98 protein-coding genes and 8 pseudogenes (2 of these 106 running past the window's edge) are annotated in these 115,343 nt (G+C 42.8%); 34 read left to right on the top strand and 72 right to left on the bottom strand.

Going from position 1 to position 115,343, the window contains the following annotated elements; translation table 11 throughout:
• Together MHI60_RS17440 and MHI60_RS17435 are read right to left on the bottom strand one after the other, a co-directional pair.
• Positions 1 to 121, bottom strand: the beginning of a protein-coding gene (locus tag MHI60_RS17440) for a MarR family transcriptional regulator (RefSeq protein WP_095408642.1). Its footprint begins 305 nt before the window's first position; the window shows 121 of its 426 coding nt (coding positions 1-121); it begins with the start codon at positions 119 to 121; the stop codon falls past the left edge of the window.
• A 70-nt stretch (positions 122 to 191) separates the two neighbouring features.
• Positions 192 to 766 (bottom strand): annotated as a pseudogene (locus MHI60_RS17435) (TetR/AcrR family transcriptional regulator).
• Positions 767 to 945: 179 nt separating this feature from the next.
• Between MHI60_RS17435 and MHI60_RS17430 the strand changes: the two are divergent.
• A complete protein-coding gene (locus tag MHI60_RS17430) occupies positions 946 to 1,872 on the top strand; it encodes a DsbA family protein (RefSeq protein ID WP_144485361.1) in 927 nt (308 codons plus the stop codon).
• Positions 1,873 to 1,883: 11 nt separating this feature from the next.
• The gene (locus tag MHI60_RS17425; protein WP_095408645.1) at positions 1,884 to 2,195 is read left to right on the top strand and encodes a monooxygenase; all 312 of its coding nucleotides are present in this window, start codon (positions 1,884 to 1,886) and stop codon (positions 2,193 to 2,195) included.
• Positions 2,196 to 2,248: 53 nt separating this feature from the next.
• Here the strand turns inward: MHI60_RS17425 and MHI60_RS17420 are convergent, their stop codons facing one another.
• The gene (locus tag MHI60_RS17420; RefSeq protein ID WP_144485363.1) at positions 2,249 to 3,196 is read right to left on the bottom strand and encodes a carbon-nitrogen hydrolase family protein; all 948 of its coding nucleotides are present in this window, start codon (positions 3,194 to 3,196) and stop codon (positions 2,249 to 2,251) included.
• Between the two features lie 100 nt (positions 3,197 to 3,296).
• Here MHI60_RS17420 and MHI60_RS17415 point away from each other — a divergent pair, with 100 nt between their 5' ends.
• A complete protein-coding gene (locus tag MHI60_RS17415) occupies positions 3,297 to 4,187 on the top strand; it encodes a LysR family transcriptional regulator (RefSeq protein ID WP_144485365.1) in 891 nt (296 codons plus the stop codon).
• 147 nt (positions 4,188 to 4,334) lie between these two features.
• Here MHI60_RS17415 and MHI60_RS17410 read toward each other — a convergent pair.
• Positions 4,335 to 4,598, bottom strand: a pseudogene (locus tag MHI60_RS17410) (choline esterase); the annotation flags it as partial.
• A gap of 11 nt (positions 4,599 to 4,609) precedes the next feature.
• Between MHI60_RS17410 and MHI60_RS17405 the strand changes: the two are divergent.
• Positions 4,610 to 4,963: a hypothetical protein gene (locus MHI60_RS17405; protein ID WP_263640213.1), complete on the top strand. Its 354-nt coding sequence runs from the start codon at positions 4,610 to 4,612 to the stop codon at positions 4,961 to 4,963.
• Positions 4,964 to 4,986: 23 nt separating this feature from the next.
• On the opposite strand, the gene MHI60_RS17400 is transcribed toward MHI60_RS17405, so the two are convergent.
• The 4 genes from MHI60_RS17400 to MHI60_RS17385 form a co-directional block, all read right to left on the bottom strand.
• Positions 4,987 to 5,409: a cytidine deaminase gene (locus tag MHI60_RS17400; RefSeq protein ID WP_144470677.1), complete on the bottom strand. Its 423-nt coding sequence runs from the start codon at positions 5,407 to 5,409 to the stop codon at positions 4,987 to 4,989.
• A 132-nt stretch (positions 5,410 to 5,541) separates the two neighbouring features.
• Positions 5,542 to 5,817, bottom strand: coding sequence for a DUF2651 family protein (locus MHI60_RS17395; RefSeq protein ID WP_056766664.1), 276 nt, complete (start codon positions 5,815 to 5,817; stop codon positions 5,542 to 5,544).
• Positions 5,818 to 6,046: 229 nt separating this feature from the next.
• Complete coding sequence (locus tag MHI60_RS17390; RefSeq protein WP_144470679.1) at positions 6,047 to 6,967, bottom strand: alpha/beta hydrolase; 921 nt, start codon at positions 6,965 to 6,967, stop codon at positions 6,047 to 6,049.
• Positions 6,968 to 6,996: 29 nt separating this feature from the next.
• The gene (locus MHI60_RS17385) at positions 6,997 to 7,389 is read right to left on the bottom strand and encodes a MerR family transcriptional regulator (protein ID WP_144470680.1); all 393 of its coding nucleotides are present in this window, start codon (positions 7,387 to 7,389) and stop codon (positions 6,997 to 6,999) included.
• Positions 7,390 to 7,700: 311 nt separating this feature from the next.
• On the opposite strand from MHI60_RS17385, the gene MHI60_RS17380 reads away from it, so the two are divergent.
• On the top strand, positions 7,701 to 8,009 hold the full coding sequence (locus MHI60_RS17380; RefSeq protein WP_025093214.1) for a DUF4870 domain-containing protein: 309 nt from the start codon (positions 7,701 to 7,703) through the stop codon (positions 8,007 to 8,009).
• A gap of 56 nt (positions 8,010 to 8,065) precedes the next feature.
• On the opposite strand, the gene MHI60_RS17375 is transcribed toward MHI60_RS17380, so the two are convergent.
• The 16 genes from MHI60_RS17375 to MHI60_RS17300 all read right to left on the bottom strand — a co-directional run bounded on the left by MHI60_RS17375 (position 8,066) and on the right by MHI60_RS17300 (position 26,715).
• Entirely contained in the window at positions 8,066 to 9,469 is a 1,404-nt protein-coding gene (locus MHI60_RS17375; RefSeq protein ID WP_144485367.1) for a HAMP domain-containing sensor histidine kinase, read from the bottom strand.
• A gap of 2 nt (positions 9,470 to 9,471) precedes the next feature.
• Positions 9,472 to 10,179 carry a response regulator transcription factor gene (locus MHI60_RS17370; protein ID WP_056766670.1) on the bottom strand — a complete coding sequence of 236 codons (708 nt, stop codon included), beginning with the start codon at positions 10,177 to 10,179 and terminating at the stop codon, positions 9,472 to 9,474.
• 140 nt (positions 10,180 to 10,319) lie between these two features.
• Positions 10,320 to 11,585: a glucuronoxylanase gene (locus MHI60_RS17365; RefSeq protein ID WP_144470685.1), complete on the bottom strand. Its 1,266-nt coding sequence runs from the start codon at positions 11,583 to 11,585 to the stop codon at positions 10,320 to 10,322.
• Positions 11,586 to 11,620: 35 nt separating this feature from the next.
• Positions 11,621 to 13,159, bottom strand: a complete 1,539-nt coding sequence (locus MHI60_RS17360; RefSeq protein ID WP_144470687.1) for a glycoside hydrolase family 43 protein — start codon at positions 13,157 to 13,159, stop codon at positions 11,621 to 11,623.
• 223 nt (positions 13,160 to 13,382) lie between these two features.
• Positions 13,383 to 14,843 carry a CoA-acylating methylmalonate-semialdehyde dehydrogenase gene (locus tag MHI60_RS17355; RefSeq protein ID WP_144470689.1) on the bottom strand — a complete coding sequence of 487 codons (1,461 nt, stop codon included), beginning with the start codon at positions 14,841 to 14,843 and terminating at the stop codon, positions 13,383 to 13,385.
• Between the two features lie 313 nt (positions 14,844 to 15,156).
• Positions 15,157 to 16,488, bottom strand: a complete 1,332-nt coding sequence (locus tag MHI60_RS17350) for an alpha-glucosidase/alpha-galactosidase (RefSeq protein ID WP_144470691.1) — start codon at positions 16,486 to 16,488, stop codon at positions 15,157 to 15,159.
• A 31-nt stretch (positions 16,489 to 16,519) separates the two neighbouring features.
• A complete protein-coding gene (locus MHI60_RS17345; protein WP_111291144.1) occupies positions 16,520 to 17,350 on the bottom strand; it encodes a carbohydrate ABC transporter permease in 831 nt (276 codons plus the stop codon).
• Complete coding sequence (locus MHI60_RS17340; RefSeq protein WP_144485369.1) at positions 17,350 to 18,282, bottom strand: sugar ABC transporter permease; 933 nt, start codon at positions 18,280 to 18,282, stop codon at positions 17,350 to 17,352. The genes MHI60_RS17345 and MHI60_RS17340 overlap by 1 nt, the downstream gene beginning before the upstream one ends.
• Positions 18,283 to 18,312: 30 nt before the next feature.
• Complete coding sequence (locus MHI60_RS17335) at positions 18,313 to 19,569, bottom strand: ABC transporter substrate-binding protein (protein WP_144485371.1); 1,257 nt, start codon at positions 19,567 to 19,569, stop codon at positions 18,313 to 18,315.
• A 218-nt stretch (positions 19,570 to 19,787) separates the two neighbouring features.
• Positions 19,788 to 20,828, bottom strand: coding sequence for a LacI family DNA-binding transcriptional regulator (locus tag MHI60_RS17330; protein WP_048240283.1), 1,041 nt, complete (start codon positions 20,826 to 20,828; stop codon positions 19,788 to 19,790).
• Positions 20,829 to 21,013: 185 nt separating this feature from the next.
• Positions 21,014 to 21,706: a D-allulose 6-phosphate 3-epimerase gene (gene alsE / locus MHI60_RS17325; RefSeq protein WP_095408658.1), complete on the bottom strand. Its 693-nt coding sequence runs from the start codon at positions 21,704 to 21,706 to the stop codon at positions 21,014 to 21,016.
• Positions 21,707 to 21,721: 15 nt separating this feature from the next.
• Complete coding sequence (locus MHI60_RS17320) at positions 21,722 to 22,984, bottom strand: PTS ascorbate transporter subunit IIC (protein WP_041085194.1); 1,263 nt, start codon at positions 22,982 to 22,984, stop codon at positions 21,722 to 21,724.
• 25 nt (positions 22,985 to 23,009) lie between these two features.
• Positions 23,010 to 23,276 (bottom strand): PTS sugar transporter subunit IIB, encoded by a 267-nt coding sequence (locus MHI60_RS17315; RefSeq protein WP_144470699.1) that lies wholly within the window; start codon positions 23,274 to 23,276, stop codon positions 23,010 to 23,012.
• 15 nt (positions 23,277 to 23,291) lie between these two features.
• On the bottom strand, positions 23,292 to 25,328 hold the full coding sequence (locus MHI60_RS17310; RefSeq protein WP_242058327.1) for a BglG family transcription antiterminator: 2,037 nt from the start codon (positions 25,326 to 25,328) through the stop codon (positions 23,292 to 23,294).
• Between the two features lie 319 nt (positions 25,329 to 25,647).
• A complete protein-coding gene (locus MHI60_RS17305) occupies positions 25,648 to 26,088 on the bottom strand; it encodes a rhs-associated protein (protein WP_095408661.1) in 441 nt (146 codons plus the stop codon).
• A 183-nt stretch (positions 26,089 to 26,271) separates the two neighbouring features.
• Positions 26,272 to 26,715 (bottom strand): GNAT family N-acetyltransferase, encoded by a 444-nt coding sequence (locus MHI60_RS17300; RefSeq protein ID WP_144470704.1) that lies wholly within the window; start codon positions 26,713 to 26,715, stop codon positions 26,272 to 26,274.
• Between the two features lie 108 nt (positions 26,716 to 26,823).
• Here MHI60_RS17300 and MHI60_RS17295 point away from each other — a divergent pair, with 108 nt between their 5' ends.
• Entirely contained in the window at positions 26,824 to 28,200 is a 1,377-nt protein-coding gene (locus MHI60_RS17295) for a PLP-dependent aminotransferase family protein (RefSeq protein WP_144485375.1), read from the top strand.
• A gap of 141 nt (positions 28,201 to 28,341) precedes the next feature.
• On the opposite strand, the gene MHI60_RS17290 is transcribed toward MHI60_RS17295, so the two are convergent.
• Positions 28,342 to 29,304, bottom strand: coding sequence for an HTH domain-containing protein (locus MHI60_RS17290; RefSeq protein WP_144485377.1), 963 nt, complete (start codon positions 29,302 to 29,304; stop codon positions 28,342 to 28,344).
• Positions 29,305 to 29,413: 109 nt separating this feature from the next.
• Here MHI60_RS17290 and MHI60_RS17285 point away from each other — a divergent pair, with 109 nt between their 5' ends.
• On the top strand, positions 29,414 to 29,893 hold the full coding sequence (locus MHI60_RS17285; RefSeq protein WP_144485379.1) for a GyrI-like domain-containing protein: 480 nt from the start codon (positions 29,414 to 29,416) through the stop codon (positions 29,891 to 29,893).
• 21 nt (positions 29,894 to 29,914) lie between these two features.
• A complete protein-coding gene (locus MHI60_RS17280; protein WP_048240290.1) occupies positions 29,915 to 30,379 on the top strand; it encodes a hypothetical protein in 465 nt (154 codons plus the stop codon).
• Positions 30,380 to 30,819: 440 nt separating this feature from the next.
• Here the strand turns inward: MHI60_RS17280 and MHI60_RS17275 are convergent, their stop codons facing one another.
• From MHI60_RS17275 to MHI60_RS17250, 6 genes and pseudogenes are all read right to left on the bottom strand, one after another.
• Complete coding sequence (locus MHI60_RS17275) at positions 30,820 to 31,239, bottom strand: hypothetical protein (protein ID WP_095408666.1); 420 nt, start codon at positions 31,237 to 31,239, stop codon at positions 30,820 to 30,822.
• A 130-nt stretch (positions 31,240 to 31,369) separates the two neighbouring features.
• Positions 31,370 to 31,732: a hypothetical protein gene (locus MHI60_RS17270; protein ID WP_095408698.1), complete on the bottom strand. Its 363-nt coding sequence runs from the start codon at positions 31,730 to 31,732 to the stop codon at positions 31,370 to 31,372.
• A 30-nt stretch (positions 31,733 to 31,762) separates the two neighbouring features.
• A complete protein-coding gene (locus tag MHI60_RS17265; protein ID WP_342502630.1) occupies positions 31,763 to 33,382 on the bottom strand; it encodes a T7SS effector LXG polymorphic toxin in 1,620 nt (539 codons plus the stop codon).
• 495 nt (positions 33,383 to 33,877) lie between these two features.
• A complete protein-coding gene (locus MHI60_RS17260) occupies positions 33,878 to 34,351 on the bottom strand; it encodes a GNAT family N-acetyltransferase (RefSeq protein ID WP_095408699.1) in 474 nt (157 codons plus the stop codon).
• A gap of 118 nt (positions 34,352 to 34,469) precedes the next feature.
• Positions 34,470 to 34,615 (bottom strand): annotated as a pseudogene (locus MHI60_RS17255) (DUF6262 family protein); the annotation flags it as partial.
• Between the two features lie 23 nt (positions 34,616 to 34,638).
• On the bottom strand, positions 34,639 to 35,058 hold the full coding sequence (locus tag MHI60_RS17250) for a MarR family transcriptional regulator (protein ID WP_047203428.1): 420 nt from the start codon (positions 35,056 to 35,058) through the stop codon (positions 34,639 to 34,641).
• 170 nt (positions 35,059 to 35,228) lie between these two features.
• On the opposite strand from MHI60_RS17250, the gene MHI60_RS17245 reads away from it, so the two are divergent.
• Positions 35,229 to 36,749 carry an MDR family MFS transporter gene (locus MHI60_RS17245; RefSeq protein WP_144470722.1) on the top strand — a complete coding sequence of 507 codons (1,521 nt, stop codon included), beginning with the start codon at positions 35,229 to 35,231 and terminating at the stop codon, positions 36,747 to 36,749.
• Positions 36,750 to 36,790: 41 nt separating this feature from the next.
• On the opposite strand, the gene MHI60_RS17240 is transcribed toward MHI60_RS17245, so the two are convergent.
• The 5 genes from MHI60_RS17240 to MHI60_RS17220 all read right to left on the bottom strand — a co-directional run bounded on the left by MHI60_RS17240 (position 36,791) and on the right by MHI60_RS17220 (position 41,387).
• Positions 36,791 to 37,660: a class II fructose-bisphosphate aldolase gene (locus MHI60_RS17240; RefSeq protein ID WP_095408702.1), complete on the bottom strand. Its 870-nt coding sequence runs from the start codon at positions 37,658 to 37,660 to the stop codon at positions 36,791 to 36,793.
• 2 nt (positions 37,661 to 37,662) lie between these two features.
• The gene (locus MHI60_RS17235; protein ID WP_095408703.1) at positions 37,663 to 38,121 is read right to left on the bottom strand and encodes a fructose PTS transporter subunit IIA; all 459 of its coding nucleotides are present in this window, start codon (positions 38,119 to 38,121) and stop codon (positions 37,663 to 37,665) included.
• 15 nt (positions 38,122 to 38,136) lie between these two features.
• Positions 38,137 to 39,552, bottom strand: coding sequence for a PTS fructose transporter subunit IIBC (locus tag MHI60_RS17230; RefSeq protein ID WP_095408704.1), 1,416 nt, complete (start codon positions 39,550 to 39,552; stop codon positions 38,137 to 38,139).
• A 13-nt stretch (positions 39,553 to 39,565) separates the two neighbouring features.
• Positions 39,566 to 40,480 carry a 1-phosphofructokinase gene (gene pfkB / locus MHI60_RS17225; protein WP_095408705.1) on the bottom strand — a complete coding sequence of 305 codons (915 nt, stop codon included), beginning with the start codon at positions 40,478 to 40,480 and terminating at the stop codon, positions 39,566 to 39,568.
• Between the two features lie 130 nt (positions 40,481 to 40,610).
• Positions 40,611 to 41,387 carry a MurR/RpiR family transcriptional regulator gene (locus tag MHI60_RS17220; RefSeq protein ID WP_111291178.1) on the bottom strand — a complete coding sequence of 259 codons (777 nt, stop codon included), beginning with the start codon at positions 41,385 to 41,387 and terminating at the stop codon, positions 40,611 to 40,613.
• Positions 41,388 to 41,546: 159 nt separating this feature from the next.
• Between MHI60_RS17220 and MHI60_RS17215 the strand changes: the two genes are divergently transcribed.
• Positions 41,547 to 42,953 carry a phospholipase D family protein gene (locus MHI60_RS17215; RefSeq protein ID WP_144485385.1) on the top strand — a complete coding sequence of 469 codons (1,407 nt, stop codon included), beginning with the start codon at positions 41,547 to 41,549 and terminating at the stop codon, positions 42,951 to 42,953.
• A gap of 7 nt (positions 42,954 to 42,960) precedes the next feature.
• Here MHI60_RS17215 and MHI60_RS17210 read toward each other — a convergent pair whose 3' ends face one another.
• The 3 genes from MHI60_RS17210 to MHI60_RS17200 are packed head-to-tail and all read right to left on the bottom strand — an operon-like array spanning position 42,961 to position 44,587.
• Positions 42,961 to 43,446, bottom strand: a complete 486-nt coding sequence (locus MHI60_RS17210; protein ID WP_144470730.1) for a DMT family transporter — start codon at positions 43,444 to 43,446, stop codon at positions 42,961 to 42,963.
• Positions 43,447 to 43,467: 21 nt separating this feature from the next.
• Positions 43,468 to 44,148 carry a cyclic nucleotide-binding domain-containing protein gene (locus tag MHI60_RS17205; RefSeq protein WP_144485387.1) on the bottom strand — a complete coding sequence of 227 codons (681 nt, stop codon included), beginning with the start codon at positions 44,146 to 44,148 and terminating at the stop codon, positions 43,468 to 43,470.
• Positions 44,149 to 44,161: 13 nt separating this feature from the next.
• Positions 44,162 to 44,587 carry a DMT family transporter gene (locus MHI60_RS17200; RefSeq protein ID WP_070325934.1) on the bottom strand — a complete coding sequence of 142 codons (426 nt, stop codon included), beginning with the start codon at positions 44,585 to 44,587 and terminating at the stop codon, positions 44,162 to 44,164.
• A 211-nt stretch (positions 44,588 to 44,798) separates the two neighbouring features.
• Between MHI60_RS17200 and MHI60_RS17195 the strand changes: the two genes are divergently transcribed.
• A complete protein-coding gene (locus MHI60_RS17195; RefSeq protein ID WP_095408710.1) occupies positions 44,799 to 46,226 on the top strand; it encodes an aldehyde dehydrogenase family protein in 1,428 nt (475 codons plus the stop codon).
• Positions 46,227 to 46,459: 233 nt separating this feature from the next.
• On the opposite strand, the gene MHI60_RS17190 is transcribed toward MHI60_RS17195, so the two are convergent.
• Positions 46,460 to 47,140 (bottom strand): hypothetical protein, encoded by a 681-nt coding sequence (locus tag MHI60_RS17190; RefSeq protein ID WP_144485389.1) that lies wholly within the window; start codon positions 47,138 to 47,140, stop codon positions 46,460 to 46,462.
• 179 nt (positions 47,141 to 47,319) lie between these two features.
• Between MHI60_RS17190 and MHI60_RS17185 the strand changes: the two genes are divergently transcribed.
• The gene (locus MHI60_RS17185) at positions 47,320 to 49,140 is read left to right on the top strand and encodes an assimilatory sulfite reductase (NADPH) flavoprotein subunit (protein ID WP_144485391.1); all 1,821 of its coding nucleotides are present in this window, start codon (positions 47,320 to 47,322) and stop codon (positions 49,138 to 49,140) included.
• Between the two features lie 37 nt (positions 49,141 to 49,177).
• Positions 49,178 to 50,896 carry an assimilatory sulfite reductase (NADPH) hemoprotein subunit gene (gene cysI, locus MHI60_RS17180; RefSeq protein WP_111291195.1) on the top strand — a complete coding sequence of 573 codons (1,719 nt, stop codon included), beginning with the start codon at positions 49,178 to 49,180 and terminating at the stop codon, positions 50,894 to 50,896.
• A 28-nt stretch (positions 50,897 to 50,924) separates the two neighbouring features.
• Here the strand turns inward: cysI and MHI60_RS17175 are convergent, their stop codons facing one another.
• The 10 genes from MHI60_RS17175 to MHI60_RS17130 all read right to left on the bottom strand — a co-directional run bounded on the left by MHI60_RS17175 (position 50,925) and on the right by MHI60_RS17130 (position 63,038).
• Complete coding sequence (locus MHI60_RS17175) at positions 50,925 to 52,859, bottom strand: AMP-binding protein (RefSeq protein ID WP_144485393.1); 1,935 nt, start codon at positions 52,857 to 52,859, stop codon at positions 50,925 to 50,927.
• A gap of 13 nt (positions 52,860 to 52,872) precedes the next feature.
• The gene (locus tag MHI60_RS17170) at positions 52,873 to 54,396 is read right to left on the bottom strand and encodes an acyl-CoA carboxylase subunit beta (protein WP_144485395.1); all 1,524 of its coding nucleotides are present in this window, start codon (positions 54,394 to 54,396) and stop codon (positions 52,873 to 52,875) included.
• 18 nt (positions 54,397 to 54,414) lie between these two features.
• Positions 54,415 to 55,197 (bottom strand): enoyl-CoA hydratase-related protein, encoded by a 783-nt coding sequence (locus MHI60_RS17165; RefSeq protein ID WP_144485397.1) that lies wholly within the window; start codon positions 55,195 to 55,197, stop codon positions 54,415 to 54,417.
• Between the two features lie 12 nt (positions 55,198 to 55,209).
• On the bottom strand, positions 55,210 to 56,118 hold the full coding sequence (locus tag MHI60_RS17160) for a hydroxymethylglutaryl-CoA lyase (protein ID WP_144485399.1): 909 nt from the start codon (positions 56,116 to 56,118) through the stop codon (positions 55,210 to 55,212).
• Positions 56,119 to 56,129: 11 nt separating this feature from the next.
• On the bottom strand, positions 56,130 to 56,345 hold the full coding sequence (locus tag MHI60_RS17155; protein ID WP_095408718.1) for an acetyl-CoA carboxylase biotin carboxyl carrier protein subunit: 216 nt from the start codon (positions 56,343 to 56,345) through the stop codon (positions 56,130 to 56,132).
• Positions 56,342 to 57,691 (bottom strand): acetyl-CoA carboxylase biotin carboxylase subunit, encoded by a 1,350-nt coding sequence (locus tag MHI60_RS17150; RefSeq protein WP_144485401.1) that lies wholly within the window; start codon positions 57,689 to 57,691, stop codon positions 56,342 to 56,344. Before MHI60_RS17150 ends, MHI60_RS17155 begins: the two co-directional genes overlap by 4 nt.
• Positions 57,692 to 57,699: 8 nt before the next feature.
• On the bottom strand, positions 57,700 to 59,337 hold the full coding sequence (locus tag MHI60_RS17145; RefSeq protein ID WP_144485403.1) for an AMP-binding protein: 1,638 nt from the start codon (positions 59,335 to 59,337) through the stop codon (positions 57,700 to 57,702).
• Between the two features lie 42 nt (positions 59,338 to 59,379).
• Positions 59,380 to 60,522, bottom strand: a complete 1,143-nt coding sequence (locus MHI60_RS17140; RefSeq protein ID WP_144485405.1) for an acyl-CoA dehydrogenase family protein — start codon at positions 60,520 to 60,522, stop codon at positions 59,380 to 59,382.
• A 143-nt stretch (positions 60,523 to 60,665) separates the two neighbouring features.
• On the bottom strand, positions 60,666 to 62,207 hold the full coding sequence (locus MHI60_RS17135; protein ID WP_144485407.1) for a family 10 glycosylhydrolase: 1,542 nt from the start codon (positions 62,205 to 62,207) through the stop codon (positions 60,666 to 60,668).
• Between the two features lie 24 nt (positions 62,208 to 62,231).
• Positions 62,232 to 63,038, bottom strand: coding sequence for a tyrosine-protein phosphatase (locus MHI60_RS17130; RefSeq protein ID WP_263639691.1), 807 nt, complete (start codon positions 63,036 to 63,038; stop codon positions 62,232 to 62,234).
• A gap of 148 nt (positions 63,039 to 63,186) precedes the next feature.
• Between MHI60_RS17130 and MHI60_RS17125 the strand changes: the two genes are divergently transcribed.
• A complete protein-coding gene (locus MHI60_RS17125) occupies positions 63,187 to 63,951 on the top strand; it encodes a DeoR/GlpR family DNA-binding transcription regulator (RefSeq protein WP_144485411.1) in 765 nt (254 codons plus the stop codon).
• Positions 63,952 to 63,968: 17 nt separating this feature from the next.
• Here the strand turns inward: MHI60_RS17125 and MHI60_RS17120 are convergent, their stop codons facing one another.
• Positions 63,969 to 64,547 (bottom strand): branched-chain amino acid aminotransferase, encoded by a 579-nt coding sequence (locus MHI60_RS17120; RefSeq protein WP_144485413.1) that lies wholly within the window; start codon positions 64,545 to 64,547, stop codon positions 63,969 to 63,971.
• A 122-nt stretch (positions 64,548 to 64,669) separates the two neighbouring features.
• Between MHI60_RS17120 and MHI60_RS17115 the strand changes: the two genes are divergently transcribed.
• From MHI60_RS17115 to MHI60_RS17090, 6 genes are all read left to right on the top strand, one after another.
• Positions 64,670 to 65,803: a sugar diacid recognition domain-containing protein gene (locus MHI60_RS17115; RefSeq protein ID WP_095408726.1), complete on the top strand. Its 1,134-nt coding sequence runs from the start codon at positions 64,670 to 64,672 to the stop codon at positions 65,801 to 65,803.
• Between the two features lie 78 nt (positions 65,804 to 65,881).
• Entirely contained in the window at positions 65,882 to 67,291 is a 1,410-nt protein-coding gene (glcD, locus tag MHI60_RS17110; RefSeq protein ID WP_144485415.1) for a glycolate oxidase subunit GlcD, read from the top strand.
• Positions 67,288 to 68,631: a (Fe-S)-binding protein gene (locus MHI60_RS17105; protein ID WP_144485417.1), complete on the top strand. Its 1,344-nt coding sequence runs from the start codon at positions 67,288 to 67,290 to the stop codon at positions 68,629 to 68,631. Before glcD ends, MHI60_RS17105 begins: the two co-directional genes overlap by 4 nt.
• Positions 68,632 to 68,703: 72 nt before the next feature.
• Positions 68,704 to 70,188: a spore germination protein gene (locus MHI60_RS17100; RefSeq protein ID WP_144485419.1), complete on the top strand. Its 1,485-nt coding sequence runs from the start codon at positions 68,704 to 68,706 to the stop codon at positions 70,186 to 70,188.
• A gap of 12 nt (positions 70,189 to 70,200) precedes the next feature.
• Positions 70,201 to 71,301: a GerAB/ArcD/ProY family transporter gene (locus tag MHI60_RS17095; RefSeq protein WP_144485421.1), complete on the top strand. Its 1,101-nt coding sequence runs from the start codon at positions 70,201 to 70,203 to the stop codon at positions 71,299 to 71,301.
• Complete coding sequence (locus tag MHI60_RS17090) at positions 71,298 to 72,398, top strand: Ger(x)C family spore germination protein (protein ID WP_144485423.1); 1,101 nt, start codon at positions 71,298 to 71,300, stop codon at positions 72,396 to 72,398. The genes MHI60_RS17095 and MHI60_RS17090 overlap by 4 nt, the downstream gene beginning before the upstream one ends.
• Positions 72,399 to 72,404: 6 nt before the next feature.
• On the opposite strand, the gene MHI60_RS17085 is transcribed toward MHI60_RS17090, so the two are convergent.
• From MHI60_RS17085 to MHI60_RS17070, 4 genes are all read right to left on the bottom strand, one after another.
• The gene (locus MHI60_RS17085; protein ID WP_342502629.1) at positions 72,405 to 72,641 is read right to left on the bottom strand and encodes a hypothetical protein; all 237 of its coding nucleotides are present in this window, start codon (positions 72,639 to 72,641) and stop codon (positions 72,405 to 72,407) included.
• On the bottom strand, positions 72,638 to 72,895 hold the full coding sequence (locus tag MHI60_RS17080; RefSeq protein WP_342502628.1) for a hypothetical protein: 258 nt from the start codon (positions 72,893 to 72,895) through the stop codon (positions 72,638 to 72,640). Before MHI60_RS17080 ends, MHI60_RS17085 begins: the two co-directional genes overlap by 4 nt.
• Positions 72,896 to 72,935: 40 nt before the next feature.
• Positions 72,936 to 73,403 carry a hypothetical protein gene (locus MHI60_RS17075; RefSeq protein WP_342502627.1) on the bottom strand — a complete coding sequence of 156 codons (468 nt, stop codon included), beginning with the start codon at positions 73,401 to 73,403 and terminating at the stop codon, positions 72,936 to 72,938.
• Between the two features lie 105 nt (positions 73,404 to 73,508).
• The gene (locus tag MHI60_RS17070) at positions 73,509 to 73,739 is read right to left on the bottom strand and encodes an excisionase family DNA-binding protein (protein ID WP_039179160.1); all 231 of its coding nucleotides are present in this window, start codon (positions 73,737 to 73,739) and stop codon (positions 73,509 to 73,511) included.
• A gap of 167 nt (positions 73,740 to 73,906) precedes the next feature.
• On the opposite strand from MHI60_RS17070, the gene MHI60_RS17065 reads away from it, so the two are divergent.
• The 3 genes from MHI60_RS17065 to MHI60_RS17055 are packed head-to-tail and all read left to right on the top strand — an operon-like array spanning position 73,907 to position 75,856.
• On the top strand, positions 73,907 to 74,314 hold the full coding sequence (locus tag MHI60_RS17065) for a GtrA family protein (RefSeq protein WP_223250988.1): 408 nt from the start codon (positions 73,907 to 73,909) through the stop codon (positions 74,312 to 74,314).
• Between the two features lie 4 nt (positions 74,315 to 74,318).
• Positions 74,319 to 75,200, top strand: a complete 882-nt coding sequence (galU, locus tag MHI60_RS17060) for a UTP--glucose-1-phosphate uridylyltransferase GalU (protein ID WP_144485425.1) — start codon at positions 74,319 to 74,321, stop codon at positions 75,198 to 75,200.
• A gap of 53 nt (positions 75,201 to 75,253) precedes the next feature.
• On the top strand, positions 75,254 to 75,856 hold the full coding sequence (locus MHI60_RS17055) for a DedA family protein (RefSeq protein ID WP_111291232.1): 603 nt from the start codon (positions 75,254 to 75,256) through the stop codon (positions 75,854 to 75,856).
• Between the two features lie 38 nt (positions 75,857 to 75,894).
• Here MHI60_RS17055 and MHI60_RS17050 read toward each other — a convergent pair whose 3' ends face one another.
• Positions 75,895 to 76,716 carry a uroporphyrinogen-III synthase gene (locus MHI60_RS17050; protein WP_144485427.1) on the bottom strand — a complete coding sequence of 274 codons (822 nt, stop codon included), beginning with the start codon at positions 76,714 to 76,716 and terminating at the stop codon, positions 75,895 to 75,897.
• A gap of 142 nt (positions 76,717 to 76,858) precedes the next feature.
• Here MHI60_RS17050 and MHI60_RS17045 point away from each other — a divergent pair, with 142 nt between their 5' ends.
• The gene (locus tag MHI60_RS17045; RefSeq protein WP_047203394.1) at positions 76,859 to 77,479 is read left to right on the top strand and encodes a GPR1/FUN34/YaaH family transporter; all 621 of its coding nucleotides are present in this window, start codon (positions 76,859 to 76,861) and stop codon (positions 77,477 to 77,479) included.
• A 38-nt stretch (positions 77,480 to 77,517) separates the two neighbouring features.
• Here MHI60_RS17045 and MHI60_RS17040 read toward each other — a convergent pair whose 3' ends face one another.
• A complete protein-coding gene (locus MHI60_RS17040) occupies positions 77,518 to 78,537 on the bottom strand; it encodes an LLM class flavin-dependent oxidoreductase (RefSeq protein WP_095408734.1) in 1,020 nt (339 codons plus the stop codon).
• 683 nt (positions 78,538 to 79,220) lie between these two features.
• Here MHI60_RS17040 and MHI60_RS17035 point away from each other — a divergent pair.
• The 3 pseudogenes from MHI60_RS17035 to MHI60_RS17025 form a co-directional block, all read left to right on the top strand.
• Positions 79,221 to 79,888: pseudogene (locus MHI60_RS17035) on the top strand (collagen-like protein); the annotation flags it as partial.
• A gap of 179 nt (positions 79,889 to 80,067) precedes the next feature.
• Positions 80,068 to 80,626, top strand: a pseudogene (locus MHI60_RS17030) (hypothetical protein); the annotation flags it as partial.
• Positions 80,627 to 80,716: 90 nt separating this feature from the next.
• A pseudogene (locus tag MHI60_RS17025) lies at positions 80,717 to 80,957 on the top strand (collagen-like protein); the annotation flags it as partial.
• Here MHI60_RS17025 and MHI60_RS17020 read toward each other — a convergent pair.
• Entirely contained in the window at positions 80,940 to 81,233 is a 294-nt protein-coding gene (locus MHI60_RS17020) for a hypothetical protein (protein ID WP_342502626.1), read from the bottom strand. The pseudogene MHI60_RS17025 and the gene MHI60_RS17020 overlap by 18 nt on opposite strands.
• 230 nt (positions 81,234 to 81,463) lie before the next feature.
• Between MHI60_RS17020 and MHI60_RS17015 the strand changes: the two are divergent.
• Together MHI60_RS17015 and MHI60_RS17010 are read left to right on the top strand one after the other, a co-directional pair.
• Positions 81,464 to 81,980, top strand: a pseudogene (locus tag MHI60_RS17015) (hypothetical protein); the annotation flags it as partial.
• Positions 81,981 to 82,198: 218 nt separating this feature from the next.
• Positions 82,199 to 87,447, top strand: a pseudogene (locus tag MHI60_RS17010) (hypothetical protein); the annotation flags it as partial.
• 20 nt (positions 87,448 to 87,467) lie between these two features.
• Here MHI60_RS17010 and MHI60_RS17005 read toward each other — a convergent pair.
• From MHI60_RS17005 to MHI60_RS16965, 9 genes are all read right to left on the bottom strand, one after another.
• On the bottom strand, positions 87,468 to 88,028 hold the full coding sequence (locus MHI60_RS17005; RefSeq protein WP_095408736.1) for a CatB-related O-acetyltransferase: 561 nt from the start codon (positions 88,026 to 88,028) through the stop codon (positions 87,468 to 87,470).
• A 64-nt stretch (positions 88,029 to 88,092) separates the two neighbouring features.
• Positions 88,093 to 89,460, bottom strand: coding sequence for an MATE family efflux transporter (locus MHI60_RS17000; protein ID WP_111292530.1), 1,368 nt, complete (start codon positions 89,458 to 89,460; stop codon positions 88,093 to 88,095).
• Between the two features lie 25 nt (positions 89,461 to 89,485).
• Complete coding sequence (gene dacB, locus MHI60_RS16995) at positions 89,486 to 90,970, bottom strand: D-alanyl-D-alanine carboxypeptidase/D-alanyl-D-alanine-endopeptidase (protein ID WP_144484326.1); 1,485 nt, start codon at positions 90,968 to 90,970, stop codon at positions 89,486 to 89,488.
• A 126-nt stretch (positions 90,971 to 91,096) separates the two neighbouring features.
• Positions 91,097 to 92,083: a pectinesterase family protein gene (locus tag MHI60_RS16990; RefSeq protein ID WP_144484328.1), complete on the bottom strand. Its 987-nt coding sequence runs from the start codon at positions 92,081 to 92,083 to the stop codon at positions 91,097 to 91,099.
• An 88-nt stretch (positions 92,084 to 92,171) separates the two neighbouring features.
• Positions 92,172 to 92,873: a DUF421 domain-containing protein gene (locus MHI60_RS16985; RefSeq protein WP_111292533.1), complete on the bottom strand. Its 702-nt coding sequence runs from the start codon at positions 92,871 to 92,873 to the stop codon at positions 92,172 to 92,174.
• Positions 92,874 to 92,939: 66 nt separating this feature from the next.
• A complete protein-coding gene (gene nirD / locus MHI60_RS16980) occupies positions 92,940 to 93,263 on the bottom strand; it encodes a nitrite reductase small subunit NirD (RefSeq protein ID WP_024422642.1) in 324 nt (107 codons plus the stop codon).
• A gap of 23 nt (positions 93,264 to 93,286) precedes the next feature.
• Entirely contained in the window at positions 93,287 to 95,698 is a 2,412-nt protein-coding gene (gene nirB, locus MHI60_RS16975; RefSeq protein ID WP_144484330.1) for a nitrite reductase large subunit NirB, read from the bottom strand.
• A 69-nt stretch (positions 95,699 to 95,767) separates the two neighbouring features.
• Positions 95,768 to 97,927, bottom strand: coding sequence for a molybdopterin oxidoreductase family protein (locus tag MHI60_RS16970; RefSeq protein ID WP_144484332.1), 2,160 nt, complete (start codon positions 97,925 to 97,927; stop codon positions 95,768 to 95,770).
• Positions 97,924 to 100,173, bottom strand: coding sequence for an FAD-dependent oxidoreductase (locus tag MHI60_RS16965; protein ID WP_144484334.1), 2,250 nt, complete (start codon positions 100,171 to 100,173; stop codon positions 97,924 to 97,926). Before MHI60_RS16965 ends, MHI60_RS16970 begins: the two co-directional genes overlap by 4 nt.
• Positions 100,174 to 100,343: 170 nt before the next feature.
• Here MHI60_RS16965 and MHI60_RS16960 point away from each other — a divergent pair, with 170 nt between their 5' ends.
• Entirely contained in the window at positions 100,344 to 101,546 is a 1,203-nt protein-coding gene (locus MHI60_RS16960) for a nitrate/nitrite transporter (RefSeq protein WP_144484336.1), read from the top strand.
• 60 nt (positions 101,547 to 101,606) lie between these two features.
• Here the strand turns inward: MHI60_RS16960 and gltD are convergent, their stop codons facing one another.
• Positions 101,607 to 103,091 carry a glutamate synthase small subunit gene (gene gltD, locus MHI60_RS16955; protein WP_024428371.1) on the bottom strand — a complete coding sequence of 495 codons (1,485 nt, stop codon included), beginning with the start codon at positions 103,089 to 103,091 and terminating at the stop codon, positions 101,607 to 101,609.
• Between the two features lie 16 nt (positions 103,092 to 103,107).
• Complete coding sequence (gene gltB / locus MHI60_RS16950; RefSeq protein ID WP_144484338.1) at positions 103,108 to 107,679, bottom strand: glutamate synthase large subunit; 4,572 nt, start codon at positions 107,677 to 107,679, stop codon at positions 103,108 to 103,110.
• Between the two features lie 153 nt (positions 107,680 to 107,832).
• On the opposite strand from gltB, the gene MHI60_RS16945 reads away from it, so the two are divergent.
• From MHI60_RS16945 to MHI60_RS16935, 3 genes are all read left to right on the top strand, one after another.
• On the top strand, positions 107,833 to 108,735 hold the full coding sequence (locus MHI60_RS16945; protein ID WP_034280677.1) for a LysR family transcriptional regulator: 903 nt from the start codon (positions 107,833 to 107,835) through the stop codon (positions 108,733 to 108,735).
• A gap of 94 nt (positions 108,736 to 108,829) precedes the next feature.
• Positions 108,830 to 110,563 carry an ABC transporter ATP-binding protein gene (locus tag MHI60_RS16940; RefSeq protein WP_111292539.1) on the top strand — a complete coding sequence of 578 codons (1,734 nt, stop codon included), beginning with the start codon at positions 108,830 to 108,832 and terminating at the stop codon, positions 110,561 to 110,563.
• Positions 110,560 to 112,389, top strand: a complete 1,830-nt coding sequence (locus MHI60_RS16935) for an ABC transporter ATP-binding protein (RefSeq protein WP_144484340.1) — start codon at positions 110,560 to 110,562, stop codon at positions 112,387 to 112,389. The genes MHI60_RS16940 and MHI60_RS16935 overlap by 4 nt, the downstream gene beginning before the upstream one ends.
• A 49-nt stretch (positions 112,390 to 112,438) precedes the next feature.
• Here the strand turns inward: MHI60_RS16935 and MHI60_RS16930 are convergent, their stop codons facing one another.
• Entirely contained in the window at positions 112,439 to 113,266 is an 828-nt protein-coding gene (locus MHI60_RS16930; protein ID WP_144470803.1) for a MerR family transcriptional regulator, read from the bottom strand.
• An 87-nt stretch (positions 113,267 to 113,353) separates the two neighbouring features.
• Here MHI60_RS16930 and MHI60_RS16925 point away from each other — a divergent pair, with 87 nt between their 5' ends.
• Positions 113,354 to 113,929: a GNAT family N-acetyltransferase gene (locus MHI60_RS16925; protein ID WP_144484342.1), complete on the top strand. Its 576-nt coding sequence runs from the start codon at positions 113,354 to 113,356 to the stop codon at positions 113,927 to 113,929.
• A gap of 67 nt (positions 113,930 to 113,996) precedes the next feature.
• Here MHI60_RS16925 and MHI60_RS16920 read toward each other — a convergent pair whose 3' ends face one another.
• Positions 113,997 to 115,265, bottom strand: a complete 1,269-nt coding sequence (locus MHI60_RS16920; RefSeq protein ID WP_144470807.1) for a glutamate-5-semialdehyde dehydrogenase — start codon at positions 115,263 to 115,265, stop codon at positions 113,997 to 113,999.
• Positions 115,266 to 115,284: 19 nt separating this feature from the next.
• Positions 115,285 to 115,343: the 3' portion of a glutamate 5-kinase gene (gene proB, locus MHI60_RS16915; RefSeq protein ID WP_144470809.1), read on the bottom strand. It continues 1,060 nt past the right edge of the window; only the last 59 of its 1,119 coding nucleotides appear in the window; its start codon lies beyond the right edge, outside the window; the stop codon is at positions 115,285 to 115,287.

Raw genomic sequence — 115,343 nt, 5'->3', positions numbered from 1 at the left:
TACTGATAATACTCCATTGTTCAGGAGTGACCCCGTAAGGCTTTAACCTGTTCGTAAAATAATTTGTCATTTTGAGATCAGTACGATGAACGAGATAACCTATTAAATCTTGTAAATCCATGTAAACACCCTCTATGAAATTTTATATGCTATAGCATTTATATTAGTGAAGCCTTTGAAAAATTGTCAAATCAACTATCTGCTTGTTTAAAATCAATTCCTGACAAAATATATGGCACTGCTGATTTGATAAACTCCTTTGATGATATGTGCGAACTATTTTTTCTCCACTCAACAGAAGCTCCGTGAATTCCCCAGCTTAAAAAAACAGCTGTGACCTTCAGAATTTGCTTTTTTCGACATTTGTATATTGATTGATTAACAATTGATAAAAAATAATTTCAAGCTGTTCCCTAACAATAGGAGCAAGTTCCGTTTCATATTCTACTTGGCAGCGGTTATGCAGAGATTGTTGAAAATTCGTTAGTGCTTTAAAAATATTGATAATCGTATCTTCATCTAGTTTACGATGATTGAAATGAATACTTTCTAAATTAATCAATAATACTTCTGATAGCGTTTTATCCAGTAAATCGTATTTATCCTCAAAATGATAATAAAACGTCGCTCGGTTGATCATGGCTTCTGCCGTGATATCTTTGATCGTAATATCCTTAAATTCCTTTTTCGATGAAAGTTTCATAAAAGACTCCATGATTAACTTACGCGTTCTTAGAACCCGAGGATCTGTCTTTGACTGCATCATCTTATCCCTCCTCCTTTTTCAACACATCTATCAATCTGTTGGATAAACAACAAATTGAAGAAATTATTGGTGTTGGTCTTACTCGTTGTGTTTTAAGATCTAATTGTAATGCAAATGATTGATTCAAACAACTTCTAGGAAATAGCGTTTCCTTGCAAAAATTGAGGAGGTAAATGAAATTGAAAAACAATGAAATGTTTTGTGATATAGAAACAGGTGTATGTGGTGTAGGTGAAGATGAGGATATCCAGGTCATTGATTTTCAGCAGCCTAAAAAAACAATAACGCTCTATTATGTAACAGATCCGATTTGTTCGCATTGCTGGGCAATTGAACCTGTCCTGCGTCGTTTTAAAGAGCAATATGGACATTATTTTCATTTCCAAACTGTGTTGGGTGGACTGCTAGAGAAATGGCATGACGGTCCAATTGATCCGGCAAACGGAATTTATAAACCTGCCGATGTTGCTGGTCACTGGAGAGAGGTTGGAGAACATTCCCGCATGCCAATTGATGGGTCTTTAATGATTGACAATCCTGTTCAATCTTCCTACCCGCCCTCTCGCGTGTTCAAAGTAATTCAAAAACATCATGATGATGCACTAGCTTATACTTTTTTACGCTGTGCAAGAGAAGCGCTATTTGCCTTCAATCAAAATATATCTGATATCACCGTGTTGATTGACATCGTCAACAACCTTGGACTTAACGGAGATGTGATTGTACATGAAGCCGAACTCCCAAACGGCCAAGAATTATTAAATCAAGATTTTGCTCTTGTTCGAGATCTTGGTGCTAGAGGTTTCCCAACGATCATCTTCGTCAACGAAGAAAATAAAGGCGTCAAAATGACGGGTAGCCACACATTTGAAGTCTATCTTGAAGGATTAAAGCAAGCTTTAAATACAGAAAAACTTCAACCGAAAAAGCGCCCAGCTGTTTCTTCCTTGCTCGAAAAAGAAAAGCTTTTATTTTCTAAAGAAATTGAAGTGATGTACGATGTTGACCAATCAGATGTAAGGCTTTTTATGGAGAAGGAACTTCAGCAACAGCAGTATCAAATGAAAGAAGTGCTTGGGGAAGTCTATTTTACAACTTCAAAATAAGGAGAATGACGATGGCACACTTATTACAGGTGGATTTTAAAATGAAGGGCCCTTTCGGTGATGAAATGGCAAAAGAGTTTTCTGATTTAGCGAAAAGTATGAAGGAGGAAGACGGATTCATATGGAAAATATGGACAGAGAATCCGGAGAAAAATGAGGCTGGCGGAATCTACTTATTCGAAACAAAAGAAGCAGCTGAAAACTACCTTGATATGCATTCTAAAAGAATTACTAGCTTTGGAATAACAGACATCAATGCTAAAATCTTTGAGATTAATGCTCAGCTTTCTCATATCACAAAAGGTCCATTAAAAACTCATTAAGGTTGACACAACAAAAAAGAGCGGCTGATGGCTGCTCTTTTTTTGTTGTGATTTCATCGATTCATCCACTTTACATTTTCTTTTTTCTCTTCATTGACTATGAGCTGGAATACATCAGGTCTTGAATAATGTCCTACGACATCGAAGTCAAATTGACTAGAAGAAATATCACGCAAATCAAGATCTGCCAGCAGTATCTCTTCCTGACCATAGACAGGTTCTTTTATATATTCGCCTAACGGACCGACGATGGCACTTCCCCCTCGGCACATTTCATCAGGAGAAGATGCTAATTCATCATAGCAGGCTAAATCTTTAGGATACATCTCTTTATTCACATATTGATTACAAGATAGAACGAAGCATCGGCCTTCTGCGGCAATATGGCGAATCGTAGATTGCCATAGCTCCCTGGAATCTGCCGTAGGGGCTATATAGATTTGGACGCCTTTTGCATACATTGCTGCTCTAGCTAATGGCATATAGTTTTCCCAGCAAATTAAAGCGCCTATTTTACCATACGGTGTATCGAAAACCGGCAGTGTGCTGCCATCCCCCTCTCCCCATATGAGTCGTTCGGAACCAGTCGGCTTTAGTTTGCGGTGCTTTCCAAGTAAGGCTCCATCTGGTCCGAAAAACAATACGGAACAATATAAAGTCCCGCGACTTGATTCGTCATCTCTTTCAATGACACCGATGACGAGGTAGACACCAGCTTTCCGGGCTGCTTCTCCTAATCTGTCAGTCGTTTGACTAGGAACTGGAACTGAATTTTCTAAGTAACGAAGCCAGTCCTTTCTTCCTTCTGGAGAACGGTTTCCTACTGTGGCGCCAAAAGCTAGTCCTCTAGGATAGGCAGGTATAAAAGCTTCAGGAAATACAACAATATTGGCTCCTTTTTCTCCGGCCTCAAGTGTTAACGAAATGGCTTTTTCAGTACATGCTTCTCTATCCATAATGACAGAAGCAGCTTGCACAACAGCAACTCTACATGTTGACATCTTACCCCCTCCTTATTCTCAGTGTAAAAATAAACGTTTATAATGTACAATATATCATCATCATAATAAGTATGCCTTATTGGAATAATGGGAGGGTAAAATGAACATACGGGACTTTGAAATATTTAAAACGATTGCGGATTGTGGAAGTTTTTCAAGAGCAAGTGAAAAGCTTTTTATCGCACAGCCTTCCCTCTCTAAAACCATTCAAAAATTAGAGAAAAAACTGGGTGTCATTCTTTTCGATCGGTCAAATCGAATTTTCAGGTTAACGGATGAAGGACAGCTTGTATATGAAAAAGCGATTGCGGTGCTTCAGCAAATGAATGAGCTGCAAATGGAGCTGGGTGATACAGAAACGTATATTCGCGGCCATCTTAAGATCGGACTGCCGCAAGTGATTGGAACCTTTTTCTTTTCGAAAGTGGCAAAAGCTTTTACTAAAAAGCATCCAGATGTGACGCTCGAAATAATTGAAGAGGGCGGCTTACATGTAGAAAAACTCGTTGAGAAAGGCGAAGTAGATGCGGCCTTTGTTGTCATACCTGCGCAAAGTCTTGAATTAGAGGAACAACTCATTTTTGAAGCGCCATTTGTAGCTTGTTTACCAAAAAATCACGCTTTAAAAGATGAGCAACAGCTCTCACTCAAACAGCTTAAAGAGGAAAACTGGATATTGTTTGATTCTTCATTTGCGTTGAGTCAAGTGATTTTAGAAAGCTGCCGTAAGGAACATTTTGTTCCCCAAATCGCTTACAGCACAACACAATGGGATTTGCTGATGACATTAGTTCGTGATGAACTAGGAGTGGCGATCCTTCCAAGTCCTTTAACGGATAAGTACAGAGATGACATTTGTGTCAAACCCATTAGCAGTCAATATATTCCCTGGAAAATTGGAATTGTCGTGAAGAAAGATCGATATAAGACACGTGCTTTGAAGGCTTTTTTAAAAATCGTCGCGGATATATATTCTGGGGATCAGAAATAGAAACAAATAAAAAATCATCCTTCTTAGTTTCTACCATGGAGAAACTGAAAAAAGCCTAATTCCAAGGCTTTTTTTCAGTTTATATGCTGTTATCTGTCCATGATAGCACCTGTCAGCCATGCAATAGACAAGAGACTTATTAGGTCATCACTTTCTACTCGTTTTCTTAATTAAGTCCACGCCATCGTATGATAGACTTTCCACATGTACAGGCTTTTGCAGAATGTAATGATCAAAAAAGGTCCTTGTATAGTCTGTGATAAGTTTCCGCATCTCCATCGCATTCCGTTTGCCTCTCAGTTCTTCGTTTACACCGGTAAACACGATGTCGCAATAATCTAAATGCGCAGCATGCTCAACAGAGAAATAATAGGTTTCCATGCTATTGTTTGCGCCAATGATCGCATTCATACGGTAAGCTAGTGGATATAACGTTTGAGGGAAATGGTAAACAAAAGCTGATTGCCAATTTTGAAAACTGCACCCTTGACAGTGTTTGCTTTACAGGCTGTGACCTGTCGCAATGTATTCCGCCAGCTTCTAAAAACCATCTATACGTTGAAAAGGTCTCCGCGCGTGTCAAATATGCATTGACGAAGATAAATGATGACCCTCATCTTTCTGACGATGACCGGAAAGTACTGGTACGCAGCCTGCGCAAGCTTGAGCATATGGAACAATATATTTTTAACACGGCGCATATGGAGAAAATACATGGGGCTGATTTTGTGGAGCGATTTTTCAGTTATCTAGAATACAACAAAGAGGACGCTTGATGCTGCTAAGTCTAGGCTGTATATCAACTTCTAGTATATTTGAGTGGAATCAGTTCCCCGATTTTCACTTTGACTAGTTCGCCATCTATTTCTAAGATGACAAAACATTCTGGTCCGAAATCTGAAATGAGCTCTCTACAGATGCCGCAAGGGCTTACGACCCTCAATCTTCTATCCTCTTCATCTGAATATGGATGTCGAACGGCAACAATTGTATCAAAATCTTTATATCCATTCGATAAAGCACTGCCAATTGCAATGGCTTCTGCACAAACCGTTACCCGTCCGATATAGGCTTCTATATGGACAGCCGAGATCATTTCTCCTGTTTTCATGCGGATAGCGGCTCCTACATGATGTTTATCATCTTCATAAAGGCTCGTAATCTTCTTTTTTGCTTCGTCTATTAACTCTATATCTTTTGGAGTAAGATCAAATGTGTGCATTGTGTCCCCCTTCACCCTTCTATGCCGTTTTGAATATGTTGATCTATTATACCAAACATCAGATAATGAGCGGTTCTTGAAGATAAATTGAATGGAAACAAAAAAAGCTTATGTTTGCGAACATCAGCTTTTTTATGATGCTCTTTTATAGCGAGCATACATATATCGAATGATTTTTGTGATGACAGAGGTACACATGCATAAAAAGGTCATCGTCACTACCCAATACATATTTGAAATATCAAACCCAGTATAGGCAAATATGAAAATAGTGGAAACTGCAAATGTGATGATGAGAACGATGTAAACGCGCTTAAAGATGCAGTAGCCAACAATCCCCCATATCAAAGATAACAAAGGCAGTGTAAATAAGATCAGCGCCATGGGGTGAAGAAAGAAAACACTCATCATGTCACTCTCCTTTATGAACTGATGATGAACCGAATATGTATCATATTAATAGGAAATTCATATGTTGTAAACAAAAATTGGAATTTAAGGAATATTTAATCTGAGGTGAATTGACATTCTGAATGTATCTCATGTTGAATGGAAAAAGACTGCTTTCAGTAAGCAGTCCATTTTGCTAAGCTTTCAAATATTCAAGCTGGAGCATATTGATATGTGAAAAGAGAATCTAACTATTTATCACCTGAATGATTTTTTCCTGAGCGTCTTGTGCCTCAGGGATTGGCATGACGACAAATACATGCAGCATTTCTGGATAAACAAAGGTTTTCATGTCAATTCCTTGTTCTGTTAGCTTTTCATCAAGCTTTATTGCATCTGGATATAAAATGTCGTGTGTTCCAATAAAATGAGTGATCTTCGCAAGACCGTTAAAGTCACCGTGAATTGGACTGATTAATGGGTCAGTTATCCCTTTATCTGCTGCCCAAATTTTTGTAATGACATCTATTCCTTCAGGGGCTAAAATGGGATCTTTAAGGGCATATTCAGATATAAGAGGATTGCTTAAACTCATATCAACACATGCAGATAATAAAATGATATCCTTTGGCTGCGGCAGATCTTCCATCTTTAAGAGGTGCGCAAGGCCAAGAGAGATATTTCCGCCCGCTGAATCTCCCATAATCGTTAATTGATTGGTACTCTCAACCGTTTTCAGTATTTCTTTATATAGATTTAAGATTTTCGGATAAGTATCTTGGTAGCTGTAATGAGGTAATTTAGGATAAATAGGTGCTATCACTTTGGCGTTAAGGGACCTAGCCATTTTATCCATGTACCACCAATGGAAATTGAGAGGCTGGTTTACCCAGGCACCACCATGTATATATAAAATCACCTTTTGTTTTTGCGACTTTTGGTCATTCAATGTGAAAACCTGCATTCCTTCGAAAGCCTGCTCCTTTATCTCACTTTTTAATTTCACATCGTCTCCGATTGCATAAGGCTTTATATTTTCTATTTGAGACAGAAAGTTTTTGGTTTTTTCGACACTAGCAAAACTCTCTTTATTACTTTGGGACGTGAATAATTTTTCAAATTGAATACTTTCTTCAGAACGTTCTCCATTAAAAATGTCGATACTCATTTTGTTTTCTCTCCTTTAAGCAGATATGTTTATTCGTCATCCTGATTCATCACACGAAATGATTTGAGATACACTTGTACTTCTTTCTCAGGAGTCTTTAATAAGTTAGATAGAAGGCCTTGAATGAGACGAAGACTGTTAATTTTCTTTTCAATTTCTTCATGTTTTTGATGTACAATTCTTTTTAAAGTATCAAGTTCTATGTCTTGACTCAGCATTTCCAATATTTCTTTTATTTCCTTTAGGGAATAACCCAATGTTTTGGCATCTTTGATCAATTGAATTTTCACAATGTAATCTTCTGTGTATCGTCTATAACCGTTCGAACGGCGTCTCGGGACAGGTAAAATGTTGTGTTCTTCATAGTAACGAATTGCGGCAGGACTTATTCCTGTTTGTTTGGCAAGTTCTCCTCTAGTCATCAACTCCGTCGTTACTCCTTTTTCGTGATTTTGTCTTTCTATATTTACATTATAAAGGTTGAACTATACTTCAAGGTCAAGATATGTTTTCGTGAAAAAAACACCATCACATGCAGCCGGTTAAAGGCTCTGAGATGGTGTTTTAAATCATTCAATTTGTTTTTATAGGTTTTCTCCATTTGATGCGATTACATTTTTGTACCAGAAGAATGAGTTTTTTAAGGTTGCTGTAAGGTTCGGATTAATACAGGTTAAGGTTGAGGTAGTACAATGTGTTTGTAGTAGTTAATAAATCATAGAGGTGAAACGTTTTGAGAGAAAATAAAGTCTTGTCATCATTATGTTACTTCAGTATCTTTTTCGCACCATTTTTGTTCCCAATTATCGTCTATTTCTTAGGTCAGGACGAAGTGAAATATCATGCGAAAAAATCATTATGGACGCATGTCATACCTTATTTGATTTTTGGTATTGGCATCCTTGGTTCAGGTTTACTTGGTATGAAAGATATCAGCCATGCGGGGCCTTTCTTAATTGCGACATATGCAGTGACATTCCTTGTTGCCATCTACTTCTTCATTTGGAACATTGTCAAAGGCATCAAAGTGTTTTCAGAATAAATAATAGGTGAAAAAAACGGTTCTGTTGTTGATCAGAACCGTTTTTTTGTATGTTTTCATGCTGGTAGTTGGATATCAATTGTTGTTCCTTTCCCTACGCTGCTACGGATGGTGATATCCCCGCCGTGCTTGACGATAATATCCTTTGCAATGGCCATCCCCAGACCAGAGCCTGCATGCGAAACTCCTGTATTCGTCCCTCTGTAATAGCGGTCAAACACTTTTTCCAGCTCTGCCTCTTCTATTCCTTTGCCGTTGTCTTTAATCGTGATATGGGTTTTTTCTTTTTGTTCAAGCTGTACAATGATCGTCACATCAGGATCGTTGTGAACGAGGGCATTTAAAATAAGATTGGTAACTGCTCTTCGAATGAGGATTTTATCAATATTCAGCATAATCTTGTCTTCATTTGTTTGAAGCTCAATCGTCTGATCCGCATATCTTGAATCGTTTAAAATATCAATTAACGTTTCCCGCAGCAGTGACACAATGTTGACCAGCTCTTTATTTAGCATGACGCCGTTATTTTTCAGCCTTGTCGTTAAATTCAGATCCTCCATGACATCTTTGATGTAAAGTGATTTATTCTCAATGATGCCTGCGTAATGTCTGATGTCTTGCTTTGAAAGAGGATACTTTGGATCTTTGATGATTTCTGCATAGCCTTGAATAGAAGCTAGCGGCGTTTTAATATCATGAGAAATATGGGTGATCCATTCTTCCCGCATTTGCTCTAATTTGTCTTTTTCTTTTTTGCTTGAAGCGAGCTGCTCTGATAAGTGATTGACATTATAAAAGACATCTTTATAAATTCCTTTAGCGGGCAGATTTGTCGTGTAATCTCCGTTTGCCAGCTGCTGGATGCCATGAATGGCACGACCGAGCGGTTTTGTGAGCTGCCGGCTGAAAAAGTAACCAATGAGTAACGCAATGATGGCATCGATTGATAATAAAATCATCGTCCCGATATTGAATTTTGTCACTAAGTCTTTCGTGTCGAACGAGAATAGGTATTTTCCAATAGAAGGGTCTTTAAATCCGATAAAGTAGCTATATTCTTTGCCTTTTACTTTTTTTCCGCCAGCAAAAATGGTCGAAAATAATTGCTTATCCTTATATTTATGTAAGTTCACGATTTCTATTGGTGTATATTTGTTCTTTAATCCTTTAGGTGCCTGCGCATGATACACGTCTTGTCCATTTTCGTCTAAAATTTGAATCCATGCATTCTGTTGTTTTAAGGCTTGCTGCCCTTCTTTGTTTACGGTCATTCCTTGATCAGAAAAAGAGACGTATTGTTCAAATGATCTTGTGAAGGTTTCGGGCGTATTTTCCTCGTTATACTGGCTGTTTGCCTGAAGTACGAGCCAAATCATAAATACGAATAAGTTGATAAAGACCGTGATTATGGTCACGATAATGACAGAGACCATATATCTGCCTGTTAATCGCCATTTCATCCTTACGCATCCTTTACAACAAATTTATAGCCAAGCCCTTTGACTGTGATGAGAAACTCTGGTGTTGAAGGGGAATTCTCTATTTTTTCCCGGAGTCTTCGTATATGAACCATTACCGTATTGTCAGAACCGAAAAAGTCTTCTCCCCAAACAGTTTGATAAAGCGTTTCTTTACTGATGACACGGTTCGGGTGCTGCAGGAAATAAGTCATAAGCAAAAGCTCTTTCGGTGTGAGCTCAATGACCGCGCCATTTTTAGTCAGTTCTGCTTGCTGCTCGTTTAACTCAAACGGCCCTTTTTTGATCACGGCATCGGCTTGAGTTGCCTGCCAGTATGAGACCCGTCTCAGCTGCGCTTTCACCCTGTAGGCGACTTCCTTTGGGCTGAACGGTTTTGTAATGTAGTCGTCCCCGCCGATGGCAAGTCCTACAATTTTGTCTGATTCCTCTCCCTTTGCTGATAAAAAGATAATCGGAACATGGGAGGTCTCTCTGATTTGTTTGCAAATATCATAGCCTTCACCGTCTGGCAGCATAATATCAAGTATGACAAGATCGGGTTGTTCTTGATGGAATTTTGCCAAACCATCACGGGCAGTTGAAGCTGTTATGACGCGATCAATGCCTTCTCTTGTTAATACTGTGTTGATTAATTCTAAAATTTCTTTTTCGTCATCGATGATTAATACTTTGCTTTGTAGCTTTGGCATACATTGATCACTCTCCTGAAGTCATTGTCATTATTATACCCAATGTGAGTACATAGTGATAAAATCAACTTCCTATTTGCATAAAAAAAGCCAATTTTCTCATTTCAAAAGAAAATTGGCTTTTCGTGATTCAATTCATTCTAACGTTTGACTACAAATGTGGTCACACTTTGAGCTGGGAGATGGGCCCAAAATTGATTACCTGATATATTTAAGTCTGTACCAGGCTGAAGGTTGCTGTTGCTGCTTGTAATCCATCTTGACGCTTGCGAAGCAGTTCCATTTTGCATCACAAAGTGTTGATTGACTCCTGCATTGTTTTTGTTAATCGCGACAATGACAACCTGATTGTTTCCTTTATAGGCAGATACGAAAACATTTGGTTCAGGACTTTTCGTTGCATCAATTCTGATGTATCCTGGGCGTACAAATTTGGAGAAATGCGCCATGTTGTAACCTCGTTTGCTGATCATTCCGTCTTCCTTCATAGGACCGTAGGATCTGCGGATGTACCACCAAACATATGCCTGAAAGTCCCCTTCTACCATCGAATGGTGAATATGCTCTGAAACCCCTAATGCCTCAGGCCAGCGGTCGGCTGAATTGTTATCGCTATTCGGGTAGTAGACCTCTGTCATCCAAAGCTCTTTTCCCCCTCCTTTTTGTTTGAATAGAGGATACGGAAGCTGGCTGATTTGGGTTCCGTACAAATGGGCTCCGAGAATGTCCATATTTCCAAGCGCCTGCGGATCGTTTAAGATAGGATCTGATATATTTTTAAGGTATTGAAAGGATTCTGGCGCAATCACGCGGGCATTAATGGAGCCGGCATTTTCTCTCATGAAACGCAGGATTTCTTGAGGAGTCCACCATGTCCATTCATGTGCATAATCGGGCTCGTTTTGTACTGATATCGCATAGAGGTTGACGCCATTATTTTTCATATACGTTACAAAATCGTTCAGATGCTGAGCATATGCGGCGTATTGATTGTATCTCAGCCGCTTTGCAGTTGTACCATTACGGTTGAAGGTCTCCACCATTTGGCTTGGAGGATTCCAAGGTGAAGCGATTACTAAAGCTCCATGATCTATGGCTCTTTTGGCAGTGGCGACCTCTCTGTGCCAATTATTTCTGTTCTCATCTACATAAATTCTTAGAATGGAAAATCCTAACTGATTCTGCCCATTTCCAAAGGCAGTTTCTCTTTGAGGTGCGGTCAAATCACCAATCCAAGCCGGGTGGTTCATTCCGCCAAATCCGCGAATCACTTGTCTTTCTGCATTGATATTAATATTGGCATCTGCTGCTGAAACTTCAGTCACGAAAGGTCCGATGAACATGACAGACAGCATGGTGAAGCAGACCAATAAAGTGCAGATTGGTTTTTTGATTATTGACATCAAATTTTTCCACTCTCCTATCATTTTGTCATCCTTTGTTATTGAGTAAATCGCCAGGAATCAAATTGAAATAGGTTTGCACCCGTTCCTTTAAAGACAAAAAATACGTTGTGTACGCCAGCTGCTCCGTTTACAGTTGTTTCTACTTCTCGCCAGTTGTTCGTTCCGCCTGTGGAAGGGACATTTAGTGTTCCGACGAGTCTGCCGTCAGGGCTTCCGAGGCGTACTTCTATTTTCCCGCCTGCATTTGATGCTACATTCGCTTTAAATGTTCTTGCGCCGTTTGATCCGAAATCGACGTTACTGGCAGCCACCCAATCTCCGTTTTGAATGTTTGTGACATGCTGGTTATTGACCGGTCCGCCTGGGGCTGAGGAGGCCTCTGTTAAAATGCGTCCATTCCAAGCAAATGTTTCAGCTTCTACCCGCTGATAAGGATTCAGGTTCGAAAGCTGTTTGACCCCTTCAAAATTGGCTACAACCTCTCGAAGGGAGCCGTCAGCATTATGCACAAGCTTATTAATGTGCGGAGATCTGTAGCCTTTTCCTGCTCCATATAAGGCAGAGCTGACCGTTTGGGTATGATACACGACATACCACTCGTTTTTAAAATTGAACACAGCGTGATGGTTGTTACCGCCTCCCCCGAAAAATGCACCCGGATTTTTCAGGAAGTGCCCTTTATACGTAAAGTTACCCATAGGACTTGAGCTCGTCATATAACCGATCTCTCCAGGTGGTTTATCTGCTGGGTGGGAGCCGCCAAAGTTGATGCAATAGGAATAGTAATAGGTTCCGTTATACTTATGCATCCCAGAGTCTTCAAACATAAAAGGAGCATCAATGGTCGAGGCGCTGCCCACAACACTTGTCATATCAGGCCCTAGTTTTAGCACTCTTGCTGTTTTAGGATTGGCCCATTGTCCCTGCGTTGGATTAGAACCGCCTGGAACGCCTCCACCGGCATATAAATAACCGGTGCCGTCATCATCTACAAAAACGGCTGGATCAAACAGCCATACAACACCGGACATTCCTGGTGTATTTGGTGTGACGAGCGCTTTTCCGATAGGATCTGTCCATGGACCGATTGGGGAGTCTGCCGTAAGAACGCCAATCCCTCCGCCGCTGTTCGCGAAATAAAGGAAAAATTTATCCTTCCCATTGATCTTTTTCACCGCCGCTGATGGAGCCCAGGAAGCACCTGCCCATTTAGCAATTCCTCTGCCGCCATTTGCCCCATTTGCTCCGGCTACTGGAATCGCGCCATGATCTGTCCAGTTCACCATATCTGCTGAAGAGATGACGAAAACCCTATTCAAATTGGCAAAAGAATTATCTTTAATCGTTCCGTTGCTGTGATATTCATAGTCATCACTCGACATATAAATGTACACTCTTCCGTTATAGGTGAGCGCAAACGGATCAGCGCCCAAGTGGTGGTCTATGAGCGGGTTTGCATTTCCTACACGTTTAGCAATTGTTGTGCTTGCCGCACTCGCATCATATACCGGTAAAAGGCTCAGTACCAAAGCAAAAATCAATAAACCAACGCCGCACTTCATCCTCGTCCTCATCGTTTCATTTCCTCCTGTTTTCATCTTCCTAATATTGGGGTTTAGGCCCAATTTCAAAATATGTTGATAGGGACTGATGAAGAATGAATAGAAAGAATGATTTCTAGTGCAAATCCTTGCTAGAATCACGATGAAAACCCTTACTTTTTGACTAGAAGACAACAAAAAATGCAGTCTCCCATGCTGGGGCTGCATTTTTTCTTCATGATTCCTTGCATATAGCTTACATATAACGAGCGGTGACCATTTTCTTTCTTGTGTAAAATTCTACTCCGTCAGTTCCATTGGCATGCAAGTCTCCGTAGAAAGAATCCTTCCAGCCGGAAAACGGGAAGAATGCCATTGGTGCGGGTACACCGATGTTTACGCCGAGCATGCCCGCTTCGATGTTTTCGCGAAATTCTCTTATGCTTGATGCACTGTCCGTATACAGGCAGGCACCGTTCGCAAATTTTGATTGATTGGACAGGTCGATTGCTTCTGCTAATGAAGAAACACGGACAATTGATAAGACTGGGGCGAAAATCTCGTCCTCCCAAATTTTCATTTGATTTGTGACACGATCAAAGATTGTCGGTCCGACGAAATACCCTTCTCCATTTGTTTGATCATCTTGCCGGCCATCACGAATGAGGCTTGCTCCTTCTTCAATCCCTGACTGGATGTATTGAAGCGTTCGTTCTTTATGTTCCTTTCGAATGACTGGACCAAGAAAGACGTCTTCATTAATCCCGTTTCCAATGACGAGCTCGTTTGATTCATCAACTAATTTTTGAATCAACTCATCCGCCACTTCTTCTTCCACTGCGACAACGGCTGCGGCCATGCAGCGCTCTCCTGCTGATCCGAAGGCAGCCCCGATGATTTGTTTGGTTGCCGCGTCTAAATCCGCATCTTTGAGGACAATAGAGTGATTCTTTGCCCCTGCAAGTGCTTGTACACGTTTGCCATGCTCTGTTCCTTTTTTATAGACATATTCTGCGACTGGCTGAGAGCCGACAAACGATATGGCTTTGACCTTTTGATGTTCAATCAGGCCGTTGACGACATCGTGCGCTCCATTGACAATGTTGAGAACACCTTTTGGAAGACCTGCTTCTTCAAACAGCTCTGCTAACCGTGCTGCAAGAATAGGTGTTCGTTCTGAAGGTTTTAAAACAAACGTATTTCCGCAGGCAATGGCAAGCGGGAACATCCAGCATGGAACCATCATTGGAAAGTTAAATGGCGTAATGCCGCCAATGACGCCAATTGGATAACGGTACATGCCAGACTCTAGCCCGGTTGCAATATCAGGCAATTGTTTTCCCATCATTAAAGTTGGGGCGCCGGCTGCGAATTCGACGCATTCAATGCCTCGCTGTACTTCTCCTTTTGCCTCAGTTACACTTTTTCCGTTTTCAATCGTGACAAGTTCAGCCAGCTCATCCCAGTTCTCAACGAGTAACTGCTGGTATTTAAATAAAATGCGTGCACGTCTGGGAACAGCAGTTTTAGACCAAGTAGTAAACGCTTCCTGTGCTGCTTGTACCGCACGTTCAACATCTGTTTTTGTTGAAAGCGGCACTTCCGCGATGATTTCGCCAGTGGCTGGGTTATACACTGCTTCTGTTTGACTTGTTTCTGCTTCAATCCATTGTCCGCCGATATAATTTTTCAACGTTTGTACATCTGTTTTGGTCATGTTCCCTCTCTCCTCTTTGTTAAAGAATGTCTTGTTAAAGGATGTGTATGTATCGTCATTGTCTCATCTAACGGGCATTCATCTGTATACACTCTTTGTCAAATCAAACGGCAGTTTTGGTTTACGTTGTGATAAACTGGTTTGTTTGTGACATATGACACTAGAATGCTAAAAATTCATGATGTGTTTTTGGTTAACTGTTGATTAACTTTAGAAAAATCATAATATTAAAATGGCCCTCAGTCAATCCTCTTTTTGCTTCATAACAAAAACCTGATGCGCGGTGCATCAGGTAGAGACTGGTTCATTTCTGTTATTTGGTTGATGCGGCATATTGATTTGGTTCTATATAATTTGGCAGCATCTCTCCATGTGCTTCAATGAGTTCATCACATAATTTAATGGTGTCGTCAATTGATAATTCAGCGCTTGTGTGTGGATCCAGTAGAGCCGCTTGATAAATGTGTTCTTTTTTACCGCTGATTGCTGCTTCAATGGTCATCAGCTGTGAGCTGATATTCGTTCGGTTGAGTCCAGCCAATTGTTCAGGAATCTCTCCGACATAGCATGGCATGATGCCGCTTCGATCTGCCACACACGGTACTTCTACACAGGCTTTTTCAGGCAGGTTGTCAATGAGCCCGCCAGTGTTTAGAACATTTCCGCCAAATTTAAAGGGAACGTTTGTTTCGATGGCTTCAATGATACGGGAACCATATTCTTTAGAGCGGGTATGTGTGATCTGTGTGTTTCCTACAAGGTCATGCTTCATTGTATTCCAATTTTTGATTTGTTCCTCGCAGCGTCTCGGGTATTCATCGAGCGGAATGTTAAACTGACCGATTAGTTCTGGGTACCTTGATTTGATGAAATATGGATGGTATTCGGCATTGTGCTCTGAGGATTCTGTGACATAGTAGCCGAATTTATCCATCAGTTCAAAACGAACCATATCATGATGCCGCGATTGCTGTTTTTCTTTTGCTCGTCTTTTGATTTCTGGATACAAGTCTTTACCATCCCGTTTTACCTCTAATAACCATGCCATATGGTTAATGCCGGCGATTTTTTCTTCAATGCCTTCATGATCCATTTCAAGAGATTCAAATAGGTCCTTTGTACACACCTGCACACTATGACAGAGACCAATCGTTTGAACCTGAGTATAGCGCAGCATCGCCCCAGTCAGTGTGGCCATTGGGTTCGTGTAATTTAACAATAAAGCATTTGGGCAAACCTCTTCCATATCCTTTGCAAAGTCAAGCATGACAGGGATTGTTCGAAGGGAGCGGAAGATGCCGCCGATCCCTACCGTATCTGCAATCGTTTGTCTTAATCCGTATTTTTTTGGTATTTCAAAATCAATGACAGTACTTGGACGGTAGCCTCCGACCTGGATGGCATTGATGACATATTTCGCATCCTGTAAGGCTTCTTTCCGGTTGTGATAGGACTGGATGGTCACATTTGCACCGTAATTTGCTTTTAAATGCCGGAGCATCGTTTCTGATTCTTTCAGCCGGTTGTAGTCGATATCATATAATGCGAATTCAAAGCCTGCAAGGGCGGGAACAAACAGACAATCTCCTAATATATTTTTAGCAAACACGGTACTCCCTGCACCGATAAATGTAATTTTAGACATAGACGATTCTCCTTTTTACATCCATATTGGGCTAGCCTTTGACAGAACCTTGTGAAAGCCCTGCGATAAAATATTTTTGCAAAAGTAAAAACATCGTGACCATTGGCAGCATCGCAATGAGTGCAGCTGCACCAACGAACTGAAGCTGATGCTGATTTTGACCAAAAAAATGGGATAAGGCGACTGTGAGTGTATGCATCTCTTTATCTTGCAAAAAGAAGATAGCAAATTGATAGTCGTTCCAAATATACACGCAGGCAATGATTAATACAGAGGCGGTAATGGGCTTCAGAAGCGGAAATACGACAGTGAAAAAAACTCTGAGTGTCCCTGCTCCATCAATACGGGCAGCTTCTTCAAGTTCCTTTGGAATTGTCGACCTGATAAAGCCTGCGTATAAGAAAATCGTCAGCGGCAAAAAAGCAGCGACATTATTTAAAATAGCGATTTGATAGGTGTTCATCATCCCGATTTGAACGACCATTTTATAGAGCGGGACAAGGGCTGTGAGCGGTGGAATGACCATAATGGCAATGAATAATACATAGACTGCTTTGTTTAACTTTGTGTTCCTTCTTGCGAGCGGATAGGCTGCAAGAGATCCAAACATAATAAGCAATACAGCGGAGCTGAACGTAATGATCACTGTATTCAAAAAAGACTGGCCAAGCTGAGCCTCTGTCCATGCTGTGCGGAAGTTTTCAAGATGCAGTGCTTTCGGAAACAGCCATTTTGAACTAAAATCTCCTATTCCCTTTAATGATGTCGTCACCAAAATATAAAATGGAATGAGGTGTAGCAATGTGATCATTAGTGCGAGGACGGAGTACCATTTTTTCTTGCGTTTATAGGCGTTATCCATCACACCTCGGTCTCCTTTCGTTTGAAATAAATCAGCGCTGCGACACTAATGACAAGGATGATGACCGCCATGAAAACCCCTTGTGTCGCTGCATAGCCCGCATCCTGACGTTTGAAATACAGATCATACATAAAGGTCGACATGGATTGCGAGGAATCTCCAGGACCGCCGCCTGTGAGTGCTACAATGACATCAAAGAGCTTGAGCCCGCCAATGACATTCAGCACAACATTAATGGTGATCGACGGCATAAGCAGCGGCAATGTGATCCGCCTGAATTGCTGGAGGCTCGATGCGCCGTCTAATTGTGCCGCTTCATAATAATCCTTAGGGATACTTTGAAGTCCTGCTAAATAAATGATCATCGCAATCCCAACGAATTGATATGTGTTGACAAGCACAATGATCCATGTGTTGAATTGCGGGTTGCCGAGCGCATTCATTTGATCAAATCCAAAAAGCGTCACCACATCATTTAAGGCACCGCCTTGGTAAGCAAACACAAAATACCAAATATAGCCCATCGCAATCGGGCTGATCATGACAGGTAAATAGATGACCGTTCTTGTGATGGCTTTCATCTTTAAGCTTTGATTTAATAAAAGAGCATATCCAAGTCCGATGATATTTTGTAAGATGGTGCTCCCAATTCCATAGAGAAGCGTGTTTTTGACAACAAGCCATGTCGCTGGATCCTGAAGCAGCCTTTGATATTGCTCAAGACCAATCCATTGATAAGTTTGTGAGAAACCGTTCCAATTCGTAAAAGAAAGCTGAATGCCGTTCAAAAAAGGATAAATGATAAAGGTACTGACGACGAGAACAGCTGGCATGTACATCCACCAAAGTGAAGTGTTCTGGCGTTTTTGTATCTTTTGTTTTGGTAAAGAGGTGAATGCGGCTGGCTGCTTTGCTTTTGTGATGTCATTCATTGGCTTCACTCCTGTTTCAGCATCCATCGGCTATTGTTTTTTCAAACGCTTATATTCCTCTTCCATTTTCTTTGATAACTGTTCTGGTGTGATGGAGCCTGCTAATAATTCTTGACCCGTTGTTGCCATGACCGCCCACATTCCGCTTGGTAAGTATTTTCGATCGAAATACGGTTCAATCTTCACCTGTTCGTATTGATCGTAAAAGGTAGAGTAATAGTTTTTCGCTTTCACTTGTTTTAGAGCTGTTTCAGAGGATGTGCCCTCTGCGATTTTTTTTGCGTTTTCAGGTTTTGCTAAAAAATCGATGAATTGTTTTGCTTCTTTTAGATGCTTAGAGTCTTTCCAAGCAGCGACAGTAAACCGTTCTCCGCCAATCCAGCTTTGCTTATCCCCCTCATGAATTGCTGGAACAGGCATCGTGCCTACTTTGATCGATGAATTCAGCTCTGTTGCTTCAGGTCCTAAAGAACCCCCGACAAAGGTGAAGGCGATTTTGTTTTGTGCCATGAGTTCAGGCGCTTGAGAAAGTTTCGCTGTTAGGACATCCTTGTTTAAAAGGTCTTGATCCTTCAAATCTTTCATAAACTGGGCAAGCGGTGTATAGAGAGACCAATCAAATGATCCGTTTTCAAGTTCCTTTCCGTATTGATGCTTTTGATCGGTGATTAATAAAGGCGTCGCCAGCTCATCAAAGACTTGGGCAATATTTGAGTTATCTCCTCCTGGTATCCAGAGCGGCACAACATCTCCTTTGCTCTTTTCTTTCACTGTCAGCAAAGCAGATTTTAATTCATCAAGTGTTCTAGGGACTTCAATGCCATATCTCTTTAATAGATTGGCGTTAAAGCTAAGCCCGTCTTTTGCTTGATTCAGCGGATAAGCGTATACTTTGCCATCTTGGTCCTTTAAAATCTGGTCGAGGGAAGGATCAAGCTGTTTGACCCAATCCATCTCTTTTAAATCAGCCACATACTCGCTATAGCGCAGTTTGGCCCAGCCATGTGTATCAAACAGGTCTGGCATATCATTTGCCCCCATTTTGACGCGGATCATATCTTCATAGCTGTTGCCTGGGAAATTGGCATCGATTCGAATCTGTTGATGCTCCTTTTCAAACTCACGAATGACTTCTTCAAACGCTTTTCTTTCCCCGCTGTTGCTCATCGTTGAAAATAGCGTCAAGGTGATCTTTCCATTTGCTTCAGAAGAGCCGTTATTGCCGCAGGCAGACAACATCATGGTCAAGAAAATGGCTGCAGTCAGCAGCATGATTTTTTTATTCATGTTTTCCTCCTTTTGATCACTGAAAATTCAGACGATAATCGGTAGAATTCATGCAGTTGCGGAAACAAAAGAAGTCCATTATACTGGAATTCTATTCTTTTCAAAGAGATAAGAGAGCATATCGGCAGGCTGCCTTGTGTTCAGCATGATCTGGCCATCATGCTAAGCAGCTTGCTTTCTGCTTTTTTGTCTCTTTTTTGTTAGCTGAAATCGATGGTTCACCTCCTTTCATGGATGAGACATGTACTGCCTCGCTCGATGAGTGTTGTTGGCACGACGACTTTTAGAGGAAGTTTTCTTCCATTTATTCTCTCAAGCAAAAGCTTCAGGCCGACTTCCCCCATTTCTTCTGTATATACTTTGACAGTTGTAAGCGGCGGGCTTGAAAATGAAGCGGCTTCAATGTCATTAAATCCAACAATGGATACATCTGAAGGCACGTGTAGACCGGCTTCATGCAGAGCGCGCATTGCCCCGATTGCCATAGAGTCACTTCCAATGAAAAAGGCTTGCGGCAGTTTTCCTTTTTTGATCGCTTGCTGCATAAGCGTGTAGCCTTCTTGCATGGAGTATTCACCAATGTGGATGTCTTCCATATGAAGAGTTCCCGCCTCTTGCATTCTTTTCATAAACGTCGTTTGTCTTTCGTCCTCAATCACAGCATTACCTTCAAAATAATGCTCCCGCTCTTTCCCGCCAATATAGCCTAGATGTGTATAGCCGAGAGATTGCAGATGGCGAATGGCGCGATCTGCCGCTCTGACAAAATCCACATGTACACAATCATACAAATCTTCATCCGCATAATGATTGATAAAAACAATGTGTTCCATTCGATTTGTCATTTTTTCAACCGTATCTGGGCTGATTCGTCCAATGACGATCAAACCGTCAATATCCTTTAGTATCGCCCCTTTATCCATGCTTCTTAGGCGAAAGGTATGGAGAGTGGACAAGCCTTGTTTGGCATATTCTTTTTCAATTCCTTTTCGAATCGATGAAAAAAAGGGATCATTTAATTCTTCGTCAATGGATTGAGCGACAACGACACCGATGACTGGGGATTCAGATGGGCTTTTTTCTTCTGCTTGATCGGCTTTTCTTGCTCTCACTGGGGTGTAGTTTAACTTCTTAGCAATGTCGAGGATGTTTTGTCTCGTTGCGTGTGAAACAGCAAGTGTTTGATCGCCATTTAACACACGGGATACAGTGGAAACGGACACTTTTGCATCATGAGCAATATCTTTGAGTGTGGTCATAGGCAAACTCCTCATCGTTATTTGACTAAATATTTACTAAAGATATTTGAAGGATAACACATTAATAAAGCGCTTTCAATTATGAATTGGTGATTTTTATTTTGTTTTTGGGTAAGTTTTGGTGAGTGAAAGGTGTTTTAGTAAAATTTGCGTAAAAAAGAGGATGGTTTTCATCCTCTCTTTTACTAACGTGATTCGATTGAGGCTGTTTCTTTTGCAAATATTTGCTTCATTTTGTCCCAAGCAGTATCGAGTTCTTTATGAAGTCCAAATAAACCTGAGGTGCCGATGATGTAGATCTCATTTCCAGCCTCAGCAAGCAGCCGGAATGTGCTCTCATTACAAGAACCATCTACTTCAATTGAAAACGAGTATCCTCCGTGTTTTTTGATATCTCTCACCTGTTTAATTTTCTGAAGCATTTCTTTAATAAAAGGCTGTCCGGCAAAGCCTGGATCGATCGTCATGATCGTGACTCTATCTATTAAATGAATAAAGGAATCTAAAGCTGCAACAGGTGTTGCGGGATTTAGAACAAAGCCAACCTCACATTTTCTTTGGTGAATATGTCGGATCATTCGAAAGGCATCTTTTTGCACGACTTCTGGGTGTAAACAAATCATCGTTGCGCCTGCATCAATACATGCATCGATTAAAAATTCCTGAGGGTATTCGGCCATTAGATGAACATCAATCGGTAAATTTGTTAGTTTCCGAAGTTGTTCAATGAAAAAGGGTGATAACGTCATATTCTTCACATAATGCCCATCCATCACATCGACATGGTACCGGTCTGCTCTTGTGTTGAGAAGATGAATTTGTTCACGGAAGTGTGTTAGATCCATGCACATCAGTGAAGGTGAAAAAACGGCTGTCATTCTCTGGCTCCTCCTTTACAGCTGAAATAAAAACTTGATCAATCCAATCAAGATTCCGATGATACCAAAGTCTGTATCTCCAAACGTTGTCCCTTCAAAGCCAAGGGTTCCGAGCACAGGTAATAAACAAGCAGGTAAAAAGGAAAGAAGCAATCCATTTACAAAGGACCCAGCGACAGCACCTCTTACCCCTCCTGTTGCATTGCCATATACGCCTGCTGTAGCACCGCAAAAAAAGTGCGGGACAAGACCAGGGACAATGACAGTTAAACCAAACAAAGGTAAAAGAAAAATGGATACGATGCCTCCTGCAAAGCTGCATAAAAAACCGATAATGACCGCATTTGGGGCAAATGGAAAAACAGTTGGCGCATCAAGTGCCGGCTTTGCCCCCTTCACGAATCGATCGGCAATCCCTTTAAAAGCAGGCACGATCTCGCCAATGGCCATCCGTACCCCTGCTAAAATAATGTACACACCAGCAGCAAACGTAATCGCCTGAATGAGAATGAAGACAGCGAAGTTCGTGCCCCCGCTAATTTGTTCTATAAAAGGAATTCCTGCAAACGGTGCAATGGCAAAGAACAGCAAAGCCATCGTAATCGAAATGGCAACAGATGTATCTCTTAGAAAACCGAGTGATTTAGGGACTTGAATGGTTTCCGTTGATTTTTCAGGAGAACCAACCCATTTGCCAATCATTCCCGCAGTAAAATAACCGAAAGTACTGAAGTGTCCGAGCGCGAGATCATTGCTTCCGGTGACTTTCCTCGTAAACGGCTGAAGGATTGCGGGGGCAATGACCATAGCTGCACCTAATATCATGGAACCAGTGGAAATGAGCAGCCACCCGTGCATGCCGGCTGTCGAGAGAACGACGGCGAGCATAGCCGCCATATACAACGTATGATGACCAGTCAAAAAGACATATTTAAAGGGTGTGAATTTTGCGAGTAACAAATTGACCAGCATACCAAAAATCATGATAAGTGCTGTCTGTGTACCGAATTCCTTTTGAGCAATGGCGGCCATAGCATCTGTATTTGGGACAACCCCTTGAATGTGAAAGGCTGCTTCAAACATCTTTCGAAAAACCCCAAGTGAATCAGAGACGACTGTTGCGCCAGCCCCTAATATTAAGAAACCCATGGTTGTTTTCAAGGTGCCTGACACAGTGTCTGCGGCTGATTTTTTCTGCAAAAGTAAACCGGCTAATGCAAACAAACCGATGAGAATGGCAGGTGTGCCCAATATATCATTCATGATCAGTTCTATCATGATGTGAATCCCCCTTTTTCATGACTTAAATGTGTTGACGAAGGACGTCTTTAATGGCTTTCTGGTCTAACAAATTATTTAAGCCAGCCACATTTCTTGTGCCGTCCTTCAGCTGGTCAATAATATCAGCTGCTCCGATATAAAGGTCTGCTTGTTCATTTTTACTTGTACTGAGATCGGTATGATCCACTTCAGCTTTAAGACCTAATTCTTCTAATGCTTTTTTGACATTCATTTCTACAATAAAGCTGCTTCCTAACCCGTTTCCACATACAACAAGAATTTTTTTCATTTTCTTACTCCCCCTTTATACTTGTGAAAATTGATCAATTAGTTTTTGAACCGATGCTAAATCTTCTGCTTCAATCAATTGTTTCGTCCGTTTCTCTTCACTTAACAGCATGGTTAGCTGTTTAAGTGCTTTCAAGTGGCTCATGCTGTCAATGGCAGCTAACACAATGACGAGCCGCACCTGCTTTTTTCCATCCTTTGAAAACGAAATGGGCTGGTTGAATGACATAAGCGTCATGCTCAATTTGTTCACGCCATCCTCGGGCCTTGCATGTGGGATAGCCACTTGTGGTGCAATGACAATATAAGGACCATTTTGATGAACAGACTGTATCATGGCTTCCACATAACTTGGTTTAATAGCATTTTGCTCAAGTAATGGCTGCGACGCTTTTGTAATCGCCTCTTGCCATGTGTCGGCTGTTTGGTGGAGCTTGATGGTTTGTTCTGTTAATAAATCATTTAACACTGGGTTCCACCCTTTCTGATAGGATACATATGTGGGATGAAGCAGCTCCTGAATGTCATGAAGCAGTGCTTGTTTATTTTGTACAATGGTATGCTGCTGAATGATGTTGAATAAAGCGTTTACATGCTGCTCGTCAACCTTCGTTTCTAAGCCTTTCCCGTATTGAAGTAATGTTTTTTTCTCATAAGCAGTTAAAATAGGATGAACGAGATGAACTGGTTTTCCTTTAAACGATATAGGTGTTGTTGACACAACGAAATCTGCATCAACGGCTGCTAATTCTTCATATGCACGCTTTGATAACAGTCCGCGTACTTCAATGTAGCCGATTAATTCGAGAAGCTGAGTTTTCAGCATGTTACTTGTGCCAATTCCTTCTCCGCAGACAATGTATACAGAACGCCTTACAATTGATGAAATTCCTTCTCTTCTCATCCAGCTGCCAAAATGCATGGCGAGATATGCAATTTCATGGTCACTCAACTTTGAACAGGCCGCCTTTTCTAAATGGCATGCAACTTTCTGAGTGATTTCAAACACTTCTGGCTGTGTTTTTTTTATAGAATCCGTCAGTTCGTTGATCATACCAATGTGATAGATGAGCCTGTAATAAGCTGGAATTAAATGCATTGTTAAGTTTTGCTCTAATGCTTTTGGTTCTTGAAAGGAAATACAAGCATATCGCTGAAAGTCCAATATCATTTGTCTGGCGATGGTGCGAATGAGATGTTCTTCTGGTTTTTTAATTGATGGAAGTTTTTGTTTTTTGGCACTGAGCCATAAGGTGCTAAGAAAATAGATCTCATCATCATGAACAATGAGACTGGCCTCTTTTTGAATCTGCGCCATGAAACGAATAGCCGCCAAGCATTCCTCTGTTTCCTGCAATGTTCGCTTTTCTTCGTTTGAAATGTGTACAGCATGCCCTAGCTTCATCCGCTTGAAGTAAAAAAAGAGATCCAAAGAGAGCTGATCCAGCATCTCATCTGCAAATTCAAGCTTAAGTTCTTGTTCTGACTGCTGGAGGAGCTGGTGTACCCGTTTGGATGAAATAGGTCCCTTTAACCAAAACGATGGAAACGTTTTTTCGTTTTTGATCATTGTGCGAATGAAATATATATAAGGCTTGAGTGCCAATCGAATGGCCCTTTCGTCTCCTGACATCACATAGCCGCTTGCTGATTGATAGCGGAGCGTGATCTCCTGCTTTGAGAGCGCTTCTTTTAGCTGTTTCATATCCTCGAGCAATGTATTTCGGCTCACCTTTGTCATCTTCATAAAATCATCAATTCTTAGGCAATGCTCGCTACATGCAATGGATAAAAGCAAGATGGCCCTTCGTTCCTTTACACAAGGTTCATAATCTTGACCAATAAGAATGGTGTCGGCTTTTTGAATAATGACTTCTTTTTCATGAGGATTTAAATAATAGCCAAGTTGGCCTTTTCGCTGCACACCACTAAGCTGATGTGTTTCCAGCCAGCTGTTCATTCGTTTGATTTCAGCGTAAACGGTTCGAGTCGAGACATTCATTCGATTCTGTAAATCTTCTATTGATAAATAAGATGTCGTATGAAGCAGCATAGATAGCAAAGTAGTGCCCCTTTTGGTTAAGTACAGTTGGAATTCCTCCTTTCTTCCCCTTTGGTTATAAGTCTAATCAACTCACATACATCAAAGAAGCCCAAATGTCTTCAGCACGTGCTGTGCAGCGATTGTGTGCTCTTTTCATAAGAAAAACACACCATTTGAGTGTGCTTTCAGGTTTGTATACAAAGAGTTCTTTGTCTTCTTTTACGTGTTTGAAGACGAATAAACGCAAAAAACCTAGAATGGTATAAAGCCAGTCAAGGTTTTTTCACTTCTTATCATCTTTTATTTTTCCCATATGTGATGCTTAAAATTATTTTTTGTTTAAACTAAATCCAAAATCCAAATCGTTTTCAAATGAAATACAAATACTCCAATCACCTTCTAATGATATAAAGTAGTGGTGCTGTGGGATATCTAAAAAATAGACTAGTAACTCTTCTAGATGTTTTAATTCAAACTGGTACCCAAACTCTGTAAGGTTATCCCCTATGTAAATTACTTGTAAGTTATTATCTAAATATTTTTCTTTTAATTCAGTTATAAATAGAAGAGCATCAGAAAGTAACGATTCATGATTTGAGCTCTTACTATGATGTTTATTGGTTTGTAACCAATCTATTTTTGAACCAGCAAAATCAAATTTTTGGTCTATTAAGTCTAAATAAATTTTTGGATTTTTATGTACTTTGACATATTTAAGAAGGTCTTTTAATTCCAAATCCTTTATTAGATCTTCATCATAAGAATTCAATAAAATTAACCCCTTTTGTGTTTTTTAATGTCTTTCTTGTCAAAATCCATAGGAATCGCTGTTTCGACATTTTGTTGCAATCAATTCAGTGTACAATGCCATTGTAGCTTGCTGATCCGTCTCTGACAAAGCATATTCATCTTTTTGACCGAGTTATATTAGCAAAACTTCATTCTTCTATGTTCAATCCAAATAATAAATATAGTGCTGAGTTGAAGAATCTATTGTCATCCCCATTTTTTCATACAATTGTTGTGCTTTTATATTAGAAGTCGCTGTTTCTAAACAGATAAATCGGGCCCCTTTTTCGTTTGCAAATGAAAATGCTTTTTTCATCAATTGCTTACCTATCCCCTTTTGACGAAAATCGTTTATAACAAACAAATCATTTAAAATGAACGCATCTTTCATCGCGACAGATGAAAATGTTGGATACAATTGGACAAATCCTAAATACTGTTCATCTTGCTTTGCAACAAACAAAATAGACTCTTGTTTACGGTATCGTTCCGCTAGAAAATGATAAGCACCTTCTACATTAGAAAGCTGCTTATAAAATTGGCGATATTGATCAAACAGAACCGCAACTTGCATTAAATCATTTTCATTCGCTCTTACTATATCCATTCTTCTAACCCCTTTTCGTATCAATTAGTAGTATAATAATCGATATTCTGACATGTGAAAATGTACAGATTTATACTTTATAAAATGTCAGAAGGGAGGAATGAAGAGATGAAACATTATGTTTTCCCTTTCAGTGTCAATCAACCAAAATATAAACAAATTTATGAGCAATTTAAAACATTAATCGAGGAGGGAAATTTAAAAACAGGAGAAAATCTTCCTTCAATTCGTTCACTAGCAGATGATCTAGGTGTTAGTCGCCACACAACACTACAAGCATATGATCAATTATTAGCTGAAGGATACATTCAAGCCAATGAGCGTAAAGGCTATACTGTCAATGAATTTGAACCGATATTTCTTCACACTCCTATTCTTGAAGTAGCTAGAACTCAACCAACACCATCGATCGATTTCATTGATTTCAAAGCAAGTGCTGTTGATGAGGAACAATTCCCTTTAAAAGTTTGGCGGCAAATTTCCAACAGAGTCCTGCAGCAATCCATTAGCTTTCAATATGGAAATCCTTTTGGAGAGCCGGAGTTTAAACAAGAACTGGCTGATTACTTATTCCAAGCGAGAGGTATGATCATTAACCCCAAAAACATGATTATTGGAAGTAATACACAGCAACTACTGTTGTATTTAGGATTTCTATTAAAAGAAAGTTTTTCTAGTATGATTGTTGAAACCCCTGGTTATAGCGGTGTACGGGAGGTCCTTGATTTACATGGATTTGAAATTGAGAGTATTCCTGCATCAAAACAGGGTGTATTATTGGACTCACTCGCAAATAAAAGTGGGAAATTATTGTATATTACACCTTCACATCAATATCCTACTGGTACTGCACTATCGATTCAACAAAGAATGGAATTGATTCAATGGGTACGATCAAATAACGGTTACTTATTAGAGGATGATTACGATGGAGAATTTCGATATGGACAAAAACCATTTCCTGCTTTAGCCTCTTTAGACGCTGCACATGTCATTTATTTTGGGACGTTTTCAAAAGCATTTCTACCTGCTATACGTTTAGCATATATGGTTTTACCTGATTCATTAATCAATATCTATATTAGTCAATTTCAACATTTCGAACATAATGCTTCTTTACTGCATCAGCTGACCATGACTGAATTTATGAAAAGTGGGGAATGGACTAAGCATATTAAGCGTATGCGCAATACTTATAAAAGGAAAATGAACTTATTGGTTCAACAAGTTCACCATCTATTTGGAGAGCAGATTGAGATCATTGGTGACAAGGCAGGATTATATATCATGTTACGTATACACACTCCCTTTTCCGAAAAAGAATTAATTGAAAAAGCTCTGCAACAGCATGTAAAAGTTTATCCAACAAGTCATTTATTTATAGAAGATCCACCTGTACTACCTCACATACTGCTCGGTTTCGCAAACCTTTCTCTTGAACAAATCAAAAGAGGTATTTGTTTATTAAAAGAAGCATGGAAATAAGATTGATGGTTCATTTTTTGAAACTTTGAGCGTGAATTTTGTGAATCGACTCTTTATCACAATTTCACTTGACCTTTCTACTTTACCAATTGTGATACGGCTCACCGTCATGTCTCTAATATGAGGTCTAACCAGCATTGATTATGGACAATATAGGAGTAGTCTCTTTTGTAAACTTTCCAAGATTTCTACAGGCATTTCCCTGACCTTGATATCCTCGCCTAGGAAAAATAGCCAATTTGTTATTTCGGATATTTCTTCTGAATGATTAACATCGATAAAAGTCTTTAGAATGGCTGTAGTTTGGTAAGGGTTCGTATAAGAAATTGACATTTTGAAAGGATGGTATTTTTTGAACTGTGCAATTGCCTTTGGACCAAGTTCAAGGACAAGGTTGATTACTTTCTCCTGCTTACTTAGTTTTTCTAAAATCTTTTTCCTGCTTAATCTATTTTTTGTAGAGCATGGTTCTACATCTGTGAGATTGTCGACAGGCAAAATCCGTTTCTTCTCTTCCTTTAAATCAAAGCCTTCAATCAGCCACAGGCTTTTTTCACGATAAAGGTTCAAAAGGTAAATAGGATAGGACTTTATCACCCTCTCTTCTCTCATGGTAATCAGTAAATATCGATCCAAAATAAGCAGTTGGATTAATTTTTCTAACATGGGATGAGGGAGATCTGTCAAATCAAGCAGGTCAGGATTATTTGGATTAGTCCCTTCAAATAGCAAGAGGCGATTTAAAAGAACAAGGTCATCTTGCTGAGTTTCTGAGATGAGTCCTAGTAATTTTTCAGCTAAAGACTGGCGACTCTTTAAATAAGGGAGTTGTTGGTTTCTCGTGGCCATAAAGGCAATAAAAAGAGCTTTAATCTCATTATCGGTAAAACGAACAGTTGGCAGGACAGAGTTGTTCATCACAAAATATCCCCCGTCCCTTCCGACTTCTGCGACAAGCGGCATCCCCATAGCTTCAATTTCTCTGATGTCTCTAATTGCTGTCGAACGAGAGATATGAAATTCTCTCATGATTTCAGAAATTGTAAAGTGGGCGCGGTTGTTAATATAACGCATGATGGTATTAATCCGTTCAACTTTTTTCATCTGGTCCCTCTAAACAGTATCATTTTTTGACATGGTTTAAGCCTATTATATACCTATCAAGTGAAAGAAAGAATCATTTGATTCATTTTTTGAAGAGGATGTGTAGAATATGACAGATTATATACTAGAAGAAAAAGACAGCTTTAACGTGTTAGGTATTGGAACTGAACTTAAGAGTCATTACACAGACTATGCGGGCATCACGAAGGAAAAAGCAGACTTTTGGCAAGCAGTCACACAAGAAGGTAAGCTTGACACCTTAAAAGCCATTGCCACAAATGACTATATTTTTATCGTAAACGAAGCGGTAAATAACAAGCTGATGCATTATGTCGGGGTCATGACAGAGGAATCGTTACCAGAAGCAGACAGAGTGATTCAATTTCCTAAAGGGGAATATCTAATCGTTAAAGGGGAAGCTAAAACGGCTGATGAATTGCATCAAACGCTTACTGGTATTGCATTTGGTCAAGTCTTGCCTGAAGCAAAGAATTTCGCCTATGTTGGTGGACCAAATGCAGTGGTAGAGATGGGTCAGCGAAACGGCTTATTACTTGGTGAGATGTGGATTCCTGTTATACGGAAATAAGAAGGATATGGAGGGATAGAAATGGCTTATATCGTTGATTTTAAAAATGTGTCTACGATTGGTTTAGAGTCTTCACCTGTAGCAGAAGCACTTGCTGGCTTACGAGCTAATGAGGCTCGTTACTTTATGAACAAATATAAGCATGAATTTACAGTATTGCCTGCTAGCGAAAGTCAGGAGACCCTTGATTATGTGAACCGAGTGTTAAAAGAAGAACGTGAACTAGAGTTTGCAGCCAAACCTTTAGAAACGGCAAGTTTTCAAGTAGAAAATATCAAATGGACCTACGTCTTTTATGAGGATGGTCTTGCAATTAACGTCCTGTATACATTGGATGACCCGAAAAAACGTGCTGTTGGTTTTAAGCTTTCTGAAGGTATGGAAGTACCAAAGGAATTAGAAGGGAAATTTAAATTTGCTAGGCAGAAGTCTAAACTAGCTGGAACGATTCGTGGGTCATTTTTTAAAATTAAAGGAGAGTATTGAACTCGAATTTGTGAATCTGATTGAACAAATAAATTAAAATTATTTCCCCCTTCTAAACAGAGCAGCATTCTCTATGTATTATTAGAGGATGTTTTTCTGTTTATTGTACCAACTTCATTTTCTTATGAAAAAGTTCGCCGTTAAAGTAGCTTGGCGATTAGTCTTTTATATAAATGTCCTGCTATTTCATTGTTTAACATCTATACTTCTTCAAAGGAATTTCTGATCTATATCAAAGAAAAAGATGTAAAGTATCCCCCTCATTCAAAAAAACTCACTATAAAATCTGTGAGCGCCCAGTTTTACTGGTCTTTATCATACGATGGGTCCCCATCCCCATTTTGGTCGGTTTTTTCTCAATTTGAAGTCCAATAACACAAAAAACCTTGAAAGGCATTAAGCCGATCAAGATTTTTTTGCGTAATCTCATTAAAAATGAACTAATTTGAATTCATTTTTGAAAGAAAGTCTTGAAGAACTACTTTTACTGGTGAATTCGTAGTAGTAGCCACTACATGATTTACACGTTCTAAAATTTGAGGTTGCTTCAATATCAATTTCTTGCCTTCTTCAATTGGGAAACTTCTCAAAGTATCAATACAAGTCTCAAATAATTCGGTATCATTAGTATTCAACAAATCTATTAAAATATTTAACTCATATTCATTGCACTCATTATCCAGACAATAAGCGATTTTACGCTGCCACTCTATTGATTTATTAAGAACCTGATTTGATAGTTCTTCCCAGTCGTTTAGGCTAAAATCAGAGAGTATCTCACTAGCAATCAAACACCCGTCATCATACCATGAATCTACTGTTGTATCAGCAGATAAAAGATTATCTAATTCTCTAAACATATTGAATCCCCTAATTATGAAATTACTCTGAGAACACATTCGAGTACCTACAGCCCCAAAATTGATCATAAACGAGTAAAACTGAAGAAACTAGCGATGTTAATTTGTTAGTAATTAAGTATCTACTATTTTATTTCCACCAGTTGGATGTAATTTCTTTCAAATGAAATTCTATAAAATCAATCACTTTGGTATAGTCATCCGAGCTGAATTCCTGAATAGGATTGTCCCAATCTGTATTTTTAACTATTAGAACAATATAGTTACCATCAGAAGATAAATCGGGATACCATCCTAAATCCAACGTTATTGATGATTTCTCATGATAAAGTTGTAATAAACTTTCAGTGAACATAAACCATCTATCATCTTCTGTTTCTAACTTTTTAGGGTCAATTTCCCTAAAATTATTATAACGTACAATCCAACCTTCAGTTATTCTTAAAGGATGAATGTTTACTTCGGGAATATCAAGTTTCACATATTTTCTCATCATCATCTGACCTCTTTGTTAATATTCTAGTTACTTTAATCCTAATTTATTTAAATATTTATTTAATCTGTCTCCAGCTATCGGGTGACCGTGATACACATTCCCACTCGTCAGTTCTCCCCTAATCCAACTAGTAGATTTACCATTATCATAACCAACAATTTTACCTGTATCATAAATGAAGTAAAAATTATTGTTGCCGTTATCAATGATATGTCCTTTTTGAAGAGCCTCTTTTTCTAAAACTTTATTATTTATTTCTGGCAGGTATTGAGCATTTCTTTTCCCTGTCTCACTAAAACGTTTGGCTTCTTCAGCAGTCCTAGCCTTTAAATGTTTATTATCATGATGAGAATAAACTGCATTATTTATCTTAGATCTAAAATCTTTTCTACCATAATAACTTTTATGAGCAATTTCATCATGCCTTTTTGAGATATTAGGTATACCTGTACTCTTTACCCCCATTTTACCATGAAACCCTTTCGTCCCAAATGGCAAAAGCATTCCAAGCGCAGCGTTCATACTCGCTTCCTGCTGTTCTTTAGAGATTTTATTCCCAAACATGTCTCGACCTGTGATCGCTTCGCTGAAGCCGTTGGTGGCGGTGAGGCCATATAAGCCTTTTTGAGATGTTTTCAGGGCGTCAAAGGATTTCTGTGAAGTCTTGTAGATATCGACTGCCCTGACTGCGGCTGATGTGGCTTGGGTGGTTTTATAGACGGCCTTTCCGCCTTTGAAAATGCGGCCTGCCCAGCCGACGATTGGGATGTAGCCTGCTGCTGCCATGCCACCTGCCGCGACTCGCTGGCCTGCGGTGAGTTCCTCGCCTGTGATTGGATCAATGCCTGTTGCGGCACGTTTTGCATCGTTCACACCAGTTAGTTCATTCACGATGTTTCCACCATAATCGAGCGCTTTTTCATACCAAGGGCGGTTGGCGAGGGCTTCTTGTTCCTTTGCTATTTCGCGGGCTTCTTCTTGTTCTTTTTTGATTTTCAGATATTCAGCAGTTTGCTTCTCAATATCGCTTTTTGCCTTGTAGATTTCACTATTTTGATACGCTTTCTTGTCAAAATTCATAGGCGAAATCGCTTTTCCATCATTTGTCGCATTCATCATTTCAGCGTACAATGCCATTGTAGCTTGCTGTTCCGTCTCTGACAAAGCATATTCATCTTTTAAATTTTGATCAAGCTCTCTTAGTTCTTTGACCGTCTTTTTTCGTTCATCTTCCGCATCTTCTATTTTTTCATCAAAGGTTTGACTATCAAATACCTCTAGGGAAATGAGGTCATCAATGTCTTGAAAAATCGTTTTGAGTGCCTTTTTTTGATCCTTTACAATGCTTTTGGCGTTTTTGATGCCCATATGTACTGCGTTGTCTAAAAAGTGTTCTTCTACAAAGGTATCGCCGCCAAAGTTTGTATCATCCAGTGTCCCAGAAACACCTTCATGAAAGGCTTTTTGCTTATCAATGAAGCTGATAAACATGTCTACATTTCCAGCCAGCTCTTTATAAAAGCTTTTAATGTTATCGGCACCTTTCCCAGTGAAGTCATCACCGAGGTTGGCAACACCTTGTAATGCCTTTTTTAAATCTACCATTTGTTCGCGGAGTTCCTGGTAGTGTTTTGCCCTTGTGTCCATGGCACTGGTTAGTGCTTTTGCATCAAGTATCTTCCCCAGCAGAATTCACTCCTTCCTATTCATTGACAAGGTCAATTTTACCAATACAAGGAATGTCATGAAATAGGAATAAAGATACAAAAACAGCTTCTATTTGATCAGAGAAAGGTGCGTTTCTTCAAAAAACGGACACCAATCAAAACATTTAAAGTGCTCAATGATCAGTGTCCTCAGGTTCTTCTTTCTGGACAACATATTCGGTTAGTTTTGCTTGTCTATTATACGATGATCCACAGAAAAAAGAAGTTCTTATTCAGTAAGTATTTATTTACGCAGTAATGGCTGAGTCGTGCAACGGAAAGCGCCACCAAAGCTTCTTAAAATCAACATATTCCACCTAAAAATGATCAAGACCTAAATTGAAAAAAATTAAAGGGTATAACATATTTTATATGACTAATATGTTATACCCTTTCTTCTTAAACTAACGCACCTGTTAGCATAACAAGAAAATTATTATTTTATTTTTTTTAGCATTTTAAAATTAGCCAACTTAACCCCCTTTTTTTCCACAGTTTGTGAACAAACAATTTTGTAACCTAGATGTTCAAAAAATGGCTTAGCTGTAATACTTGCTTCGGTATCAATTTCTAAAAGATTTAGTTTCTTTGCCTCAGATTCGAGCATATCAACTAAAGCTGTGGCTATACCTTGTCCTTGATAATCTTTATGAACGAATAGTCTATCTAAGTACCCGTTATGCGTTAAATCGCTAAAACCAACAACTTTATCATTAACTTTAGCAACAAATGTTATATTTTGTTCCAATGATTCCTTCCAAGAATTAATTTTAGATTCTTTTTCATCTCTTGGTGCCCAAGCATCCAATTGTACTTGGGAATAATCTTTTGAATTTACGGAATGAACTGTTTCATAAAACAATGAAATAATCTCTTTTGTATCCGTATCCTTAAACTTTATAATCTCCACTTTCTGTTATACCTCCCCTTATTAGGATAAGTATCCTATTATACTTATAATTATTTCACCAACTTCTTCTTGTGCTATACTGCACCGTTAGTTGAAGGAGGGTGAACGTTGTTCTCTCTTATAAATTTTTATAGACATCTGCATATGCTACTTTCAGTTGCTCTCTTAATTGCCTATTTTCCTCTTCCAACTTTTTATTTTTAGAGATGCAATGAGAGCATCTTTGTTGTTTTCGTTCATTTCTCGCTTTACTTATTTCGGTGTAGTTAACGCATCAGTGTGCTTTCTTACGATTTAGACTTAAGCAATTGCAGCTCTTGTTCCATTATTTCAGCTGCTTCTGAAATGAATTGAATGATTAAATCTAATTCTTCTGGTTTGTATTCGTTTGTGAGCTGTTTGGTTGATGCTGATAAGGATCGAAAGAGTTCTTTCACCTGTGATTTCCCTGCTGTTAATGGGACAATGATGACTCTTCGTTTGTCCTTTGGGTCTTTTTCTCTTTTTGCGTAGCCCGCTTTTTCAAGCCGGTCAATGAGTGCTGTGACTGCACCGGAGCTAAGGCCTGTTTTTTCACTTAATTCCCCCGCTGTGAGGGGGCCGAGTTCGTTTAATAGATCGGCGGATTTGAGATCTGTTGGAAAAAGGCCGAGCGATTGAGCGGCTGCTTGGTGGAATAAAACGGTTCGTGTGGCGAGGCGCCTCATTGTATGTATGATCTGGGCTGCTCTGTCTTCAGCCTCGTTCTTTATTGACAACTTGTTCTCCTCCCTTTAAAATCAATTTATCTTGATCATCAAGATAAATGTTCTCTTACTTTATGGTTAAGTTGATCATAGCAAAAATAATGAGAGAACGTAAGCAGGAGGTAAATGAAATGAATCATGTGGATAAAGGCAAGGCATCCACTCGCTTTGTTGTCATCGGTTTGCTGTTAGGGATTTTTATGGCAGCGATGGACAATACCATTGTTGCAACAGCAATGGGAAGTATCGTAGCAGATTTAGGAAATTTTGATAAATTTGCTTGGGTGACGGCTTCTTATATGGTGGCAGTGATGGCTGGAATGCCGATTTACGGAAAGCTTTCTGATATGTATGGTCGAAAGCGTTTTTTTCTATTTGGACTTATTTTCTTTTTAATTGGATCAGCGCTGTGCGGCATCGCGCAAACGATGGATCAGCTCATTATTTACCGAGCCATTCAAGGGCTTGGAGGCGGTGCACTTCTACCGATCGCATTCACGATTATCTTTGACATCTTCCCGCCTGAAAAGCGCGGAAAAATGTCTGGTATGTTTGGAGCAGTCTTTGGTTTATCAAGTGTACTCGGACCGCTTTTAGGTGCTATTATTACGGATTCAATTGGCTGGCATTGGGTTTTCTATATTAACGTGCCAATCGGTATTGTCAGTGTCTTCTTGATCGCCAGATACTATCAGGAGTCGCTTGAACATCGTAAGCAGAAAATCGACTGGTCAGGTGCCATTACACTTGTCGTTGCGGTTGTCAGCTTAATGTTCGCGCTTGAGCTTGGCGGTAAATCTTATGCTTGGGATTCGGTGCAAATCCTCACACTTTTTGCTGTATTTCTTGTGTTCGGTACGATCTTCTTTATTGTTGAGCGTAAGGCTGAGGAGCCGATTATCTCATTTTGGATGTTTAAAAATCGTTTATTTGCGACATCTCAAATTTTAGCGTTTTTATATGGCGGGACATTTATTATTCTTGCTGTCTTTATTCCTATTTTCGTGCAAGCGGTGTACGGTGAATCTGCGACAAGTGCAGGGTTCATTTTAACACCGATGATGATTGGATCAGTCATTGGCAGTATGATTGGCGGAACGATGCAGACGAAAGTGCCTTTCAGACGTCTGATGACCATCTCTGTCATTTCATTTTTCGCTGGGATGCTGCTGCTTGCCAATATGTCACCAGATACAGCAAGACTGTGGCTCACACTCTTTATGATGATATCAGGCTTTGGCGTCGGGTTCAGCTTCTCCCTTCTGCCGTCAGCTTCAATGAATGATCTTGAGCCGCGCTACCGAGGCAGTGCAAACTCGACCAATTCATTCATGAGATCACTTGGAATGACCCTGGGTGTCACGATTTTCGGAACGATTCAAACCAATGTGCTGACAAATCGTTTGGCAGATGCCTTTAGCGGAATGAAAGGAGCCCCTTCTCAAGTAGGCGATCCACAGGCTATTTTCCAAGAAGGTGCCCGCTCACAAATTCCGCCAGATATTTTAAATAAAGTCATCGATGCGATGTCACAAAGTATTACGTACGTATTTTTGCTTGCGTTATTCCCGATTGTACTTGCGGCGATTACGGTCGTATTTATGGGAAATGCACGGGTACGCACATCTAATGAAATGAAAGAAAACGAATAAAGGGAAAAAGCAGAGCGATAGCGGCTCTGCTTTTTTTCGTCTTATTGATATAATGGATGGGCTTTGCCCTCACTGCCAACGATTCGTATTTTCGATTGGACCATGTCTTTTGCTGCTTGTTTTGCTTTTTGTAAATACATACGTGGATCTAAACTTTCAGGTTCGTTTGAGAAATGATCACGTATCGCCTCGGAATATGCATTTTTCAGTTCAGTTGAGACATTCACCTTAGCCATACCAAGTGCCACGCATCGCTTGACATCCTCATCTGGTACAGCGGAACCGCCGTGCAAGACAAGTGGTACATCGACCAGTGCTGCAATTTGTTCTATGCGGGCAAAATCGATATCTGGCACCCCTTTATAAATGCCATGGGCAGTACCAATCGCAGGCGCTAAAGTAGGCACCCCAGTTTCTTCTACAAATTGACGGCATTCTGATGGAACGGCTTTTTCAGCATCCTTTTCGTCGACAACGATATCATCTTCTACGCCGCCTACCTTGCCTAGCTCTGCTTCGACATTCACACCTACTTTTAATGCAAGATCCACGACTTCTTTTGTCCGGCGTACATTTTCCTCATACGAATGCATGGATGCATCGATCATAACGGATGTATATCCGGCCCTGATACAGGTGAGAATCACATCAAAGTCTGTGCAGTGATCCAGGTGAAGACCGATTGGGATTTGATATTGATCAGCCGCCGCTTTCACTGTATCTGCAATCGCTTTTGCTCCAAGAGATTGAACTGTTCCAACCGTTGTTTGCAAAATCACAGGTGACTTTAATTCTGCGGCAGTTTCGAGCACCCAATAGATACTGTCAAAGGAGTGCACATTGAATGCCACAATTCCGTATTTTTCGTTTTTCGCAGCCTCAAGCATCGGTGTTGTTGAAAGTAAAGGCATGATCAAACATCCTCTCTAGTTAAAATATCCGTTTCTAATACAGCAAGCATGTCTTCATTTGTTCTTGTTTCCAGCAGTTTTTGTCGTTTCGCTTCATCCATTAAGCCTCGTGAAAGGGCAGAAAGAGCCTTTAAATGAGTGGTCCCTGCTTCATTTTTGGGGATCAGTAAGGATAAGAAGAAAAAGCAAGGCTTCCCATCAAAAGCGTCCCATTCAATTCCTGTTTCCGTGCGGACGATCACAAGTGCTGGTTTCGTGATGGCTTCTGTTTGTGTATGCGGAATGGCAAATCCATCTTGAAATCCGGTTGTACTAAGTGCTTCTCTTTCCGCTAAGCCTTTTTTGACATCCTCTGGTGAGGTGCAAATACCTGCTTTGTAGGCAATGTCAGCAATGGCTGCGAAAACACCAGCCTGTGAAGAAGCTGTTTCGTGAAGATTCATATAGATATGTTCCATCATTTCTCTTCCTCCCTCTTAAACTGCGGGTTTGTCTATTTTTTTACGGTAAAGGCCGTATAAAATTGCACCTACAAGTGATCCGATTAGTATGGAAAGCACCCACTGGAATGCCCCTGTGACGACTGGAAGGACAAGGAACCCGCCATGCGGAGCTGGAACCTGTACGCCAAAGAGATACGTCAATATAGCAGAGATGGCGGAACCAAACATGATAATTGGCAGGACAACGACCGGGTTTTTGGCCGCAAATGGGATGGCTCCTTCTGTAATATGTGTCGCCCCCAGAATATAGTTGATGGCGCCTGCATTTCGTTCCTGCGGCGTGAAATGTTTTCGGAAAATGGTTGTAGCAATCGCAATGATAAGCGGCGGTGTGATACATGCTGCTGACACACCTGCCATGAAGTAAAGGTTACCTTCTGCAAGTAAAGCCGTTCCTGTGACATAGGCTGCTTTGTTAAAAGGTCCTCCCATATCAAATCCACACATCGCTCCAACAATTAAACCTAAAAGCAGTGGATTCGTGGATTGAACTGCTGAGAGAAAATCCATTAATGAATTATTTAAGCCTGTGATTGGAACTAATAGAGGTGTCATCACAGCCCCAATTAAGAAAATACCAATGACAGGATAGATGAAAATTGATTTTAATCCGTCAAGTGATGCAGGTAATTTTTGAAGCAGGAATTGAAGAAGTACGATGATATACCCTGCTGCAAAACCAGCGATAATACCACCTAAGAATCCAGCGCCTCCATCATTTGCAAGGAGACCACCTATAAATCCAACGACCATCCCTGGGCGTCTTGCGATCGAATCAGCGATAAATGCTGCTAAAATTGGCACCATTAAACTAAAGCCGAGTCCGCCAATGCTTTTCAAATAGGCAGCAAACGGATGATACGTTTCGTGCTTAGGATCAGCAGAGTAGATACCGAATAAGAAAGAAAGGGCAATTAAGACACCGCCTCCAACAACAAATGGCAGCATGTGTGATACACCGTTCATTAAGTGCTTATAGATAGTGTGTATCCATTTATTTGCCGACTTTTGTTGAGTGGATGAAGGAGCAGATGGTTTCTCCGTTCCAGAAGTTCTTCCTTTCACTTGATGAACGGGGGCATCTCCATTGATAATGCCTTGGATCAGTTCATTTGGCGTGCGGATACCCTTCGCTACAGGCACTTCAATCAGTGGTTTGCCGTGAAAACGATCTGTATTTACATCTTTGTCAGCTGCGACAATGACCCCATCTGCTTCCATAATGTCTTGATCAGTTAAAGCGTTTTCAATTCCTACTTGACCATGCGTTTCGACTTTGATGTCGACCCCTAGTTTCTCAGCAGCGATTTTTAATGCTTCAGCTGCCATGAATGTGTGTGCAATGCCTGTTGGACAGCCGGTTGCAGCGACAATTTTTTTACGGCTCATGTGTTATTCCCCCTTATATCTTCTGAATGTGTACTTGCTCAATCAATGAATCAATGTCATGTAAATCACTTAAGCCTTTCGAAAATGCAGTAGATGCGCCAGTTGCAATGCCGTAAAGTAAGCACTCTTCAGATGAATGACCTTCAAGCTGTTTACTAAGAAAGGCTGCGAGCATCGCATCTCCAGAGCAAGCGGTATTTACTACAGTGCCTGTCGGTGCGTTTCCTTTTAAGACGGCGTCTTTCGTAATGAACAAAGCCCCTTCTCCCCCGCGGGAAATAAGCACTTGCTCTGCACCCATCTCAATGAGCTTCTCTCCTGATTGAATGAGTTCTTTTTCTGACAAAGGATGTGTTTTGCCGAAAAAAGCAGCGATTTCTTCTTCATTCGGTTTTAATAAATACGGCTTGTATTGAAGCGTCTCAAGAACTGCTGCGGAGCTTGTGTCTAAAATGAACTTGACCTTCTGTTGATGACAAATAGCTGCTACTTCTGAAAAAATGCTGGCAGGAACGCCTTTTGGCAGACTGCCTGACATGATAAGGATGCCTCCTTGCGGGATAGCCGCAATTTTCTCACGAAAGGCGTGAAGCGCTTTTTCTTCAATCGCAGGACCTTGATTCACGAGCTTGTATTCTTCTGTCGTATTGATAAAAACATTAATGCGTGTGATGCCTTCAACCGAGATAAAATCGGTCTGAATGGAGAGATCCTTTAAGGATTGTTCAATATAAGAGCCTGAAAACCCAGCAATAAATCCTAAAGCAGTGCTGGTGAAGCCATATTTCTTTAACATAATCGACACGTTCACGCCTTTTCCATTCGGCTGATAATCTTCATCTTCTGTGCGATTGACTGCATTTGCCCGCATTTCTTTTAATGCAATATATAGGTCAATAGCAGGATTTAAGGTGCAGGTATAAATCAATTGGTTTCACCTTCTTTCTTTTCTCTAAAGAAAGTATCTCATACGATTCGGTGAAAATGTTTTCAGAATGTGTAAAGGTTTTCATGAGAAAAAGCCTTCCAGATCAAAGTCTCGAAGGCTTTCTTATTGGTTATTTCATTCGGATCACATAGGCATCGAGTAAAATGCGGGCAATGACATGAAGAGACAGGCGGGATCTGACTTCATAATCTGGGAAGAAAGATTGTTCCCCTTTATATCCGACTAGTGTCATGTCTGATATTTTGCTTAATGTAGAATCTATTCTTGTCGTGACAGTAATGGTTGTCACTTGCTTCATGCTGAGGTTTTGACACGCTTCAACGAGCTCAGCTGTTTCACCATTTAATGAAACAAAGATGGCAAGCTCACTTTTTTCAATGTCTCGCGATTTCAGCCGAATGATATTGGGATCATCGTGTACTTCACATGTTTTTCCGATGAGCTGTAATTTGATGGTCATCTCTTTGGCGATCATCTCTGAGAAGCCTCTGCCGAAAATATAAATTTTGTCTGCATTATGTATTTTTTGAACGGCATCTTCAATTTGCCCTATACTTTGCAGCTGTATCGTTTTTAAAACCTCTTCTTCATTTTTCCGAATCGCTAGTTTGATGTCTTCATCAATATTTTTGAGCTGGTCGCTTGCATCTGTCATTTTCTTTTCTTGTTTCAATCGATATTTAAAGGATGTATAGCCGTTATAGCCAATTTTTTTCATCAGCCTGACTATCGTGGCAGTCGATACATTGGCTCTTTCGCTTAAAGTGACAATGGATAAGGTGGAGATATCCTCTAAATGCTTGTGAATATAATTGAGTAAATAACGTTCTGTTTCACTTAACGTTTGATATACATCGCTTGGGATGTTAAATAATGATTCATTCAATTCGATTCCCCCTTACTCATTTCATACTATAATTAATTGCCCAATAAAAACAAGATGATTCTTTTGTCATATATTTTGATGAACGGCGAAAATGAGTGAAATTTTAATTTTGACATAAACTAAGGAAAAGTTGTGTCTATGTGAAAGGAGCTGATCCGTATGCTTCATCTTTTGTTTTATCTGATCCTTCTCTATGTCGTTTATGTCTTTTTGACCGCATTTGTTTTGTTTTATTTACCGATACAAAAAACATGCAAAGAACATTGTATCTATAAAGCCTCTTCGATCTCAGGCGACGATCAGGGTACAAATCAAGTGATGCTTCTTGACGATGGTTTTGAGTCTGGTCAGGCCAGAATCCAAATGATACGTGAGGCAAAGAGGATAATCCGCCTTAGCTACTATTCCATTCAAAAGGGAAAAACAGCCGAATGGGTACTAGGTGCTTTAATTGAAGCCGCTGATCGAGGAGTGAAAGTCCAGCTGCTTTTAGACGGCATTTGCCACAGCTTGCGTGGACCGCTAAAGGATTTACGATATGCCGTGGCAAATCACCCGAACATGGCCATTCGGTTTTATGAGCCTTTTCGGTTATTTAAGCCATGGACGTGGCATAACCGCCTTCATGATAAGCTGCTGCTGGCAGATGGCCGAGTGGCTATAATGGGCGGAAGAAATATCGGTGATAAATACTTTGCAGATCAGCCCCCGAAAGACTTTGCATTTGACCGCGATGTGCTGCTCTATAACGACAAAAAAGGAAAAGTATTAGATGAAATGGAGCAATATTTCGTTTATTTATGGAATCATGACTTTACGAAAAGAACAAAAGCTGTATTCTCTAAACGAAAAGCAAAAAAAGGCTTAAAACTAAGAAAGAAACTGCTTAGATCCTATCAGGAGGCAGTGCATGCGAAAGAACCTTTTGTGATGTCGTCCTTTAATTGGGCAGCAGATGGCACCTCAGTGAAACAGATTGCGTTTTTTACAAATCCTGTGGAGCGTTTCAATAAGCGTCCTCTTGTGCTGAAAAAACTAAACGATCTTGCTCACCGGGCAAAGCGTTCTGTGCTCATACAGACGCCCTATGTTATCCCGACACGCCCCATGAAAGACGGCCTCACTCCCTTAGCCAGCGGGATTCAAACGACAGTTGTCACGAATTCTCTTACAGCCACGCCAAATCCGTTAGCTTTTGCAGGTTACTTAAGCACGAAAAAGGAACTGGTGAAAACAGGCGTTCATTTGTACGAATATGAAGGTCCGTATTCCATTCATGCGAAATCAATGGTCATTGATGATTATTTAAGTATTATCGGAACATATAATTTAGATGCGCGGTCTAGCTTTTTAAATACAGAGTCGATTTTGGTCATTGATAGTGCCCCTTTTGCGCTATCACTTACTGAGGCAATTGAACGGAAAATCGCATATAGTTATCTCGTCGCGAAGGATAAAGCAGCTTATAAAGCGGGGTCATATGGGCAGAAAAAAAAGCCTTTAGTGAAAAGGCTCCTTTTAAATGGTTTATCCGCGATAACCATTCTATGGCGGCGGTTGATCTAAAGGGCAGCTACTCTTGTGGCAGCCCTTTTTCTTCTGATTGCTCCTCTTCTGCTGACTCCAATTTGGTCAATTTAAACACCAAGATCCCCGCAACAATCACAATGACACCTAATAGTTTTGTGGTAGAAAATTCCACTTTCTCTAACCCAAGCCAGCCGAGCGAATCGAACAAAAGCGCGGAGCCGAGCTGTGAAATCAGGACAATCGAGATTCCATAAGTCGGACCAAGACGTTTGATGCTTTGAACGAGGCAGATGACCACCCCTACTCCAATGGCTCCGCTAATCCAGTACCACGCTTCCATATGTCTTAATTGAAACATGCCGGTTCCTTCTAACAAAAGACCCATCAAAAGTGAAGCAATAAAGCCCATACCTAGAACGAGAGTGGTCGTTGACCAAGAGCCTGTCTGCTCATTGACCTTACTGTTAAAAATGGTTTGTAAGCTGACAAGTGCGCCAGCTGCAATGGCTAATCCTATTCCTATGATCATGTCTGTATCCCTTCATTTCTTCTATTCATAAATGTTTCGCTCCGCTATTTCTAAGAGTCCTTCCCGGTCAAGAATCGTAATCTCCCCTCTTCGCCTCTTGATCAGCCCTTTTTCACAAAATTGCTGAATCACCCTGTTAATATGTCGGTAGCTTGTACCAATTAAGCTCGCCGCATCTGTGAGACGAAGTGCGCTCGCGCTGTTATCGCCTGTTAATACGGACAATAAGTAGCTTGCGAGCCTGACCTCTACAGGATATAAAAGATGGAAGCTCAAATCGTTTGATTTCGTATAAAATTTGTTTGTGATGCCCTTTAGTAAAAAGGTTAAAACGCGGGGATCATCCTTCGCATGGCGCATGAGCGCTTGATGAGAAATCCTTAGCATATGTACTTCTGTGACAGCCTCCACTGTATTGACCATATCTGTCTGCTGAACGTATTCAATATCTCCAATCGCTTCTAGAGGATGTTTAAAAGAAAGAATAAAGGTCTTCCCTTCTTTTGTGGTGGTGAAAATCTTTAATTTTCCTTTTACTAACAAGTACAAGTGCTCCCTCTGATCTCCCTTTGAACAAATCAGCTCACCTTGCTCATAGCGCCATAAGCTGACGTGTGATATGAGTTTCTGATGAAAGACGTTTTCTAATTCATGTGCCTTGAGATAAGAGGAAAAAAGTGATTTATCATGAAGCTCCTCCATCTAACGCCCTCCTTTATAGCTTTAAAATGATCACGCCTGCGATCATCAATAGAATTCCAGCATAATGCGGCCATTTCATTTTCTTTTTCTGTACACCAAACCATCCTTTTGCATCGATTGCAAAGGTGAAAGCAAGCTGTGCAATGAGTAAAGCAGCGATGGTCAGTGTGACACCGATCATTTGAATCGCAGTCACTTCGTTGAAAATAATAATGGCTGCAAATGCGCCGCCTATTAAATAAAGCGGCTTCACCTTTCGATATTCTCGAAAGTGTCCGTCACGTACGATCAGTAAAATGATCAGTGCGATAATAAAACCGGTCAGCTGCGTGATGGTTGCCGCCTGCCATGTCCCGATATCCTGGCTGATTCTTGCGTTTGCTACGCCTTGCAGTGTAATACAAGCGCCTCCTAATAAAGCGAAAATAACACCTTTCATTCGTTCAAATGCTCCTTCTTTTTCAGTCTAGTTCCATTAAAAGATAGATGCCCTCATGTTGAAAAGGACATATGTCCCACTTTGCGTATTATATCAGAAACTTTTTCTTTTACAGTTGCATCGTTTTAGATTTTTCACAGTGGGTACAGTTTTATATCACCTGAAAACAGAATATTGAATGGAATCACATATAAAAAGGAGACATGTCAGAATGAGAAATCAAGAGAAACATTTTATTAACGGAGAATGGATCGCATCAACAGGAAACGAAACGACGGAGGTCATCAATCCTGCTACAGAGGAAGTCATTGGCACCATTAGCTTAGGAACAAAAGAAGATTTAGACAAAGCAGTCAAAGCCGCTCGTGCCGCCTTTCCTTCTTTCTCAAAAACATCTCGAAATGAACGCGTAAAGATGCTGGAAAACATTGTGCGCGGCTACGAAAAGCGTAAGGATGAACTAATAGAAGTCATGACACAAGAGCTTGGTGCACCGCTGAAAGTATCAGAAGAGGTTCATTACAAAATGGGACATGAACATTTTTCTAAAGCAGCGGAAGCACTTAAATCGTATACATTTACTGAGGACCGCGGCGGACATACCATTATAAAAGAAGCGATTGGTGTCAGCGGATTGATTACACCTTGGAATTTCCCAACGAATCAAACATCATTAAAAATCGCGGGTGCCATTGCAGCAGGCTCACCAGTTGTCTTAAAACCTGCAGAAATTACACCTTTTGCCGCAATGATTCTTGCAGACATCATTGATGAAGCAGGCGTACCGAAAGGCGTCTTCAACCTAGTAAACGGAACTGGTGATGTCATTGGTGACGGCATTAGTTCACACCCTGATATTGACTTTGTTTCATTTACTGGATCAGGTGCTGTCGGCTCTAAAATAATGGAAAATGCTGCAGACAATATTAAGAAAGTGGCTCTTGAACTCGGCGGGAAATCCCCTCTTATCGTCTTAGATGATGCAGATGTGGATGAGGCAGCCGAAACAGCCGTTCATCATATTGCGATGAATACAGGTCAAGTGTGTTCCGCAGCTACACGTGTGCTGATTCCTGAATCAATGAAAGACGCATTTGAAAAAGCGCTGCTGAATGCCCTGCCGAAGTTTACAGTTGGTGATCCGCGAGAAGATCACGCCACTGGCCCGCTTGTCTCCAAAAAGCAATGGGATACCGTGCAGTCTTATATTGAAAAAGGAATTGAAGAAGGTGCTCACCTGCTTGCTGGGGGAACTGGTAAGCCGGACGGACTAGACAAAGGATATTTCGCCAAGCATACTATTTTCACCAATGTGAAAAATGATATGACCATTGCGCAAGAGGAAATATTCGGACCCGTCATGAGTGTGATCACATATAAGGATCTGGATCATGCCCTTGAGATTGCCAATGATACAGTGTATGGCCTTGCTGGGTATGTAGTTGGAAAAGATGAAAAAACATTAAAATATGTAGCTGAACATATTCGTGCTGGCCAAATTACCATTAACAATGCCGAAACAGATTACTTTGCTCCGTTTGGCGGATTTAAGCAATCTGGTATCGGAAGAGAATGGGGAGACTTCGGAATCGAGGAATATTTAGAAGTGAAAGCTGTGATGGGACTTCCAACAGCATAATTTGAGAAAGGAGAAAAACCTTAAGGTTTTTCTCCTTTTTTATGATAGAAAGAATCTGCCCCCTCCTCCCTACTTATCCATCATGATTTTATATTTTTCGACCTTTGCTTTAGGAGGAAACGATTCTTGTAACTCATCAAACCAAACCTCAATCGTTTGACAGTGTGCCTGTTCTTTTGAATCTACTTTTGTTAAATCAGACCGTAAAAAGTCGTTGTGGTTTATAGTGGTGCCTATAATAATGATCGTGAACTCGATTTTTCACTAATTCCCAAAATCACTTCAACTTCTTTAATATGTTCTAATTCATAGAACATAAAAAATTCTGCTTCTTTTCGATTTGGAGACTTCATTAAAATCTCTAAACGGTCAGAATAATAACCAAAAGAGATTACTTTCCAATTTATTGCTTTGATCTTTTGCAATTGCTTATAATCCTCTTGAAATTTTTCCTCTCGTTTTAATTTCATGTCATATATTTCATCAATTAAATTGAAAAGTTTATTTGTTTTGGAAACATCAATTCTTCTACTGAGAAGAACAATAAAAACACATACCAATATACTTAAAGCGATATTCAGATAAGTATCCATTATATTTATTGAAATTTCATCGAAAGCATTTTGCAATTTCGAATCGTTAGTTTTGTGTTTTTTAGTAATAACATCTAATCCATAGTTAAAATATGAATTAAAGTAAGAGTTCAAAAATAAAAATACTGGCGGAATTGTTATCGTGATAATCGAAGCTTTTGTGGAAAAGTCGGCAGCTCTCTCGTATTTATCTTTAGCATAGATTCGAAGATCTGCGACTTGACTCAGGTTTAATTTTTCTAATTCCTTTCTATGGATAGATACATTCTTTTCTAATTTAAACTTAATTTTTGGATCTTCCAAATCTCTAATAATACTCATATTACCTCCTTGACGAATAAATTAATTTCACCTTGCAAAGGTATTAGAAATCTTAATCATGACAATCAATATTATATATTTTACTTAATGGCAAACTTTCGGTAAAGTTCAAATTGAACCTATATATATAATTCCTATCGAATTAATCTATGTTTATATTCCTTGTGAGGTGGATATCGTTGCAACTTCATGTATTGAACAGTCCGTTTAGTCAGGAGCAGGCAGAACTGCTTAATCAGCTGCTTCCGACTTTAACAGAACAGCAAAAAATTTGGCTTACCGGTTATTTATCAGCACAGGCAGCTTTAGCCGGATCAGAAAATACTGCCCTAGCCCCTTCTCCTTCTGCTGCAGCACCAGCGCAGCCTGTCAGCAAAGATGTGACCGTACTTTATGGCTCGCAAACAGGAAATTCTGAAGGGTTAGCAAAAAAGACAGCGCAGCATCTTGAAGAGAAAGGTTTTCAAGTGACGCTCTCTTCTATGTCAGATTTTAAACCAAATAGTCTGAAAAAAATACACAATTTACTGATTATCGTCAGCACACATGGTGAGGGAGATCCGCCTGATAATGCCCTTTCTTTCCATGAATATGTTCACGGCAGACGTGCACCAAAGCTCGATCATTTAAGCTTTTCTGTCCTTTCACTTGGTGACAGCTCCTACGAATTCTTCTGTCAGACAGGTAAAGAATTTGATGAGCGCTTAAAAGAGCTTGGCGGAACGCGTCTTTTCGACCGAGTGGACTGTGACCTTGATTATGATGAGCCGTTTTCTGAATGGCTTCAAGGGGTGGCATCTTCACTTAGCGAAGGCGAAGCCGCAGCAAACCCGCAAGAATCAGCGGATGCAAGCACTCAAACAGCAGCATCTGAATACTCAAGAACAAATCCTTTTTATGCTGAAGTGCTTGAAAATATTAACCTAAATGGCCGCGGCTCTAACAAAGAAACCCGTCATTTGGAGCTTTCTCTTGAAGGATCAGGACTTGTTTATGAGCCGGGTGACAGCCTTGGTATTTATCCAACAAATGATCCTGCGCTTGTTGATGAACTGATCACAACATGCGGATGGGATGCAGAGGAAGCCGTAACTGTTCATAAAAACGGTGACACACTTCCTTTAAAAGAAGCACTCACCTCTCATTTTGAGATTACCGTATTAACAAAACCTCTTCTTCAAAAGATGGCGTCCTTTACAAAAAGCGAAGCCTTGCAGGCCCTTTTAGAAGAAGGAAACGAAGAAAAGTTAAAAGCGTATTTAGCAGGAAGAGATTTAGTAGATGCTGCTCGCGATTTCGGTCCTTTTGAAGGAACAGCGGCAGACTTCACTGCAATTTTAAGAAAAATTCCGCCACGCCTTTATTCCATTGCAAGCAGCCTTAAAGCAAATGAAGAAGAAGTTCATTTGACGATCGGTGCTGTGAGATATGATGCTCACGGAAGAGAACGTCAAGGTGTCTGCTCGATCTTATGTGCAGAGCGCTTAGAGCCAGGTGATACGCTGCCTGTTTATATCCAGCACAATCAAAACTTTAAGCTTCCTGAAAACCATGAAGCACCGATCATTATGGTGGGACCAGGTACAGGCATCGCCCCTTTCCGTTCCTTTATTCAGGAGCGTGAGGAAGTTGGTGCAGACGGAAAGTCATGGTTATTCTTCGGTGATCAGCACTTTGTGACGGATTTCTTATATCAAACCGAATGGCAAAAGTGGTTAAAAGATGGTGTGTTAACGAAAATGGATGTGGCTTTTTCAAGAGATTCAGAGGAAAAAGTATATGTCCAGCACCAAATGAAGAAGCAAAGTAAAGAATTATTCGAATGGCTGGAGCAAGGTGCCTATGTATATGTCTGCGGAGATGAAAAACATATGGCGCATGATGTTCATAATACCCTTCTATCAATCATTCAAGAAGAAGGTGCGATGAGCAAAGAGAAAGCAGAAAGCTATCTAGCCAACTTGCAGCAGCAAAAACGCTATCAGCGTGACGTATATTGATTGATTGAATGCTTGAAAGAAAGGAGCTTTTACTTACATGGTGAAGACAGCATTAACAGCGCCGGATGGACCTCCGAGCGACGTAGAGGAAATCAAAGAAAAAAGTGATTATTTACGGGGTACTTTAAAAGAAGTGATGCTTGATCCGATTTCAGCGGGTATTCCTGATGATGATAACCGTCTGATGAAGCATCACGGCAGTTATTTACAGGATGATCGTGACCTGAGAAATGAACGGCAAAAACAAAAGCTTGAGCCTGCCTATCAATTTATGCTGCGCGTCCGCCTGCCTGGCGGAATCGCCACATCCAAGCAGTGGCTTGTGATGGATGAGCTTGCTCATAAATACGGAAACGGTACGTTAAAGCTGACAACTCGTGAAACCTTTCAGCTTCACGGCATTTTAAAATGGAACATGAAAAAGACCATTCAAGACATCCATTCCACTATGCTTGATACGATCGCTGCTTGCGGCGATGTGAACCGTAATGTCATGTGTACGTCAAACCCCTATCAATCAGAAGTACACCATGATGTATACGAGCTCGCCAAAAAATTAAGTGATGACCTGCTTCCGCAAACAAGAGCGTATCATGAAATTTGGCTTGATGAGGAAAAGGTAGCAGCAACCCCTGATACAGAGGTTGAGCCGATGTATGGTCCGCTTTATTTGCCAAGAAAATTCAAGATTGGTGTGGCGGTCCCTCCTGCTAACGATATTGATGTTTTTTCGCAGGATTTAGGCTTTATTGCGATTATTGAAAATGATCAATTAGTCGGCTTTAATGTCGCGATTGGCGGCGGAATGGGCATGACTCATGGTGATACAGCGACCTATCCTCAGCTCGCAAAAGTAATTGGCTTTTGTACACCGGAACAAGTTGTAGAGATTGCCAAACAAGTGATCACTATTCAGCGTGACTATGGAAACCGTTCGGTGAGAAAAAATGCCCGCTTTAAATATACAGTGGACCGCCTCGGTCTTGAGAATGTAAAAGAAGAGCTTGAGCGCCGCCTTGGTTTTTCCCTATTAGACGCAAGAGATTATCATTTTGACCATAATGGTGACCGCTATGGCTGGGTAAAAGGCATCAATGGCAGATGGCATTATACGATGTTTGTAGAAGGCGGCCGGATCACTGATTACGATGATTATCCGCTAATGACGGGCATTCGTGAAATTGCAAAAATTCATACAGGTGACTTCCGCTTGACAGCGAATCAAAATTTAATGATTGGAAATGTCACATCTCACAAAAAGAAACAAATCGAGCAGCTCATTCAGAAGTTCGGTTTATCAGATGGCCAGCAGCACTCTGCACTGCGCCGCAGTTCAATGGCGTGTGTTTCTCTTCCAACATGCGGCTTAGCGATGGCAGAAGCAGAACGCTACCTACCGCGCTTGATTGACAAAATTGAAGAGATTGTCGAAGAAAACGGCTTAAGTGATAAAGAAATCACGATTCGAATGACTGGATGTCCAAATGGATGTGCCCGTCATGCGCTTGGTGAAATTGGTTTTATCGGGAAATCACCTGGCAAATACAACATGTATCTTGGCGCTGCGTTTGATGGCAGCAGATTAAGTAAACTGTACCGAGAAAATGTAGGAGAAGAAGACATTTTAAACGAGCTTGGCTCTCTACTCCCTCGCTATGCAAAAGAACGCGAGGAACATGAACATTTCGGTGATTTTGTGATTCGGGCAGGTATTGTAAAAGAAACAACAGATGGCACGAATTTTCATGTGCAATAAAAAAGACAGGACGCTCTCCTGTCTTTTTTTATGGACTCTGTTTCCTTTTCAAGTATTCACAAATGCTTTCGTACACCTTCGGATCGTCTAAAGAAGATAGGTCTGGTGAAGGCTGCTGTTCATAAGCTCCTTTTAATAAACGACGGACGATTTTTCCGTTTCTTGTTTTCGGTAAAGCTGAAATGAGATGAATTTCCTTTGGAGTGAGCGCTTTCCCCGCATATGAACCAACATGTGTTTTGAGCTCTCGAATGAGTGTTGCTTCTTCGAAAGACGGTGCACTGGTCACAATGAAACAAACTAGTGCCTCTCCCTTCACCTCATCCTTTACTCCAATCACAGCGGCTTCGTGTACGGCTGGGTGCCCGACAAGAATGGATTCAATTTCAGCTGGACCGACGCGTTTTCCTGCTGTATTAATGACATCATCCGATCTGCCCGTGATATGGAATGCGCCATCCTCTGATTGCCTCACCCAATCACCGTGTGTCCACACCCCATCAAATCGTTTGAAATATGTGTCTTCATATCGCTCCGGATCTTTCCAAAATCCACATGTCATGCCGACCCATGGCTTTTTCACAACAAGCTCCCCTACCTCATTCATAATGCTCTGTCCTGCCTCATTAAACACATCTGCCGCCATTCCTAAGATTGCCGCATTAAAAAGGATCGGTTTGATTGGACGAAGCAGCGTACTTCCTACAATACCGCCAGAAACCTCTGTTCCCCCTGAGTAATTTAAGATCGGAATGTGCTTTTGACCAATTGTGTCAAAAAGCCATTGCCATGGTGCTTCATTCCACGGTTCACCTGTAGAAATGATGGCTTTCACATGCGGCAGCTCAATGTCTGAAAGGTTTTGCTGCATCGCAGATCGAACAAAAGTTGGTGAAAGCCCAAAATGGGTGACTTTTTGCTCGTGGATGAATGACCAGAGATGCTGTTCATTTGGATAATCGGGGGCGCCGTCATATAAAACAATTGCAGCTCCATTGATCAAGCCGCCAAAGACGAGAAATGGCCCCATCATCCAGCCCATGTCTGTGAGCCAAAACAAGCGGTCTCCTTTTGCAACGTCCATACAAAGACCGGCATCAAAAGCAGCTTTTACAGGAAAGCCTGCGTGTGTATGGACAGCCCCTTTAGGTGTACCGGTTGTTCCAGACGTGTATAAGATCATAAGCGGATCTTCATTTGAAAGATAAGTCATTTCACTTAGTGGTTCTTCTTTTAACAAATCGTTTAGCTTGATATCCTCTTTATATCCAGTATGAGAGGAAGCGTGTACAATGACTGTTTTGACGGTCTTGGTTTTGTCGATTGCTTCTGCCGCACATTCCCGCATGTTGATCGTCTTTCCCCGGCGCGTCACGCTTGAGCCTGTGACGACAATACTTGCACCGGATGCGCGAATACGTACGGCTAGAGGCTCGCTTCCATAGCCGGAAAAGACTGGGCTAAAGATGACACCAATCTTTGCAAAGGCAAGCATAATGGCAGCCGTTTCCGGAAGCATCGGCATATAAATGACGGCCACATCCCCTTTTTGGATCCCCTTCTTCAAAAAACCAGCAGCGAGACGATTGACCTTTTCCTGAAGTTCGAGGAACGTCCATCTTCTCTCTTCTCCTGCTTCATTTCTCCAAATCACGGCTGGGTGATGCTGGGTTTCTTCATTCTCTGCCCATTTGTCAACAGCCGTTTCGACCACGTTGAGCCGGCCGCCTTTATACCAATTGGGCCACATGAATGAATCTTGGCCTAATGCAGCTTCATACGGCTCCTTCCACACGATGCCGACTGCCTTTTCGGCTTCTCTCCAAAACCAATCGGTACGCTCGATACTAGCTTGATAGAACGCATCGTAAGTAGTAAAACCAAGTGAATGCATCCATTTGTAAAGACGTGTTTGTTTGATCATCTGCTCTTCGGGTATCCACGCTGGTTTTAGGTTCATCATGAGGCCGCCCCCTTTAGACCGGATAAACCGGATGTTTTCGTCTTGTAAATGTCATCTCTTTAGAGGTATAGGCTTGTAATCTACGACAAAGCTCATCTCGCAAATGGTCAAACGGGATGACACCATCAACAATCATTTCAGAGGCAAGCTCATATATATTCATATCTTCTTGGTATTCTTTGCGTTTCTCTTGTATAAATGCCGCCCTCTCTTCTACAGGCAGTTCGGCAATTTTATTCGCATAAACAGCATTTACAGCGGCTTCTGGCCCCATGACAGCAATTTGCGCCGATGGAAGAGCGAGACAGCAGTCCGGTTCAAAGGCTGGTCCTGCCATTGCATATAAACCTGCACCGTATGCTTTACGAACAATGACGGATATTTTCGGAACGGTTGCCTCTGACATGGCGGAGATCATTTTCGCCCCGTGCCTGATAATACCTGCTTGTTCCACTTTTGTTCCGATCATAAACCCGGGTATATCCGCAAGGAAAAGGAGTGGAATATGAAAGGCGTCACATAGCTGAATAAACTTGGCGGCTTTGTCGGCTGAGTCATGGAATAAAACGCCGCCTTTTACCCTCGGCTGATTGGCAATAAGACCGACAGGCTGCCCATTCATGCGGCCAAAACCTGTGATCAGCTCGGCGGCAAACAGCTTTTTGATTTCAAAAAATGACCCTTCATCAATGAGTAAATCAATGAGCTGATACATATCAAAAGGGGTATTCTGCCCTTTAGGGATAAGGTCTTGGAGGGTGATCTTTGATGGTTTAGGTGCAATTGCAGCTGCCCGTTTTGGTTTTTCTGTATAGTTGGCAGGCATGTAAGTTAAATAAGTGCGAGCGATTTGAATGGCTTCTTCCTCTGTTTTTGCTAAAATATCGCCGCATCCAGAAATGCTGCAATGCATTTTTGCTCCGCCCATTTCTTCAAGTGATACTTTTTCTCCAATGACCATTTCGGCCATTCGCGGTGAGCCTAAATACATTGAGGCATTCCCTTCGACCATGACGACGATGTCACAAAAAGCAGGAATGTAAGCACCTCCAGCTGCCGAAGGACCAAATAGTAAACAAATTTGCGGAATACGGCCAGACAGCTTCACCTGGTTATAAAAAATACGGCCAGCGCCTCTTCTGCCTGGAAACATGGCGATTTGATCGGTGATTCTAGCACCCGCAGAGTCAACTAAATACAGCATCGGGCAGTTGAGCTTTTCGGCTGTTTCCTGGATTCTAATGATTTTTTCTACCGTTTTGACGCCCCATGATCCTGCTTTGACGGTAGAATCATTTGCCATAACGCAAACAGGCTGCCCATTCATCCGCCCCGTCCCTGTGACAACACCATCTGCTGGTAAATGTTCATCCTGACACTCAGCAAACATGGCATCCTCAATAAAAGAATCCTCATCTAATAACAACTGGAGGCGGTCACGGACGAACAATTTTCCTTTTTCTTTGTTTTTTTGATGGTATCGCTCAGCCCCGCCTTTCAGAATCTGCTGTTTTTTCAGTTCATATTCTTCAATCATATCCATTCCCCTTTCTTGCTACCTGCCTCTGTATTGAGGCGTACGTTTTTCTTGAAAAGCTTGAAGACCTTCCGTTCGATCTTCTGTATCAATGAGCCGTAAATAGGCTTCGTATTCCTTCGTCAGGCCTGAATGTAAATCGTGATCAAGGCTTGCTTGAATCGCTTGTTTCGCTTCTTTTAAGGCAAGCGGGCCATTTTTGATGATTTGTTTTGCAAGAGAGATGGCATCGTTCATGAGGGAATCTGCTAAAGAGATATGTTCAATGAGCCCGATTTGAATGGCTTCTTCTGCTTCTAATGATGCGCCTGTGAAAATAAGTTCTTTTGCTTTACCGAGTCCAATGAGGCGCGGAAGGCGCTGCGTCCCTCCGGCTCCTGGTATGATAGCTAGTCCTGTTTCTGGCAGGCCGAGTCTTGCTCCGGCTCGTGCAATGCGGAGATCACAAGCGAGCGCGAGTTCAAGTCCTCCGCCCAGTGCGTGTCCGTTCATCACTGCAATGACAGGTACAGGAATGGATTCAATTTCGATAAAGGTTTGCTGAATCGAAAGAACAGCTCCTTTTGCTTCTGCTTCTGTCATCAATCGTCGTTCTTTTAAATCTGCTCCAGCGCAAAAGACTTTAGAACCGGCTCCTGTAATGAGCAAACAGCGGATGCTTTCATCGTGTTTGATTTCTTGAATGAGTTGATTGATCTCCTCCAGCATTGGAGCAGATAGGGAATTCGCTCGTTCTGACCTGTTTAAGGTCATGATGCCGATCTGTTCATCTTGTATCGAAAAATGGACCAATGATGTCATGTTATTCATCCTTTATGAAGTAGTCTGAGAGTGAAAAGCGCGTAAACAATGACTAGGCAGGGTTCGATCAACTTTTGCTTCAATCCATTCTGCCGCTTTAATTAATGCAGGAAGATGAATATTTGTCTCAATTCCTAGTTTTTGAAGCATATGCACCACATCTTCTGTCGCCACATTTCCGCTGGATCCAGGTGCATAGGGGCAGCCACCCAGCCCGCCGCTGGAGGAGTCAAATATGGTGATCCCAGCTTTTAATGCCGTATAAATATTGGCAAGAGCCATCCCCTTCGTATCATGAAAATGAAGAGCGATTTTATCAGCAGGAAAGCGTTCAAGTAAAATGTCTAAGCGCCTTTCTACTTGAAGCGGATGGGCTTCACCGATGGTGTCACCGAGAGATATTTCATCAATGCCATAAGAAAGCAAAATATCCGTTAACCGCAGGATTTGATCCATTGGCACTTGTTTTTCATACGGGCAGCCAAACACAGTGGAAATATACGCGCGCGTGTTTTTTCCTGCTGCTTTTAAATCAGCTGTCATTTGTTTGATGACAGGAAGTGTTTCGTTGATGGATTGATTCATATTTTTCTTGTTATGTGTTTCACTCGAAGAGATAAACATAGCGCCTGTGTCAAGAGTGGCTTCAAAAAAATGAGCTAAGCCTTTTTCATTGGGAATAAGTGCTGCATAGGTAATGTCGTCTTTTTTGTTTAAGGATTGGGTAAGTTCTTTGGCATCTTTTAAGGCTGGAACCCATTTAGGATGAACAAATGATGTGACTTCAATATAAGGGAGCTGGGCTGCTGCGAGCAGATCAATCCACGTTCGCTTCTCGCCTGTGTCCAGCCAGACTGATTCATTTTGCAATCCGTCCCGCGGTCCGACCTCCCTGATAAGCACACTTTTTGGTAATGCCATCTGGCTCCCTCCTATTCTGTTAGTTCTAAAAGAACCTCTCCTTCATCGACAAATTCCCCCTCTGCCTTATACACTTTGCTGATGATCCCGGTCTCTTCAGCAACGATCGGAATCTCCATTTTCATTGATTCTAAGATGGCAACCTCTTGTCCTTTTTGCACTTCATCGCCTTGTTTCACAAGAAGCTTCCATAAGTTTCCGGCCATTTGAATCGTGACAGTTTTCATGAACGGTTTTCCTCCCTTTTTTTCATGAGAAAATCGGTTGTGATGCTGCCTTGTAAGAATGCAGAAGATCCGGCCATTTCCCTTAAAAGCGGTAAGTTGGTTTTGATCCCTTCTATTTCATATGCTTGTAATGCCTCTTTTAATCGTTCTATTGCAAGTTTTCGTGTATCACCGTAAACGATCATTTTCGCAATCATTGGATCGTAAAAAGGGGTAATGATGCTTCCCTTTGTCACGCTTGACTCATGACGGATATATGGCGCTTCAGGCGTTAAAAGCTGAGTGATCGTTCCTGGTGATGGATAAAAGGTGACGGGATCTTCCGCATAAATTCTAGCCTCGATGGCATGCCCGATTTGATGAATATCCTCCTGATTGAAAGAAAGCGGCTCACATGCAGCGATTTTCAACTGCTCCTCGACAAGGTCAATGCCTGTAATTTCTTCTGTGACAGGGTGCTCTACTTGTAATCTCGTGTTCATTTCTAGAAAATAAAATTGTTGATGTTGATCAACTAAACATTCAATCGTTCCTGCATTTTCATACCCAATCGCTTTGGCTGCTTTGACGGCCAACTCCCCCATCTGTTGTCTCACCGATTCATCGAGACAGGCGGCTGGTGCTTCTTCAATGATTTTTTGATGTCTTCGTTGGAGTGAACAGTCGCGCTCAAATAAGTGAACCCCATGGCCGAAGGAATCAAAAAGGACCTGAATTTCAATGTGCCGAGCGTTTTCAATGACCTTTTCCATATACAGCGTCCCATCATTGAAAAAGCTTTGCGCTCTTTTTTGATTCCCTTCAAAAGCCCTGTACAGCTCCTCGTCATTTTGCACGATCTGCATGCCAATTCCTCCGCCCCCGCTTGATGCCTTGAGCATGATCGGATAACCGAGTGACTGCGCTTGACTCACTCCTTCTTCTGCATCATGCAGCGGAGCTGAAACGCCTGGTACAATGGGGATACCTGCTTGAGCCATCGTTTTTCTTGCTTCAATTTTATTCCCCATTCGCTGAATGACTTGTGCGGATGGTCCAATAAAGGCCATTCCTTCGCTGCGGCAGCGTTCTGCAAAAGCTGTATTTTCTGATAAGAGGCCATATCCTGGGTGGATGGCATCTGTATTTGACTGCTTGGCTGCCCTAATGATTGCTTCCATGTTTAAATAGCTTTCAGATACTTTTGCGCCTCCAATCGGATAGGTGCTGTCTGCTTCTTGCACATGAAGTGCATGCTGATCTGCTTCTGAATAAACGGCGACGGTGTGGATCCCGAGCCTTTTACACGTTCGAATAATTCGCCGGGCAATTTCGCCTCGATTTGCAATCAGTACTTTTTGAAACATCGCTGCCTTCACTCCTTTATTAGATCAAGCGCCTGCTTTTTCAGACGAAATTTTTGAATCTTCCCTGATGCGGTCATTGGATACTCGTCAGTGATGAAAAAATATTTAGGAATTTTGTAGCGTGCCATTTGCGACTGACAATAGCTGGTGAGTGTCTCAATGGTCACCGTCCTACCTTGTTTAAGCCGAATGAATGCGGCGGCTTCTTCTCCATACGTCTCGTCAGGTATACCAACGACCTGTGCATCAAGAATGTCCGGATGAGTATAAAGAACGTCCTCAATCTCTTTTGGGTAAACATTCTCCCCGCCTCTAATGATCATATCTTTCAGCCTTCCTGTAATTTTCACATAGCCGTCCTCATCCATCTCTGCTAAATCACCCGTATGAAGCCAGCCGTCCTGATCGATGACTTCATTTGTGGCTTCTTCATTTTTATAGTAGCCTTTCATCACATGATAGCCTCTTGTACACAGTTCGCCTTGTTCTCCTCTTGGTACTTCCTCCGGCGTACCTGGAACGGTGATTTTCACTTCGATGTGAGGAAGCGCCCGGCCGACCGTTTGAACCCGTCTTTCAAATGAATCATCCGTTCTTGTTTGGGTAATGACAGGAGAGCTTTCGGTCTGTCCATAGGCAATCGTGAGCTCCTTCAGTCCCATTTGTTCAATGACGGCTTTCATCACATGGGATGGGCAAAGAGAACCTGCCATAATGCCCGTTCGTAATGTGGACAGATCGTATTGGTGAAAATTCGGATGGTCGAGTTCTGCAATGAACATTGTCGGGACGCCGTGAAGTACGGTGCACTTCTCTTTTTCCACTGTTTGAAGAACTCTCTCTGGATGGAAGGATTCAATTGGAATGATCGTTCCTCCTTTTGTGAGACAAGCAAGCACGCCAAGAACAGATCCAAAGCAATGAAAGAAAGGAACAGGGATACACATGCGGTCCTTTTGGGTGAGCTTCATACAATCTGCGATTTGGCTGGCATTGCAGACAATGTTTGTATGGCTGAGCATGACTCCTTTTGGGTAGCCGGTTGTGCCTGAGGTATATTGCATATTAATGACGTCATCAGGCGCAAGCTCATCCATTCGATTCTCCCACTCATGATTCTCTGTTCTTTTAGCAGCTGTTTGAATACTGTCCCAGCTGCGCATGCCCTTTGGCGTGTGCTCGCCAATATAGACGACACTTTTTAAATAAGGAAAAGATGAGGATGTGATCTCACCTTGATGAGCGTTTTGAAGCTCCGGTATGAGTTCTTCAAGCATTTTGACATAGGATGTCTCTTTAAAGCCGTCTACGATAAACAGCATGCTGCTATCAGAATGTTTGAGTAAATAAGCGAGTTCTTGTGCTTGAAAGTTCGTATTCACGGTGACAAGAACGGCTCCAATCGACGCGCAGGCGAATTGCAGCATAAGCCATTCAGGTACATTGGGCGCCATGATGGCGATATGGTCCCCTTTTTGAACCCCTAATGCCATAAGACCTTTCCCAGTTTCCTTGACTTCTCGATAAAACGCTTCATATGAATAACGTAAAGAACGTTCTGGATACACAATGGCTTCATGTGCTGGGTGCTTCTCCCTTTTCTCTTTTAATAGGGAGCCGATCGTTTGTGGATGTATCGACATCATGGCTTTCCTCCCCCATTGATGGTAAGCGTTTTCATTATCGAATTACGCTAACAGTTGTCTTGCGATGACTAGACGCTGAATTTCAGAGGTCCCTTCTCCAATTTCCATCAGCTTGGCATCTCTCACAAGCCGTTCTACACCACATTCTTTCATGTAGCCTGTTCCTCCGTGAATTTGGACAGCATCAAGACTTGCTTTTGTCGCCATTTCAGAAGCGAAAAGCTTGGCATAGGCAGCTTCTTTTGTAAACGGCTTGCCGTGATCTTTCAGCCAAGCGGCTTTCCACACCATTTGTCTAGCGAGTTCTATTTGCATCGCCATATCTGCCAGCTTAAACTGAATGGCTTGGAAGGAAGAAAGGGTCTGCCCAAATTGCTTTCTTTCCTTTGCGTAAGAGAGCGAAGCATCTAGTGCAGCTTGTGCGATGCCAACTGATAACGCAGCGATTGAAATGCGCCCCCCGTCTAATGTATATAAAAATTGCTTAAAGCCTTTCGCTGGGTCTCCTAAAATATTCTGGGCTGGTACACGTACACCGTCTAAAATGATTTCTGCTGTATCTGAACCGCGCACGCCCATTTTGTCATATGGATTTGTAATGGTCAGCCCTTTTTGCCCTTTCTCCACAATAAAGGCTGAGATGATTGGGCGGCCGTTTTCATCTTGATCCGAGACAGCAGTGACGATAATGGTTCTGGCAAAATTGGCGTTTGTGATCCAACACTTCTCCCCGCTAATGACATACTCTTGTCCGTCTTTGACTGCTTTTGTTTTTGTTCCTTTTGCATCTGATCCTGCGTTTGGTTCTGTTAATCCGAAGGAACCAAGTGCTGTCCCAGAAGCCAGCGGGACAAGGTGGTCCATCTTTTGCTCCTCTGTACCGAAGTAATAAAGCGGGCTTGCGCCTAAGGAGACGGCTGCGGCATAGCTAAGACCTGTACTGCCACACTGTTTTCCGATTTCTTCTACAGCGAGTGCATACGATATCGTATCTCCTCCTGAGCCGCCGTATTTCTCTGGAAAGGGGATGCCCATAAAGCCGAGCTCCCCCATTTTTTGAAACGTTTTGGCTGGGAATACGGCCTGTTCATCAATCGTTTGAGCGAGTGGTGCAATTTCTGCTTTGGCGAAATCTTTGACCATCTGGCGGATCATTTGTTGTTCTTTCGTTAATTCAAAATCCATCTTGCTTCCCCCTTTGGCTCTTTTCTATCATATTTATTAATCAAGCAGCTGCTTCATGCCAAGCTTGATTGAATTCAGAAAATTAAAACAAAAATAATAGAAAAAAAAGCACGAACGAAGAAAATCTCATTCATGCTTTTTCGTTATTTCACTATTTTTGTAGAAGGCTTGCTTTCGTGATGAAGACGATTAAGAGCCGTAATCTTGTAAGTATCCATTTTCTTTTGATTAACTGGGAGGTCTTTAATCGTTGTTATGGCGCCTTTTTCTTTTCTAACGGTTTGCAGTAATTCATATGTTCCTTTATTTGTTAATCGATAGACTGCATAATAGGATACGGTAGAATGCGGATCATTTTTGATTTGTAAAGCCGCACCATCCGCTGTCTTTTTCACAGATTGAATGATTGGTTTTTTAGGTGCTTTCTGATGAAGCCAAGGCATCTCTGGAATGAGAGCTGGTTTGCGGTATGACTCTTCGATCAATCGATCCTTTACATTCAAAGGGTTGCGATTGAGATCCTTTAGGCTGAAATGCATGCTTCCCTGCACAAGCTGTGACTGCCTGTTCAGCTCAATCTGCCTAAAATATTCTTCCGGGTCAGACCAAGCAGGATCACTGTTTTGATTAATTTTATACGCCGCCTGCCCAATGTACAGGTGAACCGGCTCCCCTTTCACTTCATTTGACCACCATTTCGTCAGCACATCATAAGCGGCTGCTTGAAAGCCGATGCTCCAGTAAATTTGCGGAGTGACATAATCAATATCGTGCTGCTGAATCCACTCTCTTGTATCAGCATACAAATCATCATAGTTGGTCATTCCTGCAGTGGTGTTTGAACCAGTCGGGTCATCTTTTATGTTGCGCCATACTCCGAATGGACTAATACCAAATTTCACATACGGTTTTTCTTTCTTAACGGTGTCATTGATTTGCTTCACCAGCTGATTCACATTATCTCTTCGCCAATCTTCTATATGTGCAAATGCTTTTTTTCCATATGTTTCATACGTTTCTTGATCTGGAAATGGTACACCGGCTATTTTATATGGATAAAAATAATCATCCATATGCACTGCATCAATATCGTATTTTTTCACAACTTCTTCTATACCGCCGATAATGAAGTCCTGAGTTTCAGGAATACCAGGATTGTAATAAAGCTGGTTACCATACGCAATCGTCCAATCAGGATGCTGTCTTGCAGGGTGATCAGCAGACAAACGGCTGAGATCAGTATGATTCATTGTGATTCGGTAAGGGTTAAACCAAGCGTGAAATTCAAGGCCGCGTTTACGAGCTTCTTTGATCATAAACTCAAGCGGATCGTACCCCGGATCTTTCCCTTGTGTTCCAGTTAAATATTCTGACCACGGCCCGTATGCTGAAGGATAAAATGCATCAGCTGTTGGTTTAATTTGCATAATGACGGCATTCATATTCATCGCTTTGATTTCATCTAACAAACGAATAAACTCTTGTTTCTGCTCTGCTACGGGCAGCCCCTTCTTTGAGGGCCAATCTAAGTTATAAACCGATGCAACCCATACCGCGCGCATCTCTCTTGTGCTCTCAAGCTTCCCTTTTGACACTGAACGAGCTGCTAGACTGCTAGAAGGAATGAATAAGAATACAAACATCAACATCAGTGTTAAAACTGTCATACTGATCTTTTTCAGCATGTTTTGCATCACCTCATATTCAGTTTATTCCGCTTTTTGTGAGGGAATGCCAGCAGATGGTGTAAGCAGAATGTTTTTCATTTCATTGAGCTGAAATTCAGGGACTTTGCAGGACTCAATTAAATACCGCTCTGCACTCCCATATGTCTCCAGCATCTCGTGCAGCACATCTTCAAGATAATCTTGCTGCACACCGACAAGCGGCTGAATTTGTTCTTTTGACACCCGGTATAAACTCATTAATCGGACAAATCGTTCCTGTCTTGTAACAAGCATTTGCACGCCTTCGTTAGACCGCATGTATTCACTTAAAACGACAGGCAGCGGTACACCTGCCGCTAACTGAATCAGGGCAGATAAAAAACCTGTACGGTCCTTGCCACTCGTGCAGTGAAGCATCAGCGGGTAATTGTTTTGATCTGAAAGCAGTGTGAACAGCTGCTGAATCTCTTCTTTACGCTCTGTCAGCATGCTCTGATATAAATCTTTCATGATCGGTGTAAATGAGAGAGACTTCCCTTCTGTTACCAGCATACGAAACATGGTCCATTTACTCGGCATCTTACTGTCAGGCTGCATCGGAATATGGACGATTTTGTCGTGTGCCTTGATCTTTGGTGGATGTGATTTACGTTCTGAGGCTGTACGGAGGTCGCAAACGGTTTGAATTCCGAGTGTTGAGAATATCTCGATGTCTTGTTTCGTCAAACGTGATAAGTCTGCGGATCGATAAATCATTCTCTCTTTGATCACCATTCCCTCTGTTGTTTGAAGTCCCCCTACTTCTCTAAAATTCGCAAGCTTTGAAAATGGGTTGTTTGATTGATTCATAGAAGTGAAAGTCCTTTCTGGTTCGTTCTTTTCTCTATCATACGCTTTTATATCAAAGGAGAAAAGAGAATCAATTGACCTAATCCATGTAAGAGAATTTATTGGTATAATGGAAAAAGGACATTCGGATTGATTGGAGATATGAAGCATGATAAAAACGAAACGGATTCAGCAAATCAAAGAGTATGTGTTTGACCGGGAATCTGCCTCACTTGATGAGCTTGTGGCGCATTTTGGTGTCTCAAAAAACACGATACGCCGAGATGTACAGGCGTTGGTCGAGTCCGGCGTGCTCAAAAAAGTGTATGGCGGAGTGGCTGTGAATCACTCAACGTTAGTGGTGTATCAGGAGCGAAAGACACGTCAGCTCAGTAAAAAGCAATTGATTGGTCAGACGGCTGCCGCTTTTGTAGAAAACGGGGATATGATTTTTGTTGATTCTGGTACAACAACGCTTGAGATGCTCCCCTATTTGACTGAGAAACAAGTGACCATTGTGACCAATAATGTGGATTTCATTACACAGGCAATGCCTTATGACAATCTCACCATCTTTTCCACTGGTGGGATGCTGGAAAGAAAAACGAATTCTTTCGTTGGCTATCAAAGTGTAGAGCGCCTAAAAGCTTATAATGTGAATAAAGCCTTTATCGCATCAACTGGTTTATCTATTGATCACGGCGTCACGAATTCGTCCCCCCTTGAAACGGATATAAAAAAATCACTCGTTCAAAAAAGTGCCAAAACGTTTTTATTAGTGGATGATAGCAAATTCGATCATTACGCCTTAACCACGTTTTGTGATTTGCACGAGATTGATGTCGTCGTGACCAATCAGGAGCCAAATGAAGATTATCTTCAATATGGAAAAGAGCATGATGTACGGTTTGTCACGCCTTTATCAAATGAATAGATGGACAAAAAAACGGCTCAGGAATTTGAGCCGTTTTTTGATTCATTGATTTCAAGCTGCATAATCATACGGAATAAAAATCGGTACACGGCCGAGATGACGTCAATGAAAGCCGTATCTTCGTGAATATCCTCAAGCTCAAGAAGCTGTAAATTCACATCAAATAAGCCATCTTGTCCATTAAATTGAAGCTGAGCACCATTTAATGGTGATAGCATGTCCTTTAGAATACCCGTGTCTTTTTTAGGACGTTTTAAACCGAATAACACGGTATACGTTTGAAACACTTCGTCCCATTCAATGGCCAAGCCATCCACTTTCACGACATCAAACCACTTTGATTCGATATAAATAAATTCTTTTTGATGTTTTTTCACATATGTAAGCGGTGTGTTTAGAAATGAGGCGTTTTCTGTTTGAATCATGTCCTCTGATTCCTTGTCTACACGTTCTATATATACATCGCCAAAGCGGGCTTCTTCTTTTATTCTCGACCCTTCTAATGTCCAATTGCGGCGCGCCGCTTCATCATATTCGAAGTCTGTCAGCGCCTGTCCTTCTTTTAATAGTTCTTGTAAGCGATTTAGTAACGACATGGCTATGTCTCCTTTCTTCTTCATGTGCATTCATTATTTTAGCATAACTCATGAAAAGAAAGATATGTCCTAGCATATGATGGTATGATAGTGTCAAAAGAAACATCTCGGAGGGGTACGTTTTGCTCACAATGACACTGGCAGAAAAAATCGTAGACGAGGTTAAAAAGGTGCTGACTGAGGAAATCATCATCGCACAAACAAACGGCACCATCATTGCAGCAACAGATCCAGCGCGCGTTGGACAATTTCATGAAGGAGCGTATCTGACATCTTTTGAAGGACAGAAACGAATTCTCACAAAGGATGACCAGCAGCACATGAAAGGCGTCAAAGCTGGCATCAATCTGCCTATTTATTTTAAGCAAGAGGTCATCGGGGTCATTGGGATGACAGGAGATCCTGTACATGTGTCTCCTTTTGGCGAAATATTAAGAAAAATGACCGAGCTGCTTATTCATGAACATGAATTTTTTCAAGAAACTGAAACGGATGAACGGCAGCTTGAAGCGTTTGTATTCGACTGGCTCCATTTGCCAGAGACAGCAATGGATCTCACTGAAAAAGCGTCGCGGCTTCAGCTTGATATCAACAAGGAGCGCGCGGTTGTCCTGATCGATTGTCAGGATGAATCGTTTATGAAGCAGAATCAATACAAAGAATTGAAGGAAACGCTGCATCTCACTAGTCAGGAGATCATCGTCCGCTGGGGGCATGCCCGCTTTCTGCTTATGCTGCAAACAACAGCAGATCATCGTAAAGCCTTGCAGCAGCGCCTATTTCACATCCATGCCTCTCTTACGGCGCGGAGCGCGCATGGAGTTTTGATTGGAGCGGGAAAACCAGCAGCTGCTCATTTGATGAAGCAATCCTTTCAACAAGCCTTTCGTGCATTAAAATTGGCACATGCTGATACGCCGATTGTATTTGATGAAGATTTAACGCTTGAACTTTTTATGGAGGAAGTGAGTCAGGAAACAAAGGAAGTGTTTCTTGATCGAACGATCGCTCCCCTTCTCCCCTATCCTGAATTAGTGAAAACATTGCGGATACTCATGACATCTGATTGCTCATTGAAATATACGGCAGAAGCGATGCATGTCCATATCAATACACTGCATTACAGGCTAAAACGAATCCAAGATTTAACGACACTTGATCCAAAACGCATGCAAGATGCCATGCTCTTTTATTTAGCCTTCATGCTATTAGATGATGATCCAAAAAAACGAAGCAAACAGCCTGATATTTTGTAGAATCGTCCATAGGCATGAGACGATTCTTTTTTTATACTGAAAGAAACGATACGTCTCATCAATAGGAGTTGAATGCGTATGTTAAATTCTGAATTTTTAAATCAATTAAAAAAGATTGTCGGTGCGTCTTACATGCAGGACAGTAAAGCCGATCGGCTTGCCTACTCTTATGATGCAACACCGAATTTTCAGCATATGCCAGATGTCATTGTAAGCCCGCATACGGCTGAGGAAATCCAGCAAATTGTCCGGCTCTGCGCCTCATACAACATACCGATCGTGCCAAGAGGATCAGGAACGAACCTTTGTGCGGGAACATGTCCCACACAAGGCGGACTTGTGATGCTGTTTACAAGAATGAACCAATTAATAGAAATAGATGAAGAAAACCTGACAGCAACGGTACAGCCTGGTTTGATCACACAGCAACTCATTCATCAAGTAGAGGCGAAAGGCCTCTTCTATCCACCTGATCCTAGCTCTATGAAAATCTCTACATTAGGCGGAAATATTAATGAAAATTCAGGTGGTCTGCGGGGGTTAAAATATGGTGTGACAAGAGATTATGTCCTTGGACTTGAAGTCGTTCTCCCAAACGGTGACATCATCAAAACAGGCGGCAAACTTGCAAAGGACGTAGCCGGATATGATATGACTCGTTTGTTCGTAGGTTCAGAAGGAACGCTCGGGATTGTCACAGAAGCCACGCTGAAGCTTTTGCCGCTTCCAGAAACAAAACAAACGATGCTTTGCTTATATGAAAGCCTAGAGGAAGCCGCCGCTTCAGTGTCGGCGATTATTGCAGAGCGTATCATCCCCGCCACATTAGAATTTATGGATCAGCCGACTCTGGAAGTCGTTGAAGACTTTGCAAAGATCGGTTTGCCGACTGACGTTCAAGCGGTGCTGTTAATCGAACAGGACGGTCATCCTGAGGCAGTTTCCCGAGATATGCAGCGAATCGCAAATGTCTGTCAGCAGTACGGTGCAAAAGAAGTGAATATCGCTCATTCTGAAGAAGAGGCAAATGCACTTTTAACAGCGAGACGATCCGCTTTATCTGCCCTCGCCCGGTTAAGCCCGACGACCATTTTAGAAGATGCCACAGTCCCTAGGTCTGAAATTGCCCGCATGGTAAGGGCGATCGAAGACATTGCGAAGGAGTACAAAGTGAAAATCTGTACATTTGGTCATGCAGGTGATGGGAATTTACATCCTACTTGTGCAGCAGATGCAAGAAATGAAGAAGAAATGAAGCGGGTAGAGGAAGCCTTTCAGGCCATTTTTGAAAAAGCAGTCTCACTTGGCGGTACCATTACGGGTGAACATGGCGTGGGTCTTATGAAAGCCCCTTACTTAGAACTAAAGGTTAAAAAAGAAGGCATTGCCGCAATGAAAGCGATTAAACAAGCGCTTGACCCGGAAAATATCATGAACCCTGATAAAGTGTTTGGAAAAGCCTCAAGAAAGCGGGTGGTGATTTCATGAGTTCCTCTAAACAAACAGAGATTCAGCAAACATTCCAGCAGCAAATGGACGAAAAAGAGCTGCTCAATTGCATGCGCTGCGGCTTCTGCCTCCCTTCCTGCCCTACTTATATTGAATCTGGTCAGCAAGAAACACACTCTCCCCGCGGCCGAATTGCTTTAATGAAGGCGGTGAGAGACGGCGTCATTGAGCCAGATGAAGATGTCGAGCATTCACTGAATCTTTGTCTTGGCTGCCGTGCATGTGAACCGGTCTGCCCTTCCGGCGTCAAATATGGACGTTTACTTGAGGATGCAAGAGACATCATTCAGCAGCACAAAAAACAATCCATCCCTGTCAAACTTGTAAGACGTGTGGTGTTTAAAGGTCTCTTTCCTTCACAAAGCCGAATGCGGAAAGCGGCAGGACTTCTTCGCTTTTATCAAACATCTGGTCTGCAAACGGCTGCCCGCAAAACTGGCATGCTGAAGGTACTTCCACCGCATTTACGGCTGATGGAACAGGCGCTTCCAAAGGTGCCGCCTCAACAGAAAAGCCGTTTGACGGAATACAAAGCACTTGGCCCAGCAAGAAAACGTGTCGCCTTTTTTACTGGCTGTTTAATGGATACCGTTTTTTTCAGCACAAACGAAGCGACCATCCAGCTTTTGCAGCTGGCAGGCTGTGACGTCATCGTCCCTCCTATTCAGACGTGCTGCGGAGCGCTCCATGGCCATAGCGGTGAAAAAGCACAAGCGAAACAGTTAGCAAAGCGGAATATTGAAGCATTTGAAGAGATAGATGCGGATGCCATAGTCATGAATGCGGGCGGTTGTGGCGCTTTTTTAAGTGATTATGATCATTTGCTTTGCGATGATCCGGATTTTCAAAAGCGAAGTAAATCCTTCTCAAAGAAAATCACGGATATATCAGACATTTTAGTGGAACTCGAATTTCACCGCCGCATGCCGCTTGCTTTGCCAGAGCAGGTCATCACCTATCAGGATTCTTGTCATTTGCGGAACGGAATGGGTGTACAGCATGCACCAAGGATGCTGATGAAGGCCATTCAAGGTGTATCATTTAAAGAAATGAAGGATTCGGGCCGTTGCTGCGGCTCAGCTGGCATTTACAACATCTTGCAGCCAAAGATGTCGATGCAAATTTTAGATCATAAAATGACAGAAGCCACTCAAACAAAGGCCGCTGCCATCGTTACGTCTAATCCAGGCTGTCAGCTGCAAATGGCAGCAGGCATCAAACGCTCAGGGCACTCACCGAGCATGCGCGCCGTCCATTTAGCTGATTTATTATTAGAAGCCATTCAATATGGGAAAAAAGCGTCCAGCCCAACGAGCTGAACGCTTTTTTTATGCATATCTTCAGACAATTGGTTAGATAATAGAGGCAAATCACGGAAGGAGCTGGTTCAAATGCTGAAGAAAAACAAACAACAAAAGGACCCGAATTCAGTATTTGAAGCATTGTCACGTTCTGCTGATTTTACAAATGAGCTGTCTCGAAATGGAGATTTCCTGTATAGGATTTCCTTTTTTCGTTCGTTGATTAATGGACATCTTCTACATGAACAAATACTCCCCTCCCTCAAACAACTGCCCCTGACACCCACTCTTGAAGAGCTGAAAGAACGAATTCCCATTGAGCAGGCTGTGATCACGAGCGATCTTCAAAAAGTGGAACAAGCCCTTCACCGGGGCAGTATTGCCATTAGACTTGAGACAGACTGGGGCAAAACGCTTCTTTTGCCGATTGAAGAAAAGAAAGGCAGACAAGTAGGTCCGCCTGAGATTGAATTTGGCATTATCAGTGCACAGGAAGCATTTGTGGAGGTTTTAGATACCAATTTAAATTTGGTCAGGCGGCGGCTGCCGACGCCTAACCTGAAAGTTGAGGAAAAGACGGTTGGTACGCTCTCTCAAACAAAAGTTGCCGTGCTATATATTGAAGATATCGCCAACCCGGAGAACATCGAAACGGTTCTTCAGCGAATTGAGGACGTTGATTATGATCAGATTTTAGATGCGAATTACCTCGCTCAAATGCTTTATGATGTATCCAATACGATCTTTCCGTTGTTTTTGAATACAGAAAGACCCGACCGCGTGTCTTCAGGCTTATCAGAAGGGAAAATTGCCATATTAGTGGATGGTTCGCCTCATGTCTTGCTTGCCCCGACTATTTTACTTGAGTATTTTTCCACTATGGAAGACTACAATATGTCATGGATTGCGGCTTCTTGCTTTAGGCTGTTACGCATATTTGCTGTGATATTTTCCATTTTTGCGACACCTTTATATGTAGCCGTTTTAACCTTTCATTATGAGCTGATCCCAAAGGATTTATTAGAAACGATTGTGTCCTCGCGCTATCTTGTGCCATTTCCTCCGATCATTGAAGCACTATTTTTAGAGATTTCGATTGAATTATTAAGAGAAGCAGGTTCAAGGCTCCCGGCTAAAGTCGGTCAGACGCTCGGAATTGTTGGAGGGATTGTCATTGGACAGGCTGCTGTAGCAGCAGGTTTAACGAGCAATATTTTACTCATTATTGTGGCCCTGTCTGCTCTCGCCTCATTTGTCACGCCTATATACAAAATGGGCAGTGCCATTCGGCTGCTGAGATTTCCATTTCTACTTGCAGCACAGATTTGGGGCGCATTAGGCATTGCCGTGATGGGAGCTTTTCTGCTCACCCATTTAATGAAATTAACTTCAATTGGCCGGCCGTATTTAGAGCCTATTTTTCCAATGCGCCTTGCTGATTTAAAGGGCAGTTTGATTCGTCCTCAGCTCCGTTTTTTGAACAAAAGGCCGGAAAATTTACGTCCGCAAAATGAAACCATCCACCGCTCTAAGCCGAAGCAAGGCCGCAAGGGGAAAAATGATTTTTATGAATAAGGAAGTGAAGGCATGAGCTCTTCTTCTGTCAAAGAGAAATTTCAAGTATCCCCTTATTTTGTGTTTTTTCTCATCAATGCCAATCAAGTCGGTGTCGGCATTTTAAACTTTCAAACAAACCTTGTTCGTTCTATCAATAATGATGGATGGATCGCTATTTTGATTTCTGGCATGAGCGTCAATGTGATGATCTTTCTCATGTACTTGATGTTTAAAAAGGCACCTTCGGATGAATTTGGTGAAATTACGCAATATGTATTTGGCAAATGGATTGGGCAATTATTCAACATTCTTTATATCTTATATTTTGCTTCTTTGTCGCTGACCGTCATCATCCATTATATGGATGTAATCCATGTATGGCTGTTTAAAGAAATTCCTGGTCTTTTGTTTGCATCTGTACTGCTGCTGCTTGTGTATTACATTCATACCGGCGGCTTTAGAACCATTGCTGGGTGGGCATTTTTTAGCATTGTACTGACGTATTGGATGACGTTTATTTGTTTTTATGCCATGAAATATAGTCACATTCGTTTCATGTTCCCAATGTTTGATCATACATTTTCGCAAATGCTTGTGGGAATCAAAGATGCATCCTTATCCATGTTTGGTTTTGGCACGCTGCTTGTCTATTATCCCTTTATTAAACAAGCTCAGACATCTCAAAAATTTGCTCACATGGGGGCATTATTTACGACATGCTTAAACTTACTCACTTTTCTCGTCTCTATAGCGTATTACTCAAGTGCTCAGCTCAAATTAACAAAATGGCCGACGCTAACGTTAACAAGCATTGTGAAGCTTCCGTTTATCCAGCGCTTTGAATTTATTGAAGTGTCTCTTTGGCTGCTTCTGATCATTCCAAACATTACGATTCCATTATGGGCTGCGAGCCGAATGGCAAAACAAGTGCTTCATACGAGCCAGCGCGTCACGTTCATCGGGCTCAGCATCCTCATTCTGATCATGTTTTCGTTTTTTGCCAGTGCAACTTCTTTTGAAACCTTTAATCAATGGGTGGAATTTAGCGGATACATTCTGATCTATGGATTAATTGTCTGTATGGTCATTACACTGATGCTGAAAAAAAGGAGGGTGAAAAAACGAGCATGAAACGTTATATACTCTCGGGTCTCATGTTGTGTAGTCTTTTGTTAACCAGCTGTGCAGAGCCCCGCCTTTTAGATGAATTAAATATCTCTCAGGCGGCAGGATTTGATTTAGTGGAAGATGGAGAAATGAAGGGCTTCTTTGTCTTCCCTGTCTTTAAAAGTCAAGAGCAAGGAAGTTATCAAATATTAAGCGCAAGGTCAAACACCATTAGTAATATTCAGTTTCTCGTGTCAGAAGAGTCACCTTTCCCAGTAGTCATGGGCCAGGTGCTCGTTATTTTAGTCAGTGAAAAGTTAGCAAAAGAAGTCGGCATGATCGATTTAATGAACTACATTTATCGTGATCCTATCATTGGTTCACGCCAAGTGTTTGCCATTGTAGGCGGAGAAGTTGAAGAGTTATTATACACAAAAATGAATCAAACGAACTTAAATATAGGTGTATATCTCTCTGATCTGCTGGCCCAAAATATGCGAAATGGCAATGAACCTGTCACCAATCAGCATATTTTTATGAATCAGATGCTGGCAAAAGGGGTCGATGCATATCTCCCCTACATCAAGAAAACAAGTAATGGCATCAAGATCACAGGAGTCGCTCTGTTTGATCATGAAAAAATGGTCGGTCATATCCCCGGAAAAGACACGTTCACATTTAAAGCGATGATTGAAAACCATAAGAATGGCATCTACGAGTTTCAATTGGCTGATCATGCAAAGACCCATGTCGTCATTGAAAATATCAAATCCCGTGTTTCTTACCGAATCAAACCAACGCAAAACCTAACAAAGAAGCCTCGTATCATGATTGATATCAAACTGAAAGGTGAATTAAAAGAATTCATGAAGTCCAAAAAAATTGATAAACCATCTATATTGGACCATGTTGAAAAAGAAGTTGAAAAACGTGTCACAAAGCAAGGACAAGACCTTGTTCAATCCTTTAAAAAGCAAAACATAGACCCGCTTGGACTGGGCCTTAGGTATAGAGCAAAAGACAAAGCAGTAACACCAGAAAAATGGAAAAGCATTTATCCTGATGCAGATGTACAAGTTAAATGCCACATGAAGATTGTTCAAACCGGAGTCAGCCAATAAAAAGGCTTATTCAAATATGTCTTGCTTGTTCTCCAAGATGTTGGACACTTTCATTTTCACTCGTGGAACCTGATCTTTTTGATTAACATCATGTAAAATCTTATCTACTTCATTTTTATCAGTTTTAAGGATTTTAGGTGAATATTGTTCCACTAGGGCCGGCCTATTCCCTTTTGCACAGTTAGCCATTGTATCTAGTGCAATTAAGCAGAAAGGTCTTCCTTTGTTCAGCCATGATTTCATTCTCTCCCAGGTTGGGCAGCTGACGGCTGCCAGCCTTCCCCACTGATCGTGAAAATGGGTGCAATTGCCTCCATCCAATCCAATATTTTGTTAGAACGGAAACGGTGCAGGCAAATAAAAGCCTCTAGCGGCCATTCTTTTTCACTGATCGATTTCAATTTTTCTAATATATGATGTAATCCCTCATCTTCTGGCAAACTGCTGGCTGCTGCCCATGAAAGTGGATAAAGGAATTCTTCGTCCGTCTGATCCAAAAGTTCCCTCACCCATTCAGCGGCAAATATATCTAGAACATCAGCCGCGATTTCTAATCATTCGTGATTTCACTTCGGTATGCTCCGTTTCATTAAATCTACTTTTAATAGAAGCCAAGATTTTTTGCTGATCGTGCTGTTTCAGAGCGTCGATGACATCATCCTCAAGAAACCACCTAGTGATTGAAAAGTCTAATAAAGACTCCAAATCATGCCTAACGGCTTGTAATGTTGGTGCTTTCTCGCTTTTGGTGATGATGACTTCCTCCTCTAATTGAAAAGCCTGTCCGTCCTCTCCATAAAAATCATCGTGCAGTAAAAATTGTTTAGGAGAATGGAGAACAGCTAGGTTATACCATTCAATAGGCCGTAATGAATCGGTGAGTAGTCTTTCGTGGCATTTCTGGCATAATTGAAAAGGCTGTTTCGGTTCATCAGACCCTTCTACAACATTCATTTCGTTTTTTTGACAGGCTTCATATAAAGTAGTTGTCCCCTTTATTTTCACTTGCTTTTACTGCTAATGAATGGTCATTCTGCTTCTTTCAAATAGAGATTATTCTATCTATCACCCACGGCCATTAATCCATGTTGAATCAATTGAAAAGATATTCTAATCCTCATCCTTTACATCGGGGTCTTCTGGAATCGGTTCATTTAAGATCTCTTGGACGAGCTCTTTATATTGTTCGAGCTGCTTTAAATGCGTTTGAAACTGCCCTTGATAAATGAGATAAGATTCCCCGTCAAAGACGTAACGGATCTTTTTTTGCTGGATTAATTTTTCAATATACGCTTCTGATACTTCCAAGTATTCAGCTGTTTCTGCGATTGTTAAATACATGTATGTGCACCACCGTTCGTTTCATCTTACAAATTATATCACGAGCTGGTGAAAAAACAGATATCGCTTGTTCATGTTTATTTCATCTTTTCTTCACTGATTCGTCAACTCGCTTTTGTACAGTATTCATACACCCACTCAAACACTAGGAGGTGATGATCCTTCGCATGGCAAAGAAAAATATTCGGACCTATGCCGCATTTTTAACTGTAGGCGCTAGCAATACGATGATTGACTTTCTGTTCTTCTTTTTTTTAACTGCTTGCTTTGTTCCCTCTTTTCTTGCACAGTGCTTGTCCTATACCGCAGGAATGCTGAACAGTTATGTTTGGAATCGAAAATGGACGTTCCAAGTGAAAAAGAAAGCTGACAAGTGGGAATGGATCAAGTGGGCCACAGTCAACGGCGCAGCGTGCCTCCTCACCTATGTTGTCTTATATGTCATGCAGAAAGCAGGTTTCTCATTATTCATTAGTAAAGCGATTGGTACCCTTCTTGGCATGATGATCACTTTTACTGGAAGCCGCCTATGGGTTTTTCCATCAGAAAATAAACCATCAGAAATGGAGCGATGATTCAATGAATATCAAAAAAGCCGTTATACCAGCAGCCGGATTAGGCACACGTTTTTTACCCGCAACGAAAGCACAGCCAAAGGAAATGCTGCCTATTATCGACAAACCCGCCATTCAATACATAGTTGAGGAGGCTGTTCAATCAGGCATTGAAGATATACTAATTATCACAGGAAGAAATAAAAAATCGATTGAAGATCACTTTGACCGTTCGATTGAGCTAGAACTCACGTTGCTTGAAAAAGGAAAAAATGAACAGCTGGCTGAAATCAAACATATTGCGGATATGGCCAATATTCATTATATTCGTCAAAAGGAGCCCTTAGGTCTTGGACATGCGGTATTATGTGCACGTCATTTTACTGGCAATGATCCTTTTGCGGTCCTTTTAGGTGATGATGTCATGGTGTCAGAAAGACCTGCACTCACTCAGCTCATGGAAGTCTTTGAAGACAAACAAAGAGAGGTCATTGGCGTCCAGCAAGTGGATCGTCTAGATGTCAGTAAGTATGGTATGATAAGACCAGCTAGAGTAGACGTTCAAGTGTTTGAAGTCACAGACTTAGTGGAAAAGCCAGCTATTCATGAAGCTCCTTCCGATTTAGCCGTGATGGGCAGGTATCTGTTAACACCATCGATTTTTCCTATTCTACAAGGAATCGAGAGAGGTGCTGGGAACGAAATTCAGCTGACAGATGCGCTGAAAATCATTGCACATGAATCACCCATTTATGCAAAACAATTAGATGGGATGAGATTTGACGTTGGTGATAAGCTGGGCTCATTTAAGGCAGCGGCTGAAATTGGATTAATGCGTCATGATATGCGGCCAGCCATGCTAGCATATATGCAAAGCATACTCATGAGAGAAGCAAAACAAGCATAGGCTCTTATAAGGATGCTTGAAGAAAATTCGTATTTAAAGGCAGAGTGAAATGAATGGGAACCTTTTTTAATGAAATTTTAACCTGGCTGACAAGCCTTGGTTATGTAGGTGTTGCACTTGGACTGATGATTGAAATTATTCCAAGTGAAATTGTACTTGCCTACGGCGGATATATGGTGTCAACAGGAAGCATTGGATTTGTTGGAGCCGTCATCGCTGGGGTTATTGGAGGAACACTTGCCCAGTGTTTTATTTACTGGATCGGCCTTTACGGCGGCAGACCTTTTTTAACAAAGTACGGGAAGTATTTATTCATCCATGAACATCATATCGCGACTGCAGAGCGCTGGTTTGACCGGTATGGAACCGGTGTAGTGTTTACCGCACGCTTTATCCCTGTTGTCCGCCATGCCATCTCGATTCCAGCGGGTATTGCCAAGATGCCTTTTTTGAAATTTGTTTTCTTGACAGGGTTAGCTGCCATTCCTTGGTCCATCTTATTTATTTATCTTGGCATGCAGCTTGGGACAAAATGGGATCATATTCAAAGTGTTGCTCATGCTTATACAACCCCTATTATGGTCATTGCCATCGTCCTGATTGTTCTCTACTTTGTACTCAAAAAAATTCGGACGAATCGAAAACGGACAATCTAACAAAAACGCCTTTCACTGATCTGGTGAAAGGCGTTTTTTTATAAGTGTGCTGATTGTTTTTCCATATATCGGGATAGCTCTATTATCATTGCACCCATTCTCTCAAGTGACGGGGCAAGAATTCGGTCTATTCCCTCTTCTTTTAAAGCTTCAGCAGTGACTTTCCCGACAGCTACCGCCAGTACGTCCTGCTCGAATAATGCTTGCAATTCTTCTTTTCTGCCCCAATCTGCGGCTAGTTTGAAAAAGGCGTGAACCTGGACAGCGGTTGTAAAACAGACAGCATGAACTTGTCCATCTTTCATTTCTTGAAGAAGCGTTTCAGCAGCCTCTGGTTCAGGTGGTGTGTGCTGATATGGTAAAAGCGGCAAAACATCTGCCCCCTTGTCATGTAAAAACTGAATGAGAGCTGGTGCATTTTCACCATGGAGCTGCACCATCACGCGTTTTCCTTGAAATTCCTTGTCTTCAAGCTTTGAAATTAAGTCACGAACCGTTCCGTCTTCATCAGAGACCTTTGGCTGAATTCCGCGTTTTTTCAACGCAGCAAAGGTTTTGTACCCTCTTGAAGCAATATGGGCATTTGATAGAATGTTCATAAATTCTTTACCAAGCTGCAGCTCTTCTGCACTCTCAATCAATGTTTCTGTACCGATGCCTGTTGTCAAGATCACCCAGTCGGCCCCTTGTTTCACAAAGGTCTCTATGCCTGGCTTTAATTCCTCTTTGGCTAAAAATACGGTTCCTTGAAGAGAGCGAATAACGGCTTGTCCTCCTTGCTTTTCGACAAGTATACGCATTTCTTCTGTTTTTCTCGTTCCACAAATAGCAATCGTTTTTCCAGATAAGCCTTTACTCATTTTATCCCTCTTTTTCTATCACATTTGATATGTATTAAATATAGATTTATTTGGAAGACGATGCAAGTGTCTACTAAAAAAGAGCTTGACGTTTCTATCGAATTCGAGTATCTTTTGTAAGTGCAAATTGTAGGAGGTCATTATGGAAAAACAGAATGTTCAAGCAATTCGATTATCAATTGCAGACCCAACACCACTTGGTTTGTTTGGTTTAGCAATGGTGACGCTCGTTGCGTCCTCACAAAAACTAGGAATCACAGATGGCACTTCCCTTATTTTACCTTGGGCTATCTTCCTTGGAGGAATCGCGCAGCTGATCGCGTCCATACAAGATTCAAAGCATCATAATATTTTTGGAGCCACTGCCTTTGGCGCATTCGGTCTTTTCTGGATGGGCGTTGGAACGACTTGGCTCATTCAAGCCGGCGTTTTTGGGAAAACGCTTGCGGGAGCAGCAGATCCAAAACAGCTAGGTTTTGCGTTTGTTGGTTATTTGATTTTCAGCTTGTTTATGACGATTGGTGCAATGGAAACACATAAAGTGTTATTTTTGATTTTCGTCTTTATTGATTTCTTATTCATTGGTCTTTCCCTTAGCACTTTTGGTGTGATGTACGATGTGACTCATACCATGGCAGGTATTGCAGAATTGATCATTTCCCTGCTTTCATTTTATGGTTCTGCAGCTGTTGTCCTTAATACACATTTTGGTCGTATTGTTCTGCCAATCGGACAACCATTTCGCATTTTTACAAAAGCATAAATAAAAAAGAACTGCTCTGTGCAGTTCTTTTTTTATGTTTATTTTTCTTGTGCCTCTTGAAAGATCTCTCCGATGATTTCATACGATCGCATTCTTTCTTGATGATCAAACATATCCGAATTAATCATTAATTCATCTGCTTGAGTAGCTTCAACAAAGGCTTCTAATTCTTTTTTCACCTTTTCTTTATCCCCGATCATGGTTGAACTTAATTGTTCATCCACCATCGCCTTTTCATATGGGCTCCAAAGACCGTCCATGCTGTCGACAGGCGCCTTCAGTTTTCCTGGTGTGTTGCGAATGAGACTTAAAAAGCGCTGATAATGAGAGGTTGCCAAATATTCAGCCCGCTCTGTTTGATCTGCAGCAAAAACCGTCACACCGACCATGGCATAAGGCTCTTTTAACACATCAGAAGGTCTAAACGACTGTCTGTACAACTCTAACGCGGGAATTGTATTTTTAGGTGAGAAATGTGCTGCAAAGGCAAATGGCAATCCAAGTTCTCCTGCAAGTCTGGCGCTAAAACCACTTGAACCAAGGAGCCAAATTGGAATGTCCAGACCTTCTCCTGGGACAGCTCTTACATGTTTTTTCACCTGACCGGTCGGCTTGAAATATTGACGAAGTTCTTCAAGCTGCTCTGGGAAATCTTCTCCGTTATGAAGATTACGTCTAAGCGCTCTTGCTGTTAACTGATCTGTCCCTGGTGCTCTACCAAGACCTAAATCAATTCTCCCCGGATACAATGTTTCAAGTGTGCCAAATTGTTCAGCAATGACAAGTGAAGAGTGGTTTGGCAGCATAATCCCACCAGACCCTACTCGAATTTTTTCGGTTCCTCCCGCAATATATCCTATTAAAACGGACGTTGCAGAGCTCGCAACCCCTTCCATGTTATGGTGTTCTGCCAGCCAGTATCTATGATAGCCCCACTTCTCCGCCTTCTTTGCTAAATCCATACTACGCTCAAAAGATTCTTTAATGGTACCTCCTTCTGTCACAGAGGATAAATTTAAAACGGAATAGGCTTTGCCGTGTAAAACTGATTGACTCATAAATGATGTCCCCATTTCTGTCAAAAATCATACTATTTTATACTTTCAACACCATAACACAAATCCATGAAAGATTTAAATGATTTGATTCGATGATTTTCGAAATGATGATTTTCTAGGTTTTACTTCCAATTTGTAAATTTGCACATAGAATGAAATATCAATTTTAGGAGATGGGCAATTTGTACAATCAATTCGATCACAAATGTCCCTTTTGCGGTAAATACCATGAACAGCCTCATTACAAAAGATCACGTCATGACCGTCCTCGAAAAAGAGACTGTCCATTCATTAAACAAGAATACTCAAAACAAAATATATCTCAAGAGAATCAACCTTGCCACATTGCAAAAGGAATAAAACAATCAAAACCAAATCAAAGAGCTGGACCAAGAGGCCCGGCAGGCCCGGCAGGCCCAGCCGGTCCCCCTGGACCAACCGGAGCTACTGGACCTGCTGGCGGGTTAACCGGCGCCCTCCCTTTTGAGCCCTCACAATCACAAGATTACGATGCAGGGCAAGTGGTCACGTTTAATGGCAGTACTTACATTGCCAATGTTGACGATCCATCAGGAATACCTGGACTCTCCCCCGACTATACCCTTTTAGCTGCTTCTGGAGAAACTGGTCCTACGGGTCCTACTGGGATCGGATTAAGTGGTATTGAAGCCTATGATCCTGTTATGGCACCAACATATTCAGTAGGTCAAGTGGTCACTTATGGTGGTGGTACGTATATTGTGGATTCTGCACCACCTTCAGGTACGCCAGATACGTCGCCAGATTACACACTTTTAGCAGCACCAGGTGAAACTGGATCAACTGGACCTACCGGGGCTACAGGGATCACTGGAGCTACCGGACCTACGGGTGCAACGGGGATCACTGGATCAACTGGTCCTACTTGTGCCACTGGGATCACCGGATTAACCGGACCTACGGGTGCAACGGGGATCACTGGACCAACAGGTCCTACCGGCGCTACAGGGATCACTGGGTCAACTGGAGATACGGGTCCACGGGTAGCACTGGACCAACAGGTCCTACCGGCGCTACAGGGATCACTGGGTCAACTGGAGATACGGGTCTGCACGGGTAGCACTGGACCAACAGGTCCTACCGGCGCTACAGGGATTACCGGAGCTACTGGACCTACCGGTGCAACTGGTATCACTGGAGCTACCGGACCTACAGGCGCTACAGGTATCACTGGAGCTACCGGACCTACAGGCGCTACAGGCAGCACTGGGTCAACTGGTGATACGGGTGCTACAGGCAGCACTGGATCAACTGGTCCTACTGGTCTGCCACGGGGATTACTGGGTCAACCGGACCTACTGGTGCTACGGGGATCACTGGGTCAACTGGTCCTACTGGTCCACTGGGATCACCGGATTAACCGGACCTACAGGCGCTACAGGGATTACTGGATCAACTGGTGATACGGGTGCCACTGGGATCACCGGATTAACCGGACCCACCGGTGCGACGGGGATCACTGGATCAACTGGAGATACGGGCGCTACAGGGATCACTGGGTCAACTGGTGATACGGGTCTGCACGGGTAGCACTGGACCAACAGGTCCTACCGGCGCTACAGGGATTACCGGAGCTACTGGACCTACCGGTGCAACTGGTATCACTGGAGCTACCGGACCTACAGGCGCTACAGGGATCACTGGGTCAACCGGACCTACCGGGGCTACAGGCAGCACTGGGTCAACTGGTGATACGGGCGCTACAGGGATCACTGGTTGCACAGGTCCTACCGGCGCTACAGGGATCACTGGAGCTACCGGACCTACCGGTGCAACGGGGATCACTGGAGCTACCGGACCTACAGGCGCTACAGGGATCACTGGATCAACTGGAGATACGGGCGCTACAGGGATTACTGGGTCAACTGGACCTACGGCCGCCACAGGGATCACTGGATCAACTGGTGATACAGGTGCTACAGGGATTACTGGAGCTACCGGACCTACCGGGGCTACAGGTAGCACTGGATCAACCGGACCTACCGGGGCTACAGGGATTACTGGAGCTACCGGACCTACCGGGGCTACAGGTAGCACTGGATCAACCGGACCTACCGGGGCTACAGGGATTACTGGGTCAACTGGACCTACGGGCGCTACAGGGATTACTGGATCAACTGGACCTATCGGGGCTACAGGGATTACTGGATCAACTGGTCCTACTGGTCTACGGGATTACTGGGTCAACCGGACCTACGGGTGCTACGGGGATCACTGGGTCAACCGGACCTACGGGTGCTACAGGGATTACTGGGTCAACTGGAGATACGGGTGCCACGGGTAGTACTGGACCAACAGGTCCTACTGGTGCTACGGGGATTACTGGGTCAACCGGACCTACTGGTGCTACAGGGATTACTGGGTCAACTGGTGATACGGGTCTGCACGGGTAGCACTGGACCAACAGGTCCTACCGGCGCTACAGGGATTACCGGAGCTACTGGAGCTACCGGACCTACAGGCGCTACAGGTATCACTGGAGCTACCGGACCTACCGGGGCTACAGGCAGCACTGGATCAACTGGTCCTACTGGTGCCACTGGGATCACCGGATTAACCGGACCTACTGGTGCTACGGGGATCACTGGACCAACAGGTCCTACCGGGGCTACAGGGATCACTGGGTCAACTGGTGATACGGGTGCTACAGGCAGCACTGGATCAACTGGTCCTACTGGTCATTACTGGGTCAACCGGACCTACGGGTGCTACGGGGATCACTGGGTCAACTGGAGATACGGGTGCTACAGGAATTACCGGATCAACTGGACCTACCGGGGCTACAGGGATTACTGGGTCAACTGGACCTACGGGCGCTACAGGGATCACTGGACCAACAGGTCCTACCGGCGCTACAGGGATCACTGGGTCAACTGGTCCTACCGGCCTGCCAGGGATCACCGGATTAACCGGACCTACCGGGGCTACAGGGATTACTGGATCAACTGGACCTACCGGGGCTACAGGGATCACTGGAGCTACCGGACCTACGGGTGCAACGGGGATCACTGGATCAACTGGTCCTCCTACTGGTGCCACTGGGATCACCGGATTAACCGGACCTACGGGTGCAACGGGGATCACTGGACCAACAGGTCCTACCGGCGCTACAGGGATCACTGGGTCAACTGGAGATACGGGTCGCCACGGGTAGCACTGGACCAACAGGTCCTACCGGCGCTACAGGGATTACCGGAGCTACTGGACCTACCGGTGCAACTGGTATCACTGGAGCTACCGGACCTACAGGCGCTACAGGCAGCACTGGAGCTACCGGACCTACAGGCGCTACAGGCAGCACTGGGTCAACTGGTGATACGGGTGCTACAGGCAGCACTGGATCAACTGGTCCTACTGGTCTTACTGGGATTACTGGGTCAACCGGACCTACTGGTGCTACGGGGATCACTGGGTCAACTGGTCCTACTGGTCTACTGGGATCACCGGATTAACCGGACCTACAGGCGCTACAGGGATTACTGGATCAACTGGTGATACGGGTCACTGGGATCACCGGATTAACCGGACCCACCGGTGCGACGGGGATCACTGGATCAACTGGAGATACGGGCGCTACAGGGATCACTGGGTCAACTGGTGATACGGGTCCACGGGTAGCACTGGACCAACAGGTCCTACCGGCGCTACAGGGATTACCGGAGCTACTGGACCTACCGGTGCAACTGGTATCACTGGAGCTACCGGACCTACAGGCGCTACAGGGATCACTGGGTCAACCGGACCTACCGGGGCTACAGGCAGCACTGGGTCAACTGGTGATACGGGTGCTACAGGCAGCACTGGATCAACTGGTCCTACTGGTCTTGCCACGGGGATTACTGGGTCAACCGGACCTACTGGTGCAACGGGGATCACTGGGTCAACTGGTCCTACTGGTGCCACTGGGATCACCGGATTAACCGGACCCACCGGTGCGACGGGGATCACTGGATCAACTGGAGATACGGGCGCTACAGGGATTACTGGGTCAACTGGTAATACGGGCGCTACAGGGATTACTGGGTCAACTGGACCTACGGGCGCTACAGGGATCACTGGGTCAACTGGAGATACGGGTGCTACAGGCAGCACTGGATCAACCGGACCTACTGGTGCTACGGGGATCACTGGATCAACTGGTGATACAGGTGCTACAGGGATTACTGGATCAACTGGAGATACGGGTGCCACTGGTAGCACTGGATCAACTGGTCCTACTGGTCTGCACGGGGATTACTGGGTCAACCGGACCTACTGGTGCTACGGGGATCACTGGATCAACTGGTGATACAGGTGCTACAGGGATTACTGGATCAACTGGAGATACGGGTCTGCCACGGGTAGCACTGGACCAACAGGTCCTACCGGCGCTACAGGTAGCACTGGGTCAACCGGACCTACGGGTGCTACAGGGATTACTGGGTCAACTGGAGATACGGGTCTGCACGGGTAGCACTGGACCAACAGGTCCTACCGGCGCTACAGGGATTACCGGAGCTACTGGACCTACCGGTGCAACTGGTATCACTGGAGCTACCGGACCTACAGGCGCTACAGGTATCACTGGAGCTACCGGACCTACCGGGGCTACAGGCAGCACTGGATCAACTGGTCCTACTGGTGCCACTGGGATCACCGGATTAACCGGACCTACTGGTGCTACGGGGATCACTGGACCAACAGGTCCTACCGGCGCTACAGGGATCACTGGGTCAACTGGTGATACGGGTGCTACAGGCAGCACTGGATCAACTGGTCCTACTGGTCTTGCCACGGGGATTACTGGGTCAACCGGACCTACTGGTGCTACGGGGATCACTGGGTCAACTGGAGATACGGGTGCTACAGGAATTACCGGATCAACTGGACCTACCGGGGCTACAGGGATTACTGGGTCAACTGGACCTACGGGCGCTACAGGGATCACTGGACCAACAGGTCCTACCGGCGCTACAGGGATCACTGGGTCAACTGGTCCTACCGGCTTATGCCACAGGGATCACCGGATTAACCGGACCTACCGGGGCTACAGGGATTACTGGATCAACTGGACCTACCGGGGCTACAGGGATCACTGGAGCTACCGGACCTACCGGTGCAACGGGGATCACTGGAGCAACTGGTCCTACTGGTGCCACTGGGATCACCGGATTAACCGGACCTACGGGTCTACCACGGGTAGCACTGGACCAACAGGTCCTACCGCCGCTACAGGGATCACTGGGTCAATTGGTGATACGGGTGCTGCACGGGTAGCACTGGACCAACAGGTCCTACCGGCGCTACAGGGATTACCGGAGCTACTGGACCTACCGGTGCAACTGGTATCACTGGAGCTACCGGACCTACAGGCGCTACAGGGATCACTGGAGCTACCGGACCTACAGGCGCTACAGGCAGCACTGGGTCAACTGGTGATACGGGTGCTACAGGCAGCACTGGATCAACTGGTCCTACTGGTCTTGGGGGATTACTGGGTCAACCGGACCTACTGGTGCTACGGGGATCACTGGGTCAACTGGTCCTACTGGTGCCACTGGGATCACCGGATTAACCGGACCCACCGGTGCGACGGGGATCACTGGATCAACTGGAGATACGGGCGCTACAGGGATCACTGGGTCAACTGGTGATACGGGTCTGCCACGGGTAGCACTGGACCAACAGGTCCTACCGGCGCTACAGGGATTACCGGAGCTACTGGACCTACCGGTGCAACTGGTATCACTGGAGCTACCGGACCTACAGGCGCTACAGGGATCACTGGGTCAACTGGTCCTACTGGTGCCACTGGGATCACCGGATTAACCGGACCCACCGGTGCGACGGGGATCACTGGATCAACTGGAGATACGGGCGCTACAGGGATTACTGGGTCAACTGGTAATACGGGCGCTACAGGGATTACTGGGTCAACTGGACCTACGGGCGCTACAGGGATCACTGGGTCAACTGGAGATACGGGTGCTACAGGCAGCACTGGATCAACCGGACCTACTGGTGCTACGGGGATCACTGGATCAACTGGTGATACAGGTGCTACAGGGATTACTGGATCAACTGGAGATACGGGTGCCACTGGTAGCACTGGATCAACTGGTCCTACTGGTGCTACGGGGATTACTGGGTCAACCGGACCTACTGGTGCTACGGGGATCACTGGATCAACTGGTGATACAGGTGCTACAGGGATTACTGGATCAACTGGAGATACGGGTCTGCACGGGTAGCACTGGACCAACAGGTCCTACCGGCGCTACAGGTAGCACTGGGTCAACCGGACCTACGGGTGCTACAGGGATTACTGGGTCAACTGGAGATACGGGTGCTACAGGCAGCACTGGATCAACTGGTCCTACTGGTCTGCCACGGGGATTACTGGGTCAACCGGACCTACTGGTGCTACGGGGATCACTGGGTCAACTGGAGATACGGGTGCTACAGGGATTACCGGATCAACTGGACCTACCGGGGCTACAGGGATCACTGGAGCTACCGGACCTACGGGGATCACTGGATCAACTGGTCCTACTGGTGCCACTGGTATCACCGGATTAACCGGACCTACGGGTCTGCGGGGATCACTGGACCAACAGGTCCTACCGGGGCTACAGGGATCACTGGGTCAACTGGAGATACGGGTGCTACAGGGATTACCGGATCAACTGGACCTACCGGGGCTACAGGGATCACTGGAGCTACCGGACCTACGGGTGCAACGGGGATCACTGGATCAACTGGTCCTACTGGTGCCACTGGTATCACCGGATTAACCGGACCTACAGGCGCTACAGGGATTACTGGATCAACTGGAGATACGGGTCCACGGGTAGCACTGGACCTACTGGATCTACAGGCGCTACAGGGATTACCGGATCAACTGGATCTACCGGCGCTACAGGGATTACCGGATCAACCGGCCCTACCGGTGCGACGGGGATCACTGGATCAACTGGTGATACGGGTGCTACAGGTAGCACTGGACCTACTGGATCTACAGGCGCTACAGGGATTACCGGATCAACTGGAGATACGGGTGCTACACGGGTAGCACTGGACCTACTGGATCTACAGGCGCTACAGGGATTACCGGATCAACTGGATCTACCGGCGCTACAGGGATTACCGGATCAACCGGCCCTACCGGTGCGACGGGGATCACTGGATCAACTGGTGATACGGGTGCTACAGGTAGCACTGGGTCAACTGGAGATACGGGCGCTACAGGGATTACCGGATCAACTGGACCTACAGGCGCTACAGGGATTACTGGATCAACTGGAGATACGGATTGGTAGCACTGGACCAACAGGTCCTACCGGCGCTACAGGTAGCACTGGAGCTACCGGACCTACGGGTGCTACAGGGATTACTGGGTCAACTGGAGATACGGGTGCTACAGGCAGCACTGGATCAACTGGTCCTACTGGTGCCACGGGGATTACTGGGTCAACCGGACCTACGGGTGCAACGGGGATCACTGGGTCAACTGGTGATACGGGTGCTACAGGGATTACCGGATCAACTGGACCTACCGGGGCTACAGGTATCACTGGAGCTACCGGACCTACGGGTGCAACGGGGATTACTGGGTCAACTGGTGATACGGGTGCCACTGGTAGCACTGGACCAACTGGACCTACTGGGGCTACAGGGATTACTGGATCAACTGGTGATACGGGCGCTACGGGTATCACTGGTTCAACAGGTCCTACCGGCGCTACAGGGATTACCGGATCAACCGGCCCTACCGGTGCAACGGGGATCACTGGAGCAACTGGTGATACGGGCGCTACAGGGATTACCGGATCAACTGGACCTACCGGGGCTACAGGTATCACTGGATCAACTGGTGATACAGGTGCAACAGGCAGCACTGGTCCTACTGGTGCAACGGGTATCACCGGATCAACTGGACCTACGGGTGCCACGGGGATTACCGGATCAACTGGACCTACCGGGGCTACAGGTATCACTGGATCAACTGGTGATACAGGTGCGACAGGCAGCACTGGTCCTACTGGTGCAACGGGTATCACCGGATCAACTGGACCTACGGGTGCCACGGGGATTACTGGGTCAACTGGACCTACGGGTGCCACGGGGATCACTGGAGCTACTGGACCTACAGGCGCTACCGGCGCTACAGGTATCACTGGATCAACTGGACCTACCGGGGCTACAGGAATTACCGGATTAACTGGGCCTACCGGTGCTACAGGAATTACCGGATTAACTGGGCCTACCGGGGCTACAGGAATTACCGGATTAACTGGGCCTACCGGTGCGACGGGGATTACTGGATCAACAGGGCCTACCGGTGCCACAGGCAGCACTGGACCAACAGGACCTACCGGTGCGACGGGGATCACCGGAACAACTGGTGATACGGGGGCTACAGGACCTACTGGTGCAACGGGTATCACCGGGGCTACTGGCGCTACTGGAACAGGTGGTTTTACAGATACTGCACTTTATGCTGCTAATAGTTCTGGACCTACCATTGTTACTGTAGCCGGTGGAACGAATATTCCTCTGCCAAACTTTCAAAACATTACTGGTTTTACGGCAAACGGCACAAGTACTGTTTTTACCGTTCTCCAAACTGGAAAATATTATATTACGTATCAAGTCAACACCACTACAGCTCTTTTGATTAGTACACGTTTGCTCTTAAATGGAGCAACTACTATTTCTGGTTCTGTTCAATCACCTGTTATCTCAACTTCATTAATCAACAACACTGTTATTGTTAATTTAACAGCTGGTAATACCATCTCACTGCAGTTTTTTGGGGCGGTTGTCACAGCTATTTTAGTTGGCGGAGCTGGTGCTGCTGGAGCAGCCTTGACCATCATACGGCTTAGCTAAACAAAAAAAGAAAGGCTTTTTCAGCCTTTCTTTTTTATGTCTTCTATGACATTTATACATTGTTCAATATCATCAGATTGTAAAAGGTGAAAAATAGATTGGATGACGGTAAACTCTAAATTCCACCATTCTACTAACTGCAGTTTTTTGATTATTTCGGATGAAAACCGATATTTCATGAGCTGCTGGGGATTTCCTGCGGCAATTGCATATGGCGGCACATCTTTTGTGATCACACTATTTGCGCCGATCACGGCCCCGTTTCCTATACATACTCCTGACATAATCGTCGCACCATATCCAATCCATACGTCATGTCCAATATGAACATCTCCCTTCGATTTGGGATGTCCTTTAATGTGGGCAGCTTCGTTGAAGATTTGATTAAACGGATACGTTGTGACCCAATCTGTACGGTGTTCACCACCTAGAAAAATTTTCACTTCGTTTGCAATGGAACAAAACTTCCCAATATTTAATGTCGTTCCTTCCCCCCAAGTCAACACTTGGAAATCTGGCCCGGCATAAGAAAAGTCACCGATATTGTGCGAGCTTAGTTCACTTCTTTGATTCAAAAACATAGAAGATCCGGCCTCCTTAAAAGTGATAGATCTTCGTATGTATATGCTGCTCTACGCCTTCACATTATGATTGAACAAGCGCTACAATCTGTTTTTTCTTCCATACGAACTGATAGTAGCTGTATTGGAGGATTAAGTTTACAAAGAAAGCTGCAGGGTAGCCAATCCATATTCCTTTAATACCAAGGGATGTATAGTGTGATAGCACATAAGCGACTGGTACTTCTACAAGCCAAATGGAACAAATACTAAAGATTGTCGGCCATAGAACCGTCCCGCTTGCTCTCATTGTGGCTGCAACAATTTGGGCCGTTCCAAAAATGAGATAGCTCCATAGTGTAATGACAACCAAACTATAGGCAATGTCTATCGTCTTAGGATCTGTTAAAAAGATAGATAAAATCTGCGGTGCAAAAATATAAACGAAAATAATGATACATCCGCCTATGGCGAAGTTAAGGCCTAACCCAATCTTAATGACATCTTTCAATCGATTCATATTCCCTGCACCAATGAATTGTGCTGCAAAGATTGAGACCGCAATACCAAGACTCACTGCCGGCATCTGCACATAACTCACGACTTGATTGACAACACCATAGGCTGCTGTCGCCTGTGATCCATAATCGTTAACAAAAGAAATAACGGCAATTTCTGATAAAGAAATGAGAATCATATTAATGCTTGATGGGATACTGAGCTTTAATAACGTTTTTAATAGATCCCCTTTCATCAATAAATGCTTTCTCACCGATGCATCAATGCGAAGCGGGTGCTTTGTCTTATATAAATAGATATGTAGAATAATAAACGTCACAATTGTTGAAATCACAGAAGCATATGCAGCACCGTATAAACCGAACGCCGGCAGTCCCAGCCAGCCAAATAATAAAATGGGCAGCATCAAAATATTCGTTGCCGTACTAATCATTAAGAAATAAAATGGTGTTTTCGAATCCCCTGTCCCTCGCAAGAAGGTCGTATAAACAAAATAAAGAAATAAGATCGGCATTGAGATGAATAGAATTCTAGCATAGCCCGCACTTTCCTCCACGATATTAGCGGGTGTTCCCATGAGGTTTAAGATATCTGTTGCGAAAAAACCTCCAATGATCGCTAAAGATACTCCGATCAAAAAAGTGAATGAAAGTGTTGTGCCAATAATTTCTTTTAATTTCTGTTCATTTTTTGCCCCGTACGCTTGTCCAATAAGGATCGAGCTTCCCGATCCAATTCCAATGGAAAAAGAAACGAGTAAAAAGAAAAGCGGAAAGAATGCAGAAATGGCAGCTACTGCATCCTCTCCAATCCATCTCCCGACAAGAACAATGGACACTAACTGTCCGATCGATTGCAAAATATTGCTTAGCAAAAGCGGGATGAGAAAAATGGACATGGTTTTTACTAAAGATTGATTGTTATCTAACGTCATGATGGTTCTCCTTCTCTCTCTAAATCTAAAGATTCTCAGCTAATATGCTGACAATACGATCTTCTATCTCTTTCCCTTTTTCGTCATCAACAAGGTGATTTAATAAGATGGAAAAAGCGAGCGTCTTTCCGCCCTGCGTATCAATATATCCAGAAAGTGTGCTGACCGTTGTTAACGACCCTGTTTTTGCACGTACTTTTTCTAGTGTAGCTGGTTCTTTTAATCTGTTCCTCAACGTCCCTCCGACCATTCGGTCACTTGCCCCTGCTAAAGGGAGCGCATGTTCATAGGTTTTAAACCATTTTTCTTTTTGAATGTTTGTTAAAAAGAAAGTGAACTGGTTGGCAGAGACAAGGTTAATAGGTGATATCCCCGATCCGTCACGCAGTACTGCAAGCGAAGGATCAACGCCAAACGCAGGAAGCCGTTCATTCATGACGTCCAGCCCAGCTTCAAAGCTCCCTTTGTTCTTCACTTTTTTGCCTAGTTCCTTTAGCAAAATTTCTGCATGAGTATTGTTGCTTAATTTCATCATAGGAACAAGCAGCTCTGATAATGGCATCGATGTATGGGAGGCAATTTTTTTAGCTTTTTTAGGAACTTGTTTAGATTTCAGTGGTCCTTTTACTTGAATTCCTTCCGCCTTTAACGCCCGTTTCATTAAGTCTAAAGCATAGGCGGACGGATCCCATAAAGCTACCCATTGTTTAGATGAGCTTGCTTTAACCGGAATGGTTCCAGTCAACGTTATCTTGTTAGTTCCGTGAGAGCGCTTAAAAGAAATTTTCTTTTTTCCGCCTTCTGGAACTGTTTTCACTTGATTGATGACTTGAGCGACATCCGTCTTCGGGATCATATCAAAGGCGGCTTTCTGTCCTGCTTTTTTTCCAGGTTTTACTTCGAGAATCACGGTCCCTGCATCATAATCTTGATTTGGTGAAGCCGTGAGGGCAGAAATTTGTGCACCGTAATATTGATCCTCATCACTCCAAGGCAGATCAATGGAGTATCTCGTGTCATCAAACCAAGTGTCATCTGCCGCAAGCTGTCCGCGAATGGTATGTATTCCGGCCTTTTTGACTTGTTTGGCAAGTGCTGCAAAATCCTCCTCTAATAAAGTCGGATCTCCGGTGCCGCGAAGATAAAGGCTACCATGTAACGTTTTCTTTTGAATGGAACCATCCATCCAGATGTCTGTAGGGAATGTGTGTGTTTCTCCAAGAATATCAAGTGCGATGGCTGATGTGAGCAGTTTCATATTAGAAGCAGGAGTAAGACGGATATCGGCTTGATGTTCATAAAGAAGAGAGGTGTCAGAAGTATCGCGGACGCTGATGCCAGAGATCGCGCCCTCTAAATCAGGTGCTGTTCGGATGAATTCGTCTAAAGCTGTCATCCATTGAAGTGAATCGTCACGAGCTTTGAGTTGTTCATCTTTCGCTGAAAAAGGGAGAAATAAAATCGACAGGATACATATTTGTAAAAACATGAGTTGTGAAAAGCGCTTCACGCAATCCCTCCTTTTTGTTGCAGCCAATTTTAGAAGAATATGTTCATTATACACAAAAGAACGTTTGTTCTCAAAGGTTTTTTAAACAGAAAAGTCAGCTTTCTTTGACGAAAACTGACAAGCCCTTTACCTCTTTTCTGGATTCCAGCCATCAGTTCCGCGAAGAACAGCCTGAACTGTGATTTGACTTGCTTCATTTTGGGTTAAAATGGTTGACCATTTTACGCGGTTTGCTGGACTGCTTCCTGCTCCTGTCGATCCAAACTCTTTATATCTGGCCGTTCTTTCGTTGTCACGGTTATCCCAATTATGCCATCCCTCTGCTTTCACATGATCATCCATTTTTGTATGGAGGAATGTTACAGCCGAATGAGGTCTCCACGGACGACCTAAATAAACCGATTGCGCAGCTGCCGTCCCCTTTTTCAGCGTAGAGTCCATGAATACATAGCCGTACCTTTGCGCTTCTGTTGTGGATGCTGCAGTAATATACCCATTTCCAAGACTTTTTATTTCAGCTCTTTTAAACACAGCTGTGGCTGATCCAAAAATAAAATCGACCGTGCCTTCAATATAGCAGTTTTCATAATATTGCCGTCCTGTGCCTGTTGCATAAAGTGTATCTTGATAGCCTAACACGCGTATTTGTTTGAACACAGCCCTGTCACCAGACACATACAGCGCAACTGCCTGACCAGCATGTCTGCCAGCTGTATTTTGAAAGGTGATATTTTCTGCATAAAAATCGTTTGCACGAATCATTGTGCTTGAGCTGTTTGTTGTACTCCCAGTGCTTGCATTTGTATCATCATACGTAAGGATCGTGTTGTGCTGGTTTTCGCCAATAAAGGATACGTGTGGTTTATTTTGCGGAAGCAATATTTTTTCTTTATATACGCCATTTTTAATATAGATCGTTGCCCGTTGTTGATTGTTTGCTGGAATCGCATCAATGGCAGACTGAACGGTGCGGTATGATCCGCTTCCCTTTTGATCAACGACAAGGACGCGGTTCGTTTCATACTGATGCCCGGCTTCTTCTGCTTGAAGTGAAGCGAAGTCAAAAAGAAAGAAAGACAAAACCATAACCATCCATACGTTTCTATATTTCATCACATATCTCCTCCTCGTTTTGTGAACGTTTTCATTAAACATTCTTTTTGATCCTATTCCATACACGCACAAAAAAACACCCACGTTTTTATGTTGTGGATGTTTTTTTAGACTTCTCATATTGCATCGCATAAATCCCTTCATTTTCAATCCATTCACAAAATAGAACATCTCGATAGGAAGAAATATGCTGCTTTTTTAATTGCTCATTCAGCCAGGATTCATCAAAACCCGCTTCTTTTAGATCCTTTTTTAACATTTCGCCGTCAATAATAAACGTTCTAGGCAATTTGACTTCTTTTCCCTTCACGTTCACATCTTCTGCTGTGGCTGGTGCGTATTTCATTTTCGGAAGAACACTGACAGAGCCGTCAGTTTCCAAAATGGCATATTCAATTTCATTCAGTGCAAAATGGCCTTTTGCGCGAACCAGTGTCTGCAGCTGATTGATATCAAGCATATTCTTCTTCAACCGGTTGTAACGAATCTTCCCCTTATCAATCACAAGAGTAGGTCTTCCTTCTAAAAAAGCGCGAAGGGATTTAAAGCGCTGTGAAAGCGATTCAACTGTATAAATGAGAGCGCCCCATACCGCAACAGCAAATAAAATGTGCTGAATCTTGACTTCCGGATCAAAAATGGCGTTTCCGACCATTTCGCCTAAAATCAGTGCAGAAATAAAATCAAACGGCGTGATTTGTGCAAATTGTGTTTTCCCTAATAATTTTGTAATAATAAATAAAGCGAAAAATCCGATTAAGAGTTCGATCAAAATATTAACGAACGGCACAAAAATTCCTTCCTTTCTTGCTGCATTTATATACAGCATATACATGAAAGGAAGGATCTAAACCATTTATGAAGGCAATAAAATAAAGACATTGTCTCCTTCAACGAATGTTTCATATGTTTTAACGCATCCGTGATCTGGTGCTTGAACGTTTCCTGATGAAAGATCAATTTTCCAATCATGCATTGGACAGAAAACGTGATTCCCGCTGACCATCCCTTCAGCCAAAACGCCGCCTTTATGTGGACAGCGATTTTCAATGGCTTTGAACTGCTTATTAGAGGTTTGAAAAACAGCTAATTCAAGTGTACCGGCTTCAACTGTTTTCCCTAGCTGGAGCGGAAAATCTGATAGGGTGCCAATGTGAACTTTAACAACTGAAACTGTCATATGATCTCATCCCTTCAATTGATTTATACGGAAGCCGTCGCTTTTTGAAATAATTGTCTCGTGTCTTTTTGACTCTCGCGAAGCTCCTGCCAAGGCTCTTCATATGTTGAAAGCGCAATGTCCATTCTTTCGATTAAGGCTGCTCGTTTTTCATCATCCAGGAGTACTGATTGAATATGTTCTAACCCAAATCGTTCAACCCAAGCAGAGGTTCTTTCTAAATAATTTGCCGTTTCTCTGTAATATTGCAGGTATGCTGCGGCCATTTGCTCTACTTCTTCTGCTGTACTGACCTTCATTAATAAATCTCCAGCCCGCAGATGTGTGCCGCCATTTCCGCCGGCATACAATTCAAACCCTCCATCAATTCCCACAATGCCGAGGTCTTTAATTCCGGACTCTGCACAGTTTCTCGGACAAGCAGAGACGGCCATTTTTACTTTATGCGGTGTCGCGAGACCTTCAAATTTCTTTTCAAGTGCAATTCCAAGAGCCATGGAGTCCTGCGTGCCGAACCTGCAAAATTGTTCTCCAACACATGTTTTAACTGTTCTTAAAGATTTCCCATATGCATAACCCGATGGCATATCTAGATCCGCCCACACTTTTGGTAAATCTTCTTTTTTGACACCTAGAAGGTCAATACGCTGACCGCCAGTCATTTTCACAAGCGGTATTTCATATTTGTCGACGACATCGGCTATTTTCCTCAAGTCATTTGCATTGGTGACGCCTCCGTACATTCGCGGAACAACTGAATAGGTGCCATCGTTTTGAATATTGGCATGCATGCGTTCATTTACAAAGCGTGAACTCTTTTCATCTTTGTATTCAAGTGGATGAAGCATGCCTAAATAATAATTCAGTGCAGGTCGGCATTTTGAACAGCCCTCTTCTGTATTCCAGTCAAGTACATTCATCACTTCTTTGACATGCTGCAACCCTTTCTCTTTGATTTCGTGAATGACTTCATCTCGTGAAAGAGTGGTGCAGGCGCAGATGGTTTCTTTTTGGGCTGTCCTGCTTGCATCCTCACCTAGCGTATGCCAAAGAATCTCTTCGACAACAGGCTGACAGCCTCCGCAAGATCGTGAGGCACTTGTACATTGCTTGACTTCCTGAAACGTTGTTAAGCCTTCTTTCTGAATGGCTTCCACAATCTGCCCTTTTGACACGCCATTACAGCCGCAAACGATATGGTCATTTGCCATGCTGTCAATCATGCTTTCTTGCGCTGGATCATTGGAGGTTAAGACAGATACCTTCTCCATATCCGACATATCTATTCCTTCTTTAATGTACGAGAATAAACGAGGTCCATCGCTTGTTTCTCCAAACATGACCGCGCCTACTAAACGGTTTTGCTGGAAGACGAGTTTTTGATAGATGCCTTTTTGTTCGTCAAAAATCTTAATCGCTTTTTTCTCATCGTTTTCAATAAAATCACCAGCTGAAAATACATCAACTCCTGATACTTTCAGCTGTGTTGACAGAACAGAGCCTTCATATGGAGCAGGGTTCAAGCCGCATACATGCTTGGCAAGTACAGTCGCTTGATCGTATAAAGGGCCAACTAATCCGTACGTTTGTCCCCTGTGTTCCACACATTCTCCGACAGCATAAATGCCCGGGACACTTGTTTCCATAAAATCATTGACGATAATACCACGGTTCACTTCAAGCCCGCTTATTTCTGCAAGAATTTTACTTGGTTTAATTCCCGCAGCCATGACGACTAGGTCCACCTCAAGTGTAGTGCCGTCTGAAAATGATAAACCTTCTACTCTTGTATCTCCTAAAATCTCATTTGTCTGTTTTCCTAGCAGGAATTTCATGCCCTGTTCTTCTAATGCTTTTTGAAGAAGCTGGCCTGCAATAGGGTCTAGCTGGCGTTCCATTAAATGAGAGCCGAGGTGAATGACATTCACTTCCATGCCTAAGTTTAATAGACCGCGTGCGGCTTCAAGCCCAAGGAGTCCGCCTCCGATGACTGCAGCTTTTTTGTACATAGTAGAGGCATTGACCATTTCCTCAGTGTCTTGCAATGTACGAAAAGCCGTCACGCCTTTTTTATCACTCCCTGGAATTGGCAGGATAAATGGACGTGACCCTGTTGCTAAAATCAATCGGTCATAATGCACGGTCCGTCCTTGATCACTGGTGACTGTTTGGTTCTCTGTATCGATCTTCACAATGGTCTCGTTTGTAAACAGCTGAATATCATGCTTTTGATACCAGTTCCAATCATTTAACGTAATATCTTCAACCTTCGTATCCCCCTGAAGCACTTTCGATAAAAGAATTCGGTTATAGTTAGGATGCGGTTCAGTCCCAAATACCGTCATGTCGAATCGTTCGCCGTCTGTTTTTAAAATGTTTTCAAGGCTTCGAATGCCGGCCATACCGTTCCCCACTAATACGAGTTTTTCTTTCATGAAAAAACACCCCTCATGTGATCATTTTTTAGAAAGTACCATAATCTAAACATAGATGGAAAATACATGTTAAAATTTCTCACATAGTTTTTCATTCACGTAGGCTGACAGCTGTACAGGACAATATTTAAAACCTGGCATTTTACTGTACGGATCTAGTTGATCATCAATTAATTGATTAATTGATTGATGTTTGCTCCAATGAAATGGAACAAATATGGTATCTTTTCGAATGGTGTCTGAAATGCGGCATCTGATGATAACACTTCCTCTTTTTGACTTGATGGTCACGAGCTCCCCGTGCTGAAGTCCATACGTTTTCGCTGTGTCAGGATGAAGCTCTGCATATGCTTCAAACTGTCTGGCAACAAGAGAGGTGCTCCTTCTTGTTTGAACGCCTGTTTGGTAATGAGCCATCACCCTGCCGGTCGTTAAATAAAGAGGGTATTCTTGACTGACGGGTTCCTTTGCAGCCTTTTTTCCGTGTGTGACGACGGCAAACTTCGCTAAACTGTCAGAATGTGAGAATGCATGTTCAAATAATCTTTCAGTTCCCGGGTCTGCTAAATGAGTACAAGGCCACCTTATGCCTTGTTCCTTCCTTAGCCTTTCATAGGTTATGCCTGAATAATCAGCCTTTGCACCTTTCGTTACGGCTCTTAATTCCTCAAAGATCTCTTCTGCGGATGAAAAGGAAAAATGGCTGTCTTTGCCTAATACAGCTGCTATTTCACAAATGATTTGCCAATCGTGCTTTCTTTGGTGTTTAAGTGGATATGTTGCTTCTCTAAGCGTAACGCGCCCCTCTATGTTTGTCACGGTACCTTCATCCTCTAAATATGACGAAGCAGGTAAAATTACATCTGCCAGTGCAGCTGTCTCAGACATAAATAAATCAACAGCAACAAAAAAGGACAAGTTCTTGATGGCTTGCTGAATCAAGTGCGCGTTCGGCCCTGACTGGACAGGATTTGAGCACATTAAAAAGAGCGCTTTGATCTCACCTGCCTGCATTTTTTCAAACATCTCAAAAGCAGACACGCCCTTTCCTGGGAGTTCTTTTTCATCAATGTTCCATCGTTCAGCCATTTCTTTTCTATGAGCAGGGTTTGAGATATCTCGATATCCTGGGAGCTGATCTGCTTTTTGCCCATGCTCTCTTGCTCCTTGGCCATTTCCCTGGCCGGTTATTGCGCCATAGCCGCATCCAAAGCGGCCGATCTTCCCAGTAACAAGCAGAATATTCAGGAAATTACGCACAGAGGCTGTACCGTCTATTTGCTGCTCAATGCCTCTTGCTGTAAAAATCATGCCTGTCTTTTCTTGCGCGAATTTCCTTGCTATTTTCTGCATCACATCAATCGTCACGCCAGTTTGCTCAGCAATGTCTGACAAGGAGATGCGTGAGATGTGCTCCTTTAGTTCTTGGAAACCTGATGTTCGTTGATGAATAAATGATTCATCGATTAAATGCTCATGCAGTATGATGTGTAATATCCCGTTTGCCAAGGCGGCATCTGACCCTGGTTTTAGGCTGACATGTAAATCGGCTAATTGGGCTGTCGGAGTTTTGCGCGGATCAATGACGATGAGAAATGCGCCATTGTTTTTTGCCTCTTCAATGTAGGGCAGGAAGGTTGGCTGACATTCCGCTATATTCGTTCCAACCAATATCAACACCCGTGCATGCTTGATGTCGCTTAAAGGAAAGGTCAGACCACGGTCAAGTCCGAATGTTTGATTTGCGGCAGTTGCTGCCGAAGACATACATAGTCTGCCGTTATAATCGATGTATTTCGTTTTCAGCGCCACCCTTGCAAATTTTCCGAGTAAGTACGCTTCCTCATTTGTAATTGATGCGCTTCCGTACACACTGATCACATCATGGCCATGCGACAGCTGAAGGGATTCTATGTTTGTTTTGATTTCTTCGAGAGCCTCCTGCCATGTCGCTTTTACAAATTGTCCGTTTCTTTTGATCAGCGGATGATTCAGGCGATCTTTATGAAGCGCGTGCTGGTGTGCATGCTGTCCTTTCATACAAAGTCTTCCGTGCGTAGTTGGATTGTGTACACCAATCGTTTGGTAGCGTGTTCGCCCTTCCACATGCTGCTCGATTAATTGCATTTTGCACTGCATACTGCAAAAAGGACATTGGGCTGGGAACACTCGCTTTTGTTCTTCCTGCTTTGATTTTTGCTGGGCATATTGTAAAAAAGATTGACTCATACCTTCACATCCTTATGTCTTACATTTCCTTGTCTTCTTTGGTCAAATTGCGCACAGAGCTCTTCACTTATTTCCTCATCAAGTAACTTTTCTCGAATAGAAATGTTCCCTTGCCGGGAAAGCCAATCGCCAATGGATTCTTGAAAGTAAGCATTTTTTCTATACTCTTCAAGCAGCGCTTTTAAAAAAGGAATAAGCTCACTTGAATGAGCCAAGGTGTAAAAAAGCTGGCCTCCTATATAAATGTTCCATTCACCCAGCTGCTTTTTCAGACAGATGTCATCAATTAGAGCAAGTTTACACGTGCAAGAAGCACCGGTGATATGAATGGATGTGACAGCTGGTAAAAGTGTATCTTCCACTTGTCTTTCCAGCTCCATCACAAGTGACGTGACAGCTGGATCGTCACAGTCGCATGAAAGGATATGAGATAGTCTTCTTTTCTCATTAGGCATAATTGGCCAATGATTTTTGACGATTTGTGCCGCATGTTTTGACACACCGATGAGCCGTATTCGTTTATGCTTTGTCAGCTCTGCCTGCTCAATCAGCCTGTTCTCTAACAAAGACGTAATGATTTTCAAAAAATCCAGATCAAGCCGGCCCCCATATAATTGAGGAGTCAACATGTCTTCCTGCTCAGCAGCACCGATTTTTTCCACCGATCCTTGAAATTGCTCGAGATAGTATTGAATGGCCGGCCGGCAGTTGCCGCAGCCGTGATTCGTTTTCCATTGAAAATGTCTTCTTATTTCTTCAGCATTCACCGGCTGCTGCTTTTTAATAAACGAAAAAATGGTCTGCTCCTCTACTTCTGTACATGGACAAAAAAAGGCCAGCGATTCCGTTTGTTCATGTGATGGTAACTGGCAGCAAGCACGGACGAGCTCTTGACAGCCGCCGCACCCAGTTGCTGCTCCTGTCTTTTTTTTCACCTCGTCTAAGTTTGTCAGCTGATGAACCGAAATGCTTTTTAAAATCGTCTCTTTTGTAACGGTTTGACATTGGCAGACGAGGTCTTCCATTTTTAATGAATCTAGTGGGGATGATGGCTTTTCATGAAGGACTTTCATGACCACACTTTTATCACGTCCCACTTTTACATCTTGCAAAAGCTGATCGGCATTCCCCAGCTCTCCGACGAATAAAATACCTGCCAGCGCCTGACGTTCAAAGACGAATTTTTTATACACCTCTTGCTCTTCATCTAAATAAGTCACAGCTGACATAAACGGAGAATGATGTTCAATACATCCAGCAGAATAAATCGGCAAATCAGGTACTTTTAATTTTGTTGAGTAAATGGGCTTTGGTGTATGTGTGATTTTTTCTCCTAAAAGATGCTTAGCGAGCACGCTTGCTTGTTCATAAATGGGCTGAACAAGACCATGCACCATCCCTTGGTGCTCTGCACATTCTCCAATCGCATAAATATTCGGGACATTTGTTTGCATCACGTCATTAACGACAATGGCTTTTCTCGTGTGTATGCCATGATTCTCTGCAAGCTGTATATTCGGACGGATACCTGTTGTAAAAATAACAAGATCAGCATCCACGATGTCGCCATTTTTCAATAGAACGCCTTCTACCCTCTCACCGCCTAAGCATGCAATGGTATGGGCATTTGTTTTCACCTGAATGCCCTTTCGTATGAATTGTCGCTCTAATAATCCGGCAGCTGTTTCATCTAATTGGCGCTGCATCAGCCGCTCCGTATGATGAATGATGGTCGTTTCCAGCCCCGCAATCTGCAGACCAGCAGCCACCTCCACACCAAGGACGCCGCCTCCGATCACTGCTGCTTGTTGATAATGCACCGCATCCGCACAAATGGCCTCATAATCATCAATTGTCCGAAAAGCGTATATCCCTTTTTTGGACACACCCTGAATAGGAAGAAAATTTGGCGATGAACCCGTTGCAATGACGAGCTTGTCATAGGAAATTTCCCGGCGCGCATCTGTCATGACACACTTTTGATTTGTATCGATATGTACAACTGATTCTCCTTTGTACAATGTGATGTCATGCGCGGTGTACCATTCTTTTTCCTTTAGTTGAATTTCAGCGAATGATTCGCTTTTTTGTAAAATCGACGAAAGTTTTATGCGATTGTAGGCAGAGTGCTTCTCTTTTCCAATGACTGTTATGGCATAATGTTCTGGCTGCTTTTGAATGATCTCTTCGATACATTTCATACTCGCCATGCCGTTTCCGATAAACACAAGTTTGCGTTTTGCCATCTGAAATCAACCTTTCTAAGCCTCTTGCTCGAGCACATTGTATGGATTGATTATGGCATACACTTGTAAAAAAGTGTTTATTCATGTCAATTTTTCTCACATAATACTTTCATTACATAAGTGAACTCGCTATCTTTAAGTCAGAAAATTCAAAATGGAGGAGGCGTTTTATGAAACTCTCAGAATTAAAATCAAGTGGTCATCCTAAGACATTGTTTGGTTCCTTTTTATATTTTGATGTAAGCTTTATGATTTGGGTTTTGTTAGGGGCGCTGGGTGCTTTTATTGCACAAGATTTTGCTTTATCAACCGTAGAGAAAGGCATGATTGTGGCCATTCCAATTCTATCTGGTTCTTTTTTTCGGATTGTGCTTGGTTTATTCACCGATCGAATAGGACCTAAAAAGACTGCAGTGATAGGAATGCTTTTAACGACCATTCCGCTTATTTGGGGGTTTATAGCTGGTACAACCCTTTCAGAGCTAGTACTGATAGGGATTTTGCTTGGAGTAGCAGGAGCAAGTTTCGCTGTTGCTTTGCCAATGGCAAGCCGCTGGTATCCTCCTCACTTACAAGGAGTAGCCATGGGGATTGCAGGCGCCGGGAATAGTGGAACACTAATCTCCACCTTATTTGGTCCAAGGCTTGCGGAGATTTACGGGTGGCATGCCGTAATGGGGTTCGCTCTGCTTCCGTTAAGTCTTGTCTTTTTGTTTTTTATTTTCACTGCTAAAGATGCACCGAATCAGCCTGCTCCTCAGCCGATTCGGTCGTACTTTTCAGTATTTCAAGTGAAATCGACTTGGTTTTTCTGTTTGCTTTATGCGATCACATTCGGAGGGTTTGTCGGGCTTTCCAGTTTCCTCAGTATTTTCTTTGTAGATCAATATGGGGTTTCGAAGATTCATGCTGGTGATTTTGTGACCCTTTGTGTGGCGGCAGGCAGCTTCTTTCGGCCTGTGGGCGGTCTCATTGCCGATAAAATAGGCGGAATGAAAGTACTGCTTGCATTATTCGGAATCATCGGCATCTGCTTAGGAGGAGTGAGCAGTCTTCCAGCTTTACCTGTGGTTATTGCGCTTTTATTTGTGGGGATGATGTGCCTTGGGATGGGGAATGGCGCTGTTTTTCAGCTGGTGCCTCAAGTATTTCATAAAGAAATTGGGATTGTGACCGGAATTGTTGGGGCTGCTGGAGGCGTTGGCGGATTCTTTTTACCTAATATTCTTGGCAGTTTAAAAGAATTGACTGGCTCATATACGTTTGGCTTTTTGACCATTTCCCTTTTTGTTCTTATTGTCTTCCTCTGTTTAGTCGTATCGCAGCTTAAACGTAAAAAAGTGTTGATCAACCATACCATTTCTGAATCATAAAAAGCCATGACCATACGCTGGTCATGGCTTTTCTTTATATTGTAACACCCTTTGTTTGACCTATTTTGGCAGAACCGAACTCCCCATTAAATAACGGTCTACCTCGTGCGCCACTTGTCTGCCTTCATTAATTGCCCAGACAATCAAGCTTTGCCCGCGTCTTGCATCTCCCGCTGCAAATACGCCTTCTACATTTGTTGTATATTCCCCATATTTTGCGTCAATGCGATTGTTTTTGCTGTCCACGCCAAAGTGTTTCACAAGCGGCTGTTCAGTTCCCTCAAAACCAATTGCAATAAAGACGAGCTGAGCAGGCCATACCTTCTCTGTCCCTGGAATTTCATGAAATTCAAACTTCCCTTGTTCGTTTTTCACCTTTTCCATTTGAATGGTATGAAGCTCTTTTAATTTCCCATTTTTATCTGCCACAATCTTTGTGGTTTGAATTGAATATTGACGCGGATCTTCTCCGAATTTTGCTTGTGCTTCTTCATAAGCATAATCCAGCGAGAAGACATAAGGCTGTTCTGGCCACATGTTATCCCCTACACGTGTATCCGGAAGCTTTGGATGCTTCCCGAATTGAACAACACTTTTTGCTTTTTGGCGAAGTGCAGTTGCGACGCAGTCTGCACCTGTATCTCCTCCGCCAATCACAATCACGTCTTTTCCTTTTGCATCAATGAAGTTTTTGTCTTTAAATCCTGAATCAAGCATGCTTTTCGTTGCGAGGGTTAAATAATCCATCGCAAGGTGAATCCCTTTTGCTTCCCGGCCTTCAATCAACAGATCACGCTGCTTTTGTGCACCTGTACAAAGGATAACTGCATCAAACTGCTCTTTCAGTTCGTCGGCAGTTATATCTACGCCGATTTCTGTGTTCGTCACAAAGTCAATGCCTTCTTGTCTTAGAAGTTTGACTCTTCGCTCGACCACTTCTTTGTCGAGCTTCATATTCGGAATCCCGTATGTCAGCAGTCCGCCAAGACGGTCAGAACGTTCGAACACTGTTACAGCGTGCCCTGCTTGGTTTAATTGATCAGCACTTGCAAGTCCTGCTGGTCCTGAGCCGACAATGGCAATTTTCTTCCCTGTACGGCTTGAAGGGATTCTTGGTGTGATCCATCCATTTTCAAAGCCTTTATCAATGATCGTGCGTTCGATATTTTTAATCGAAACAGCTGGATCATTAATAGCGACTGTACATGAACCCTCACAAGGCGCAGGACATACTCTCCCAGTAAACTCTGGAAAATTATTTGTTTTTTGCAGTCTTTCGAGAGCTTCTTTCCATCTCCCGCGATAGACAAGATCATTCCACTCTGGAATTAAATTGTAGATCGGGCAGCCAGACACGCCGCCCCTGATCTCCATCCCAATTTGACAAAACGGTGTTCCGCAATCCATACATCTAGCGCCCTGCTTCTTCAATACGTCATCTGTATAAGGAGCTGAATATTCTTTCCAGTCATTTTGACGAGTGAGAGGGTCACGTTCATTTGGCTTTTCTCTTTTATAATCCATAAAACCTGTTGCTTTGCCCATTGTCCTCTCCCCTTTCTTAATGAGCGAGGGCTGCTTTTTGCCCGTTTGCCGTTTCTTGATTTTTCGGTTTTGTGTTTGCTTCAAAGGCAAACATCACCGCTTCTTCATGACTGAGGCCCGCTTGTTTTTGTTCTTCGATGCTTTGAAGCATCATTTTGTAATTTCTCGGGATGACTTTGATGAATTGATCCTTTTCTTGCTCCCAGTTTTCAAGAAGTGCTGCTGCTTTTGAGCTGTTTGTATAATCAAGGTGTTCCTTAATCATTTGCTTTACTTCTTGTTCTTCTTCATGATCTGTGAGCTTTTCAAACATGATCATTTCCATGTTACACATTCTTTTGAACTGTTTTGCATCCGATGTATGGATGTAGGCCACACCGCCAGACATACCTGCACCAAAGTTTTTCCCAACATCTCCTAAAATGACGACACGTCCACCAGTCATGTATTCACAGCCGTGATCTCCGATTCCTTCAACAACGACATGTACACCTGAATTACGAACAGCAAATCGTTCACCAGCACGCCCGTTAATATAAGCTTTTCCGCTAGTTGCACCGTAAAATGCGACGTTACCTACAATGACGTTTTCATGTCCATTTTGTACAAAGTGATCAGATGTTTTCACAGCAATTTTGCCTCCTGAGAGTCCTTTGCCGATATAGTCATTTGAATCACCTGTTAAATAGAGAGACATGCCCTTTGGCACAAATGCGCCGAAGCTTTGTCCAGCTGAACCAGTGAATCTTAATGTGATTGTATCCTCTGGCAAGCCCTCTTCCCCGTAGCGCTTAGACACTTCACTGCCAGTAATGGTTCCGGCCACACGGTTAATATTGCGAATGTTCAATGATAGATCAACCGGTGTTTGATGATTCAGCGCTTCTTGCACATAAGGAAGGATTTCATTCATATCCAGCGATTCGTCAATTTTATGATTTTGTGGTGTTCTGAATGTCCGCGCTCCTTCTGGCTGATAAAGCAGTGTTTCAAGGTTTAGCTGACCTGCTTTCCAGTGAGCTTTTGCTCGTTCACTGACCGCTAGAACATCCGTGCGTCCAATTAATTCATCCATTGATGTAAAGCCGAGTTCCGCTAAGATTTCTCTTACTTCCTCTGCAATAAACATCATGAAGTTCACAATGTGATCAGGGTTACCCATGAACTTTTTGCGAAGCTCTGGATTTTGTGTGGCAACACCGACTGGGCAAGTATCTAAATGACATGCTCTCATCATTACGCAGCCCAGCACGACAAGTGGAGCTGTCGCAAAGCCATACTCTTCTGCTCCTAAAATCGCAGCCATCACAACGTCGCGGCCAGTCATTAACTTTCCGTCTGTTTCAAGAACGACTCTCTCGCGAAGACCGTTTAACACAAGAGTTTGATGCGCTTCTGCCAATCCAAGCTCCCAAGGAAGCCCTGTGTGTTTAATACTCGTTTTCGGTGAAGCTCCTGTACCGCCATCATACCCGCTGATGACAATGACGTCCGCAGTTCCTTTTGCTACACCTGCTGCAATCGTGCCAACGCCGGCTTTAGATACAAGCTTGACACTGATGCGTGCATCACGATTCGCGTTTTTCAAATCATGAATCAGCTGTGCCAAATCCTCGATGGAATAAATATCATGATGCGGCGGTGGTGAAATCAACCCGACACCTGGCGTAGAACCACGTACATCGGCCACCCAAGGATACACTTTATTTCCTGGCAGCTGTCCGCCTTCTCCCGGCTTTGCTCCTTGCGCCATTTTAATTTGCAGTTCATCTGCATTGACCAAGTAATGACTTTTCACACCAAACCGGCCAGAAGCGATTTGTTTAATCGCACTTCTACGGTCATCACCGTGTTCATCTACTGTAAAGCGGGCAGGATCTTCCCCGCCTTCTCCGCTGTTACTTTTACCGCCAATTCGGTTCATCGCAATCGCAAGTGCCTCATGTGCTTCTTTACTTAAAGATCCAAATGACATGGCACCTGTCTTAAAGCGGCGCACGATGGATTCAGCAGATTCAACCTCTTCCAGACGAACCGGCTTTTGTTTTGGCTGAAATGCAAACAAATTTCTGAGGAAGCCGATTCTTTCTTCATCCGCTGCCTTTGTATATTGTTTAAATAAGTCGTAATCTTCATTACGGCATGCCCACTGGAGCGTATGGATCGTTTTTGGGTTAAAGGCATGGTGCTCTCCATTTTTTCTCCACTGGAATTCACTGCCTGATTCAAGTGTCTGGTCAGTTGCTGCTTGATATCCTGCTTCATGGCGAAGTTTCGCCTCATGGGCAATGGTGTCAAGATCAATCCCGCCAAGCTGAGAAGCTGTTCCTGTGAAATACTCTTGAATGACGTCTTCACTAATCCCGACTGCTTCAAAGATTTGCGCGCCTCTATAGCTCTGCACAGTGGAAATCCCCACTTTGGACATGACTTTGACGACACCTTCTGTCACGCTTTTACCAAACTTTGTAACAGCTTCATCAAAGCTGATCGAAATCGCTTCGTCTGCAATCAGCTGTTTGTATGTCTCATAGACAAGGTAAGGGTGGATCGCATCTGCCCCATAGCCAATCAGTGCGGCAAAATGATGGACCTCTCTCACCTCTCCAGATTCAACGATCAGACTGACCTTTGTCCGTAAGCCTTGACGCACAAGGTGCTGATGAAGTGCACTTAGCGCAAGAAGTGGTGGAATCGGTACTTTTTGTTCTGTCATTTCACGATCTGAAAGGATTAATAAAGAGACACCTTCTCTGATCGCTTTTTCCGCCTCTTCAAACATCGCATCCAGTCCGCGCTTTAAATCATCGGTGAAAAGTGTATGAATGGTTTTGCTTTTAAAGGCATTATGAACAATCGTTTTCAAGCCGTTAAATTGTCCGCTTGTTAAGACCGGTGTATAAAGTTTAATTCTTCGGCATGAATATTCATTTGGATGTAAAATATCGCCTTCAGCACCTAACCAAGTCATGGTTGATGTCACGAGTTGCTCACGAATGGCATCAATCGGCGGATTCGTGACTTGTGCAAACAGCTGCTTAAAATAATGAAAAAGAGACTGCGCACGATCTGATAACACAGCAAGAGGTGTGTCACTTCCCATTGAACCGATTGGGTCCTTGCCTTCCTCTAGTAATGGAATTAAATACTTTTGAATGTCTTCGTACGTATAATGGAACGCACGTTGACGTGTCAATAAATCATCCATTATACTAGAATTTTCTGAATTTTCTTCTGAGCGATTGACATGGACCATTTCTTCATCGAGCCATTTTTGATAAGGAAGTTCATTCGCAATGGTCGATTTCACTTCTTCGTCAGAAATAATTCGTCCTTCTTCTAGATCAATGAGCAGCATTTTACCAGGCTCAAGACGATCTTTATACTTCACATCTTCTTCATTCGTGTCGATCACGCCAACTTCAGAAGAGAAAATGATATGATCATCATTTGTGACATAATATCTTGCCGGTCTTAATCCGTTTCGGTCTAAGATCGCCCCGATTTGTTTACCATCCGTAAAGGAAATGGCTGTTGGTCCATCCCACGGCTCCATGAGAGAACTATGGTATTCATAAAATGCCCGTTTCTCTTTCGACATGTGCGTGTTTTCCGTCCAAGGCTCAGGAATCAGCATCATTGCTGTATGAGCAGGTGTACGGCCTGCAAGCACAAAGAATTCAAAGGCATTGTCTAAAATGGATGAATCACTTCCGTCTGCATTCAGCACTGGCAAAATCTTGTCTAAATCGTCTCCGAAGGCTTCAGATACGAATTGTTGTTCTCTTGCTCTCATCCAATTGATGTTTCCTCTTAATGTGTTGATTTCTCCGTTGTGAATTAAGTAGCGGTTTGGATGGGCTCTTTCCCATGTCGGAAATGTATTTGTACTAAATCTTGAATGAACAAGTGAAAATGCAGAAACAAATGTTTCATCCTGTAGATCAAGATAAAATGCATCAACTTGATCTGATGTTAAAAGTCCTTTGTATACGATGGTTTGGCTCGAGAGACTGACAAAGTAAAATTGCTTTTCCTCTCTTGTTCCCCAGTTCTCAGCCTGTTTACGAATGACATATAATTTTCGTTCAAATGACAAACGATCTGTGATGTTGTCGTTTGCTCCGATAAAGACCTGTCTCACAACCGGACAGCTCTTCGCTGCGACAGTCCCAATTTTTCCGGCATCGACAGGAACCGTTCTCCAGCCAATTAATGTTTGACCTTCTTGTTTAATAAACCCGTTGATTTTCTGTTCGATGGCTTGACGCGTTTTTTCGTCATCATCTTTTGAAAAGAAGACCATTCCTACCCCGTAACGGCCTTTTTCAGGAAGTGCAAATTCTTTGCAGTTCTTTCTAAAGAAAGCGTCTGGCAGCTGTACCATTAAACCGGCACCATCACCTGTATACGGATCACTGCCTTGCCCGCCGCGGTGATCAAGCTGGCACAGCATTTGTAATCCCTTTTTGACGATGCTATGTGTCGCCTCCCCTTTTAAATGGGCGTACAGTCCGATTCCACATGCATCATGTTCAAATTCAGGACGGTAGAGACCTTGTGGTTGTGGTAGTTGATTATAAGTCATCGTTTCTCTCCCCCGTTTAAAAGATCCGTTTTTTCACAGTAATAAAATCTCACAAACTCTGTAACTTATTTTAAGTTTTCAAATTGATATAAACAATATATAATTTAGATCAAAACAATCTCTTTTTGAGATAGATGGGTGTGAAGTGCAAAAATGGAGCTTCGTCAGTTACGTTATTTTGTAGAAGTCGCAGACCGTGAACACGTGTCAGAAGCGGCTGAAAACTTACATGTTGCCCAATCTGCCATCAGCCGGCAGATTGCGAATTTAGAAGAAGAACTTGGAGTGGCCTTATTCGAACGAGAAGGACGAAATATCAAATTAACGAAGATCGGCAGACAATTTTTAGATCATGTCAGAACTGCACTCAAAGCCATTGATTATGCGAAAGAGCAAATTGATGAATACTTAGATCCGCACAAAGGAACGGTGAATATTGGCTTTCCTACAAGTCTAGCAAGCCAAGTACTCCCTTCTGTTATCTCCGCCTTTAAGCAGGAATATCCAGAGGTCGATTTTTTACTTCGTCAAGGATCCTATAAATTTCTCATTGAAGCGGTCAAAAATCGAGATATCGATCTCGCCTTTTTAGGCCCTGTACCGACAAACGATTCTCAAATAGAAGGAAATATTTTATTTTCCGAAAGCATATATGCCCTTTTACCGGTTAGCCACCCCTTTAGCGGACAAAGGAGTATTCATTTAAGTGATTTAAGAAAGGATCATTTCGTGTTATTTCCTGAAGGGTATGTGCTGAGACAAATTGCGGTTGATGCTTGTAAGCAGGCAGGCTATGAGCCCACCATTTCATCTGAAGGAGAAGATTTGGATGCCATTAAAGGTCTCGTATCGGCAGGTATGGGTGTTACCTTATTACCCGAAAGCGCCTTTTATGAAACAACACCGCGATTTACAGTGAAAATTCCGATCGATTTCCCTCAAGTGAGAAGAACGGTTGGAATTATTGCATCTAAAACGAGAGAAATGTCTCCTTCTGCCCATGATTTTTATGTGTTTGTGAAGGATTTCTTTTCTAAAATTGAACAATATAAATAATTCACTAAAACAAGACATTTCATTTGTAGAAATAATCCCTCTTTGTATATGATGGGTTACAGAACAAAAGACTATATGGAAGAAAGGTATTCGTATGAAATCAATTTTATCGTTTTTAAAGCCGTATCGGCTGTCCGTTGTGTCCATTGTCATTCTCACTTTTTTAAGTAGTATGCTCCAGCTGTATTTACCGACGTTAACAGCAGATATCGTTGATGTCGGTATCGTCCAGGGAGATATTGCTTACATATGGAAGGTTGGCGGCTGGATGGTGGCTTGTTCTTTACTCGCCATTTTGCTCACCATTTGGAAGTCTTACTTGTCATCAAAGACAGCGCTTGGCTTCGGGCGTGATATGAGAAGACAGCTTTTTGTACATGTCGAAAAATTTTCATTAGAAGAATTTCAAAAGATCGGCACATCTTCCTTTATTACAAGATCAACAAATGATGTGAAACAAGTCCAAGATGTGACGATCATGATTTTACAAATGATGACGCGGGCCCCGCTCATGCTTGTGGGCGGAATCATTTTGGCTGTTTCCAGGGATGCTGTCCTGTCTCTTATCTTTTTAGCAGCCCTCCCCCTTCTTGGCGGATTCATCTATTTGGTGTCAAGAAAAGCCATTCCGCTATTTGGCCAGCTTCAGAAAAAAACAGACCGGCTGAATTTAATTATGCGAGAATCTCTTTCAGGCATCCGCGTCATTCGTGCCTTTAACCGTGTAGATGATGAAAAGGAGCGATTCCAAGAAGCCAACACGTCCTATAAGGATACTGGTCTTAGAGTCAACCGATTAATGGCTTACTTGTTTCCATTTATGCTGATCATCATGAACTTCACAAATATCGGCATTGTCTGGCTTGGGGCAAACCGAATTGATGCCGGAGAAATGGAAGTTGGGAATCTCATTGCCTTCATTCAATATGCGATGATGATTTTAATGGCACTTATTATGCTGTCGATGAGCTTTATTATGGTCCCAAGAGCACAAGCTTCAGCTAAACGCATGAATGAAGTGTTAAACATGGAGCCAAAAATTCAAGACAAAGAAGAGTCTATGACTGACCTGCGCACACCAGCTCAATCCATTCGCTTTGAGGATGTGTCATTTTATTACTCAAATGCTGAGAAACCGGCCGTTCAAGGTATCACGTTTGAAGCCAAAACTGGTGAAACGACAGCCATCATCGGAAGTACGGGTTCTGGGAAAACCACGCTTCTTCAGCTGATGACACGTTTTTATGAAGTGACAGAAGGCCGGATTACACTAGACGGTGTAGACATTAGAGAGCTGCCTCAAGAGAAACTGAGAAACCAGATGGGCTATGTCTCTCAAAAAGCTGTTTTATTCAGTGGAACCATTGCCGAAAATGTGCGCTTTGGCAAGCACGATGCAAGCGATGAAGACATCTGGCAGGCGCTTCGAACTGCGCAGGCCGAAGAATTTGTTCTGCAAAAAGATGGCGGAATTGATGCAGAAATTGATCAGGGTGGTTCAAATCTATCCGGCGGCCAAAAGCAGCGGCTCTCCATTGCAAGGGCGCTAGTGCGAAAACCATCATTCTATCTGTTTGACGATAGCTTTTCAGCACTTGATTACAAAACAGATGCAAAGCTGCGGGCATCATTAGAAGCAGAAAAAGCACATGCAGCCCTCATCATTGTGGCTCAACGAATCAGTACAGTGAAGCATAGTGATAAAATCATTGTACTTGATGAAGGAAAAATCGCAGGTATCGGAACACATGAACAATTAATAAAGGATAATCTTGTGTACCAAGAGATTGTCGCATCACAGGAAGGTCAGGAGGTGGAGCGAGGATGAGTAAGAAAATGTCTTCCGGCATGGGCCATAAAGGCGGTCACCCTAAAGGGCCAGTCGCAAAACCGAAGGAATTTAAGAAAACACTGCTTCGTTTGACAGGCTACTTAAAACCTAGGAAATTTCAGCTGATCATCGTCTTCATTGCAGCGATTGGGTCAACTGTCTTTAACGTCATTAGTCCAAAGCTGCTTGGGGATGCCACCTCTTCCCTATTTGACAGCTTTACGAATGGAACAGCCGTTCAATTTGACGTCATTTCACGAATTCTTTTGCTGCTTGTCGTGCTGTACGTCGTTGCTTCTCTCTTTTCATTCGTTCAGCAATATGTCATGGCCGGTGTCTCTCAACAGACCATCGCTGAATTACGGCAAGAAGCAAATGACAAGCTCACACGTCTCCCCCTTCGTTATTTTGATAAAACAACCCATGGGGACACACTAAGCCGTGTGATGAATGATATCGATAATATTAATACATCGCTTCAGCAGGCGCTCACCCAAGTGATTACATCTGTGATTACAGTCGTTGGGATTGTCGTGATGATGCTCTTCATCAGTCCGCTGCTTACGCTTCTTGTTTGTTTGACGCTGCCACTCAGCCTGTTTGCGATTCGCGGCATCACGTCATTTTCTCAAAAGCATTTTAAAGCGCAGCAAAAAGAGCTTGGGACGATCAATGGACATATTAATGAGATGTTCACAGGACATCAGACAGTTCGTGCGTATGGCTACGAAAAGAAAGCGATCGATACATTTGATCAATTAAATGAAAAGCTGTATGAATCATCAAGGAAAGCGCAGTTCATTTCTGGATTAATGATGCCCATGATGACCTTTATCGGGAACCTTGGCTATGTGGCAGTCAGTGTAGCCGGCGGGATTCTTGTCATTAACGGGAATATTCGTGTCGGGGATGTGCAGGCGTTTATCCAATACACACAGCAAATGTCTCAGCCGCTTGTGCAAGCATCAAGTGTCGCAAACTTAGTTCAATCAGCGATCGCGTCTGCTGAAAGGGTGTTTGAAATCCTTGATGAGGAAGAAGAAAGTACCGAAGAAGATGCGGCAATTGATCTTGCATCACTCTCAGGTGATGTAAGCTTTGAACAAGTTCAATTCGGATATGAAAAAGATCATCCGATTATTAAAGATTTGAATTTAGATGTGCAAGAAGGACAGACGGTTGCCATTGTCGGACCAACAGGTGCAGGAAAAACAACCATCATCAATCTTTTAATGCGTTTTTACGAATTAGATCAAGGCTCCATACGCATTGGCGGTGTCAAAACTACTGACATCAGCCGTCAGCAAGTACGGGAATTATTTGCGATGGTTCTTCAAGATACGTGGCTCTTTGAAGGAACGATTTACGACAACATTGCCTATGGCAGGCAGGATGTTTCCAAAGAGGATGTCATCAAAGCCGCCAAACATGCCTATGCAGATGATTTCATCCGCACGCTTCCAGATGGATATGACACACTGTTAACAGAAGATGCAGGCAACCTGTCTCAAGGTCAGCGCCAGCTGTTAACCATCGCCCGTGCCATTTTATCAGATCCAAAGATCTTGATATTAGATGAAGCAACAAGCAGTGTGGATACTCGGACAGAGATGCATATTCAAAAAGCAATGAATGAATTGATGAAAGGCAGAACGAGCTTCGTGATTGCACACAGACTTTCAACAATCAAGGATGCAGACCTCATTTTAGTCATGAAGGATGGCACCATCATTGAAAAAGGATCGCACAGCGAACTTTTAAAACAAAAAGGCTTTTATGCAGACTTATATATGAGTCAATTTGCCGAAAATCAAGTGGGTTAACATCAAAAAAGAGGATAGACGCGCATGTCACATGCTGTCTATCCTCTTTTCATTTGTCATCTGCTCGCTTCTTCACTTTTACACTGAGCTTCGTTATATACTCTGCTTCATCTTTAGACATGAGCGAATGAAGTAAATACTCCTCAAACACATCTCCATCCAGCATCATGCCCTCTTTCTCGATTTCATCTAACAAATGCGAATAAGCAGATTCGATCTCTTCATATGTTCCTTGATCATACATCACCGCATAGAGCCCGCCAGGTTTTTTGACTGCCCCTGGGCCATCCATACGGCAGAACAGCTGATCTGACTCATCATAGTGCCGCTTACAGAACTGCTCCTTTTTTAAGACAGAACCATTAGCCGCAGCCCCTTTTATGCCAACTCCCTTTAAAAACTCCCCTACAATACGTGATATTTCTTCTACAGGTGTATTGAAGTCGATCGGGTTTGATGCACTTAGTATAACTGGTTCTTCTGGCAGCTCTTGAAACAGGACCTCCCCTATTTTCACAGTTGCTAATTCATGTGTCGTCTCCATCACCCGCATAAGAAAAGCCTGGATGTCTTGAAGTTTTTCAATCTCTTGTTTGACCTTTTCTATTTGGTCGGCCGCTAGGCTTTGCAGTCTCTCGCGGGAAGGCTCTGTGAAGTATTGTTTTAACTCTTTGATCGGAAATTGAACAGCTCGCAAGGATTGAATCGCAATAAAATGGTCAAATTGCTCGAGTGTATAGTAACGGTATCCATTTTCATGAACACCAGCCGGCTTAAATAAATCGATTTTATCATAATACAGAAGCGTATCCTTTTTTACATCAAATAGCTTGGCAAATTCTCCAGTGAAAAACGTTTTTTGCACATCATTGATCATGATGAAGGCTCCTTTCTTGACTATGGAGTAACTCCATCCTTTATTATAACATCCAGAAACATCACTACGCATGGAAAGGATAAAAAAATGAACAAAATAACTCAACATGAAGTAACATTAGCACAAGCAAATAAAGAGGACTTCCCTTCAATGAAAAAAGAGCTTCAGAAAGCTTTTAAAGCTGGCGTGATCGATGCATTTGGCGATGCGCATGGTGGACCAATTCCTCCAGATGAAGTGATTGATGAGTCTTTTCATTCCAATGACCACATTGTTTATCATATTATGCTAAATCGTGAAAAGGCAGGCGGCGTTGTGATCAAAATCAACCAAGAGACACATCACAACTCGGTTGATTTGCTATACATCTCATCATCCTCTCACGGCCGGGGCATTGGTCAGGCAGCATGGAAAGCGATCGAGGCGCAATATCCAGAAACGATTGTATGGGAGGTTGTGACCCCTTATTTTGAAAAACGCAACATTCATTTCTATGTCAATAAGTGCGGCTTTCAAATAGTTGAATTTTATCACTTACACCATCCAGATCCAAACGCACCTCATGAAGCAGAAGACCCAGGCAATGAACCTTTAGCACCTGAGGAATTCGAATTTTTTAAATTTGAGAAGGTCATGAAGAAAAATTGTGCAAGCGTAGGATAACGTGCATTTCTTTAAGATAAAGTTAAAAACACTACCCCATAAAAAGGTAGTGTTTCTTGAATCTTTTCTAGCTTCTAATCTGACCGTCACCACTTAGAAGCAGCTTAGTTGTCGTAAGTGCAGGAAGTCCCATCGGCCCTCTTGCGTGCAGCTTTTGAGTAGAGATGCCAATTTCAGCTCCGTAGCCAAGTGCGCCGCCGTCTGTAAAGCGAGTCGATGCGTTATGATAAACGGCTGCCGCATCTACTTCGTTTAGAAACGTGAGTGCATTTTTTTCATCTTCTGTCACGATGGCTTCTGAATGTTTTGTGCCGTACTGATCGATATGGCTGATCGCTTCCTCAATTGAATCGACTACCTTTACCGCAAGATCCAGACTTAAATACTCATCTGTCCAATCTACTTTCCCAGCAGGAACCGCGTTTGAGAAGTAAGACTCTGCTGCCTGATCGCCATGAACAGTGACATGGTGTTCCTGCAAAGCTTCATTTAATGAGGCTGCATTCTCTTTCAGCCAATCGCGATGAATGATCAGTGTCTCAAGTGCATTACATACAGCCGGACGATTCGTCTTCGCATTGATCACAATCTCAATGGCTTTGTTCACATTCGCGGTTTGATCAATAAAGACATGACAGTTTCCTGTCCCTGTTTCAAGCACTGGGATAGTGGATTCTTTTACCACTGTTTTGATTAACGAAGCTCCGCCTCGCGGAATTAACACATCGATCCATTCTTTTAGTTGAAACATCGCCTGAACCGATGAACGGTCTGTTTGTTCAATCAATTGCACCGCATCACGCGGAATTGTTGTTTGATCCAATGCTTCATGAATCACACTGACAATGGCTTTGTTGGAAGAAATAGCGGAGGAACCGCCTTTTAAAATCACTGAGTTGCCTGCCTTAAGGGCAAGGCCTGCTGCATCGACAGTGACATTCGGTCTCGCTTCATAGATCATCCCGATCACGCCGAGCGGTACTCTTCGGCTTTTCACGTGTAAGCCGTTATCAAGAGTCCATTCATCCAATATTTCTCCAACAGGATCTGTTAATCTCGTCACAAGCCGCAAACTTTCAGCAAACTCATGAATTCTTTCTTCATTTAACATTAATCGATCCATGAGTGCCTCTGAGAAGCCCTTTTCTTTGCCAGCATCTAAATCCTTTTGATTCTCCTCTAAAATGAAGCTGCTTTTTTGCTCTAACGCTTCTGCCATTTTAAGCAGCGCGTCATTTTTTTCCTCTGTCTGAAGTAAACCAAGTTTTTTTGAAACGTGCTTTGCTTTTTTCGCTTTTTCTTTGACCGATGTGACAACTTCAGCTGTCAGTGTCATGGAATTCCTCCCTTTTTGGTTAACAAACTGGTATTGATAAATCTAAATGACAAACAAATGCTTCAAGATCGACAACAT

The sequence above is a fragment of the Bacillus sp. FSL K6-3200 genome, from assembly GCF_038630485.1.
GTDB classification, from domain to species: Bacteria; Bacillota; Bacilli; order Bacillales; family Bacillaceae; genus Bacillus; species Bacillus safensis.
The sequence above is the reverse complement of the archived record's forward strand: the minus strand, read 5'-3'. Positions and strand labels throughout refer to the sequence as shown.

Coding starts and splice junctions, on each gene's coding strand:
- MHI60_RS17425 (WP_095408645.1), top strand. CDS start 1,884: ATGGCACACTTATTACAGGTGGATTTTAAAATGAAGGGCCCTTTCGGT.
- MHI60_RS17420 (WP_144485363.1), bottom strand. CDS start 3,196: ATGTCAACATGTAGAGTTGCTGTTGTGCAAGCTGCTTCTGTCATTATG.
- MHI60_RS17415 (WP_144485365.1), top strand. CDS start 3,297: ATGAACATACGGGACTTTGAAATATTTAAAACGATTGCGGATTGTGGA.
- MHI60_RS17400 (WP_144470677.1), bottom strand. CDS start 5,409: ATGCACACATTTGATCTTACTCCAAAAGATATAGAGTTAATAGACGAA.
- MHI60_RS17395 (WP_056766664.1), bottom strand. CDS start 5,817: ATGAGTGTTTTCTTTCTTCACCCCATGGCGCTGATCTTATTTACACTG.
- MHI60_RS17390 (WP_144470679.1), bottom strand. CDS start 6,967: ATGAGTATCGACATTTTTAATGGAGAACGTTCTGAAGAAAGTATTCAA.
- MHI60_RS17385 (WP_144470680.1), bottom strand. CDS start 7,389: ATGACTAGAGGAGAACTTGCCAAACAAACAGGAATAAGTCCTGCCGCA.
- MHI60_RS17375 (WP_144485367.1), bottom strand. CDS start 9,469: ATGAAATGGCGATTAACAGGCAGATATATGGTCTCTGTCATTATCGTG.
- MHI60_RS17370 (WP_056766670.1), bottom strand. CDS start 10,179: ATGCCAAAGCTACAAAGCAAAGTATTAATCATCGATGACGAAAAAGAA.
- MHI60_RS17360 (WP_144470687.1), bottom strand. CDS start 13,159: ATGAGGACGAGGATGAAGTGCGGCGTTGGTTTATTGATTTTTGCTTTG.
- MHI60_RS17355 (WP_144470689.1), bottom strand. CDS start 14,843: ATGACCAAAACAGATGTACAAACGTTGAAAAATTATATCGGCGGACAA.
- MHI60_RS17350 (WP_144470691.1), bottom strand. CDS start 16,488: ATGTCTAAAATTACATTTATCGGTGCAGGGAGTACCGTGTTTGCTAAA.
- MHI60_RS17345 (WP_111291144.1), bottom strand. CDS start 17,350: ATGGATAACGCCTATAAACGCAAGAAAAAATGGTACTCCGTCCTCGCA.
- MHI60_RS17340 (WP_144485369.1), bottom strand. CDS start 18,282: ATGAATGACATCACAAAAGCAAAGCAGCCAGCCGCATTCACCTCTTTA.
- MHI60_RS17335 (WP_144485371.1), bottom strand. CDS start 19,569: ATGAATAAAAAAATCATGCTGCTGACTGCAGCCATTTTCTTGACCATG.
- MHI60_RS17330 (WP_048240283.1), bottom strand. CDS start 20,828: ATGACCACACTCAAAGATATTGCTCATGATGCAAAAGTGTCCGTTTCC.
- alsE (WP_095408658.1), bottom strand. CDS start 21,706: ATGACAGCCGTTTTTTCACCTTCACTGATGTGCATGGATCTAACACAC.
- MHI60_RS17320 (WP_041085194.1), bottom strand. CDS start 22,984: ATGATAGAACTGATCATGAATGATATATTGGGCACACCTGCCATTCTC.
- MHI60_RS17315 (WP_144470699.1), bottom strand. CDS start 23,276: ATGAAAAAAATTCTTGTTGTATGTGGAAACGGGTTAGGAAGCAGCTTT.
- MHI60_RS17310 (WP_242058327.1), bottom strand. CDS start 25,328: ATGCTGCTTCATACGACATCTTATTTATCAATAGAAGATTTACAGAAT.
- MHI60_RS17300 (WP_144470704.1), bottom strand. CDS start 26,715: ATGGATATAGTAAGAGCGAATGAAAATGATTTAATGCAAGTTGCGGTT.
- MHI60_RS17295 (WP_144485375.1), top strand. CDS start 26,824: ATGAAACATTATGTTTTCCCTTTCAGTGTCAATCAACCAAAATATAAA.
- MHI60_RS17290 (WP_144485377.1), bottom strand. CDS start 29,304: ATGAAAAAAGTTGAACGGATTAATACCATCATGCGTTATATTAACAAC.
- MHI60_RS17285 (WP_144485379.1), top strand. CDS start 29,414: ATGACAGATTATATACTAGAAGAAAAAGACAGCTTTAACGTGTTAGGT.
- MHI60_RS17280 (WP_048240290.1), top strand. CDS start 29,915: ATGGCTTATATCGTTGATTTTAAAAATGTGTCTACGATTGGTTTAGAG.
- MHI60_RS17275 (WP_095408666.1), bottom strand. CDS start 31,239: ATGTTTAGAGAATTAGATAATCTTTTATCTGCTGATACAACAGTAGAT.
- MHI60_RS17270 (WP_095408698.1), bottom strand. CDS start 31,732: ATGAGAAAATATGTGAAACTTGATATTCCCGAAGTAAACATTCATCCT.
- MHI60_RS17265 (WP_342502630.1), bottom strand. CDS start 33,382: ATGGACACAAGGGCAAAACACTACCAGGAACTCCGCGAACAAATGGTA.
- MHI60_RS17250 (WP_047203428.1), bottom strand. CDS start 35,058: ATGAGGCGCCTCGCCACACGAACCGTTTTATTCCACCAAGCAGCCGCT.
- MHI60_RS17245 (WP_144470722.1), top strand. CDS start 35,229: ATGAATCATGTGGATAAAGGCAAGGCATCCACTCGCTTTGTTGTCATC.
- MHI60_RS17240 (WP_095408702.1), bottom strand. CDS start 37,660: ATGCCTTTACTTTCAACAACACCGATGCTTGAGGCTGCGAAAAACGAA.
- MHI60_RS17235 (WP_095408703.1), bottom strand. CDS start 38,121: ATGATGGAACATATCTATATGAATCTTCACGAAACAGCTTCTTCACAG.
- MHI60_RS17230 (WP_095408704.1), bottom strand. CDS start 39,552: ATGAGCCGTAAAAAAATTGTCGCTGCAACCGGCTGTCCAACAGGCATT.
- MHI60_RS17215 (WP_144485385.1), top strand. CDS start 41,547: ATGCTTCATCTTTTGTTTTATCTGATCCTTCTCTATGTCGTTTATGTC.
- MHI60_RS17210 (WP_144470730.1), bottom strand. CDS start 43,446: ATGATCATAGGAATAGGATTAGCCATTGCAGCTGGCGCACTTGTCAGC.
- MHI60_RS17205 (WP_144485387.1), bottom strand. CDS start 44,148: ATGGAGGAGCTTCATGATAAATCACTTTTTTCCTCTTATCTCAAGGCA.
- MHI60_RS17200 (WP_070325934.1), bottom strand. CDS start 44,587: ATGAAAGGTGTTATTTTCGCTTTATTAGGAGGCGCTTGTATTACACTG.
- MHI60_RS17195 (WP_095408710.1), top strand. CDS start 44,799: ATGAGAAATCAAGAGAAACATTTTATTAACGGAGAATGGATCGCATCA.
- MHI60_RS17190 (WP_144485389.1), bottom strand. CDS start 47,140: ATGAGTATTATTAGAGATTTGGAAGATCCAAAAATTAAGTTTAAATTA.
- cysI (WP_111291195.1), top strand. CDS start 49,178: ATGGTGAAGACAGCATTAACAGCGCCGGATGGACCTCCGAGCGACGTA.
- MHI60_RS17175 (WP_144485393.1), bottom strand. CDS start 52,859: ATGATGAACCTAAAACCAGCGTGGATACCCGAAGAGCAGATGATCAAA.
- MHI60_RS17170 (WP_144485395.1), bottom strand. CDS start 54,396: ATGATTGAAGAATATGAACTGAAAAAACAGCAGATTCTGAAAGGCGGG.
- MHI60_RS17165 (WP_144485397.1), bottom strand. CDS start 55,197: ATGACATCATTGGTCCATTTTTCGATACAAGATGAACAGATCGGCATC.
- MHI60_RS17160 (WP_144485399.1), bottom strand. CDS start 56,118: ATGGCATTACCAAAAAGTGTGCTTATCAGGGAGGTCGGACCGCGGGAC.
- MHI60_RS17155 (WP_095408718.1), bottom strand. CDS start 56,345: ATGAAAACTGTCACGATTCAAATGGCCGGAAACTTATGGAAGCTTCTT.
- MHI60_RS17150 (WP_144485401.1), bottom strand. CDS start 57,691: ATGTTTCAAAAAGTACTGATTGCAAATCGAGGCGAAATTGCCCGGCGA.
- MHI60_RS17145 (WP_144485403.1), bottom strand. CDS start 59,337: ATGATGTCGATACATCCACAAACGATCGGCTCCCTATTAAAAGAGAAA.
- MHI60_RS17140 (WP_144485405.1), bottom strand. CDS start 60,522: ATGGATTTTGAATTAACGAAAGAACAACAAATGATCCGCCAGATGGTC.
- MHI60_RS17135 (WP_144485407.1), bottom strand. CDS start 62,207: ATGCTGAAAAAGATCAGTATGACAGTTTTAACACTGATGTTGATGTTT.
- MHI60_RS17130 (WP_263639691.1), bottom strand. CDS start 63,038: ATGAATCAATCAAACAACCCATTTTCAAAGCTTGCGAATTTTAGAGAA.
- MHI60_RS17125 (WP_144485411.1), top strand. CDS start 63,187: ATGATAAAAACGAAACGGATTCAGCAAATCAAAGAGTATGTGTTTGAC.
- MHI60_RS17120 (WP_144485413.1), bottom strand. CDS start 64,547: ATGTCGTTACTAAATCGCTTACAAGAACTATTAAAAGAAGGACAGGCG.
- glcD (WP_144485415.1), top strand. CDS start 65,882: ATGTTAAATTCTGAATTTTTAAATCAATTAAAAAAGATTGTCGGTGCG.
- MHI60_RS17105 (WP_144485417.1), top strand. CDS start 67,288: ATGAGTTCCTCTAAACAAACAGAGATTCAGCAAACATTCCAGCAGCAA.
- MHI60_RS17100 (WP_144485419.1), top strand. CDS start 68,704: ATGCTGAAGAAAAACAAACAACAAAAGGACCCGAATTCAGTATTTGAA.
- MHI60_RS17095 (WP_144485421.1), top strand. CDS start 70,201: ATGAGCTCTTCTTCTGTCAAAGAGAAATTTCAAGTATCCCCTTATTTT.
- MHI60_RS17090 (WP_144485423.1), top strand. CDS start 71,298: ATGAAACGTTATATACTCTCGGGTCTCATGTTGTGTAGTCTTTTGTTA.
- MHI60_RS17085 (WP_342502629.1), bottom strand. CDS start 72,641: ATGAAATCATGGCTGAACAAAGGAAGACCTTTCTGCTTAATTGCACTA.
- MHI60_RS17070 (WP_039179160.1), bottom strand. CDS start 73,739: ATGTATTTAACAATCGCAGAAACAGCTGAATACTTGGAAGTATCAGAA.
- MHI60_RS17065 (WP_223250988.1), top strand. CDS start 73,907: ATGGCAAAGAAAAATATTCGGACCTATGCCGCATTTTTAACTGTAGGC.
- galU (WP_144485425.1), top strand. CDS start 74,319: ATGAATATCAAAAAAGCCGTTATACCAGCAGCCGGATTAGGCACACGT.
- MHI60_RS17055 (WP_111291232.1), top strand. CDS start 75,254: ATGGGAACCTTTTTTAATGAAATTTTAACCTGGCTGACAAGCCTTGGT.
- MHI60_RS17050 (WP_144485427.1), bottom strand. CDS start 76,716: ATGAGTAAAGGCTTATCTGGAAAAACGATTGCTATTTGTGGAACGAGA.
- MHI60_RS17045 (WP_047203394.1), top strand. CDS start 76,859: ATGGAAAAACAGAATGTTCAAGCAATTCGATTATCAATTGCAGACCCA.
- MHI60_RS17040 (WP_095408734.1), bottom strand. CDS start 78,537: ATGAGTCAATCAGTTTTACACGGCAAAGCCTATTCCGTTTTAAATTTA.
- MHI60_RS17005 (WP_095408736.1), bottom strand. CDS start 88,028: ATGTTTTTGAATCAAAGAAGTGAACTAAGCTCGCACAATATCGGTGAC.
- MHI60_RS17000 (WP_111292530.1), bottom strand. CDS start 89,460: ATGACGTTAGATAACAATCAATCTTTAGTAAAAACCATGTCCATTTTT.
- MHI60_RS16990 (WP_144484328.1), bottom strand. CDS start 92,083: ATGAAATATAGAAACGTATGGATGGTTATGGTTTTGTCTTTCTTTCTT.
- nirD (WP_024422642.1), bottom strand. CDS start 93,263: ATGACAGTTTCAGTTGTTAAAGTTCACATTGGCACCCTATCAGATTTT.
- nirB (WP_144484330.1), bottom strand. CDS start 95,698: ATGAAAGAAAAACTCGTATTAGTGGGGAACGGTATGGCCGGCATTCGA.
- MHI60_RS16970 (WP_144484332.1), bottom strand. CDS start 97,927: ATGAGTCAATCTTTTTTACAATATGCCCAGCAAAAATCAAAGCAGGAA.
- MHI60_RS16965 (WP_144484334.1), bottom strand. CDS start 100,173: ATGGCAAAACGCAAACTTGTGTTTATCGGAAACGGCATGGCGAGTATG.
- MHI60_RS16960 (WP_144484336.1), top strand. CDS start 100,344: ATGAAACTCTCAGAATTAAAATCAAGTGGTCATCCTAAGACATTGTTT.
- gltD (WP_024428371.1), bottom strand. CDS start 103,091: ATGGGCAAAGCAACAGGTTTTATGGATTATAAAAGAGAAAAGCCAAAT.
- gltB (WP_144484338.1), bottom strand. CDS start 107,679: ATGACTTATAATCAACTACCACAACCACAAGGTCTCTACCGTCCTGAA.
- MHI60_RS16945 (WP_034280677.1), top strand. CDS start 107,833: ATGGAGCTTCGTCAGTTACGTTATTTTGTAGAAGTCGCAGACCGTGAA.
- MHI60_RS16940 (WP_111292539.1), top strand. CDS start 108,830: ATGAAATCAATTTTATCGTTTTTAAAGCCGTATCGGCTGTCCGTTGTG.
- MHI60_RS16935 (WP_144484340.1), top strand. CDS start 110,560: ATGAGTAAGAAAATGTCTTCCGGCATGGGCCATAAAGGCGGTCACCCT.
- MHI60_RS16930 (WP_144470803.1), bottom strand. CDS start 113,266: ATGATCAATGATGTGCAAAAAACGTTTTTCACTGGAGAATTTGCCAAG.
- MHI60_RS16925 (WP_144484342.1), top strand. CDS start 113,354: ATGAACAAAATAACTCAACATGAAGTAACATTAGCACAAGCAAATAAA.
- MHI60_RS16920 (WP_144470807.1), bottom strand. CDS start 115,265: ATGACACTGACAGCTGAAGTTGTCACATCGGTCAAAGAAAAAGCGAAA.